We start from the raw sequence: 115,343 nt of genomic DNA, 5'->3' as shown, positions 1-115,343 counted from the left end.
GCGAGAACGCGCTGGCCGGGGCGCAGGCCGAGTTCCATGGCTCGACGTCCGAAATCGTCGAGTTGCTGCAGCAGCGGCTGGTCAATTACGAGCTGACGATCCGCGGGGGCGCCGCCTTGTTCGCGAGCGTCGCGCGCCCCAGTCCCGCCGAATGGCACGCCTATGTCGACGGGCTCAACCTGGCGCAGCGCTTTCCCGCGATGACGGGCCTGGGCTATGCGGCCTATGTCAGCCATTACGGCATGCAGCGCCTGCAGATCGATACGCGCGATGCCGGCCGTGGGCTGCTGACGATCTGGCCGCGCGGCGAACGCGAGCGTTACGGGCCCATCCTCTACCTCGAACCGCGCACGGCCGAGAACCTCAGCGCGGTCGGCTTCGACATGTATTCCGACCCCGCGCGACGCGCCGCGATGCGCGCGGCGATGCGCGAAGCGATGCCGCGCATGAGCGCGCGCGTGAAGCTGGTGCAGGACCTGGATCCGAAGCCCGGTGGTTTCCTGATGTACGTGCCGGTGTTTCCCGGCGGGCTGGCGCCGCCGAGCGGCGTGCAACGCGAAAGTGCGATCACCGGTTGGGTGTATGCGCCGATCCGCGCGAAGCGATTCGTCGAAGTCGGGCTCGCGCCGATCAATCGCACCGTCACCTTCCGCCTGTACGACATCACCGATGGCGGCCGCGACCTGGTGTACGCCGATCCGGCGCATCGCGAAGGCGATGCGGCGGCCTTCCACGAAACGATCACGGTGCGCGCCTACGGGCGGCAGTGGCAATTCGAGTTCGCGTCGGGCCCATTGGAGACGGCGGCACCGGCGTTGGTGCCGCTGCGCACGGCCTTGATCGTGGGCTTGTTGGCCTCGCTGTTGTTGTTCGGGATCGTGTGGTCGCTCGCGCATACCGAGTTGCGGGCGCAACGCCTGGCCGCGCGCATGAGCCTGGCCGCGCGGCGCAGCGAGGCGCGGGTGCGTGCGCTCAATCGCAGCCTGGAAGCGCGCGTGGAAACGCGCACGCGCGAATTGAGCGAGGCCAATCGCGAACTGGAAACCTTCGCCTATTCGGTGTCGCACGACCTGCGCGCGCCCTTGCGTGCGATCGAAGGCTTCGGCCGCGTGCTGGAAGATCGCTACGCGCCGGTGCTCGACGACACCGGCCGCGGCTATCTCGAACGCGTGCGCAACGCCGCGGCGCGCATGAGCGAGCTGATCGAAGGCCTGCTCAAACTTTCGCGCGTGGCGCGTGGCGACCTGATGCCCGAACGCCTCGACCTCTCGCGCATGGCCGGCGACATCATCGCCGACCTGCGCACGCTCGACCCGCATCGCCCGGTCACCGTCGACATCGCGCCCACGCTGGTCGCCACCGCCGATGCGGCGATGGTGCGCAGCCTGCTGACCAACCTGCTGAGCAATGCGTGGAAGTTCACCCGCGAGCGCGAGCAGGCCTTCATCGCCTTCGCGCAACACGACGACGGCGAAACCTTCTACGTGCAGGACAACGGCGTCGGCTTCGACCAGGCCTACGTCGACAAACTCTTCCGCCCGTTCCAGCGCCTGCACGACGATGCGCACTTCGCCGGCGAAGGCATCGGCCTTGCGACGGTCAAACGCATCGTCGAGCGCCACGGCGGCACGATCACCGCGACGGGCGAAGCGGGCAAGGGCGCGGTGTTCGCCTTTACGCTGAAGTTGCCGGGGTAGGGCTCAGGCGTTCTTGTTGTGCCGGCGCAACAGCCGCTGCTTCTCGCGGTTCCAGTCGCGTTCCTTGCTGGCTTCGCGCTTGTCGTGCGTCTGCTTGCCGCGCGCCAGGGCCAGTTCGGCCTTGACCTTGTTGCCCTTCCAGTAGATCGCTGTGGGAATCAGCGTGTAACCGTCGCGTTGCACGCGTCCGATGAGCTCGTCGATTTCGCGGCGATGCAGGAGCAGCTTGCGCGTGCGATGGGCGTCGGCGATCACGTGCGTGGAGGCCGAGATCAGCGGCGTGATCTGCGCGCCGAACAGGTACAGCTCGCCGTCCTTCACGATCGCGTAGGCCTCGCCGATATTGGAGCGCCCGGCACGGATGGCCTTCAGCTCCCAGCCCTGCAGGGCGATGCCGGCCTCGACCTTCTCTTCGAAGTGGTACTCGTGTTTCGCCCGCTTGTTCAGGGCGATGGTCTTCTGCGTGGGCGCCTTGCCCGCGCCGGACGCCGGCTTTCCCTTATCCTTGGCCACTTTCTTGTTCATCCGCCCATTCTCGCCGAAGCGGCCCGCGCAGGCGAACTGAAGTGCAAATGCCCACGATCCAGCGCAGCGCCCTCGTCGAACACTCCGCCGCCCGCATGTTCGGGCTGGTGAACGACGTGGCGGCGTACCCGCGCCGGTTCGACTGGTGCGAGGCGGCGCAGGTGCTGGAAAAGGACGACAAGCGCGTGGTCGCGCGGCTGGACCTGGGGCTGGGCTCGCTGCGCACGTGGTTCACCACCGAGAACACGCTCGCGCCGCCGCACCACATCGACATGCACCTGAAGGACGGGCCGTTCAAGAAGCTGCACGGGCGCTGGCAGTTCCATGCGCTCGACGAAAGCGCGTGCAAGGTCACCCTGACGCTCGACTTCGAACCGAAGAACAAGTTGCTCGGGCCGGCCTTCGCGCTGGGCTTCCAGGGGCTCGCCGACCGCATGGTCGACGATTTCGTGCGCGCGGCCGACCGCGGCGCGGAGTAGGCGCGTGCGCGTGGACATCGTGCTGGCGGTGCCGCGGGCCTTCGAGTCCTGGCAGGTGACCGTGCCGATCGGCGCCACGGTGGCACAGGCGCTGGCGTCGGCGGGGCTCACGCCGCAGACGCTGGAATCGCGCGGGATCGACGGTTTGGCCTTGCACGGCGTGCGGACGACACCGCAGGCGGTGCTGCGCGACGGGGACCGGATCGAATTATTGCGTCCGCTGGTGGCGGACCCGAAGGACGCGCGCCGGCGACGCGCCGCGCGCCCGAAACAGGACGGCGCTTAGCGACCCTGCTTCTTCTTTTTCTTGTCGACCGGCAGGTTGCCGTAGTGGTCGTGCATCTGTTTGGCGAGCTGTTCGTCCTGCTCGCCGAAGTATTCGCCGTCCCACTTGGCGAGCTGGTCGTTCTCGAACCACAGCGTCAGGGTCTTGCGTTCGGCGGGGCCGACGCGGCCGGTGCGCTGCGTGGCCACGTAATCCCACCGATCATGGTGGAAGGGATCGGCGACCGACGGCGAGCCGAGCAGGTTCATCACCTGGCGCTTGTCCATGCCCTGCTGGAGTTGCTCGACGTTGGTCTTCTCCAGCAGGTTGCCCTGGTAGATCGGCGTGCGATAGAGCATGCCGCAGCCCGAGGTGAGGGCGGCGAGGGACAGGGCGATGAGCAGCTTGCGCATTCGGTGGTCTGGGCTGGCGCGGGGAGGGCCGATGATACACTCCGCCGCCATGGAACAGCAGGATCTCCGCAAGGCCGGGCTCAAGGTCACGCATCCGCGGATGCGGATCCTCGAGCTGTTGGAACAGACCCGCCCCCGGCACATGACGGCGGAGGACATCTACCGCCAGTTGCTGGAGCACGGGGACGAAATCGGGCTGGCCACGGTGTACCGCGTGCTCACCCAGTTCGAGTCCGCCGGCCTGGTCCTGAAGCACAACTTCGAGGGCGGCCACGCGGTCTACGAGCTGGATCGTGGGGAACACCACGACCACATGGTCGACATCGATACCGGCAAGGTCATCGAGTTCCAGAGCGCCGAGATCGAGGAGCTGCAGAAGCAGGTCGCGGCCAAACACGGCTACGAGATCGAAGAGCACGCATTGGTGCTTTACGTGCGCAAGAAGCGCACGTAACCGTCAGTTCGCGTCCGCCAGCAACCTGCGGGCCGCCGCCCGCGCTTCGGTGCTCACTTCCACGCCGCCCAGCATGCGGGCGAGTTCTTCTTCGCGATCAAGCGCTTCCAGTTTGCGCACCGCGCTCTGGGTCATGCCTTCGCTGGCGGCCTTGCTGACGCGGTAGTGCGCATGGCCCTGGGCCGCGACCTGGGGCAGGTGGGTCACGCACAGCGCCTGGCGCTTGCCGCCCAGGGCGCGCAATTTCTGGCCCACGATGTCGGCCACGGCGCCGCCGATGCCCGAATCCACTTCGTCGAAGACCATCGTCGGCACCGCGTCCAGGCCCAGTGCGGCGACTTCGATGGCGAGCGAGATGCGCGAGAGTTCGCCGCCCGAGGCGACCTTGCGCAGCGCGCGCGCCGGTTGCCCGGGATTGGCGGCGACGAGGAATTCGACGCGCTCGGCGCCTTGCGGATCCGGATCGGCGGCCGCGTTGGGTTCGATCGCGACGGAAAAGCCGCCACCGCCCATGCCCAGTTCGCCGATGAGCGTGGTGGTCGCTTTCGACAGCGCATCGGCGGCCTTGGTGCGCGCCTTGGTCAGTGTGGTCGCGGCGGTTTGCCACGCGGCACGCGCGCTTTCGATCTCGCCATCGAGCGCGCGCACGCGTTCTTCCGAACCTTGCAGCGCGGCGACTTCGGCTTCGATCGCATCGCGTTGCGACGCCAGGGCCTCGGGCGCGACGCGGTGCTTGCGCGCCAGGTCGTGCAACTGCACGAGTTTGCGATCGAGCGTGTCGAAGGCCGCGGGGTCGATTTCGAGGTCGGCGCGCACGCGTTCGAGCAGGGAAGCCGCTTCGTCGATCTGGATGGCGGCGATCTCGAGCATCGCGTCGATTTCGGAAAGGCGCGGTTCGTGTTCGGCCTGGCGCGCCAGTTCGTTGCGCACCTGCTGTAGCTGACGACCGAGCGAGGGGCCGTCGTCGCCGCCGAGGCGCGCACCAGCGCCGTCGCAGGCGGCGATCAGGCCGGCGGCGTGCGCGTGGCGTTTGTGCGAGGCGATCAACTCGGCGAATGCGTCGGGTTCGATCGCGTCGCGACGCAATTCGGCGAGCTGGTGTTCGAGGAAGTTGATGCGATCGCCCGGATCCCCGCGCTGCGACAGGGCGTCGCGTTCGCGCACCAGGGCGGTCCACTTGCGCGCCGCGGCCTGGACAGCGGACAGCTTGCCCTCGTTGCGCCCGAAGGCGTCGAGCAGCGCGAGCTGGCTGCCGCGCGACATCAGCGCCTGGTGTTCGTGTTGCCCGTGGATTTCGACGAGCAAGCCCGCCAGTTCGCCCAATTGCGCGATCGTCGCCGGGCGCCCGTTGATCCACGCCTTCGAGCCGCCATCGGCGCGCAAGGTGCGACGCAGTTGGCAGGCCTGTCCGTCGTCGTCGAGTTCCTGTTCGCGCAACCACGCGGCGGCGTCGGGGGCATCGTCGAGTGAGAAAACAGCGATCAATTCGGCGCGCTGCGCCCCGTGCCGGACCACGCCGGCGTCGGCGCGTGCGCCGGAGAGGAAACCGAGCGCGTCGACGAGCAGGGATTTGCCGGCGCCGGTTTCGCCGGAAATCACGGTGAGGCCTGGGCCGAAATCGAGTTCGGCGGCGCGGACGACCGCGAAGTCCTGGATGGCGAGGTGCGTGAGCATGGCGTTAGCGTAAACGGTCTTTCGTCTCGCCCGAAGAGATTGCCGGTTGCGCGGCCTGCGCGGCGGGCTTATACCGACCGCATGGCCTCCCGTCCCTCCGATGTCGACCTCGATCCGCGCGCACGCCAGTTGCTGCGCACCCTGATCGCGCGCTACATCCGCGACGGCGAGCCGGTCGGTTCGCAAACCCTGGCGCGCCACGCGGGCCTGGACATCAGCCCGGCCACGATCCGCAACATCCTCGCCGACCTGGAAGAAGGCGGCCTGCTGACCTCGCCGCACACCTCCGCCGGCCGCATCCCGACCACGCAGGGTTACCGCGTGTTCGTCGACTCGCTGGTGCAGGTCAAGCCGCTGCCCGAAGGGGAGCTGGTGCGCCTGCGACAGGAGTTGCCGGTGGGGTCGGGGACGCAGGCGCTGCTGGGCAGCGCATCGGAACTGTTGTCGGCGATGACGCATTTCGTCGGCGTGGTCGGCGTGCCGCGGCGCGAGCAGTTCGCCTTCCGCCACATCGACTTCGTCGCGCTCGACGCCAATCGCGTGCTCGCCATCGTGGTGTTCGCCGACAACGACGTGCAGAACCGCATCCTGCACACGCGACGGACATGGGACGCCAGCGAACTCGAACGCGTCGCCAATTACCTGAACCAGCATTTCGCCGGCCGCCCGCTGCAGGACATCCGCGCAACGCTCGTGCATGAATTGCGCGCGGCGCGCATGGAAATGGAAACCCTGATGGCGCACACGGTCGAGCTGGCCGAACAGGCGCTCGCGCCGGACCTGGGCGACGACGTGGTGCTCGCCGGCCAGACGCGCCTGATGGGCGTGCAGGACCTGTCGGACCTGGACCGCCTGCGCGATCTGTTCGAGGCCTTCTCCCGCAAGCGCGAGATCCTGCAGTTGCTCGAACGCACCGCGCGCGCGCCGGGCGTGCGCGTGTTCATCGGCGAGGAGAGCGGGGTCGCGCCGCTGGAGTCGGTCTCGCTGGTCACCGCGCCCTATGCCGCCGGGGGCCGCGTCCTGGGCGTGCTGGGCGTGATCGGGCCTACGCGCATGGCCTACGACCGCGTGATCCCGGTGGTCCAGGCGGCCGCGGGGGTGCTGGGCAAGGCGCTGGAGTCGAACTCGGGCGGATAGTCGCCCCCGGGGCTTGAAAGCCGGTCGGTCCGGCCGCATCGCTGAGACCACGGGTGGCGAGGACGCCGCCGAACGGACCGATTCGCATGATCCAGGAACCCCAGGATGCCGACGCCGCCCTCGACGGCGAAGACGCATCGCACGACCAGATCGAAGCCCTCCGAGGCGAAATCGAACAACTGCGCGCCGAGCAACTGCGCGAGCGCGCCGACCTCGACAACCAGCGCAAGCGCCTCGCCCGCGACGTGGAGATGGCGCGCAAGTTCGCCAACGAACGCCTGCTTTCCGAACTGCTGCCGCTGTTCGACAGCATGGAAGCGGGCCTGGCGGCGGCCGAACGGGCCGACCCGCTGCGCGAAGGCATGGAGCTCACGCTCCGCCAGTTGCACCGCATCGCCGAGTCCAACGGCCTGCTCGAAGTGGCCCCGCATCCGGGGGAAAGCTTCGACCCGGATCGCCACCAGGCGATGAGCATGGTCGAGGCGGGCGCGCTGCCCCCCGGCAGCGTCGTGCAGGTCTTCCAGAAGGGCTACGTGCTGAACGAGCGCCTGTTGCGCCCGGCACTGGTGGTCGTGGCGAAGCACGACTGAACGATTCATCCCGCGGCCTCTTGAAGCGGCCGCGTGGAACCTTACTTCTCAGTCATTCCGGCGCACCGCGCCGACAAAAATTCATAGTTTCGGAGGGAGACAACATGGGCAAGATCATCGGCATCGACCTGGGCACGACGAACTCGTGCGTGGCGATCATGGAAGGCGGCAAGGCGCGCGTCATCGAGAACAGCGAGGGCGATCGCACCACGCCATCCACCGTGGCCTACACCAAGGACGGCGAAGTCCTGGTCGGCGCCTCGGCCAAGCGCCAGGCGGTCACCAACCCCAAGAACACCTTCTTCGCGGTCAAGCGCCTGATCGGCCGCAAGTTCAAGGATGCCGAAGTCCAGAAGGACATCGGCCTGGTGTCCTACGCGATCACCGAGCACGACAACGGCGATGCGTGGGTCGCCACCGCCGACGGCAAGAAGCTCTCGCCGCAGGAAGTGTCCGCGCGCGTGCTGGAGAAGATGAAGAAGACCGCCGAGGCCTATCTCGGCGAGACGGTGACCGAAGCGGTCATCACGGTGCCGGCCTACTTCAACGACAGCCAGCGCCAGGCGACCAAGGACGCCGGCCGCATCGCGGGCCTGGAGGTCAAGCGCATCATCAACGAGCCGACCGCGGCCGCGCTGGCCTACGGCATGGACAAGAAGGGCGGCGACCGCAAGGTGGCCGTGTACGACCTGGGCGGCGGTACGTTCGACGTCTCGATCATCGAGATCGCGTCGGTCGACGGCGAGATGCAGGTCGAAGTGCTCTCGACCAACGGCGATACGTTCCTGGGCGGCGAAGACTTCGACAAGCGCGTCATCGATTACCTCGTCGAGGAATTCCTCAAGGACCAGGGCATCGACCTGCGCAAGGATCCGCTCGCGCTTCAGCGCCTGAAGGACGCCGCCGAGCGCGCGAAGATCGAGTTGTCCTCCGCGCAGCAGACCGAAGTGAACCTGCCTTACGTCACCGCCGATGCCTCCGGTCCCAAGCACCTGAACATCAAGCTCACGCGCGCCAAGCTCGAAGCGCTGGTCGACGACCTGGTCAAGAAGACGATCGAACCGTGCCGCATCGCGTTGAACGACGCCGGCCTGCGCGCCAGCGAAATCAGCGAAGTCATCCTCGTCGGCGGCCAGACCCGCATGCCGAAGGTGCAGGCGATGGTGGGCGAGTTCTTCGGCAAGGAACCGCGCAAGGACGTCAACCCCGATGAAGCCGTCGCGCTCGGCGCGGCGATCCAGGGCGGCGTGCTCGCCGGCGACGTCAAGGACGTGCTGCTGCTCGACGTGACCCCGCTCAGCCTGGGCATCGAAACCCTCGGCGGCGTGTTCACCAAGATCATCGAGAAGAACACCACGATCCCGACCAAGGCCTCGCAGACCTTCTCCACCGCCGAGGACAACCAGTCCGCGGTGACGGTGCACGTGCTGCAGGGCGAACGCGAACAGGCGCGCTACAACAAGTCGCTCGCGCGCTTCGACCTGGCCGGTATCGACGCCGCGCCGCGCGGCATGCCGCAGATCGAAGTGTCCTTCGACATCGACGCCAACGGCATCCTGCACGTGCACGCCAAGGACAAGAAGACGGGCAAGGAGCAGAAGGTCGAGATCAAGGCCGGTTCGGGCCTGTCGGACGAAGAAATCCAGCGGATGGTGCAGGACGCCGAAGCGCATCGCGAAGACGACAAGAAGTTCCATGAGCTCGTGCAGGCCCGCAACCAGGCCGACGCGCTGATCCACTCGGTACGCAGCGCGATCACCGAGCACGGCAGCAAGGTCGGCGGCGATGTGATCGGTCGCGTCGAAGGCGCGCTGTCGGACCTGGAAACGGCGATGAAGGGCGACGACAAGGGCCAGATCGAAGCCAAGACGCGTGCGCTGGAAGAAGCGGCGCAGGCGATCGCGGCGGCGGCTTCGGCCGGGCAGGGCGGCGGCGACGCCGGCGGCCCGCAGGGTGGTGGCGCGGCGGGCGACGACGTCGTCGATGCCGAATTCACCGAGGTCAAGGACGACAAGAAGTAACCGACGGATGAAACGCGACTACTACGAAGTCCTCGGCGTTGCCCGGGACGCCAGCGACGATGACCTGAAGAAGGCCTATCGCCGCTGCGCGATGAAGCATCACCCGGACCGCAACCCCGGCGACCACGCCGCGGAAGCCGCGTTCAAGGAATGCAAGGAAGCCTATGAGGTGTTGTCCGAGCCGGCCAAGCGCCGGCTCTACGACCAGCACGGCCATGCCGCGTTCGAACACGGCATGGGCGGTGGCGGCGGGCCCGGCGGTGCCGGGTACGCCGACATGGGCGATATCTTCGGCGACATCTTCGGCAACATCTTCGGCGGTGGCGGTGCGCGCGGCGGTCCACGTCGCGGCGCCGACATCGGCTACGTGATGGAGCTGGACCTGGAAGAAGCCGTTTCAGGTCTGGAAAAACGCATCGAAGTGCCGACGCTGGTCTCTTGCCACCACTGCGCGGGCACCGGCTCCAACGACGGCATCCTCGAAGACTGCAAGACCTGCCACGGTCGCGGCCAGGTGCGCATGCAGCGCGGCATCTTCCAGATGCAGCAGACCTGCCCGCACTGCGCCGGTCGCGGCAAGACGATCCCCAATCCGTGCAAGCCGTGCATGGGGCAGGGGCGCCTGGAGGAAGAAAAGGTCCTGTCGGTGAAGATCCCCGCGGGCGTCGACAACGGCGACCGCATCCGCCTGCAGGGCGAAGGCGAAGCCGGCCCGGCCGGCACGCCGCCGGGCGATCTGTTCGTCGAAGTGCGCGTGCGTCCGCACCCGATCTTCGAACGCGACGGCGACGACCTGCACTGCGACATCCCCTTGCGCATTTCGCAGGCCGCGTTGGGCGACACGATCCGCGTGCCCACGCTGCATGGCGACCTGGAACTGCGCGTCCCCGCCGAGACGCAGACCGGGAAAGTCTTCCGCCTGCGCGACCGCGGCGTGCGCTCGGTGCGCAGCCGCGCACCCGGCGATCTGTACTGCAAGGCGGTCGTCGAAACGCCCGTCAACCTCACGGCCGAACAGCGCGAAATCCTCGAGAAGTTCGAAGCGACCTTCGTCGGCGATGGCGCACGCAAGCATTCGCCGAAGTCGAGCACCTTCATCGATGGCGTGAAGGGCTTCTGGGATCGGATGACGAACTGATCCCGGTTTGGATCCGGCAGATTACTGCCGGATCAGATCGACCTGGGCGACCATCGCATCGGCGCCCTTCTCGGGAACGCCACCGGGCACGAGCTTCACGAACAGCATGTCGCGCGTCGAGCTCGAACGGTTGGTCTTCGCCAGCCCCGCAAGCAGCGGCGTGACATCGAAGCTGTAGAAGTTGTCGCCCAGCGCGGTATCCAGCTTGCTGCCGCCGCCGTGTTCGTGGAACTCGGCGTCGAAGAAGTTGATGTTGCCCACGTAGTTGCGCGCGGCGGGCGCCACGTTCGGCGACTCGCACAGATAGACGTGATAGAGCACGCCCGGTTGCTTCCACGCATGCAGCTTGCGAAGCACCAGGTAGGTGTGGCGCGCGTCGGCGTCGAGGCCGAGCATCGCGGTGGCCTTCGCGTTCGGCTCGCGCGCGAGCTTCACGGTCGTCGCCGCATTGCCCAGGTTCACCATGTTCACCGCGGAGGCGACCTTCTGCGCACCGGCCACGCCCTTGGCGGCGAGCGTCGCGGGCGGCGGTGTCGTCGGAGCGGCGGGCGGACGCGGGAAGAACGCGTCGTAGTCGTAGCCCAGTTGCAGCGCGCTGAACAGATTCTTGGCGCTGCGCTGCTGGCGCAGGCCGCGTTCGTCGGCGAGCGTGAAGGCGGTATTGATCCAGGGATTGGCGACCGCGTCGGTCGGATTCTTGTTGCCGTTCTTGTTCCAGCTGGCCCACATGCGATCGATGTTGGCGTGGTGGACGAAGAACAGCGGATCGTTGCCCGCATACGGCACCGCGCCCATGCCGCGCGTGTTGCCCACCAGCGTGTGGATGCGGCCGTGGATGGTCGAATCGATCGTGCGGCCGAAGCCGGTCACGCTGCCGACGGTGCTGTAGTTCGTCTTCGACATCGCCTCGTCGATGTTCATCGCATCGCCGGGCTGCAGGGCGTGGATGGGCAGGCCGCTGTTCGCGCGCGAGACGCGGTTCGGGCGATACAACACGCCGAACACGGGGTCGTCGGGCATGCGGAACTGCGCCGGCACCACGCCGCGCTGCGCCGGATCGGCCGAGGTGTAATTCCAGTACGGCATCGTGAAATCGGTGCGCCCGGTGACCACGCGGATCATGCGTTCGAGCATGTAGACGTAGTAGCGATGCCAGGGCAGGAAGAAGTTCGAACTCTGGCCGGAGTGCGACTGGCAGGTGTTCCAGACTTCCTCGGCGAGCGTGCGCTGCGGCGTGACGGTATCGCCCCACACGCGCGTGATTTCGTCGGTCTTGACCGTCGCGCCGTCGACGAAGTGGGTGTACCACTGCCACATCCAGCTGCACGGATTGTCGGGCGTCATCGCCTGCATCAGGCGGATGCCGTTGGCGTAGGTCGCCAGCATGTCCAGGCCGCCGGGCGTGGACAGGTCGCAGCGCAGCAGCGTTGCCGCGCGTGCATTGCGCGCGAAGCCGAAGACCAACGGCGTGGCCGCCATGGCCTTGATCAGATTGCGTCGGGTGATGTCGCTCATACTTGCCACTCCTGCAAATTCACATGCAGCAGTGGCGCTCGCACCCCCTGCCGCGATGGGGGCGAGCATGCCCCCCGCACGGGTGATGGCAGGGTGTAAGCGGCTCTTGCGGAACGCGAAATACAACCCCCCAACAACCCTTCGCCGCGCGCCCGTCCCCAGGCGCGCGGCGTTTCGCGCCTTACTGGCGCACCAGCTCGATGCTCGCGACCATGCTGCCGGCGCCCGCGCTGGGCTTGCCGCCCGGCACGAAGGTCACTTGCAGGCTGTCGCGCGAAACCGCGCCACTGCGTTCGAAACGGCGCAGCAGTTCGGTCACGTCGAAGCTGAAGAAGTTCTCGCCCAGTGCGGTGTCCAGCTTCGCGCCGTGACCGCCGTGATCGTGGAATTCAGCGTCGAAGAAGTTGATCGCACCGACGTAGGTGTTCTTGTTCAGCGGAACGTTGGATTGCGCACCCTTCGCCGGGCCGAGATACACGTGGTAGAGCACTTCCGGCTGCTTCCACGTATGCAGGTTCTTCAACACCAGGTAAGTGCGTTGCGGCGCGGTGGCGGGCACCAGGCCCAGGACCGGCGAGACCTGCTTGGCTGCCGTCAGGCGCTGGACGTTCACGTGGGTGTTGGTCGCGCCGAGCTCGGCCATCGTGCTCGAAGAGGCAACGCGTTCGGGCGTGCTCGCCATGAGGGCGGCGACGCGCTGCACCGTGGTGAGCGTCTTCTTTTTCTTCGTCGTCTGCTGCTGTTGCGGCGGCGGCGGAGGCGGAGGCGGCGGTGCGATCAGCGAGTCGTAGCCGTAACCGAGCAGGTTGGTGTCGAAGAAGTCCTTCAACTTGCCCGTCACGCGCTGGCCGAAGCGGTCGGCGAACACGAACTGCGTGTTGCCCCACGTCGAAAGCGGATTCACGCCGGCGTAGTTCGCATTCCAACTCGCCCACATGCGGTCGATGGTGGAGTGGTGCACCCAGAACAACGGGTCGCGCGCCGCGTACGGCACGGCGCCCATGTTCGAGGCGGTGCCCACGAGCACGTGGATGCGGCCGTGGATGTTGGAGTCGATCGAGCGGCAGAAGCCCAGCACCGTGCCGACCGTGCTGTAGGCCGCGCAGGCCATGGTCGCGCTGATGTCCATCTGGTCGGTGGGCTGCGTCTTGTCGATGCGCTGGCCGGTGTTGGCGAGCGAAGTCCGATTGGAGCGATACAGCACGTTGAACACCGGGTCGTTCGGCAGCCGGAACTGCAGCGGCACGATGCCGCGCTTGAGCGGATCGGCGGAGGTGTAATCCCAATAGGGGAGGGTGAAGTCCGGCCGGCCGCTGACTTCGCGGATGATCTGTTCGAAGAAGAACACGAACATCCGATGCCAGGGCAGGAAGTGATTGGTGTTCTGCCCGGCGTGCGACTGGCAGGTATTCCACATCTCGTTGGCGAGCATGCTCTGCGGCGTGACGGTGGTGCCGAAGATGCGCGCCTGTTCGGCGGCCTTCGTTGTCGCGCCGCTGACGAAGTGGGTGTACCACTGCCAGAGCCAGCTGGTCGGATCGGTTTCGGGACGCGCGAGCATCGTGCGCATCGCGTTGGCATACGTGGTCAACATGTCCAGGCCCTGCGGCGAGGCGATGTCGTAACGCACGAGCGACATGGATTGGGCGAACGCGTTGTTCGAAAGCCATGCGGCCAACGGCATCGCGCTGGCCCCTTGCAGGAAGCGGCGGCGGGACAGCGAAATCATGGTGGAACTCTCCGCGAAGCGAATCGGTGGTCAGAAGTCGCCGCGGATGGTCCTTCCCAGTCCCATCCAACCCGCAGCCGGCGCCCTTCGACACACAAGACCGTGTTTTGCGTGAGATTCCGGTCACGGCCGCTCGCATCCGCACAAGGAGTTCAGCAACGTCAGCGCGTCCTCACGCGTGCGCGGACAAAGCACTTCCGTTAGCCTCACCCGCATGGACGAACCCCTCACGCCGGCTTCACCGATTCGACTGCTGGTTCACGGCGCCAACGGACGCATGGGCCAGGCGCTGCTGCGGCTGGCGGCCGAGCGGCCGGAGACCTTCAGCGTCGTGGGTGCGGTCTCGCGCAAGGTGGGGCAGCGCGTGATCGACGGCGTGCCGCAATTCGCATCGAGCGAACTGGCCGCCGCACCCGATTGCGACGTGGTGGTCGACTTCAGCCTGTCCGAAGCGTTCGACGGCATCCTCGCGCATTGCGCCGGCAAGGGATGCGCGCTGGTCAGCGGGACGACGGGGCTGTCCGAATCGCAGATCGCCGCGCTCGACGCGGCCGGCGCGCGCATCCCCGTGTTGTGGGCGTCGAACTTCAGCCTCGGCGTGGCGGTGCTGGCCGACCTGGTCGAACGCGCCGCGCGTGCGCTGCCCGGGTGGGACGTCGATATCGTCGAACAACACCACGTGCGCAAGCTCGACGCGCCCTCGGGCACGGCGCTCACCCTCGGCGATGCCGCGGGGCAGGGCGGCGCGATCCCGCGCTATGCATCGTTGCGCGCCGGCGACATCGTGGGTGAGCACACGGTGCAATTCACGACCCTGGGCGAGCGCATCGAGCTGATCCACCGCGCGACCAACCGCGACATCTTCGCCCGCGGCGCCCTCCACGCCGCCGCCTGGCTCGCGCGCCAGCCGCCCGCGCGCTACCGGATCGGCGACCTGCTGGGCTGATCGCCGCGGGGCTGCCCGGCGGCATCGTTTGTCGGAAGCGTCCGGCATCGGTACAATCCCGGCTCGCCTGCCACCTGCCAGCACGGACCGGAAGAAACGCCGCGTTCGCGCTTTGCTGCAACCTCTCATCAGGGGTTCGCGCCAGGGGCATCCCCCCGACATAGGCGAAGCCCGTGATCCCAACCGCACTCCTCGCACTCGAAGACGGCACGATCTTCGAGGGCGTTTCCGTCGGCGCGCCCGGCCTGTCCGTCGGCGAAGTGGTGTTCAACACCGCGATGACCGGCTACCAGGAGATCCTCACCGACCCCTCCTACGCGCGCCAGCTGGTCACGCTGACCTATCCCCACATCGGCAACACCGGCTGCACCGACCAGGACGATGAAGCCCGCCAGGTCTGGGCCGCCGGCCTGATCGTGCGCGACGTCCCGCGCCGCCCGAGCAACTGGCGCAACCAGCAGGCGCTGCCGGAGTGGATGAAGCAGCGCGGCGTGGTGGCCATCGCCGACATCGACACCCGCAAGCTCACGCGCCTGCTGCGCGATCGCGGCGCCATGAACGGCGCGCTGCTCGCCGCGTCGGCACCCGGCGAAGTCCTGGACGTCGACAAGGCGATCGAAGCGGCCCGCAAGTTCCCCGGCCTGAAGGGCATGGACCTGGCCAAGGAAGTCAGCACGCGCACGGCGTACGGCTGGCGCGAAGGCCAGCTGGACCTGGACCGCAACGTCTTCGTCGACACGCCGTCCAAATACAAGGTCGTGGCCTACGACTTCGGCGTGAAGCAGAACATCCTGCGCATGCTGGCCGAGCGCGGTTGCGACGTCACCGTCGTGCCGGCGCAAACCCCGGCCGACGAAGTGCTCGCGATGCAGCCCGACGGCGTGTTCCTGTCCAACGGCCCCGGCGACCCGGCCCCGTGCGATTACGCGATCGATGCCATCCGCACCTTCGTCGACCGCAAAGTCCCGACCTACGGCATCTGCCTGGGCCATCAGCTCCTCGGCCTGGCCATCGGCGCGACGACGAGCAAGATGAAGTTCGGCCACCACGGCGCGAACCACCCGGTGATCGACCTGGATTCCGGCCGCGTGATGATCACTTCGCAGAACCATGGGTTCGCGGTCGATGAAGCCTCGCTGCCGAAGAATGCGCGCGTGACGCATCGTTCCCTGTTCGACGGTTCCAACCAGGGCATCGCGCTCACCGACGCACCGGCCTTCTCCTTCCAGGGCCATCCGGAAGCGAGCCCCGGCCCGCACGATGTCGCGCCGCTGTTCGACCGCTTCATCGATGCGATGGAGGCACGCGCGAAGTGAAGCGCCCGTCCCGTCGCCTGCGGGTGTTCGCCGCCGCCTTCGTGGTGCTGGCCGCCTATCCGGCGTTCGTGCTGGGCACCGTGTACGCGCATTGGTTCGGCGCCAACCTGCCCGGCGGTCGCAACGGACCGGCGGATGCGTATCGCCACACGCTCGCGAGCGCGACCGTCGCCTACACCACTTCGCCGCGCCTGGTCGACTTCGTGACGCGCGTGATGGAACGCGACGGGCAGGGCAGCCCGATGCGCTGGATGGATGCGCACAACAACCGCATCGGCGCGCGCATCGGCACGCAAGCGGGCAGTTGGAACGACATGCAGGCGCGCGTGCGCGCCGCGATCGACGCCGGCGCCATCGGCGCCACCGACCAAAACCAGATCACCTGGCTGCCGCGCGAGCGGTGGCAGGACCGAATGTACTGAAGGGCGAGAAATGCCGAAGAGAACCGACCTCAAGACCATCCTCATCATCGGCGCGGGCCCGATCGTCATCGGGCAGGCGTGCGAGTTCGACTACTCCGGCGCGCAGGCCTGCAAGGCGCTGCGCGACGAGGGGTATCGCGTCGTGCTCGTCAACAGCAATCCGGCGACGATCATGACCGACCCGGAGATGGCCGATGCGGTCTACATCGAGCCGATCAACTGGCAGACGGTCGAGAAGATCATCGCCAAGGAAAAGCCCGACGCGCTGCTGCCGACCATGGGCGGCCAGACTGCGCTGAACTGCGCGCTGGACCTGGCCGACAACGGCGTGCTGGAGAAGTACAACGTCGAGCTGATCGGCGCCAAGCGCGACGCGATCCGCATGGCCGAAGACCGCGAGTTGTTCCGTGTCGCGATGTCCGAGATCGGCCTGGAATGTCCGAAGGCCGCGGTGGCGCGCACCTTCGAACAAGCCGTCGAGATCCAGACGACCGTCGGCTACCCGACGATCATCCGTCCCTCGTTCACGCTCGGCGGCACCGGCGGCGGCATCGCCTACAACAAGGAAGAATTCGAGGAGATCGCACGGCGCGGCCTCGAACTCTCGCCCGTGCACGAAATCCTCGTCGAGGAATCGGTGCTGGGCTGGAAGGAATTCGAAATGGAAGTGGTCCGCGACACCGCGGACAACTGCATCATCGTCTGCTCGATCGAAAACCTCGATGCGATGGGCGTGCACACCGGCGACTCGATCACCGTCGCGCCGGCGCAGACGCTCACCGACAAGGAATACCAGCGCCTGCGCGATGCGTCGGTCGCGGTGCTGCGCAAGATCGGCGTCGACACCGGCGGCTCGAACGTGCAGTTCGGCATCAACGCGCAGACCGGCCGCGTGGTCGTGATCGAAATGAACCCGCGCGTGTCGCGTTCCTCGGCGCTGGCCTCGAAGGCCACCGGCTTCCCGATCGCGAAGGTCGCCGCCAAGCTCGCGGTGGGTTACACGCTCGATGAACTGCGCAACGAGATCACCGGCGGCAAGACGCCGGCCTCGTTCGAACCCACGATCGATTACGTCGTCACCAAGATCCCGCGCTTCGCGTTCGAAAAATTCCCGGCCGCCGATGCGCGCCTGACCACGCAGATGAAGTCGGTCGGCGAAGTGATGGCGATCGGCCGCAGTTTCCAGGAGTCCTTGCAGAAGGCGCTGCGCGGCCTGGAGACCGGCAAGGTCGGCCTGGATCCCACCGGCCTGGACCTGTCGAACGAAGACGACCTGGCCAAGATGCGCCGCGAACTCAAGGAGCCGGGCCCGGAACGCATGTTCCACCTCGGCGATGCCTTCCGCGCGGGCATGTCGGTCGAAGACGTGCATGCGCTGTCCTTCGTCGATCCGTGGTTCCTGGACCAGATCGAAGAACTGATCGCGATGGAACGCGATGTCGTCGCCGCGGGCCTGGACGGGCTCGATGCGCGCCACCTGCGCCAGCTCAAGCGCCGCGGTTTCTCCGACGCGCGCCTGGCGCAGTTGGTCGGCACCAACGAATCGGCCGTGCGCGCACTGCGCAAGGCCTTCAACGTGCGCCCGGTGTACAAGCGCGTGGACTCGTGCGCGGCCGAATTCGCCACCAGCACCGCATACCTGTATTCGACCTACGAGGACGAATGCGAAGCGCAACCCACCTCGCGCGACAAGATCATCGTCCTCGGCGGCGGCCCCAACCGCATCGGGCAGGGCATCGAGTTCGACTACTGCTGCGTGCACGCGGCCATCGCGCTGCGCGAAGACGGGTTCGAGACCATCATGGTCAACTGCAACCCGGAAACCGTTTCGACCGATTACGACACCTCCGATCGCCTGTACTTCGAGCCGCTGACGCTCGAGGACGTGCTGGAAATCGTCGAACTCGAACAACCCAAGGGCGTGATCGTCCAGTACGGCGGTCAGACGCCGCTCAAGCTGGCGAAGGCGCTGGAAGCCAACGGCGTGCCGGTGATCGGTACCTCGCCCGATTCGATCGACCTGGCCGAAGACCGCGAACGCTTCCAGCACCTGGTCACCGACCTGCAATTGCTGCAGCCGCCCAACGGCACGGCGCGCAACCACGACGAAGCGCTCGCCATCGCGCGCAACATCGGCTATCCGCTGGTCGTGCGCCCGAGCTACGTGCTCGGTGGACGCGCGATGGAGATCGTGTATTCCGACGCCGACCTCTCGCGCTACATCCGCGAGGCGGTGAAGGTCTCCAACGATTCGCCGGTGCTGCTCGACCGCTTCCTGGACAACGCGGTGGAAGTGGACGTCGACATCATCGCGGACAAGGACGGCAACGTGCTGATCGGCGGCGTGATGGAGCACATCGAGGAAGCCGGCGTCCATTCGGGCGACTCCTCGTGTTCGCTGCCGCCGTATTCGCTGTCGGCGCAGACGCAGGATCGCTTGCGCGAACAGGTCGTCGCGCTCGCCAAGGCGCTGAAGGTCGTCGGCCTGATGAACACGCAGTTCGCGATCCAGCAGAACGACGACGGCGAAGACACCATCTTCCTGCTCGAAGTGAATCCGCGCGCCTCGCGCACGGTGCCCTTCGTCTCGAAGGCCACCGGCGTTGCGCTGGCGAAGATCGCCGCGCGCTGCATGGCCGGCAAGACGCTGGCCGAGCAGGGCGCGACGAAGGAAGTCGTGCCGGGCTACTACTCGGTGAAGGAAGCGATCTTCCCGTTCGCCAAGTTCCAGAACGTCGATCCGATCCTCGGGCCGGAAATGCGTTCCACGGGCGAAGTGATGGGCGTGGGGCGCAGCTTCGGCGCCGCCTTCGCGCGCGCGCAGGAGGCCGGCGGCATCAAGGCGCTGCCGCCGACGGGCAAGGCGTTCATCTCCGTCCGCGATCCGGACAAGGTGCGCGTGCTGTCGGTCGCGCAGGACCTGGTGCGCCGCGGCTATGCGCTCGTCGCCACCGGCGGTACCGCGGATTTCCTGCGCACCAACGGGCTGGAATGCGCGAGCATCAACAAGGTGATCGAGGGCCGGCCGCACATCGTCGACCTGATCAAGAACGGCGAGATCGTGTATATCGTCAACACGACCGAGGGCAAGCAGGCGATCGCCGACTCGTTCTCGATCCGGCGCGAAGCCCTGCAGCATCGCGTCACGTACTCGACCACCATCGCGGGTGCCCGCGCGCTGCTGAATTCGCTCGACCATCGCGGTGCGGGCGACGTCAACGCGCTGCAGGCGCTCCACCAGGAATTGAAGCAAGCATGAGCACGACGCGGGCACCCATGACGGCCAAAGGCGCGCTGCGTTTGCGCGCGGAACTGGAAGAACTCAAGTCGGTGAAGCGGCCGGCGGTGATCCACGCGATCGCCGAGGCGCGCGCGCACGGCGACTTGAAGGAAAACGCCGAGTACCACGCCGCGCGCGAGCAGCAGGGGTTCATCGAAGGCCGCATCAAGCAGCTCGAAGCCGAGCTCTCGCATGCGCAGGTGATCGACGTGTCCTCGCTCAACGCCGGTTCGCGCATCGTGTTCGGCGCGGTCGTCGAGCTGGCCGATGCCGACAGCGGCGAAGAGAAGAAGTACCAGATCGTCGGCGACCTGGAAGCCGACATCAAGCTGGGCATGATCGCGATTTCCTCGCCGGTGGCGCGTGCGCTGATCGGCAAGCACGAAGGCGACACGGTCACCATCGAAGCGCCGGCCGGGCAGCGCGAGTACGAAATCGTCGCGGTCAGCTACGAGGCCTGAGGACGTGACGGCCCAGGCGGCGTCGGCGACCTTCCTGTTGCCGGCGCGCATGCGCTTCGGCGGGCAGGCGATGTCGCCCGGGCTGGCGACGGCATTGGGACGCGCCGATCGCAGCACTGTCGACGCCGGCGAGCGTGCGCAGTTGTTGCGCCATTTCGAATTGTTGCCGCGCGGCTGGCCCGTCGCGGCGATCACGCGTGCGTTCGACGCGAACGACGCAAACCTCGGTGCGTGGTTGCGCGCCGATCCGGCCTTCGTCCGCCCCGATCTCAACGGCGCGCGTTTGCTCGCCTGCGGCGACGCCCTGCAACTGACGCAAGCCGATGCCGATGACTTGCTCTCGGCCTTGCGCCCCTTGTTCGGCGATTCGGGCATGCCCATCGATGCGCCGCGCCCCGCACGCTGGTATCTGCGTTTGCCGCGCGAGGCGAAGCTGCCGTCGATGGCTTCGCCAGACGAAGCGCTGGGTGCGGATTTGTTCGACCATCTTCCCGAAGGTCCGGAAGGCCGCCGCTGGCGTGCGCTGTTGAGCGAGGCGCAAGTGGCGCTGCACCAGCATCCGTTGAATGCGCAGCGCCAGGCCGCGGGGAAGCCGCCGGTGAATTCCCTGTGGTTCTGGGGCGGTGGCGTGTCGCCGGATCACGTGACCACATCGCACGCGCTGGTGGAGTCCAACGAAGTCACGCTGCGTGCGTTGGCGAAGTCGGCGAAGATCGATGGCATCGACCTGACGGCGAAGCTGGGCATTGCGGGCCTCGTCGATCTGCGTGCGTTGCGTGATCTTCGCGAACTCGAGACACATTGGTTGGAGCCAGCCTTGCAGCGCCTGCGCATGGGCGGGCTGACCACGCTGCAGCTGGATTGCGAGGACGGCGCGCAGTTCACGCTGCAACGCAAGCAACGTTGGCGCTTCTGGCGCAAGCCGCTGAAGGCCTTCGACGCATGACGATGCTGCGTCGCATCGTCCGTCGCCCGGAGATCACGCCGCAAGGCGATTGGCCCGACCACGTGCCGATGCTGCTGCGTCGCCTCTATGCCACGCGCGGTGCCGCGGACTTCGATACGGCGCGGCCAAAGCTGGCCCGCCTGCACGCGCCCGACACGCTGGGCGGCATGGACGCGGCGACTGCGTTGCTGCGCGATGCGATCGTGCAGGGAAAACACATCGTGGTCGTCGGCGATTTCGATTGCGACGGCGCGACGGCCTGCGCGGTCGGCGTGCGCGGCCTGCGCATGTTGGGTGCGCAACGCGTGTCGAATGCGGTGCCCAATCGTGCGGTGCATGGCTACGGATTGTCGCCGGGCTTGGTCGATGATCTGGCGGCGCTCGCGCCCGACCTGCTCGTCACCGTGGACCACGGCATCGCGTGCCACGCCGGCGTTGCCGCGGCGCGTGCGCGTGGCTGGCAAGTGCTCGTCACCGACCATCATCTTCCCGGGCAGACGCTGCCCGATGCGCACGCGATCGTCGATCCGAACGTGCGCGGCGACGGCTTCCCGAGCAAGGCGCTCGCCGGCGTCGGCGTGATGTTCTACGTGCTGCTCGCATTGCGTGCGCGCTTGCGCGCGGAAGGCTTGCCGAGTGAGGCCGACCTCACCACGCTGCTGGACCTCGTCGCCGTCGGCACCATCGCCGACCTGGTGCCGCTGGACGCGAACAATCGCGCGCTCGCGGGCGCGGGCTTGCGTCGCCTGCGCGCGGGGCAGGGATGCGCAGGCCTCCAGGCCCTGATCGAAAGCAGTGGCCGCGACGCGCGCACGCTGACGGCCTCCGACATCGGCTACGCGCTCGCGCCGCGCATCAATGCGGCGGGCAGGCTGGAAGACATGGCGCTCGGCATCGAGTGCCTGCTCACCGACGATCCGGCGCAAGCCCGCCATCTGGCGGGCGTGCTCGGCGAAATCAACGCCGAGCGCAAAGGCGTGCAGCAACAGATGACCGACGAAGCCGAGGCCGCGCTCGCGCGCGTCGCGCTCGAAGGGACGTTGCCACCGGTGCTGTGCCTGTTCGATCCGGCCTGGCATCCGGGCGTCGTGGGCTTGGTGGCTTCGCGCATGAAGGAACGCGTACATCGTCCGGTCGTGGCCTTCGCGCCCGCCGAGCCGGGGAGCGATGCGCTGCGCGGGTCCGCGCGTTCGATCGCCGGCCTGCATATCCGCGATGCACTCGCGGCGGTCGATGCCGCGATGCCGGGCCTGATCCCGCGCTTCGGCGGCCACGCGATGGCCGCGGGCCTGAGTCTTTCGCATGACGGGCTCGATGCCTTCGCCCATGCCTTGCGTGCGCACGTCGAAAGCGTGCTCGATCCTGCGCTGCTGCAGGCGCAGGTCGTCAGCGATGGCGCGTTGCAAGCGCACGAGTTCGATCATGCGAGCGCGCAGTGCCTACGCGATGGTGGGCCCTGGGGCCAGGCGTTCCCCGAACCTTTGTTCGATGGCGTGTTCGACGTCGTGGGCCACAGGGTCGTGGGCTTGCGGCATCTGAAGTTGTCCCTGCGGACGCCGGGCCGCGCCGCGCCCATCGACGCGATCCACTTCAATGGGTGGACCGGCACGCCGCCCCCCGCACGCGTGCACCTGGCCTATCGCCTGGCGGTGGACGACTACCGCGGTGGGAACGCCGTGCAGCTGATCGTGGAATACGCGATCGACGCCTGACCCCGATTGCGCGACCCGTGCGTTGAAGGGGAACATCACGGGCCAGACAGGGGGATTCGCATGCACCGTTCCATCGTCGCGGGGATCGCGTGCGCGATCGCCTTCGCCATCGGGTTGTCGTCGCCTGTCTCCAATGCGCAGGACATCACCGCGCCGGTCGTGCGGATCGGCGGGGATGCCAAAGGGCTGCTACCCATCCAAGTGCGTGCAATCGGCGACACCGTCGATCGCGCCGGGCCGATCGAGCGCAGGACGATCACGCTGGCCCTGCGCAATCGCAACCCACGGGTGCTCGAAGGCACCCTGGAATTTCCCCTCGCCGCGGGGCAGCAGATTGTCGGCTTCGCGCTCGATATCGACGGGCAGATGCGCGAGGCCGTGCCCGTGCCCAAGGACAAGGGGCGGCAAGTCTTCGAAGCGATCGAACGACGCGGCGTGGATCCGGGTTTGCTCGAACAGACGGCGGGCAACAGCTTCCGGCTGCGGGTGTATCCCATTCCCGCGCAGGGCGAGCGTCGCGTGCGGCTGGTCATCGATCGGGAGATCGCCGGCAATGCCAAGTCGGCGAAGGCGGCGTGGAGCGCGCGCCGCGATGACGGCCAGGCCTATGTCCTGGGGCAGGTGCAGGTCGGCAAGCCTGCGTTCGCGCAACGCGCGATGCCCGCGCGCGTGCAGATCCTGTGGGATGCGTCGGCCTCGGCGGGCCTGCGCGACCATGGACCCGACTACCTGATGTTGCATCAGTACCTCAGTGCGATGGGCGCGGGCACGGTGACGGTGCGCCTGTTGCGCGACGTGGGTGAAGACTTCGGCACCTTCGAGATCCGCAACGGCGATGGGTCTGCGCTGGAACGCAAACTCAAGTCCGTGGTCTACGACGGTGCCACCGATCTCGCCGACTGGACGCCACGCGCGGATGTCGACGAATACCTGCTCTTCAGCGACGGGCAGCGCACCTACGGCGAACGCGCCGTGCCGCAACTGGGGGCGAAACAACGGCTGTACGCCATCGCGCCGGTCGGCGCCGGAGTCGATACCGTGCGCCTTGCGACGCTCGCGCAACAGCGCAACGGGCGACTGGTCGGCGGATTCCACGCAGGCATCCTGAATCCGGCCGATCCGCTGTTGCGCGACGGCCTGCGCATCGTCGGCCTCGCGCCGCATGGCCTCACCGATGTCGAAGTACCCGGCCGTTTCATCGACGACGGGCTCCTGCGCGTCGCCGGGCGCGCGACGCAATCCGGCGCTTACGTCGATGTCACGCTCGACGACGGGGCAGGGCAGCGCATCGTGCGCGTGGACATGCCGATGACAGGTCCGTCGCATCCGCAGGTCGCGTCGCTCTGGGCGAATTGGAAACTGCGTGCCCTGTCCGCCGATCCGGAACGCAATGTCGTGCAGATCGCACGCATCGGCCAGCAGTTCGGCATCGTTACGCCGGGCACGTCGCTGATCGTGCTCGAGAACGCCGAGGACTACGTGCGTTACGACATTCCCGCGCCGGCCGCGTTGCGCGCGGAAGTGGCGCAGATTCGCGTCATGCGGGAGCAGGAGCGCGAGCAGAATCGTGCCGAGCGCCTCGACAGCGTCGCGGAGAAGTTCGCGCAGCGCATCGATTGGTGGGAACGCAAGTTCCCGAAGGACGCGCCGAAGGCGAAGGTCGCCATGGAAGCCGATCGCGCAATGCGCGAACGACGCGAGGACGCGGCCGCCGCGATGGCGCCGATGGCCGCACCGGCCATGGCGGCGCCGCCTCCGCCGGCGGCGATGGAGAGCCTCGATTACGTCACCGTCAGTGAAAACGCAACGACGAGCGCGCCTGCCGCCACCATCACCCTGCAGCCCTGGCAATCCGACGCGCCTTACGCGCGCCGGCTGCGCGAAGCGAACCCCGCGCAGATCTACGCGCTTTACCTGGACGAACGCGACGCGCACGCCGACAGCACCGCCTTTTACCTCGACGTCGCCGACATCCTCCTTGCGAAGGGCCGTCGCGACGAAGCCTTGCGCGTGCTGTCGAACCTGGCCGAGATGCAACTGGAAAGCCGCCACGTGCTGCGCGTGCTCGGCTATCGGTTGATGCAGGCCGGTGAAGCCGCGCGCGCGGTCGAAGTGTTCCGCAAAGTCCTCGCGATGGCCGACGAAGAGCCGCAGAGCCATCGCGACCTCGGCCTCGCGCTCGCGGCAACGGGTCAGCGGCAGGACGCGATCCGCTACCTCTACGACGTCGTCGCCACGCCATGGGACGGCCGATTCGACGAAGTGGAACTCGTCGCGCTCAACGAACTCAACGCCATCGTCGCGACCAGCCCGACGCCGCTGGACACCGCCTTCGTCGACCCGCGCCTGCGGCGCAACCTGCCGGTCGATCTGCGTGCCGTGCTCGCCTGGGACAGCGACAACAGCGACATGGACCTGTGGGTCACCGACCCCAACGGCGAGCGTTGCTACTACGGCAACCGCCTGACCCGGCAGGGCGGGCAGTTGTCCGACGATTTCACCGGCGGCTACGGCCCCGAGGAATTCCTGCTGCGCGACGCAAAGCCCGGCAAGTACCGCGTGGAGGCGAACTTCTACGGCGACCGCCAGCAGATCGTCACCGGCGCCACGACCCTGATGCTGACCCTCACCACCGGGTGGGGCACGCCCGCGCGCAAGGACCAGGCGGTGACCCTGCGCCTGAACGATGCGAAGGAGACGGTCCTGGTCGGTGAGTTCGACGTGCAGTGAGGCCGCCGCGGCAGCCGGGGGACTTCCCCCGGCTGGTATCATTCGCGACCGAACGCAACACCTCGCAAAGCACCCATGATCGAACTTAATCCCATCCGCCAGCGCATCGCCGACCTCACCGGTCGGCTGGATGCGCTGAGGGGGTATCTTTGACTACGACGCCCGCAAGGAGCGTCTGGAAGAAGTCAACCGCGAACTGGAAAGCCCGGATGTCTGGAACGACTCCGAACGCGCGCAGGCCCTCGGCCGCGAGCGCAGCTTCCTGGACAAGACCGTCAACGGCATCCGCGACCTGACCGAAGGCCTGGCCGGCGCGAACGAGCTGCTGGAACTGGTCGAGATGGAAAACGACGAGGAGACGTACAACGCCATCGTCGCCGACGTCGAGCGCTACGCCAAAGGCGTGGACCAGCTGGAATTCCAGCGCATGTTCTCCGGCAAGATGGATTCGCATTCGGCCTTCGTCGACATCCAGGCCGGCGCCGGCGGCACCGAAGCGCAGGACTGGGCGGAAATCCTGTTGCGCATGTACCTGCGCTGGGCCGAGTCGCGCGGTTGGAAGACCGAACTGCTCGAAGTCTCCGGCGGCGAAGTGGCGGGCATCAAGTCGGCGACCTTCCGCGTGGAAGGCGATTACGCCTACGGCTGGCTGAAGACGGAAATCGGCGTGCATCGCCTCGTGCGCAAGTCGCCGTTCGATTCCGACAACCGCCGCCATACCTCGTTCACCTCGGTGTTCGTTTCGCCGGAAGTGGACGATTCGATCGACATCGACATCAATCCGGCCGACCTGAAGACCGACGTCTATCGTTCCTCGGGCGCCGGCGGCCAGCACGTCAACAAGACCGAATCGGCGGTGCGCATCACGCACGTGCCCAGCGGCATCGTGGTGGCCTGCCAGACCGAACGCAGCCAGCACGCCAACCGCGACCGCGCGATGAAGATGCTGGCGGCCAAGCTGTACGAGGCCGAGATCCAGAAACGCAACGCCGAGAAGGATGCGCTGGAAGCTACCAAGTCCGACATCGGCTGGGGCAGCCAGATCCGCAACTACGTGCTGGACCAGAGCCGCATCAAGGACCTGCGCACCGGCATCGAACGCAGCGACACGCAGAACGTGCTGGACGGCGACCTCGACGAGTTCATCGAGGCCAGCCTCAAATCCGGGCTCGAAGCCGGCTCCAAGCGCAGCGACGCAGCCTGATCCGAAGAACACGATGACGATGACCGACGACACCCAGCCGCAACACGACGAAAACCACCTGATCGCCGAGCGCCGCGCGAAGCTCGCGCAGTTGCGCACGCAGGGCAACGCGTTCCCGAACGACTTCCGTCGCGAGGACCATGCCGGCGACCTGCAGGCCGATTACGCCGACGCCGAAACCTGGACGGGCGAAGCGCTGGAAGCGCAGGGCCGCCGCGTGAAACTCGCCGGCCGCATGCTCGCCAAGCGCGTGATGGGCAAGGCGGCGTTCGCGCAGGTGCAGGATGTCAGCGGTCGCATCCAGTTGTTCCTGCAGTCCAACACGCTCGGCGAAACCTACGAGGCCTTCAAGGGCTGGGACGCGGGCGACATCCTCGCGGCCGAAGGCACGCTGATGCGCACCAAGACCGGCGAGTTGTCGGTCAAGGTCGATGCGCTGCGCCTGCTGACCAAGTCGCTGCGCCCGCTGCCGGACAAGTGGCACGGCCTGGCGGATGTCGAGCAGCGCTATCGCCAGCGTTACGTCGACCTGATCGTGACGCCCGAGGCGCGCGATGTGTTCGTCAAGCGTTCGCAGGTCATCGGCGCGATCCGTCGCTGGCTCGACGCGCGCCGCTTCCTGGAAGTGGAAACGCCGATGATGCATTACATCGTCGGCGGCGCCACCGCCAAGCCGTTCACCACGCACCACAACGCACTGGGCCTGGACCTGTTCCTGCGCGTGGCGCCGGAGCTGTACCTCAAGCGCCTGGTCGTGGGCGGTTTCGAGCGCGTGTACGAGATCAACCGCAATTTCCGCAACGAAGGCGTCAGCACCCGGCACAACCCGGAGTTCACGATGCTGGAGTTGTACGAGGCCTACGCCACGTACGACGAAGTCATGGACCTGACCGAGGACATGATCCGCCACGCCGCGCAGGAAGCCATCGGCACCACCGCGCTGACTTGGGAAGGCAATGCGATCGACATCGGCCCGCGCTTCCGTCGCTGGAAGCTGGAAGAAGCCGTGCGTGAGCACAATCCCGAAATCACCGTCGCCGATTGCCGCGACCGCGCCGCGCTCGCGCGTCATTGCGAGCGTTTGCGCATCCCGGTGAAGCCGGGTTACGGCTGGGGAAAGCTGCTGCTGGAAATTTTCGAAAAGACCGTGGAAACCGGCCTGATCCAGCCGACCTTCATCACGCACTATCCGGTGGAAGTCTCGCCGCTGGCGCGCGAATCGGACTCCGAACCCGGGATCACGGATCGCTTCGAGCTCTTCGTCGGCGGCAAGGAGCTCGCCAACGGCTTCTCCGAGCTGAACGATCCGGAAGACCAGGCGGCGCGTTTCCGCGCGCAGGTCGAGGCGAAGGAAGGCGGCGACGACGAGGCGATGCACTACGACGCCGACTACATCCGCGCCCTCGAAGTCGGCCTGCCGCCGACCGGTGGCCTGGGCGTGGGCATCGATCGCCTAGTCATGCTGCTGACCGACTCGGACTCGATCCGCGACGTGCTGCTGTTCCCCTACATGCGGCCGGAAGCGCACGGTTGAGCGCTTTTGGCGGCCGGGATGTCCGCTGGTGGTGCCCTTGCCCGTAGAAACCGGGAACAGGGGACGCATCGGCGGTACACCATGGGCATGGCGCCGACGGCGCAGTCCGACATCCGACGCTCGCGCGTGTACGTGGAGGGCGAGGCGCTCATTCGAGGGCCGGAAGGCGACTTCCGCGCGCCCTTGCACGACCTGTCGATCTCCGGTCTTCACATGCTCCGTCCGCCGGGCTTCGCCTTGCGCGTGGGGCAGGCGGTGGAGGTCGAGGTGCGTTGCGGGCCGGCGGAGGCGGGGATCGAGTTCCTCCTCATGGCGCGCGTTGCACGCACCGATTCGGATACCGTGGGCCTGCGCTTCGCACCGATGCCCGACCGCATGGTGCGGACGCTGGAACGCGTGCTTTCGCGTTACGGCACCCTGCACACGGGCGGCCCCGACGAACGGCGGGGGCGCCGTTGATCCCTTGCGTTGCGGACGCCGTCGCGGATTGCACTGCCGTTCCGTATTCCGCGCCGTCCGGCGGGGTATGCTCCCGGCCAACGCCGGGGGAAGGATTCCGGGGGGCGCCAACGCATGCGGGTCAATGAAGTGAACGTGGTCATCGTCGACGACCAGACATCGGCGCGCACGATGTTGCGCCATATCCTCGAGGACATCGGTCCCGAGTTGGCCGTGCACGATTTCGGCGATCCCACCGCGGCGCTGACCTGGTGCGAGAACAACCGGCCCGACCTGTTGCTCCTGGACTACCGCATGCCCGGCATGGATGGCCTGGAGTTCGCGCGCCGGTTCCGCCGCCCGCCGGTACACCGCGACGTGCCGATCGTGCTGGTCACCGTGGTCGGCGACGAACCCGTCCGCCAGGCCGCGCTCGAGGCCGGCGTGATCGACTTCCTGGTCAAGCCCGTGCGTCCGCGCGAGTTGCGTGCGCGTTGCCGCAACCTGCTGCACCTGCGCCAGCAGGCCGAGACGGTGAAGCAGCGCGCGCTCTCGCTCGAACAGCGCCTGCTCTCGAGCATGAACGAAGTCGAGGAGCGCGAACGCGAAACGCTGTCGCGCCTGGCGCGCGCCATCGAATACCGCGACATCGGCACCAGCGCCTATCTGGAACGCATGGCGCACGTCGCCGGGCTGATCGCCGAAGGCCTCGGCCTGACGGAAGAAGAAGCCCGCCTGATCGAACTCGCCGCGCCCCTGCACGACATGGGCAAGATCGCAATCCCCGACGCCATCCTGCTCAAGCCCGGCCCGCTGACGGACCAGGAGACGCAGATCATGCGTCGCCATCCGCGCATCGGCCACGAGTTGCTGAGCGGCAGCCAGAGCCGTTTCATCCAGACCGGCGCGACCGTCGCGTTGCGCCACCATGAGCGCTACGACGGCAGCGGTTATCCCGACGGCCTGGTCGGCGAAGCGATCCCGCTGGAGGCGCGCATCGTCGCGGTGGCCGACGTCTTCGACGCGCTGATTTCGCCGCGCCCGTACAAGGACGCGTGGACGATCGAAGCGGCGCTGGCGTTCCTCTACGCACAACGTGGCCGCCTGTTCGATCCCAAGTGCGTCGAAGTGCTGATCAAACAGCGCGCACGCCTCGACGACATCTGCCAGCGCTTCTCCACCGTCAGCGCACGGCCGGCCCTGGAAGCCTGATCGTGGCGTTCGCGGCACTCCGGCAGCGTTTGATCAACCGGCCCGACAGCGAACACGGGCAGGCATTGGTCCGCCTGGCGGTGCTGTCGGTCGTGCTGGTGTATCTGCTGGTGCGCGGCCCGGGTTCGGAACCGTGGGCCGAATATCGCGACGTGTTGCTGATGGTCGGCACCGGGTTCGCCGTGGGCCTGGCGATCGTGTTGTCGATCGTCGCGCGCCCCGGCGTTTCGCACGTGCGGCGCGCGATCGGCATGTTGTCGGACTACGGGCTCATGGGCCTGGCGATGGTCCGCATGGGCGAGCCGCTCGCGTGGGTCTACGTCATCCTGATGTGGGTGACGGTCGGCAACGGCCTGCGGTTCGGCAATCGCTATCTGTACCTCGCCGTCGCCGGCGCGGTGACGAGCTTCGGTTGCACGCTCCTCTTCAGCGATTACTGGCGCGCCAACAGCAGCCTGGGCATCGGTTTGCTCGTCGGCCTGGTGGCGGTGCCGCTGTATCTGTCGGGCCTGTTGCGTGCCCTGACCAGGGCGACGGAGGAAGCACGGCGCGCCAACGAGGCGAAGAGCCGTTTCCTGGCGAACATGAGCCACGAGTTCCGCACGCCCCTGAACGGCCTTGCGGGCATGTCGGAACTGCTGGCCACCACGCGCCTGGATGCCGAACAGCGCGAGTGCCTCAACACCATCCAGGCCTCCACGCGGACCTTGCTGTCCCTGGTGGAGGACGTGCTCGACATCTCGGCCATCGAGGCGGGCAAGCTCAAGCTGCACGCGGTCGAATTCTCGCTGGCCGAAATGCTCGAGAACATCGGCGCGATCCTGCAGCCCACCGCGCGCAACAAGCGCATCGAGTACATCGCGCGCCTGGCGCAGGACGTGCCCGATCGCGTGATCGGCGACGCCGGCCACGTGCGCCAGGTGCTGATCAACCTGGCGGGCAACGCGATCAAGTTCACCGACGAAGGGTCGGTGCGCCTGGAAGTCGCGCTCGCGCATCCCGAATCCGACGGCAAGCAGGTGCGCCTGCGCTTCACCGTCATCGATACGGGCATCGGCATTCCCGCGGCGGCACGCGCGCGTTTGTTCGAAGCCTTCGAACAGGCCGATGCGAGCCTGTCGCGCCGCTACGGCGGCACGGGCCTGGGCACCACGATCGCCAAGGGCCTGACCGAAGCGATGGGCGGCAGCATCGGCTTCGAGAGTTCGGAGAAGCGGGGCAGCCGGTTCTGGGTCGAATTGCCTTTCGACCAGGTGCAGGTCGTGCCCGTCGCCAAGCCCGCACCGGCGGTCGAAGGAAAGCCGGCAGCGCCGGCGCCGGTGTCCTTCGGCGACACCGCGGCCAACGTCATCGCCTTCGGCGATCCGTTCCTGCGCCACCGCGCGCGCGTGCGCTCGCTCGAACTACTCATTGCCGACGACCACGCCGCCAACCGCATGGTGCTGCAACGCCTGCTGCAGAAGGCGGGGCATCGCGTGACCAGCGTCGCCGACGGCGAGGAAGTGCTCGACGCGATGTCGGCCAACACCTTCGACGCGGCGATCGTCGACCTGCACATGCCCGGCGTCAGCGGCCTGGACCTGTTGCGCGAGTTGCGCGTGATGGAAGCCGGCGGCGGTAAGCGCACGCCGGTCATCGTGCTGACCGCCGATGTCACGCCCGAGGCCATCCAGCAATGCGCGCAGGCCGGTGCGCGTGCGTTCCTGCCCAAGCCCGTGGTGGCCGCGCGCCTGCTCGACACCCTGGCGGAAGTCGCGATCAGCGGCCAGGCGAACGTGCAGGCGGCCAACCCGCGCATCGAGCTGCCGGTGTCGGACGACGATTTCGATCCGGGTGTCCTGGAGGAGCTCGGCTCACTCGGGATGGGGGAGACCTTCGTCCGCGAGTTCATCGCCCAATGTCTGCGCGACGCCGAGACGTGCCTGGCGTCGCTGGAAAAATCCGGCGAAGCCGGCGATTGGGCGGCGGTGCGCGATCACGCGCACGCGCTGAAGGGTGTGTCGAGCAACCTGGGCCTGGTGAAACTCGCCGCGGCCAGCAGCGAGTGGATGCGCATCCCCGAATGGCAACTCACGCGCGAATGGCGTCCGCGGCTGACGGTGCTGCGCGAACGCATGGCGCAAGGGCGGGCTGCGCTGGACGCGCGCGGGCATCGTGCCGCGCGCGACAACGAAAACAGCTAGATCTACCGAAACAAGACGTCATCTCGAGCGGTCGATCCCTGTCTTGATCAGGCAGCGGCTTCGGCTCCCGAGCGGCGCTCCTGCGCGCGGACGATGCGGTCCATGGTCTTGAGCGAACGATCGCCCAGCGCCAGCGCCGTATCCACCCACACTTCGGTGATGCCCATCAGCTCGTCGTAACCCACCGGCTGCGCGATCTGGCGCACCTGGTTGAGCGCGAGGTGCGAATGCGGCGAACGCTGCTGCTGGCGGATCAGATCCTGCACGGCGAGTTCGCCTTCGCCCTTCGGCACGAGGATGTCGACGACGCCCAGCTTGAACAGTTCTTCGCTCGAGTAGATCTGGCCGCTGAGGATCATCTTCTCGGCCTGCTGCGGCGTCACGCGCTTGCAGAGGAAGGAGTAGGCGCCCATGCCCGGGAACAGGCCGAACAACACTTCCGGCAGGCCCATGCCCACGCCTTCTTCGGCCACGATCGTGTGGCAGGACAGCGCGAGTTCCATGCCGCCGCCGAGCGCGTCGCCCTGGACCAGCGCGATGGTGCGCACGTCGCCGCCGAGGCCGTTGTGGATGTGGTGCACGCCGTCGACGCAGCGACGCGCGTAGGCCAGCAGTTGCTCGCGGTTGCTTTCGCGAATCAGGCGCGCGAACAGTTCGAGATCGCCGCCGAGGTTGAACGCGGGGGCGTCCGAGGCGATGACCACGTGACGCAGGTTGCCGGGATTCCGCTGGCTCTTGTTGAGCGTGATGCTGTTGAGGTAACGCCACATCTCATCCATCAGTTCCGTGCGGAAACACGGACGGATGCCGGTGCCGGCGTCGGCGTGCATGTAGAGCCAATGGGCCGCGCCCGACGGCTCTGCCTCGACACGCAGGGTGGGATAGCGATGGCTGCGCTGCAGCTTCTCGATGTTGCTCATGTTGGTGTTTCCCCTTGGGAGCCCGTCCGCGAACAGGGGTGGGTAGCGGGCGGGCGAATGACCCACGCAGGGGATGCTACACCCGGTGAAACGTCGTCGCCGGGTGAAAATACAAGCGTTTCCAGTCACGGGGCGACGGACGGTAGCCATTGGCGACCAATCCGCCGATTGCAGGTCAGCGCTTGGCTGATTGCTCCCGGAGTTCGCGTCTCAGGATCTTGCCGACGTTCGTCTTCGGCAGCTCGGTGCGGAACTCCACGTACTTGGGCTGCTTGTACCCGGTGAGGTTCTCGCGGGCATGCGCCTTGACCTCTTCGGCCGTCAGGTTCGGGTCCTTGCGGACGATGACGACCTTGACCGCCTCGCCGGACTTCTCGTCGGGCACGCCGACGGCGCCGACTTCCAGCACCCCCGGCAGCATCGCGATGACGTCCTCGACCTCGTTGGGGTACACGTTGAAGCCCGAGACCAGGATCATGTCCTTCTTGCGATCGACGATGTAGAAGAAGCCCTTCTCGTCCATCTTCGCCATGTCGCCGGTATGTAGCCAACCGTCGGCATCCATGACGTTGGCGGTTTCGTCGGGGCGGTTCCAGTAGCCGCGCATGACCTGCGGGCCCTGGATGCACAACTCGCCGACATCGCCCAGGGCGCTGACGATGTTGCCGTCCTCGTCCTTCAGGCAGGCATCGGTGGAGGAAATCGGCAAGCCGATGGCGCCGTTGTACTCGGGCAGGTCCATCGGGTTGATGCACGCGGCGGGCGAGGTTTCGGTCAGGCCATAGGCTTCGACCAGCGTGCAACCGGTGACCTGCTTCCAGCGTTCGGCCACCGCGCGTTGCACGGCCATGCCACCGCCGAGGGTGAGGTGCAGGCGCGAGAAATCGATGTCGGCGAAGCCCGGCGTGTTGAGCAGGCCGTTGAACAGCGTGTTGACGCCGGTGATCGCGGTGAACGGGATCTTCTTCAACTCTTTCACGAACCCGGGCATGTCGCGCGGGTTGGTGATCAGGTGGTTGTGCCCGCCGAATTTCATGAAGACCAGGCCGTTCGCCGTCAACGCGAAGATGTGGTACAGCGGCAACGCCGTGATGATGGTTTCTTCGCCATAACGCACGTTGGTGCCGATCCACGCCGCGGCCTGTTGCATGTTCGCCACGAGGTTGCGGTGCGTGAGCATCGCGCCCTTGGCCACGCCCGTCGTGCCGCCGGTGTATTGCAGGAACGCGAGATCCTGCGGATCGATCGCGATGTCCGGCAGCGTGTGCATCTGCCCGAGCGTCAGCGCGTCGCGGAAGCGGATCGCGCCGTCGATGTCGTAGTCGGGCACCATCTTCTTGACGTGGCGCAGGACGAAATTGACGATCGCGCCCTTCGGGAAGCCGAGCATGTCGCCCAGGCCGGTGGTGATCACCTGCCGGACCTGCGTCTGCGCGAGCACTTCCTGCACGACCGAACCGAAGTTGTCGAGCACGAGCAGCACGGTCGCACCCGAGTCGACGAGCTGGTGCTTGAGCTCGCGCGCGGTGTACATCGGATTGGTGTTGACCACCGTCAGCCCCGCACGCAACACACCGAAGGTGGCGATGGGGTACTGCAGGCAGTTGGGCATCATGATCGCGACGCGATCGCCCTTCTTCAGCTTGAGCTCGCCGAGCAGGTAGGCCGCGAACTGCTGGCTCAGGCGGTCGACGTCGGCGTAGGTGAGCGTTTTGCCCAAATTGGAAAACGCGGGTCGGTCGCGATACTTTTCCAGCGAGGACTGCAGGACCGAAACGATGGATGGGAATTCATCGAGGTCGATCTGCGCCGGCACGCCTTGCGGGTAACTGGCCAACCACGGACGTGCCTGCTGCATGCGATCTCCCCGATGTAATCGCGCTAAAACGAGAGGTGCGGTACCGATGCGGGACCGTACGGATCGCTCCCGATTGGAGCATAGGCACCAAACGCTGGCAAGGCGCCCTATCGGGCTTTCTATGTTGCTTCGAAGGAGACGGTGATGCGGCGGTTCCTGAAAGCGGTGGCGATTGTTCTTGTGCTCGCGTCTTGCGCGAGAACGCCGCCGGAACAATCGCTGCGCCGCACCATCGCGCAGATGCAGACCGCGATCCAGACGCGCGACGCATCGGCGCTGGCCGACGGCATCGCACGGGATTTCATTGGCCCCGACGGCATGGACCGCAAGGCCGCGCAGCGGCTGGCAGCCGTGGTGTTCCTGCAGAACAGGCAAGTGGGCGTGACGCTCGGCCCGCTCGACATCAAGCTGCAACCCGGTGGGGCGACGGTGCATTGCACCGCGGCGATGACGGGCGGCGATTCGGCGTGGTTGCCGACCTCCGGACAGGTGTACGAGGTCACCACGCAGTGGCGCCAGGACGGCGAGGACTGGGAACTGGTGAGCGCGGAGTGGGCGCCCAGGCTCTGAACGAAAAAAGGCGGCCCGGAGGCCGCCTTTTCCGTTGCGACGCGGCGCGTATTACGCCGCCTTTTTGGCCGCCAGCTGGCGCAGCACGTAGTGCAGGATGCCGCCGTTGCGGAAGTACTCGACTTCCTTCGGCGTCAGCAACAGCACGCGCACGTCGAAACGCTTCTCGCCCTCCGGGCCGCGCGCGATGACCGTCGCGGTGCGCGACTTGCCGTCGTCGAGGCCGACGATGTCGATCGTTTCCGAACCGGTCAGGCCCAGCGACTTCGCGTTTTCGCCTTCCATGAACTGCAGGGGCAGCACGCCCATGCCGACGAGGTTGGAGCGATGGATGCGCTCGAAGGTCTCGGCCACGACGGCCTTGATGCCGAGCAGGTTGGTGCCCTTCGCCGCCCAGTCGCGCGACGAACCGGTGCCGTATTCCTTGCCCGCGAACACCACCAGCGGCACCTTGTCGGCCTTGTACTTCATCGCCGCATCGTAGATCGCCAGCTTTTCGCCCGGATTGCCCGCGCGGTCGAAGTACAGCGTGTTGCCGCCTTCCTCGCCGCCGAACATCAGGTTCTTGATGCGGATGTTGGCGAAGGTGCCGCGCACCATGACGTCGTCGTTGCCGCGGCGCGAGCCGTAGCTGTTGAAGTCCGCCGGCTGCACGCCGCGCGCCTGCAGGAAACGGCCCGCCGGCGAGTCCTTCTTGATGTTGCCGGCCGGCGAGATGTGGTCGGTGGTGATCGAATCGCCGAACAGGCCCATGACGCGCGCGCCGTGGATGTCGGCGATCGAACCGATGTCCATCGTCATGCCGTCGAAGTAGGGCGGGTTCTTGATGTACGTCGACGCCGCGTCCCACTGGAAGGCCGCGCCGTCGGGCGAGGCGATCTGGTTCCAGCGCGAATCGCCCTTGAACACGTCGGCGTAGTTCTGTGCGAACAACTCCGGACCGACGGTGGCGGAAATCATGTCGCCGATTTCCTTGTTGGTCGGCCAGATGTCGCGCAGGTACACGTCCTTGCCGTCGGCGCCGCGGCCGATCGGTTCGCTGACCAGGTCGATGTCGACCGTGCCGGACAACGCGTAGGCGACGACCAGCGGCGGCGAGGCGAGATAGTTCATCTTCACTTCGGGATGCACGCGGCCTTCGAAGTTGCGGTTGCCCGAGAGCACCGACGCCACGACCAGTTCGTTTTCCGCGATGCCCTTGGACACTTCATCCGGCAGCGGGCCGGAGTTGCCGATGCACGTGGTGCAGCCGTAGCCGACGACGAAGAAGCCGAGCTTCTCCAGGTCGGCGAGCACGCCGGCCTTGCGGAGGTAATCGGTGACCACCAGCGAACCCGGGCCGAGCGAGGTCTTCACCCACGGCTTGACCTTCAGGCCCAGCTTAACCGCGTTGCGCGCGAGCAGTCCGGCGCCGAGCATCACGGCGGGGTTGGAGGTATTGGTGCACGAGGTGATCGCGGCGATCACGACCGAGCCGTCGGTGAGTTCGCATTCCTGGTCGGCGATGCGGATCTTCGACTTGGGCTTGGCGGCCAGGTGTTCGGCCTGCGGCTGGTCGCCGCCTTCGGCGTCGAAGCGCACGACTTCGTTCTTCTTCGCGCCGCGATTGGCGATCAGGCCTTCGAGGTTGGCGTGGAAGTTGTCCTTGACCTTCTCGAGCAGCACGCGGTCCTGCGGGCGCTTGGGACCGGCGAGCGAGGGCTTGACGTCGCCCAGGTCGAGTTCGAGCGTCGCCGAGTACGTGGCGTGCGGGGTGTTGGCGTCGTGCCACAGGCCCTGCGCCTTCGCGTAGGCCTCCACCAGCGCGACCTGCGCTTCGCTGCGGCCCGACAGGCGCATGTAGGTCAGGGCTTCGGCGTCGATCGGGAAGATGCCGCAGGTCGCGCCGTATTCGGGCGCCATGTTGGCGATCGTCGCGCGGTCGGCCAGCGGCAGGTGCTGCAGGCCGTCGCCGTAGAACTCGACGAACTTGCCGACCACGCCCAGCGCGCGGAGCATCTGGGTCACGGTAAGCACGAGGTCGGTGGCCGTGGTGCCTTCCGGCAGGCGGCCGGTGAGCTTGAAGCCGACGACCTGCGGGATGAGCATCGAAGAGGGCTGGCCGAGCATCGCCGCTTCGGCTTCGATGCCGCCGACGCCCCAGCCGAGCACGCCGATGCCGTTGATCATCGTGGTGTGCGAGTCGGTACCGAACACGGTGTCGGGGAAGGCCTGCAGCTCGGTGCGGCCGTCGGGCGTCTGCACTTCGCGTTCGACGACCACGCGCGCCAGGTTCTCCAGGTTCACCTGGTGCACGATGCCGGTGTTGGGCGGCACGACCTTGAAGTTGTTCAGGGCCTTCTGGCCCCAGCGCAGGAAGCTGTAACGCTCCATGTTGCGCGAGAATTCGATCTCGCCGTTGAGTTCCAGCGCATCGGCGCGGCCGAAGACGTCCACCTGCACCGAATGGTCGATCACCAGTTCGGAAGGGATCAGCGGATTGATGCGCGAGGCATCGCCGCCCAGGCGCGTGACCGCATCGCGCATCGCGGCCAGGTCCACCACGCAGGGCACGCCCGTGAAGTCCTGCAGCACAACGCGCGCGGGCATGAAGGCGATCTCGGTGTCCGGTTCGGCCTTCGCGTCCCACGTGGCGACCGCTTCGATGTGCTCGGGCGTCACCGTGACGCCGTCTTCGTGCCGCAGCAGGTTCTCGAGGAGGATCTTCATCGAGAACGGCAGCTTCGACAGGTCGAAACGCTGGCCGAGGCGGGGCAGGCTGTAGAAGGCGAGGGACTTGCCGTTGACGTCGAGTTGGGCGCGGGTGGCGAAGGAGTCGGCCATCGGTTGGGGCTCCGGTGTCTTGCGGGAGAGGGCCAGCGCAATCGCGGCGAATGCGCAGGTCTGAGCCCCGTAATTATGCCGGATCGGGGGTGTCCCCGCCCACCTTTGCCGTGTTCACGGACGCAGGTGCGATTGCACGGCGCCGACCATCGCGCGCCTGCGGATCACGAAATCCCAGAAGCTGCCGCCGAGTTGGCGCCACAGCACGGCCGAACGCAGGGCCGCGAGCAGCACCGCGCGGATTTCCGAAACGATGGCGGCCTGGCCCAGGTAATGCGGGTTGCCTTGCACCATCACGCGCGGGCGCAGGTGGCTCACCGTGTCGGCATACAGCGTGCCGAGCGATCCGAGCACGTCCGGATGCGTGCTGCCCAGGCGCTGCGCCGTCGGTGCGAGCGCGAGCAGGCCTTCCTGCACTTTCTGCGCGGTCGCGCCTTCGCGCACGAAGCGGCGCTCGAGTTGCAGCACGGCGAAGGCCAGGCGCGGCAGGAGCTCGTCGCGCGCGTCGTTGCCGCTGGTGAAATAGTCGAGCAGCAACTGCATGCCCGGCGCGAGCGCGCGTTCATCGCCATAGACCTCGACCGGCGTGTCGGCATCCAGGCGGAAGACGCTGTCGGTCGCCGTCTGCAGCACCGCGGTGTCGGCCTGGCCGGTTTCGGCGATCTGGCGCACCTGGCGCAAGGCCTGCGCCAGCCCCGCGAGCGCGAGCACGCGTTCTTCGATCGAATTGGCCGGGGCCGGGTTGTCAGTCATGCGTTCTGTCGCTCCTTCGAAAGCATCGCGTCGGTCCGCGCATCCGTGCGGGCGATGACCGCGCCGCCGAGGCACGCATCGCCGTCGTACAGCACCAGCGACTGCCCGGGCGTGACCGCGCGCTGGCCACGGGCGAAGCGTACCGCCAGCGTGCCATCGTCGGCGACCTCCACCGTGCAGGCCTCCTCGTGCTGGCGATAGCGGGTCTGCGCGGTGCACGCAAAACGCGCTGCCGGCGGGCTGCCCGCGATCCAGTGCGCGGCTTCCGACCAGAGTGTCGAGGAATACAGGTGCGGGCTGTCGCTGCCCTGGTCGACGACGAGTACGTTGTCCTCGACGCGTTTGTCGACCACGTACCACGGCGCCGGATCGCGTCCGCGCACGCCGCCGATGTGCAGGCCTTCGCGCTGTCCGAGGGTGAAGAAGAAAACGCCGGGGTGTTCGCCGACCACGTTCCCCTGTGGATCGCGGATTTCGCCCGGGCGGGCAGGGAGGTAGCGCGCGAGGAATTCGCGGAAGTCGCGTTCGCCGATGAAGCAGATGCCGGTCGAATCCTTCTTGGCATGCGTAGGAAGGCCGGCGTCGCGCGCGATCGCGCGGACCTGGTCCTTCGGCAAGTGGCCGAGCGGGAAGACCGTCGCCGCCAGTTGCGCCTGCCCGAGCTGGTGCAGGAAGTAACTCTGGTCCTTGTTGCGATCCACCGCGCGCAGCAGGCGCACGCGACCGCCCTGGTGATCCACGCGTGCGTAATGGCCCGTCGCGATGCGTTCGGCGCCCAGGGCATGCGCCGCGTCGAGGAAATGCTTGAACTTGATTTCGCGGTTGCACAGCACGTCGGGGTTGGGCGTGCGCCCCGCGGCGTATTCGTCGAGGAAATGCTGGAACACTCCGTTCCAGTATTCGCCCGAGAAATCGCGGAAGTGGATCGGGATGCCGAGCCGCCCGCACACGGCGACCGCATCGCGACGATCTTCGTCGGCGCGGCAATCGCCGCTGCCGTCGTCGGCCCAGTTCTGCATGAAGAGGCCGGCGATCGGCTCGCCCTGGCCCTGCAGCAACAAGGCGGCGACCGACGAATCCACGCCGCCGGACATGCCGACGATGGTGCGCACCTGTGTTTTCGCGTCCACGCGGCTGATTTGCCTCAAGTGTTCAGGCCAACTGCTGCACCATCGACAAGGGATGTCGACGTCCGGCGAGATGGTCGGCCACCACGCGCCACACCAACGGGCTGCGATGGCGATCGCGCGCGGCTTGCAGCTCCGTCGGCGTCATCCACACCGTGCGTTCGATGCCGGTGTCGAGCGGGCGCGCGGGATCATGGTTTTCAGGTTCGGCCGCGAACGCGAAACGCAGGTAATGGCGGCCGGTTTCGGCCTTCCACTGATAGGCGCCGACGAAGGCCGTCAAGCGCACGTCCCACCCGGTTTCCTCGCGCGTTTCGCGCAAGGCCGCGTCGACGAGGCTTTCATCGGGTTCCAGGTGGCCGGCGGGCTGGTTGAACACCAACGCGCCGTTCACCCGCTCCTCGACCATGAGCAGCCGCCCGTCGCGGACGACGATCGTCGCCACGGTGACGTCGGGTTGCCAGAAGCGGCCTTCGCGGTAGCTCACGTGGGGTGTCGTCCTTGCGGGGGGTCAATGCGATTTCACCACGGGGCATTGTGACGGCCGCGGCTGGCGGCCGTCCAACCTCTCGCATGTCGGGAGGGCTTGCGGGCCTCCGTATAATCCCGCCCATGGCACGAAAGAACGATCAAGAGCGCGACCACGGCGCAATGGTGGAAACCAGCAAGCCCGAAACGGCGCGTCCCCCGCTGTATTCGGTCCTGTTGCTCAACGACGATTACACGCCGATGGACTTCGTCGTGGACGTTTTGATGAGGTTTTTCGCCATGAACCTGGAAAAGGCGACCCAGGTCATGCTGCACGTGCACACCCGCGGGCGCGGCGTGTGCGGAGTATTCACACGCGACGTCGCAGAGTCGAAGGTGGCGCAGGTGAATGAGTATGCAAGGGTCAACCAGCACCCCTTGCTGTGCACGATGGAAAAGGCGTAAACACCTCGCAACGGCCGTTGTCGGCAAGCCCTGACGAAGGCCACTGGAAAAGGTATTTGGCGTTCCCCATATAGGACGCTGGATACCTAACAGGGCCAAGCCGTCGGAGGCCACGCAACATGTTCAGCAAGGATCTCGAGCAGACCATCGGCCAGTGCTACAAGCGGGCACGCGAGGCCCGCCATGAGTTCATGACCGTGGAGCACCTGCTCCTCGCGCTCCTCGACAACCCATCGGCCGAAGCCGTGCTCAAGGCGATCGGCGCCGATTTCCCGCGCCTGCGCCACGAGCTGGAAAAGGCGATCGAAACCTCGGTCGCGCGGCTGGCGGACGACGACGGGCGCGACACGCAACCCACGCTGGGGTTCCAGCGCGTGTTGCAGCGCGCCGTCTACCACGTGCAGTCCTCGGGCAAGAAGGAAGTCACGGGCGCGAATGTCCTGGTCGCCATCTACGGCGAGAAGGATTCCCACGCCGTCTATTTCCTGAATCAGCAGGACGTCACGCGGCTGGATGTCGTCAACTATCTCTCGCATGGCATCACGCGCACGGGCGAAGGCGAGGAATCGCAGTCGCAGGACGAAGCGCGCCAGGGCGAGGAGGGCGAACACAAGGGCGACGCGCTCGCCGAATTCGCCAGCAACCTCAACGACCTCGCGCTCGCCGGCAAGATCGATCCGCTGGTCGGCCGCGCCGATGAAGTCGAGCGCACCATCCAGGTGTTGTGCCGCCGTCGCAAGAACAACCCGCTCTACGTCGGCGAAGCCGGCGTGGGCAAGACCGCGCTCGCCGAAGGGCTGGCCAAGCGCATCGTCGAAGGCAACGTGCCCGAAGTGCTGGCCGACGCGGTGATCTACGCGCTCGACCTGGGCGCGCTGGTCGCGGGCACCAAGTACCGCGGCGATTTCGAGAAGCGCCTGAAGGCGGTGCTCGCGCAGTTGAAGAAGCACCCCGGCGCGATCCTCTTCATCGACGAGATCCACACCATCATCGGCGCCGGCTCGGCATCGGGCGGCACGATGGATGCGTCGAACCTGATCAAGCCCGTGCTGGCTTCCGGCGAACTGCGTTGCATCGGTTCGACCACCTTCCAGGAATACCGCGGCATCTTCGAGAAGGACCGCGCGCTCGCGCGTCGCTTCCAGAAGATCGACATCGTCGAGCCGACGGTGGGCGAGACGGTCGAAATCCTGCATGGCCTCAAGCCGCGCTACGAATCGCACCACGGCGTGACCTATGCCGACGAAGCGCTGCAGGCCGCGGTCGACCTGTCGGTGAAGCACATCGGCGATCGCCTGCTGCCGGACAAGGCCATCGACGTGATCGACGAAGCCGGCGCCCGCCAGCGCCTGCTGCCGGCCGCCGTGCGCAAGTCGCTGATCGATGTCGAGGAAATCGAAACGATCGTCGCGAAGATGGCGCGCATTCCGACCAAGCAGGTCAGCGCGTCGGACAAGGACGTGCTCAAGAACCTGGATCGCAACCTGAAGATGGTGATCTTCGGGCAGGATCCGGCGATCGACACGCTGGTCTCGGCGATCAAGCTCGCGCGCTCGGGCCTGGGCAATCCCGACAAGCCGATCGGCAACTTCCTGTTCTCCGGCCCGACGGGCGTGGGCAAGACCGAAGTGACGCGCCAGCTCGCGCTGCAATTGGGCATCGAGCTCGTGCGCTTCGACATGTCCGAGTACATGGAGCCGCATTCGGTCAGCCGCCTGATCGGCGCGCCTCCGGGTTACGTCGGGTTCGACCAGGGCGGCCTGCTGACCGAGAAGATCGTCAAGACGCCGCATTGCGTGCTGTTGCTCGACGAGGTCGAGAAGGCGCATCCGGACATCTTCAACATCCTGTTGCAGGTGATGGACCGCGGCGTGCTCACCGACACCAACGGGCGCGAGGCGAACTTCAAGAACGTGATCGTGGTGATGACGACCAACGCCGGTGCCGCGCAGGCCGCGCGTCGCACGATCGGTTTCACCCGCCAGGACCACAGCACCGACGCCATGGAAGTGATCCGTCGCAGCTTCAGCCCGGAATTCCGCAACCGCCTCGACGCGGTGGTGCAGTTCCAGGCGCTGGGCATGGACCACATCCTGCGCGTGGTCGACAAGTTCCTGATCGAGCTGGAAGTCCAACTGCACGAGAAGGACGTGTCGATGTCGGCCACGCCGGCGGCGCGCGACTGGCTCGCCCAGCATGGCTTCGATCCGCTGATGGGCGCCCGCCCGATGGCTCGCGTGATTCAGGACAAGATCAAGCGGCCGCTCGCGGACGAGTTGCTGTTCGGCAAGCTGGTCGGCGGCGGCAAGGTGTCGATCGACGTGGTCGATGGCGAGCTGAAGGTCGAGGCGCAGCCCGAGCCGGAGAAGCTGTTGCCGGTGACGGTCTGACGATCGAAACCGGCGGAAACGAAAAAGGCGACCTTCGGGTCGCCTTTCTCTTTTAAGTTTCAACCACTTGCGTGATTTACTTCATACGGTACGTAATGCGTCCCTTGGTCAGGTCGTAAGGCGTCATTTCCACCTTGACCTTGTCGCCGGTGAGGATGCGGATGTAGTTCTTCCGCATGCGCCCGGAGATGTGGGCGATGATTTCGTGGCCGTTCTCGAGCTTCACCCGGAACATGGTGTTCGGGAGGGTTTCGGTGACCGTACCCTCGAACTCGATGACGTCGTCTTTGGCCATGTATTTCCTGATCGGATAGGGCGGTCCGGCGTTCGGCCGCCCGCAAAGTCGCGCATTCTGGCACGCGCGGCGCTGGAGCGCCAAGCGTCCGGTTCAGCCGGCGTGCGAGTCGGCGAGGGTCGCGGCGTTCAGTTCGCCGAAGCGCGTCGTCCACGGGCCCGGTTCCACGGGCAGGCCGACCCGGTCCGCCACGATGCGCTGGAAGGCATCGCGCGGCAGCCGTTGCCCGCCCAGGCTGAGCAGGTGGTCGTTCTCCACCTGCGCATCGATGAGGGGCCAGCCCCATTCGTGGAGGCGATGGGCGAGTGCGGCCAGGGCGACTTTCGAACCTCCCGACACCGCGCTGTACATGCTCTCGGCGAAGAACATCCCGCCGATCGAGACGCCATACAGCCCGCCGACCAGGCGATCGCCGTCGAAGACTTCGATGCTGTGCGCATGCCCTTGTTCGTGCAGCGCGACATACGCGCGACGCATCACCGGCACGATCCAGGTGCCGCGCTGGCCCGGGCGCGGTGCGGTCGCGCAGGCGTCGATCACCGCAGCGAACCGCGTGTCGGCGCGCACCACCCACGACGATCCACGCAACTGGCGGCGGAATTTCGACGACAGCCGCACGCCGCCATCGGTGCGGAACACCATGCGCGGATCGGGCGACCACCACAGGATCGGCTGACCCGCGGAGAACCAGGGGAAAATCCCGTGCCGATAGGCCGCCAGCAGCCGCGGCACCGCCAGGTCGCCGCCGACCGCCAGTAACCCATCGGGTTCGCGCAGCGCCAGTTCCACCGGCGGAAACACCGGATCGGGGCCGAGCAGCACGGGAATGCGCGTCGTCATTCGGAACGGAACGGCGAATGCGACTGCAAGGTCGCGCAGTAGCGGCGCACCGACACCGCTTCTTCGGCGCACCAGTGCGCGATCGCATCGGCGAAATCCTTCTCGCCGATCCAGTGGCGGCTGTGCACCAACGTCGGCAGGAAGCCGCGCGCGAGTTTGTGTTCGCCCTGCGCGCCGGGTTCGAAACGTCGCAGGCCTTCGCGCAGGCAGTAATCGATGCCCTGGTAGTAGCAGGTTTCGAAATGCAGCCCGGGCATGAGCCGCGTGGCACCCCAGTAACGACCGTACAAGGTGTCGCCGCCGCGCAGGCAGAGCGCGCCGGCGATGGTTTCGCCCTCGAATTCGCCCAGCATCAACACCAGTGCGCGCGGCATCGTGCGCGCCAGGTGGCGGAGGAACTCCAACGTCAGCGCGGGCGTGTTGCCGTATTCGTGGAAGGTCTGCAGGTAGAAGCCGTACATCGCCGACAGATCGTCTTCGCTGGCTTCATCGCCATGCACGATCCGCATGCGCACGCCGGCGCGCGCGACCTTGGCGCGTTCCTGCCGGATGTTCTTGCGATGCTTGTGGTCCATCGCCGCGAGGAAGGCGTCGAAGTCGGCCCAGCCGCGATTTTCCCAGTGGTATTGCACGTCGATGCGCGGGATCCACTCCGCGTCGAAGGCCGGCGCCTCGTCGGCGCGGTGGAAGTTCACGTGCGCCGAGGACCACCCGGCTTCGCGCACGACCGCGACGATCGCCGCGGCCAACAACGCGCGCGTTTGTGCATCGCGCGCCAGCAACCGCGGGCCGGTCACGGGCGAGTAGGGCACGGCCCCGAGCCACTTCGGGAAATACGCCAATCCGTGGTGCGCGTACGCCTGCGCCCACGCATGGTCGAACACGAATTCCCCGTGCGAATTGCGCTTGCGATAGCCCGGCGCCGCGCCCACGAGCGTTTCGCCGTCGAACAAGGCCAGGTGCGCCGGCACCCAGCCCAGCGACGCGCGCACGCATTGGTGTTGTTCCAGGCCCGCCAGGAACGCATGCGCGACGAAGGGATTGCCGCCGTCGTGCAGCGCGTCCCACGCATCGGCGGGCACATCGGTCAGCGCGCCGAGGATGCGCGCGTGCATCGGACGGCCTCAGCCTTCCTTGTCGAGGAATTTCTCGGCGTCGAGCGCGGCCATGCAGCCGAAGCCCGCGGACGTCACCGCCTGGCGATACACCTGGTCGGCGACGTCGCCGGCGGCGAACACGCCCGGCACGGAGGTCTGCGTCGCCATGCCGGAGAGACCCGAACGGATTTCGAGGTAACCGTTGTGCATGGCCAGCTGGCCTTCGAACAGCGAGGTGTTCGGCGTATGCCCGATCGCGACGAACAGGCCGTGGATGTCGATCTGCTTCGTCGAACCGTCCTGCGTGGACTTCAGGCGCAGGCCGGTGACGCCGGCGTCGTTGCCGATCACCTCGTCGACGGTGTGGTGCCAGATCGTTTCGATCTTGCCGGCCTGCACCTTCGCGAACAGCTTGTCCTGCATGATCTTTTCGGCGCGCAGCGTGTCGCGGCGATGCACGACGTACACCTTGCGCGCGATGTTCGACAGGTACAGCGCTTCCTCGACCGCGGTGTTGCCGCCGCCGATGACCGCCACGTCCATGTCCTTGAAGAAGAAGCCGTCGCACGTGGCGCACGCGGAGACGCCGCGGCCCAGGAACTTCTGCTCCGATTCCAGGCCCAGGTACTTCGCCGTCGCACCCGTCGCGATGATCAGCGCATCGGCGGTGTATTCGCCCGAGTCGCCCTTCAGGCGGAAGGGGCGTTGCGAGAGGTCGGCCGTGTGGATCTGGTCGAAGATGATCTCGGTTTCGAAGCGCTCGGCGTGCTGCTGCATCCGCTCCATCAGGGCCGGGCCCATCAGGCCGTGCACGTCGCCCGGCCAGTTGTCGACCTCGGTGGTCGTCATCAATTGGCCGCCCTGTTGCAGACCGGTGATCACCACCGGCTTGAGGTTGCCGCGCGCGGCGTAAACGGCCGCGGTCCAGCCCGCGGGGCCTGAGCCGAGGATGAGCAGGGAGCAGTGCTTCGCAGAAGTCATGCAGGGGCGTCCGGTGGGGAGTTCGCGTAAGATGCGCGACTGGTTTTTCATCCCTCGTCGCGTCGCGGAATAGTGGCGGCGCCCCCACGACAACACAAGGCGCTTGCGCCTCCCCACGAAGAGAACACTGCAATGCGGATCGGCGTCCCCAAGGAAACCAAGACCCTCGAAGGCCGCGTCGCGCTGGTGCCGGCGGCGGCAGGCGACCTCGTCAAGCGCGGCCACGAAGTGTGGCTGGAGCAGGGCGCGGGCCTGAAGAGCGGCTTCAAGGACGAGCAATACACCCAGCTCGGCGTGAAGATCGCCGCCGACGCGGCCGCCCTGTACGAGAAGGGCGAACTCATCGTGAAGGTCAAGGAGCCGATCGCCGGCGACCTGGCGCTCCTGCGCAAGGACCACCTGCTGTTCTGCTACCTGCACCTGGCCGCCGAGCCCAAGCTCACGCGCCAACTGCTCGACATCGGCCTGACCGGCGTCGCGTTCGAAACCGTCGAGCTGCCCAACGGCGATCTGCCGCTGCTGGCGCCGATGTCGGTGATCGCCGGCAAGATCGCGGTGCAGGTGGGTACGCACCTGCTGCACCAGCCCGAAGGCGGCAAGGGCAAGCTGCTCGGCGGCCTGCCGTCGACCGAGCGCGGCAAGGTCGTGGTGTTCGGCGGTGGCAAGGCCGGCCGTGCGTCGGCCGAGCTCGCAGCGGCGGGCGGTTCGAACGTGGTCGTGTTCGAAATGCGCCAGGACCGCATGGAAGAAATGATGGCGATGGGCAACAACGTGACCGCGCTGTATCCCTATGCCGACGTCGTCGCGCGCGAAGTGGCCTCGGCCGACCTGGTCGTCGGTGCCGTGCTCGTGACCGGCGCCCGCGCGCCGCACGTGCTGACCCGCGAAATGCTCAAGGGCATGCAGGACGGTTCGGTCGTCGTCGACATTTCGATCGACCAGGGCGGCTGCTTCGAAACCTCGCGCCCGACCACCTGGAAGGAACCGACCTACGTCGAAGAGGGCGTCACCCACTTCTGCGTGACCAACATGCCGGGCGCCGTGCCGCAGACCTCCTCGCAGGCCATCTGCGCGGCCATCCTGCCGTGGGTGAACAAGCTCGCTTCGGGCAACTGGCGTTCCAACGAGGCGCTGGTGCGCGGCATCAATGTGGAAGCCGGGAAAATCGTGCATCCGGCGCTGCAGGACATGAAAGTTTGACGTAGGATCAAGGCCCTAGGGGATACACCTAAAGGCAGGTCGTACGTGTCGGCAAGGCCGGTGGCTTTGGAAGGCGGGAAATCCAGGCGCAAGAACGCGGCGGCTCCGGCCGCCGCGGGCGGCGGCGTGCGCCGCCAGCGCCTGTGGCGCGACCTCGCGCTGATCGCCATCGCCCCCGTGCTCGCCTACCTGATGGCGAGCCTGTGGACCTTCTCGCCGGCCGATCCGGGCTGGTCGCATTCGGGCAGCGTCACCGCGCCCTTGCACAACTTCGGCGGCATCGTGGGGGCGTGGACCGCCGACGTGCTGCTGTACCTGTGCGGTTACGTCGCCTTCCTGCTGCCGATCATGCTCGGGCTCATCGCCTGGATCGCCTTGTTCGGCATGGACAGCGATGGCGATGGTGATGCCGACCTCGGGCCTGCGTTGCGGTTGGTCGGCATCGTCGGCTTCCTCGTTTCGGCGACGGGCTTCCTGCACCTGCGCATCGGCGGTGCGCCGGATTTCTCGGCGGGCAGCGGCGGCATCCTCGGCCAGATCGTCGGCCGTTCGCTGTACCACGGCTTCGGGCCGGTCGGCGCCAACCTCTTCCTCGTCGCGCTGCTGCTGATTTCCACCACGCTCGCCACGGGCATCTCGTGGCTGACGGTGATGGATCGCATCGGCGGTTGGGTGCTCAAGATTCCGCCGCTGTTCCGCCGCGGCACGCAGCAGGCGGCCGAATGGCAACAGGCGCGCGCCTTGCGCGAAGAACGCGAAGAGACACGCAAGGTCGAAACCGAACTGCGCGCCAAGCGTGCGCCGGTCAAGATCGAACCGCCGCCGGCGCCCGTCGTCGAAAAGAGCGATCGCGCCAAGCGCGAAACGCAGATCCCGCTGTTCCATACCGGCGACGGCACGGGGATTCCGCCGCTCGCGCTGCTCGACGACCCCAAGCCGCAGGTGAAGGGTTACAGCGAAGAAACGCTCGAGACGCTCTCGCGCCAGATCGAATTCAAGCTCAAGGATTTCCGCATCGATGCGCAGGTCGTCGGTGCCTATCCGGGCCCGGTGATCACGCGCTTCGAACTGGAGCCCGCACCGGGCGTCAAGGTCAGCCAGATTTCCTCGCTCGACAAGGACATCGCGCGCGGCCTTTCGGTGAAGTCGGTGCGCGTGGTCGACGTCATCCCCGGCAAGTCGGTGGTCGGCCTGGAAACGCCGAACACCTCGCGCGAGATGATCTATCTCAGCGAGTTGCTGCGGTCGAAGGAATACGACAAGTCGCCCAGCCCGTTGACGCTCGCACTCGGCAAGGACATCGCGGGCCGGCCCACGGTGGCCGACCTCGCGCGCATGCCGCACTTGCTGGTCGCCGGTACGACGGGCTCGGGTAAATCCGTCGCCGTCAACGCGATGGTGTTGTCGCTGTTGTACAAGGCGTCCGCGAAGGACGTGCGCATGTTGATGATCGACCCGAAGATGCTGGAGTTGTCCGTGTACCAGGGCATCCCGCATCTGCTGGCGCCGGTGGTCACCGACATGAAGGAAGCCGCCAACGGCCTGCGCTGGTGCGTGGCCGAAATGGAGCGCCGCTACAAGCTGATGTCCACCGTCGGCGTGCGCAACCTGGCCGGCTTCAACAAGAAAGTGAAGGACGCCATCGACGCCGGCCAGCCGTTGATGGATCCGCTGTTCAAGCCCAACCCGGAACTCGGCGAAGCGCCGCGTCCGCTGGAGACGCTGCCCTTCATCGTCGTGTTCATCGACGAATTCGCCGACATGATGATGATCGTCGGCAAGAAGGTCGAAGAGCTCATCGCGCGCCTGGCGCAGAAGGCGCGTGCGGCGGGCATCCATCTGATCCTCGCGACGCAGCGCCCGTCGGTGGATGTCATCACCGGCCTGATCAAGGCGAACATCCCCACGCGCATCGCGTTCCAGGTCTCGAGCAAGATCGACTCGCGCACGATCCTCGACCAGTCGGGCGCCGAAACGCTGCTCGGCCACGGCGACATGCTCTACCTCCCGCCGGGCACGGCGATGCCCGAACGCGTGCACGGTGCGTTCGTCTCCGACGAAGAAGTGCATCGCGTCGTCGAACATCTCAAGCAAGTCGGCGGCAAGCCCGATTACATCGACGGCGTGCTCGACGAAGTGCAGACCCTGGGCGACGGCGTGGTCGTCGGTGCGACCGGCCTGCCCGAATCGGGCGGCGGTGGCGGCGATGAATCCGATCCGCTGTACGACGAAGCGGTGCGCATCGTGACCGAGACGCGGCGTGCGTCGATTTCCGGCGTGCAACGCCGCCTGAAGATCGGCTACAACCGCGCCGCGCGCCTGATCGAGGCGATGGAAGCGGCCGGCGTGGTGACGCCGCCGGAACACAACGGCGATCGCAGCGTGCTGGCCCCGCCGCCGCCGAAATAGACCGCGCGGGGCCGTGAGCCCCCATTCATCCGCCCCCGGGCAGACTTCGCCCCAACGACTTTCGTGGGACTTCCCGCCATGCGCCTGTTGACGCTCGCATTGACCACCGCGCTGTTCGCCACCGCCGCCCACGCCGGCGGCCGCGACGACCTCACCGCGTTCACGAAGAACCTCAAGGGCCTGGACGGCACGTTCACCCAGCAGGTCTTCGATGCCAACGGCAAGAAGAAGGAAGCCTCCAGCGGCCGCGTCGCGATGTCCGCGCCGCGCAACTTCCGCTGGGAATACGCCAAGCCCTTCGAGCAGGTGATCGTCGCCGACGGCAAGGCCGTGTGGGTCTACGACCCCGACCTCAAGCAGGTCACCAAGCGCGCGCAGGGCGTGGAAGAGCGCAGCTCGCCGCTGACCGCGCTGATCGATCCCACGCGCCTGGACAAGGAATTCGCGGTGACCGAGTTGCCCGCCGCCGAGGGCCTGGACTGGATCGAACTGCGCCCGCGCAGCCCCGACAACGCCAGCTTCGAATCCGCGCGCCTGGGCTTCGACAAGGCCGGCCTCAAGCACATGCGCATCGTCGACCCGTTGGGCCAGCGCACCGAGCTGCAATTCTCGGCCTGGAAGAAGAACCCCGGTTTCGCGAAGGGCACCTTCTCCTTCGCGCCGCCGAAGGGCGTCGACGTCGTCGCGGGCGGCTGATCGTTATCATCGCGCTGTGGTCAGACAGCGCACCCCCGAGATTCCCGAAGCCGACCTCCTGAGCGTGGATCGCGACGCACTGCGTCCGCTCGCCGAGCGGATGCGGCCGCGCACGATCGACGAAATGGTCGGCCAGCGTCGCCTGCTCGCGCCGGGTTCGGCCTTGCGGCGCGCCATCGAATCCGGCCACGTGCATTCGATGATCCTCTGGGGCCCGCCGGGCTGCGGCAAGACGACGCTCGCGCAATTGCTCGCCACTTATGCCGACGCGGAATTCCGCGCGGTCTCCGCGGTGCTGGTCGGATTGCCCGAAGTGCGGCAGGTGCTCGCCGAAGCGGGGCTGCGCTTTTCGCAAGGGCGTCGCACCGTGTTGTTCGTCGACGAAGTGCATCGCTTCAACAAGGCGCAGCAGGATGCGTTCCTGCCGCACATCGAACGCGGCACGATCCTGTTCGTCGGCGCGACCACCGAGAATCCGTCGTTCGAATTGAACTCCGCGCTGCTCTCGCGCTGCCGCGTGCACGTGATGGAATCGGTGTCGCCCGAAGACATCGTCGTCGCGTTGCAACGTGCGCTCGACGATACCGAGCGCGGGCTCGGCGATCGCGCATTGCAAATCGCGCCCGAGCAACTGCTCCTCATCGCCCGCGCCGCCGATGGCGACGTGCGTCGCGCGCTGACCTTCCTGGAAATCGCCGCCGACCTGGCGGGGGAGGGCGGCACCCTCACCGAGCAGACGCTCGCGCAGGTGTTGGCCGATCGCACGCGCCGCTTCGACAAGGGCGGCGACCAGTTCTACGATCAGATCTCCGCGTTGCACAAATCGGTGCGCAGTTCGAACCCCGATGCGGCCTTGTATTGGCTTGCGCGCATGCTCGATGGCGGCGCCGACCCCGGTTACCTGGCGCGCAGGCTGACCCGCATGGCGGTGGAGGACATCGGCCTGGCCGATCCACGCGCATTGCAGATGGCCGTGGACGCGTGGGAGACCTACGACCGCCTCGGCAGTCCGGAAGGCGACCTCGCATTGGCGCAAGTCGCGATCTACCTGGCGACGACATCGAAATCCAACGCCGCCTACACCGCCTGGAACCAGGCGCGCAGCGACGTGGAGGAATACGGCACGCTCGAGGTGCCGATGCACATCCGCAATGCGCCGACGAAGTTGATGAAACAACTCGGCTACGGCAAGGGCTACCAGTACGATCACGACGCGGCCGGCGGCATCGCGCTGGACCAGACCGGGTTCCCCGATGCGATGGGCGAGCGCGTGTACTTCGCGCCGACCGATCGCGGGCTGGAAGCGCGCATGAAGGAGAAGCTCGACGCCTTGCGCGCCGCGCGTTCGAAAGCGCGTGGCGAATCCGACGGAGACGACGCCTGATGCGCCGCGCGCTGGCAAGCCTGCCGAAGACGGTGTGGCTGCTGGGTGCGATCAGTCTGGTCAACGACGCGGCGAGCGACATGATCTATCCGCTCGTGCCGCTGTACATCGCGAGCGTCTTGATGGCAGGGCCGAAGGCCCTGGGCTGGATCGAAGGCGTCGCCGAAGCGGCGAGCAGCCTGTTGAAGTTGTTCTCCGGCGCGCTGGCCGATCGCATGCGGCGGATCAAGCCGTTCGTCGTCGTCGGGTATGGCCTGGCGGGGATCGCGCGGCCCTTGATCGGCATCGCGACCAGTTGGTTCGGCGTGCTGGTGTTTCGATTCGTCGATCGCGTGGGGAAAGGCCTGCGCTCGGCACCGCGCGACGCGATGCTGGCGGCGAGCGTTGCACCGGAGCAGCGTGGGCTCGCATACGGGCTGCATCGCGGCATGGACAACGCCGGCGCGGTGGTCGGCCCGCTGGTTGCGGCGGCGTTGCTCGCGATGGGGTTTTCCTTGCGGCAAGTGTTCCTGTGCGCCTTCGTGCCTGCGGTCGTCGTGTTGTTCATGGCCTTGCGATTGCGCGAACCCGAACACGCGCAAGTGAAATCGAGCGGCCCGATCGATTGGCGCTTTTCCGCATTGCCGGCGCCGTATCGCCGTTATCTGTTCGCGCTGGGGTTGTTCACGCTCGGCAACGCATCGAACATGTTCCTGCTGTTGCGTGCACAGGGCCTGGGCCTCGGGGCGAGCCAGATCACGCTGTTGTGGGCGTCCTTCTCCGCAGTGGCGGCACTGGCCTCCACGCCGTTGTCGGCGCTGTCCGATCGCGTCGGGCGCAAGCGCCTGATCCTCGCGGGCTGGGCCGGTTATGCATTGCTGTACGTGTTGTTGGGCGTGGTGCCCATCGACAAACACTGGCTGTGGGTGTTGTTCCCGGCTTACGGACTGGTCACCGCGACCATCGAAGGCGCCGAACGCGCACTCGTCGCGGATCTGATTCCCGCGCAGAGCGCGGGCACGGCCTTCGGTTGGTATTACCTCGTCACCGGCCTGTTGTTGTTGCCGGCGTCGGCGGTGTTCGGCGCGTTGTGGGAAAACGGCGCGCCGATGATCGCGTTCGGCACCAGTGCCGCGTTGGCGTTGTGCGCCGGGATCGTGCTCTGGCCGTTGCAGCAACGCCACGGTAAATTGGCCGAATGAGCGCATGGTGGCAACAGTTGATGTTGGTGATGCTCGGTGGCGCGCTCGGTGCCGCCGGGCGCTTCTGGGTCGGTGGCGCGTTGCTGCGACGCGTGGGCGATGGATGGCCGTGGGGCACGCTGGCCGTGAACCTCGCAGGGTCCTTCCTCGCCGGTTTCATCGCGATCTGGCTCGAGAATCGCGGTCCTTCGGCCTTGTATTGGCGCGCCCTGCTGATCGTCGGTTTCCTCGGCGGGTTGACGACCTATTCGGCGCTGATGCTCGAGTGCCTGCTGTTCTCGCGCTCGCAACGCAGCGACCAGGCATTGGTCTATCTCGGTGTGACGCTGGTCGCAGGCCTGATGCTCGTGTGGTTCGGCGCACGCACGGCGAGCTGGATTCGCCCCCCGTATTGAGTTGCCCGGTGGGGCGGCCCCGGTGCATCCTCGGCCCGCGGCATCCGCCGCGCACTCAAGGGGACGGGCATGCGGACTTTCGTCGCCGGCTTGATCGGCGGAATCGTGTTGTTCCTGTGGGGCGCCATCGCCCACGTCGTGTTGCCCATCGGCGAGATGGGCATGAAGGTGGCGAGCAACCAGGATGCGGCGATGACCGCGTTGCAGGCCAGCGCCGACAAGGGCGCGGGCGTGTACATGATCCCCGGCATGGACCCGGCGATGTGGCGCGACGCCGAGGCGATGAATGCCTTCACCACCAAATACAAGGATGCGCCCTCGGCCTTCGTCGTGTGGGACCCCACGCCGAACCCGAACCTGCAGACGATGGGGCCGGCGCTGGCCAAGCAGTTCGTCATCGACGTGCTCGTCGCGTTGTTCGCCGCGTGGATCCTGTCGCTCGCGCCGGTGTCCTTCGGCAAGCGCGTGCTGATGGGCGGCGCACTCGGGGTAATGGCCTGGCTGACGACCAGCGTGCCGTATTGGAATTGGTATCGGTTTCCGATGGATTTCACCGTCGGTGCATTGCTCGATTCGGGCCTGGGCCTGTTGATCGCGAGCGTGCCGATCGCATGGTGGTTGGGGCGCGGCCGCTGAGACAGTCCTGCAGGGTGCGCGCGTGGTGAGCCCGTCCGCGCGCATCCAACGGTGGCCCGGAACCCCGGGCCGCCTGTTCCTGCTCGCCATCGCCACCGCGGTCTTCGCATGGATCGCGATCGACCTCACGCGCGTGGTCGGCAGCGTGGCGTCGGTGTGGATCGCCAACGGCATCGTGGTCGGCGTGTTGTTGTTCAGGCCGACGCGGCAATGGCCGTGGTGGTTCGCCGCAGGGTGGGCCGGCGATTTCATCGCGCGCCTCGCGCATGGCGATCCGGTCGTCATGTCGATCGCCAATTCCCTGGCGAGCGTGATCGAAATCGCCTGCGTCGCCGGCGCCATCCGCCATCGCGTGCCGGACGTCACCGATGCCGCGCGGCTGATGACGCTGGCGTTCACGGCCACCGCATCGACCTTGATTGCATGCGCTCTGTCGGCGCTGATCGTCGCTGTCGTCCACGTCTCGACCGGCGGTACATCCTTCGGCACGGTCTTTCTCACCTGGTATGGCGCGCACGTCATCGGCATGGTGATCGTGGCCACCCTGATGGTCGTCGCGCGCAGGGAAGGGCGGTGGCTCTTCGGGCGCAGCGGACGCCATCTCGACTACGGGCTGTGCATGGGCACGGTGCTCGCGGTGTCCGCGGTTGTGTTCACGCAGGAACAAATGCCGCTGCTGTTCCTGGTGTTCGTGCCCTTGTTGCTGGTGGTGTTCCGACACGGCTTCGCGGGCGTGGTGGGTGCCACCGTGGTCATCGCGATCCTGAGCGGCATCGCGACGGCATTCGATACCGGCCCGTTCGCGTTGGTTCGCGCGCCCTCCCTGTTGGAGCGCACCTTGTTGCTGCAATTGTTCATCGCGGCGACTTGCCTGATCGCGTTTCCGGTGGCGACGGTGTTGTCGGAGCGTCGCCGGCTGACGGTGCGTTACCGCACGCTCGCCGATCACAGCCGCGACCTGGTCGTGCGCATGTCGGCGGCGGGCGCGCCGTCGTATGTCTCGCCCGCTATCCGCCACGTGCTCGGCTATGAGCCGGAGGAATTCCTGCGGGCGCGCTGGGACCTGGTGAACCCCGAAGATATTCCGGAGGCGTCGGCGGCTTTCCAACGCATCGCGCAGACCGGGATCTCGGAACCGGTGACCTTCCGCATCCTGCACAAGGATGGCCAGGAGCGCTGGGTCGAAGTCGCGGCCACGCGCGTGGAAAGCGGCGACCCCGGCGCGCCGTGGGAGCTCGTCGCCTCGGCGCGCGACATCAGCAAGCGAATGGAGGCGCTGGCGGCACTGGACGAAAGCCAATCGCGCCTGCGCGCGGTGGCCGACAACATGCCCGCGTTGATCGTGCACATCGACGCCGAGGAGCGTTACACCTTCATCAATGCCTATTACGAGCGCTTGTTCGGGCGCAAGCCCGAGGAACTGCTCGGGCGCACGATCCGCGACGCGCGCGGGGACGAGGCCTATTCCGAATGGGCGCCTTTCATCCATCGTGCGTTGGAAGGGCAGGAGCAGAAGTTCGAGCGCGGTCCGAGCATGTCGTCGGGCGGCCGGTACCTGCAATCGCACTTCGTGCCCGATGTCGCGCCGGATGGAACGCATCGCGGCTTCTACGCGCTGACCTTCGACATCACGCCGCTGAAGGAAGCCGAGCAGGCCTTGGCGAAGCTTGCCCGCGTGGATGCATTGACGGGGCTGGGCAACCGGCGCCAGTTCGATGAACGCCTGGCGCAGGCGATCGCGCGGTCGCGACGGCAAGCCTCGCCGCTGGTGTTGATGTCGCTGGACCTGGACAAGTTCAAGGCGATCAACGATGTGCATGGCCACCTGGCCGGCGATGCGGTGTTGCAGGCCTTCGCCGAGCGGCTGTCTTCCTGCGTGCGCGACGTGGACGCGGTGGCGCGCCTGGGCGGCGACGAGTTCGTCGTGTTGATCGAGGACGCACGCACGCCCGAAGTCGCCGAGGTGATCGCGCAGAAGGTGTTGACGGTGGTGCGCGCGCCGGTGGTGTTCGAGGGCGTGCAACTGCAGATGGGCACGAGCATCGGGATCGCGTTCGTGCAGCAGGCGGCGTCGGCGACGGCATTGCTCGCGTTGGCCGACAAGGCCTTGTACGAAGCGAAGTCCGCCGGGCGCAATACCTGGCGTGTGATCGAAGATTGATTGATCGGGTAGAAACCTGACATCAGGTCGCGGAGTTTCCTGACAGATACAGCGCCGCAGAATCGGCAATCTGGACCCACAGGAAGTCCGGCCTCTCGCCGGTCGCGAAGGCAAGGATGCCGACATGCAACGGTTCGCGTGGTGCTTCGTGCTGTCGATCGCGCCGGGCCTGTCCTGCGCCGCGGAGTTGTCGCGATGCGTGGCCGCCGATGGCGCCGTGTCCTACCAGGACACACCGTGCGAGGCCGGGAGTCGTTTGACGAAGACCATCGCCGTACCGGAGATCGCGCCCGCGCAGGCGCAGGTCGCGAAATCGAAGCCCGCGAAAGCGGGGAAGGGAAGTGCGCAGAAATCGGCGCTCGGTGGCGCGAAGCCCGCCAAGGGCGACAAGCGCAATCGCCAGCGCCAGGCGTGCGCCGCGGCGCGCGCCGAAGAAGAGCGCGTGCTCGCCGGGCTGGGGCTGGAGCGCACATTCGAGCAGTTGCGTGCGTTGGGAGACAAGGTGCACGCCGCGTGCAAAGGCCTGTGAGTGCAGGGCGACGCCGACGGGATGAATGCGGCTTTCGTTGCTCCATTCGCGCGCAGTGACCCATCCGGGCGATTGATTGCGTCCTTCCTGATGGCAGGGGCGCAAGGAGATCGTCATGCGCAAGCTCTTCAGGTTGCAGCAGTTCGCCGTCGCCGCGCTTGCGTGTTGCGCCGCGAACGCAGCGATCGCCCAGGCGGACCTGTACATCCGCGACACGCCCGCCGATACCGGCGTGCAGCCCAACCCCGATTCCGGGCCGATGTGGGTCTCCCAGGACATCTGGGTGCGCACGAGCCCCGATCCCAACTGGCGGCCAACTGCGTTCAATCCCGCCTCGCCACCGTGGACCCCCGCGGCGCATCAGAATCCCGAATATCGCAACCCGCGTTTCGGCCTGCCGAATTACGTGTACGTGCGCGTACGCAATCGCGGTACCTTGGCATCGGCCGGCACCGAGCAGTTGCATGTGTATTGGGCGAAAGCGTCGGCGGGCCCGGCATGGCCGGCCAGTTGGGTGGATGCCTACTCGACGGTGTGCGGCGCCGATCGCCTCACGGGCGCGGAAATCACCAAGCCGCGCGTCAACGCCGCCACGGCCACCGCCACGCAACGCCAAAGATTGCGGGATGCCTACATCGAAATCGCCACCACGCCCGCATTCGCACTGCTCACCGGCTACGACTACTGGACCAAGCAACAGCAAGTGCACGTGCGTGCGCCCGAACACCACAACCCGGGTTTCCTGCCGTGGCACCGGGAATTCCTCAATCGCCTGGAACTGTTGCTGCAGGAAGCCGACCCGCGGGTCAAATTGATGTATTGGCAGTGGACGACCGATCCGACCAACAGCACCGGCGGCGTGAATCTCTACACCGCGGGCTTCATGGGCAACTCCGGTCGCGGCACCGGCGGCACCGGCATGGGCGCGCCACTGTCGCCGGCGCTCGATCCGATTGCGTCCGAAAGCGCGAGCGTCGTGCGCAACCTGCGCACGGGACTCCCCGCAACGCAGTCGGATGCGACGCAGTTGGGCTGGAACAACTACCGCGGCACCGTCGCCACCGAAAACTTCAGCGTCAATATCGAGCAGACGCCCAACCACGATGCGAACCACGGTTACATCGGTGGCACCGGCGGTTCGATGGCGGTCGTCGCCTCGGCCACGCGCGATCCGTTCTTCTTCCTGCTGCATGGCAAGGTCGACGAACAATGGGCGCGTTGGCAGCGGGCGAACGCCTCGCGCGTGGAAGCAGGCACCGCCTATGGTTCCTCGGCGACCAGCGCGGTGTTGGTCAACGGTTTGCGCCCATGGAGCGGCGTGGTGCCCTCGGGCGCGCCGATCGATCCCTGGACATCGTCCGGCGGTTTCATCGTCAACAAGTCCAGCTTCGATCGCTCGGTGCTCTCGCCGCCGATCTATGACCTCGCACCACTCACGGTTCCCGTGCTCGCACCGGGGCAGGCGGTGATCCTGGAAGTCCCGTGGTATCCGCCCAAGCCGGCCGACTACGCGTGCATGGGCGACATGAACGGATTCGGCCTGTTGGCGCGCGTCACGCCGATCAGCACCGCCGAAGGGACCAATGTCACCACCAATGTCCGCAACGGCAACAACCTGGCCTGGCGGAACATCCAGGTCCTCGACAACTTCGCCGGCACGACGGCGGTGATGGCGATGATGATCGGCAACGACACCGACGCACCGATGACGACCTCGCTGCAGTTCCGCGAAGTGCCGCAGCGTTATGCACAGCTCGGGCAGTCGGTGGAAGCGATCGACGTGGGCATGCCGGCCGCGTTGTCGGACCGGATCAGCGGCCAGGCAAAGCGGGGGAGGGGACTGGCGAAGCAGGGCAGACTCGCCCTGCCGAAGGACACCGTTTTCCATCGGCTGCGTGCGCAACGCGATGCGTTGGATGGCATCGCGTTGCAACCCGGCGAGCGGTTTCCGCTGCAGGTCGTGTTCCATTTGCGCGAGGACTACAAACCGATGAAGGAGCCGTTGTCGTTCGACGTCATGCAGACGCGAACCGACTGCAGGGAGCCGCGCGTCGTCGGCGGCGTGCGGTTCGACGTCGACGTCTCGCAACTCAACCTGGTCAACGCGCGCGGCGTGTGGCGGCATGCGACCTTCGACCAGCCGCCTTCGGATTGGACGACGGTGGAGTACGACGATGCACAGTGGCAGGAAGCGCCGGCGCCGCTGGGCTTCGCGCCGCACCTGGAAGCGATGACCGGTGTGTCGCCCGGGACCAAGGTCGCTTACTTCCGCAAACACTTCGACGTGCAGGACCCGCGGGCGTTGCGCGAGCTGACCCTTCGGTTGCGCGCGGACGATGGCGCAGTCGTGTATCTCAATGGCCGCGAGGTGCATCGGTCGAACTTCGACAAACAGGTCCTGAAGCCGGTGACGGGCGCGGCGGAACTCGCGTTTTTCCCTGTGCGTCTGCCGACCGACGTCTTACGCGAAGGCAGCAACGTACTCGCCGTCGAAGTGCACCAATACGAAGACAACGCACAGGACGATCTGATCTTCGATGCAGCGCTCGCGGCCAACCGCGCCGACGCGTCAGAACCACCGAGCGTGCGCATGGCGCTCGACGACGCGCTCGTACACGCAGGCCAGCCGATGAAATTGAACGTCGATGCGGTCGATCCCAACGGCGAGATCCGCAAGGTGACGTTGTTCGTCGACGACAAACCCGTGCAGTCGGAGGCGGGCGCCGCGACGTTCGAATGGACGCCGACCGTCGGTCCGCAGCGACTGCGCGTGGTCGCCGAAGACAGCGAAGGCCTGACGACGTCCGAGGACCGCCTGGTCCTGGGGGTCGAAAACCTGCCGCCGGTCGTCAGCCTGCAGGCGCGCGTGGGCGACGCGCCGGGCACCGTCATCCTGACGGCCGATGCCACGGACGCCGACGGCAAGATCCGCAACGTCGAATTCTTCCTGGCCGACAGCGATCTGTTCGAGGCCAAGTTCGTCCCGGTGGGATCACGCAGCGAGCCGCCGTTCGAAGTGACCGTGCAGGTTCCGGAAACCGAGCACCGCATCGTTACCGTGCGCGTCACCGACGACGGCGGCGAAGTCGGGGATGCGAGTACGCATATCCACGTGGGGCCGCATCGGAGTGGGAAATGAGGCGGTGGAAGGGCCTGGAGATCGTCGGGGACTCAGGGGGACCGAGCCGTGCTTATATCAGAGACTGCGCATAATGCATCTTACGTAGTATCTCGAATGGGCTATAGACGGGTCTGCACCTGCTGGGCGGCATTTCGGGCTGCCACACGCTCCGGCCCCCCGTCTCTCCTAACCTCCACACTTGAAGCAGCCTGCTGATCTTCCGCCAGGTCCGCGATTCTTTTGAGGTCTCAGCATGACCGACATGACGCGATGGCCGACCGAACGCCTTCGCAATCATTTCGATGCCGACGAATTCCCATGGTGTGTCACCGTCAAGCGCGTGCTCACTGATGAACCGGCATGTGAATCGAAGCATCCGCCCACAAGGCCGACGACAACTGCGAAGACTGCAATGCAGTCGACCCTGACGAACATCTGCAGATGCCCGCCTGCCATCGGCATGCATCCCAAATCGCAGGCAATAAAAAACCCCTGACGAATCAGGGGTTTTTTGTTTGGCGTCCCCACGGGGATTCGAACCCCGGTCGCTACCGTGAAAGGGTAATGTCCTAGGCCTCTAGACGATGGGGACAGTAGCGGTTTGCAGCTTGAATTTTTTGGTGGAGCCAGCCGGGATCGAACCGGCGACCTCCTGCATGCCATGCAGGCGCTCTCCCAGCTGAGCTATGGCCCCACTGCTGGTGAGCCCGAAAGTTTAGGGGTGCTCCTGCAGAGCGTCAACACTTTTTTGAACACAACTTCATGCGAATGCTACGGACGCTCAGGCGGCGATCGTTACCGCGTCGTCGGGCAGGCGCACCAGTGTCGCGACGCCATGCCCCTGCTCGGCCAGGTACTGGATCCACTTGCCGAGGAAGGTGTTCATGCGCAGGCGATGGCACACCACTTCGGCCGGCGGCGGATACATGCCGATGACGTCCTGCCAGCGGCGCCCGACATAGCAGTGCGTGGCCTCGACCTGCTTGGCATCGCGATACAGCCGCAGGTGCGCGGAGGGGTCGGGCTGGCCGGTCAGCGGATCGCGGATGGCGTAGCTCAATCTCAGTTCGACGGTATAGGCGTGGATCTCGATGACGTCGAGCACCACGTCGAGCCCGTCTCCGACGCTGGAAACGTAGCGTCCGACGGCGAGGTGTTGCGGTTCGAACAGGCGCACCAGGCGCACGTGGTTCTCTGCATACAACGCCATCAGCCAGCCGAAGCGGCTCAATCGCGGGATGCGCGCGGTGCGGGATGCGATGCGGCTCATGGGCCGATCCTACACGCCGGAAACCCTTCGCGGCAGCATTGACGACACGTTCCAGCAGGCATAACGTTTGGTTTCCCAACGCGCGGCAACGCGTCGCAAAAACCATCCCAAATTCCGGCCGCGTTTCACGCTGTCAGAACATCTCCCGGTGGATCCCCAACGTGGTCAGCACCTTGCTCGAGATCTCCTCGATCGAGGTATGCGTCGTGCTCAACGTGGTCAAGCGCTCGTTGCGGAAGATGTGTTCTGCCTGCGCCACTTCGCGCTTGCACGTATCCAATTGCGAGTAGCGCGAATTCGGCCGGCGCTCCTGGCGGATCTGGTGCAGCCGCACCGGATCGATCGTCAGCCCGAACAATTTGTGTCGATGCGGGCGCAGTTTCGCCGGCAGGCGATCGGCTTCGAGGTCTTCCTCGGTCAACGGATAGTTGGCCGCGCAGATGCCGTAATGCAGCGCGAGATAAACGCAGGTCGGCGTCTTGCCCGCGCGCGACACGCCGACCAGGATGATCTCGGCGTCCTCGAAATCCATGCTCATGCCGTCGTCGTGCGTGAGCGCGTAGTTCATCGCGTTGATGCGCCGGTGGTAGGCCTCGAAGTTCACCATGCCGTGCGCCTGCCCCACCCGCATCGATCGCTGCTCGCCGAGCTCGCGCTCCAGCGGCTCGATGAAGGGCGCGAAGATGTCCAGCATCAGCCCGCCGCTCTCGGCCAGGATCCGATACAGCTCGTTGTCGACGCAGGAATTGACCACGATCGGCCGCACCCCGGCGACCTGCCCGGCCTCACGAATGCGGTTGGCGGCCTCCCGGGCCTTGTCGGCCGTGTCGACGAAAGAGATGCGGTCGGTGCTGAACCGCGTGTCGGCGAACTGGGTCAGCAGGCTGTGGCCGATGGTTTCGGCCGTGATGCCGGTGCCGTCGGAAACATAGAAGACCGGGCGGGTTTGGGTCATGTGGAGGCGATGAGGACGCGGGGTCTGTAAAATACCGCGCTTCGCGGCAGCGCGGCCCGCGCCCGCCACGTCCCCTCCCCCTTTCGATGCCGGAGCCCCACGCCTTGAGCGCCAACATCCTGTGGCTGCACGACCTGCGACTGACCGACCTGGCGCAGGTGGGCGGCAAGAATTCCTCGCTCGGCGAGATGATCGGCAACCTGGCGAAGCTCGGCGTCTCCGTGCCCGGCGGCTATGCGACCACGGCCGATGCCTTCAAGGCCTTCATCGCCCATAACGATCTCCACCAGCGCATCTTCGACCGCCTGGCCACGCTGGACGTGGAAGACGTGCCGGCCCTCAACGCCGCCGGCGCGGAAATCCGCGGCTGGGTGATCGACGCCCCGCTGCAGCCCGACCTCGACCAGGACATCCGCACCGCCTACGCCAAGCTCTGCGCGGAGAACGGTGGCCATGAACTCGCGGTCGCCGTGCGCTCTTCGGCCACCGCCGAAGACCTCCCCGATGCCAGCTTCGCCGGCCAGCAGGAAACCTTCCTCAACGTCACCGGCGCCGACGATGTCGTGCGCAAGGTCAAGGAAGTCTTCGCTTCGCTCTACAACGACCGCGCGATCGCCTACCGCGTGCACCACGGCTTCAAGCACGAAGACGTGTTCCTGTCGGCGGGCGTGCAGTTGATGGTGCGCTCGGACGTCGGTTCTTCCGGCGTACTGTTCACCCTCGACACCGAATCGGGTTTCCGCGACGTGGTGTTCATCACCGCCAGCTACGGCCTGGGCGAGAACGTCGTGCAGGGTGCGGTGAATCCCGACGAGTTCTATGTCTTCAAGCCCACGCTGCGCCAGGGCAAGCCGGCGATCCTGCGCCGCTCGCTCGGTTCCAAGCAGATCCGCATGGTGTATTCGGACAAGCCGGGCGAACGCGTGCGCAACGAAGACACGCCGGAGAATCTGCGCAACACCTTCTCGGTCAGCGACGCCGACGTGCACGAACTCGCGCGCCAGGCGCTGACCATCGAGGAGCACTACGGCCGCCCGATGGACATCGAGTGGGCGAAGGACGGCGTCAGCGGCAAGTTGTTCATCGTGCAGGCGCGTCCGGAAACGGTGAAGTCGCGCGGCCACGCGACGCAGATCGAACGCTACAACCTCGAAAAGCGCGGCACCGTCGTCGCCGAAGGCCGCGCGATCGGCCAGAAGATCGGCGCGGGCGTGGCGCGCGTCGTGCACTCGCTCGACGACATGGCCCGCGTGCAGCCCGGCGACGTGCTCGTCGCCGACATGACCGACCCCGATTGGGAACCGGTGATGAAGCGCGCCTCGGCCATCGTCACCAACCGCGGCGGCCGCACCTGCCACGCGGCGATCATCGCGCGCGAACTCGGCGTGCCGGCGGTCGTCGGCACGGGCGACGCGCTCGACCGCATCAAGGACGGCGAAACGGTCACCGTCAGCTGCGCCGAAGGCGACACCGGTTTCATCTACGACGGTGCCCTGCCCTTCGAACGCACGACGACGGACCTGGCGAACATGCCGCCGGCGCCGCTGAAGATCATGATGAACGTCGCCAACCCCGACCGCGCCTTCGACTTCGGCATGTTGCCGAACGCGGGCATCGGCCTGGCGCGCCTGGAGATGATCATCGCCTCGCACATCGGCGTGCATCCCAAGGCCCTGCTCGAGTATTCGAAGCAGGATGCGGCGACGAAGCAGAAGATCGACGCCAAGATGGCCGGCTATGCGAGCCCGGTGGACTTCTACGTCGACCGCCTCGCCGAAGGCATCGCGACCATCACCGCGTCGGTCGCGCCCAGCCCGGTGATCGTGCGCCTGTCGGACTTCAAGTCCAACGAATACGCCAACCTCATCGGCGGTTCGAAGTACGAGCCGCACGAAGAGAACCCGATGATCGGCTTCCGCGGCGCGAGCCGTTACGTCGATCCGTCCTTCAAGGATTGCTTCGCGCTGGAATGCCAGGCGGTGCGCAAGGTGCGCGACACGATGGGCCTCACCAATTGCTGGGTGATGATCCCGTTCGTGCGCACGCTCGACGAAGGCCGCCGCGTGCTCGAAGTGCTGAAGGAAAACGGCCTGGAGCAAGGCCGCGATGGGCTGAAGGTCATCATGATGTGCGAGGTGCCGTCCAACGCGCTGATGGCCGATGAATTCCTCGAGATGTTCGATGGCTTCTCGATCGGTTCGAACGATCTGACGCAGCTCACGCTCGGCCTGGACCGCGACTCGGCGATCGTCGCCAACCTCTTCGACGAACGCGACCCGGCGGTGAAGAAGATGCTGTCGATGGCCATCAAGGCCGCGCGCGCCAAGGGCAAGTACATCGGCATCTGCGGCCAGGGCCCGAGCGACCATCCGGACCTCGCGCTGTGGCTGATGGAACAGGGCATCGAATCGGTGTCGCTGAATCCGGACACGGTCGTCGACACCTGGCTCGCATTGGCCAAGGCGAAGGGCTAACCGACGATCCGGTTCCTTCCCGCCCGCTTCGCCTCGTACAGCAGCTGATCGGCGCGCCGTACGAGGCGTTCGTGGTGCGCGAAACCCGTTCGGTCGCACACGCCGCCGCTCAGCGTCATGCGCCACCCCGGCGCGAACGCATCGCAGTTCAGGGCTTCGATCGCCGCGCGTGCGGTTTCGCAGCGTGCGCGCGCCTGTTCGAGCGTCGTCGCCGGGAACAGCACGGCGAACTCCTCGCCGCCCCAACGCGCCAGCAATGCATCGTGGTTCAGCGCATCGAGCAATACGCGCGCCACTTCGCGTAGCGCTTCATCGCCTGCCGCGTGCGAATACTCGTCGTTGATGTGCTTGAAGTTGTCGATGTCCAGCAACGCGAAACTCAGCGGCTGCTGCGTGCGCACCGCCGCCTCGTAGGCGCGCGCCAGGCCTTCGTCGAGGCTGCGGCGATTCTGCAGGCCGGTCAGCGCATCCTCGCGCGCCTGGCGTTCGAAGGCTTCGGACTTGTCCTGCAATTGGTGCAACAGCCGCGTCTTGTCTTCGTCGGCGATCAACAGGCGCGAGGCTTGTTCGCGCAGGTCGCGCGTGCGTTCCTCGACCACCCGTTCCAATTCCATCGCGCGCACGCGCAGGCTGCGCGTGCGCCAGCGGATGTAGAAGAAGACCAGCATCGCCAGCGCGATCAGGCACGCGGCCATGAACCAGGCGTTCTGCCAGACCTGCGGCTGGATTTCGATCTCCAACGCCGTCGTATCCGGGTTCCAGCCCTGCCCCAGCCCTGGCGCCGATGAGGTGACCAGGAAGCGATATTTGCCGGGCCCGAGATTGGTGTACTGCGCCACGCGCTGGTTGCCGCGTTCGTTCCAACCCGCATCCACGCCTTCGAGGCGATAGCGATAGCGCAGCAAGCGTGGCATCTGGAAACTCAGCCCCGCATAGTGGAATTCGAGCTTGCGCGTCCCCGGCGGCAACAACAGCTTCGACTGCGTGGGCAACTCGCGATCGTCGGCAAGCACCTGTTCGATCACCACCGGCGGCAATTGCCGGCGATAGCTGTGCAACACCGTCGGGTCGACCATCGCGGCGCCGCGCGCCGTGGCCACCCACAAGCGGCCTTGTGCATCGCGGATCGCCGCCGGCCCCGAGCCACCGTTGGCCTGGCTACTGGCGAGGCCATCGGGTTCGCCGAACTGATCGGGATTCACCGTGCGCTGCTTGCCGTCCAGCACCGCTTGCGCATCGCGACGCGCCACGCGCAACACACCGCGGTTCGACGTCAACCACAGGCTGCCCGCCTGATCGTCGACCACCTGGAACAAGGTGTCGATCGGCAAACCTTGCGACAAACCCAGCGATGCCAGCTGCCCGTTGCGGTAACGCACCAGGCCGCGGTCGGTGGCGATCCACACCGTGCCGTCGCTGTCCTCGTGGAAGGCGAACACGTCCTGCGCATCGTTCATGCGATGCAGGTCGATCGGTTCGACGCGCTCGTTCCCTGCACGGTCGTCGACCACGCGCGCCGCGCCGTTGGCCGTGCCGACCCACACTGCGCCATCGCGCGCGACGTGCAGGCCGAGCACGAAATCGCGCGGCAAACCCGCGGCCGCACCGAACATGCGAAACTTGCCGTCCTTCCTCTGCACCAGGCCGCGCGAGGTGCCGATCCACAGCGATCCGTCGCGCCCATGCGCGAGTGCGCGCACCTGGTTGCTGCCCGGCATGCCGCTCGCCGTGTCGTAGTGCTCGACCACCTTGCGATTGCGCAGGCGCAACAACCCGCCGACGTACGTGCCGACCCACAGACTGTCGTCGTCTTCGGCGAGCAGGCTCAGGATCGAATCGCCCGGCAATCCGTCGGCGCTGGTGAGGACATCGACGACCTTGCCGTCCTTCCAGCGATTCAACCCGCGGCTGGTGCCGATCCAGATGCTGCCGTCACGGCCTTGCACGATCGCGCGCACGTAGTCGTCGCTCAGGCCCTGCTCGGTGTTGAAGGTCGTGAACGGCGCATCGCGCAGGCGCAACAGGCCCGCGTTCGTGCCGGCCCACAGGCTGCCTTCGCGATCGACGAACAGCGCCGCGACGCGATTGTTCGGCAGTCCCTTCTGGCTGCTGAGCGCGTCGAGCGTGCCGTCGGCGCCCAGGCGCAGCAGGCCGTGGTTGACGGTGCCGACCCACAGGTCGCCGGCGGCATCGCGCACGAGGCTGGGCACGCCGTCGGCCGGCAAGGTGGGCGAAACCAGTTCGAAGCGTTCGCCCACGCGCCGATACGCACCGCGCTCGGTGCCGGCGTACAACGTGCCGTCGGCCATTTGTTCGAGATGGAAGATCGGTGCTGCGGGCAGGCCGTCGTCTTCGTTGTAAATGATGGGCGCCTTGTCGCCGACGAAGTGCGCGACCCCCGCGGCCGTCGACAACCACACCGAATCATCGCGATCGCGCACCAGCCCGAAGGTGATGTTCGTCGGAAGCCCGGTCGTCTGGTTGTACTGGCGTGCGCGACCGTTGCCATCGATGCGCGTCAGGCCCGCGCTCTCGGTCGCGACGAACAGGCGTCCCTTCGCGTCGAGCACCGCATCCATGACCTCGTCCTGCGCCAGGCCGTCGCGCTTGCCGTAGGTGCGCCACGTACCGTTGCGCAGCACGCTCACGCCGCCGCGCGATGTTCCGACGACGAGCGCGCCATCGGGCGCGACGCGAATCGAGCGAATGCCGTTGTCCCGCAGCGCCGGCGTGTTGCGGCGGTCGATGACGTGGAATTCCAGGCCGTTGTAACGCACCAGCCCTTCCCAGGTCCCGAACCACAGATAGCCGTCGGGCGTCTGCGCGATCGCGTTGACCTGGTTGTGCGGCAGGCCTTCGCGGGTGGTCCAGGTTTCGCGGAAGTAGGCGTTGACCGGCTTGCCGGCGGCATGCGCGCCGGCAGCGAGGATGCACAGCGCAAGCAGTGCAAGGAAGCGGCGCACCCTACCCCGTCGGCAGGCCCGACAGGGGGCCCATGTGACGCCGATAGTAGGCCAGTTCGGCGATCGAATCGCGCACGTCGCTCAGGGCCGTGTGCGCCGATTGCTTACGCACGCCGGCCATGACCGCGGGCGCCCAGCGCCGCGCCAGCTCCTTGAGGGTGCTGACATCGAGGTTGCGGTAGTGGAAGTGGTTCTCCAGCGCCGGCATGAGGCGGTGCAGGAAACGGCGGTCCTGGCAGATCGAGTTGCCGCACATCGGGGACGCGTTGGCGGGGACCCACTCGGAGAGGAACGCCAGCGTGCGCGCCTCGGCCTGGTCGAGCGTCACGTGGCTGTCGACGACGCGTTGCCACAGGCCCGACTTGCGGTGCTGCGTGCGGTTCCACTCGTCCATCGCCTCGAGCACCGACACAGGGTGCGCGATCGCCAGCTCCGGGCCTTCGGCGAGGACCTGCAGGTTGGAGTCGGTGACGATCGTGGCGATCTCGAGGATCGAATCGCGGCCGGTATCGAGCCCGGTCATCTCCAGGTCGATCCAGATCAACCGGCCTTCACTGTCCATGTGGTTCGGCATGTGCTCGCTTGGGAAACGGGACCTGCCGCATGATAGCCCAGCCCCTTCGCCCGCCCGCGCCCGCCCGATGCCCTCCGTCCTCCAGTCCGCCCTCGCGCACTACGCCATCCTGACCGCCATGCTGGCCCCTGCCCTGCTCATGGCGGCCACGGCCTCGTTGCTGACCTCGGCCAACGCGCGCCTGGCCCGCGTGGTCGATCGCCTGCGCGCGCTGATGGTCAGCTGGGAATTCGACGCGCCCGACGCGGCGGAACGCCATGACCAGATCAAGCGCCATCGCCGCCGCGCGCACCTGGTGTTGCGCGCGTGCCAGATGCTCTACGGCGCGCTCGGCGCATTCGTGGGCACCAGCCTGTCGCTTGCGCTGGATGCCTTCACCGGATTCAAGCTCGGCGTGGTGCCCACCGCGCTGGCATTGCTCGGCGTGATGTTCCTGCTCGCCGCGAGCATCGTCCTGGGCAGCGAAGTGAGCCTGTCGGTCTCCAGCTTCGACCTGGAGATGGAGCAGGAAATGAAGCGCAAGCGCGGGTGATTCAGAGCGCGGGCTTGCCGCGCTTCTTGCGGAAGTAATTCGTCAGGCGCGTGCCGGCTTCGTCGGCGAGTACGCCGCCGACGACTTCCACGCGGTGGTTGTGGCGCGGATCGGCCAATAGATCGAACACGCTGCCCGCGGCACCGGTCTTCGGATCGCTGGCGCCGTAAACCACGCGCGCCACGCGCGCATGCACCATCGCCATCGCGCACATCGCGCACGGTTCCAGCGTCACGTACAGCGTGCTGCCGAGCAGTCGATGGTTGCCCACGCGCGCGCCGGCCTGGCGCAATGCGACGACTTCGGCATGCGCCGTCGGGTCGCGGTCGGTGATGTTGCGGTTCCAGCCTTCGCCGAGAACTTCGCCTTCGGCGGAGACCAGCAATGCGCCGACGGGAATTTCGTCGTCTTCGTGCTCCGCGCGCTCGGCCAATGCGAGCGCACGTTGCATCCAGGCGATGTCGGTGTCGGCTTGGCTCACGCGACCCCGAGCCTGCCGCGTTCGCCCTCGCGCGGCGCCGCGAGTTCTTCCGGAGACACGAACCCTTCCAGGTCCGCCGCTTCGAAAAACGGGCGGATCTCGACCGCGCCCATGCCGAAGTTCGGGGCCTTCATCGCCCACGCAAGCGCTTCGTCCATGTCCTTCACTTCCCAGATCGAGAAGCCGGCGACCACTTCGCGCGCTTCGGCGAACGGGCCGTCGACGACCATGCGTTCCGACCCCTGGTCGACGATGCGCTTGGACTCCGATTCGGGCTTGAGGCCGGCGCCGGCCACGAACACACCGGCGGCGACGAGCTCTTCGGTGAAGCGGTCCATCGCCTGGAAAGCTTCCAGCTGCTCGGGCGTGGGTTCCATCGGGGTATTCGGGTCCATCTTCGCAAAGACCATGACGCGCATTGTCGATCTCCTCGTTGGCAGGCCCCTGGCGGCCCTTACCCTTGACGACGAACGAGCGGGGCGAAAATCGACAAGGCCCCCGGAATTATTTCGTGAGGGCGCCCTACTCCCACTCGATCGTCGCCGGCGGCTTGCCGCTGATGTCGTACACCACGCGCGAGACGCCGCGCAGCTCGTTGATGATGCGGTTGGACACCATGCCCAGGAACTCGTGCGGCAGGTGCGCCCAGTGCGCGGTCATGAAGTCGACCGTCTCCACGGCGCGCAGCGCGATCACCCATTCGTAGGCGCGCGCATCGCCCACCACGCCCACCGACTTCACCGGCAGGAACACCGCGAAGGCCTGGCTGACCTTGTCGTACAGGCCGTGCTTGCGCAGTTCGTCGATGAAGATGTGGTCGGCCTTGGCGAGCAGCTCGGCGTACTCGGGCTTCACTTCGCCCAGGATGCGCACGCCCAGGCCCGGGCCGGGGAACGGATGGCGGTAGACCATCGACGGCGGCAAGCCCAGTTCGACGCCCAGGCGGCGCACTTCGTCCTTGAACAATTCGCGCAACGGTTCGACGAGGCCGAGCTTCATGTGCTCGGGCAAGCCACCGACGTTGTGGTGGCTCTTGATGACGTGCGCCTTGCCGGTCTTGCTGCCCGCCGATTCGATCACGTCGGGATAGATCGTGCCCTGCGCGAGCCACTTGGCGTTCGCGAGCTTGGTGGATTCTTCGTCGAAGATGTCGACGAACAGATTGCCGATGATCTTGCGCTTGGCTTCCGGATCGCCGACGCCTTCGAGCTTGGCGAAGTAACGCGGCGCGGCATCCACGCGAATGACCTTGACGCCCATGTGCTCGGCGAACATCGCCATCACCTGGTCGCCTTCCTCGAAACGCAGCAGGCCGGTGTCGACGAACACGCACGTCAACTGATCGCCGATCGCGCGATGTAGCAGCGCGGCGACCACGGAGGAATCCACGCCGCCCGACAAGCCGAGGATCACTTCCTCCGACCCCATCTGCGCGCGAACGCGCGCGACGAGGTCGTCGATGATGTTCGCGGCCGTCCACAAGGTGTCGCAACCGCAGATGTCCACGACGAAGCGGCGCAACAGCGCCTGCCCCTGCCGCGTGTGCGTGACTTCGGGATGGAACTGCACGCCGTACCAGCGGCGCGATTCGTCGGCCATCGCGGCGACGGGAATGCGGTCGGTGCGCGCGGTGACGGTGAAGCCCGGCGGCGCGTGCGACACGTGGTCGCCATGGCTCATCCACACATCCAGGCGCGGCGGCGAACCGGGGTGGTCCTTCAATCCGTCGAACAGGGCATCGTGCGCGACGATCTCGACCTGCGCATGGCCGAACTCGCGCTGGTCCGCCGCTTCGGTCGCGCCCCCCAGCTGCGCGGCCATCGTCTGCATGCCGTAGCAGATGCCGAGCAGCGGCAGGCCGCAATCCCACACTTCCTGCGGCGCGCTCGGCGCACCGGGCAGCGTGGTCGATTCGGGGCCGCCGGACAGGATGATGCCCTTGGCGCCGAACTTCGCGATTTCCGACGGATCGTGGTCCCACGCCCAGATTTCGCAATAGACGCCGAGCTCGCGGATGCGGCGCGCGATCAGCTGCGTGTATTGCGCGCCGAAATCGAGGATGAGGATCTTGTCGGTGTGGATATCGTGGGTCATTGGGGGCCCTGATGCGAAAGCGCCGGCACGAAGCCGGCGCGGTGGTTCAAGAAGCGCGGTAGTTCGGCGGTTCCTTCGTGATCTGCACGTCGTGCACGTGCGATTCGCGCGTGCCGGCGGAGGTCACCTTCACGAAGGACGGCTTGTTGCGCATTTCGTCGATGGTCGCGCAACCGACGTAACCCATCGTCGCGCGCAGGCCGCCGGCGAGTTGATGCACGACGCCACTGAGCGGGCCGCGATACGGCACGCGCCCTTCGATGCCTTCGGGCACGAGCTTGTCGGCGTCGCTGGCATCCTGGAAATAGCGGTCCTTCGACCCCTTCTCCATCGCGCCCAGCGAACCCATGCCGCGATAGCTCTTGTAGCTGCGACCCTGGAACAGTTCGGTTTCGCCCGGCGATTCCTCGGTGCCGGCGAACAGGCCGCCGATCATCACGCTCGATGCGCCGGCGACGATCGCCTTGCCGATGTCGCCCGAATAGCGGATGCCGCCGTCGGCGATCAGCGGAATGCGATCCTGCAGCGCTTCGGCGACCATCGAGACCGCGGTGACCTGCGGCACGCCGACGCCCGCGACGATGCGCGTGGTGCAGATCGAACCGGGGCCGACGCCGACTTTCACCGCGTCCGCGCCGTTGTCCATCAGCGCGAGCGCCGCATCGCCGGTGACGATGTTGCCGCCGACGACTTCGAGTTTCGGGAAGCGCTTCTTCGCCCACTTCACGCGATCGAGCACGCCCTGCGAATGGCCGTGCGCGGTGTCGACGATGATCACGTCCACGCCCGCGGCGACGAGCGCTTCGATGCGTTGTTCGGTATCGCCGCCCACGCCGACCGCGGCGCCGACGAGCAGGCGCTCGCTGGGGTCGTAGGCGGCGTTGGGGTTGTCCTGCTTCTTCTGGATGTCCTTGACGGTGATCAGGCCACGCAGTTCGAAACCGTCGTTGACGACGAGGACTTTCTCGATGCGGTGCTTGTGCAGCAGCTGCACGACTTCTTCGTCGCTGGCGCCTTCGCGCACGGTGATCAGCCGATCCTTCTTGGTCATGATGTGGCGGACCGGATCGTCGAGCTTCTTCTCGAAGCGCATGTCGCGCCCGGTGACGATGCCCATCAGCTGGCCGTTCTCGACCACCGGCACGCCGGAGATGTTGCGTGCGCGGGTGAGCTTGAGCACTTCGCCGATCGTCGTTTCGGGCCCGACGGTGAAGGGCTCCTTGATCACGCCGGCTTCGAACTTCTTGACGCGCGCCACTTCCGCGGCCTGGCGTTCGATGGACATGTTCTTGTGGAGGATGCCGATGCCGCCGAGCTGGGCCATCGTGACGGCCAGGCGGGCTTCGGTGACGGTGTCCATGGCGGCGGACACGATCGGCATGTTCAGTCGCAGGTTGCGCGTGAGGCGCGTGGCGAGGCGGACGTCCTTGGGGAGGACCGTGGAATGCGCGGGGACGAGCGAGATGTCGTCGTAGGTAAGCGCTTCGGCCAGGATGCGGAGCATTGGGCTACCCGAGTGCGGGAAGCGCGACATTGTAGCCGGAATCAGCCCGCGTCCGATGCCTCTGCCGCCTCCAGTGTGTTCTGCATGAGTGTCGCAACGGTCATGGGCCCCACCCCGCCGGGGACCGGCGTGATCCAGCTGGCGCGCTTGGCGGCCGCTTCGAAACCGACGTCGCCGACCAGCCGGCCGTCGTCGAGGCGGTTGATGCCCACGTCGATCACCACCGCGCCTTCCTTGACCCACTCGCCGGGGACCAGCCCGGGGCGGCCCACGGCGACGACGAGGATGTCGGCGTTGCGCACGGAGGCCTCGAGCACGTCGGGCGGCGTGAACTTGTGGCAGGCCGTGACCGTGCAGCCGGCGATCAGCAGCTCCAGCGCCATCGGGCGGCCGACGTGGTTGGAGACGCCCACGATCGTCGCGCTGGCACCGCGCACGGGGCGGTCGGTGTAGGCCAGCAGGGTCGTGATGCCGCGCGGCGTGCAGGGCCGCAGGCCGAACTGGCGCAGGGCCAGGTGGCCGACGTTCTCGGGATGGAAGCCGTCGACGTCCTTGCGCGGGTCGATGCGGTGGATCAGCTCGGTCGCATCGCGCCGGTCGGGCAAGGGCAACTGGACCAGGATGCCGTGGACCTCGGGGTCGGCGTTGAGGCGGTCGACGAGCGCCAGGAGTTGCGCGTCGGTGGTCGTGGCCGGGAGGTCGTGGTCGATCGCGCGGATCCCCACCTTCTCCGCGGCCCGGCGCTTGTTGCGCACGTAGACCGACGAGGCCGGGTCGTTGCCCACCAGGACCACGGCCAGGCCCGGGCGCGGTTTGCCCGCCGCGACCCGTGCGGTGACCCGGGCGGCGAGCGAATCGAGCAGTTCCTCGGCGATCCGCTTGCCGTCGAGGATGCGGGCGGGGGGCATCGTCATGTGCAGGCGACCGGCCGTATGTTGGAGTCAGGGCCGGACATTATTGCCGACCCGTTGTAGCCTCGCGACCACGAGGGCCACCAAAGGCAACGAGCACGACGCATGAGCGGGCAGGACTACGAAAATACACAACTGGAGGCCGCGGTGTTCCGCCGCCTGGTCGAGCACCTCATGCGCGAGCGCGCGGACGTGCAGAACATCGATCTGATGACGGTGGCCGGCTTCTGCCGCAATTGCCTGGCCGATTGGTACCGCGAGGCCGCAGAACACCGAGGAATCGCGTTGACGAAGGAAGAGGCCCGGGACACTGTCTACGGCGAACCCTTCGCGCAATGGAAGGCCCGACACCAGCGCGAGGCGACGCCCGAACAACTGGCCGCCTTCGAGGCCGCGCAACGCAAGGAGGCACCGCGATGAAACTCCGCAAGCCCGTCGTGATCACCTTGATCGCCGCCGCCCCGGTCCTCGCCTATGCCGGTGTGTGCGGATGGATGTACGCCAAGCAGCGCGACATCCTCTACCTGCCGCAGGCCACCAAGTCCGATCCGGCGCAGACCGACTTCGGCATCGCCCGCAACGGGGTGATGCTCAATGGTTGGCTGGTGAACATCGGGCAGCCGGGCGCGGTGGTGTACTTCGGCGGCAACGCCGAACGCATCGAGTTGCGCAAGGCCGACTTCGCCAAGTGGTTCCCGAATTCGAGTATCTACCTGGTGCCGTATCGCGGTTACGGCGCGAGCGAAGGCACGCCGACGCAGGCCGACATCCTCGAAGACGCCCTCGCCGTCTTCGACCAGGTGCAGGCGCGCCAGCCCGGCGCGAAAATCGTCGTGATCGGGCGCAGCCTCGGCAGCGCGGTGGCCAGTTACGTCGCGTCCAAACGGCCCGTCGCCAAGCTCGTGCTCGTCACGCCATTCGACAGCATGGCGAACGTCGCGCAGACGCATTACCCGTGGCTCCCGGTGAAATGGCTGCTGCAGGACAAGTACGAACAGGCGACTTACCTGCGCGACTACAAGGGCCCCTTGCTGATCGTGCGCGCCGGCCGCGACGACGTCGTGCCTGCCGCCAACACGGACAACCTGATCGCATCGCTGCGTCGCAAAGCCGACGTGCTCGACCTGCCGAACGACGATCACGCGACGGTCGCCGCGAGCGCCACCTACGCGCGATCGCTCATGGCCTTCGTGGGGACCCCTTGATGATGAACCAGGCGAAATGCCCGAAGTGCGACATGCGCGTGCTGCACGTCAACGTCGAACAAGCCATCGCGACCGTCGACGGCGCCACCAAGCAGCGGCGCGTGATGACGTTCTCCTGCATCCACTGCAACGCCGTGCTCGGCGTGCAGATGGACGAGCGCACCAAGCCGCGGCCCAAACGCGCCACGCCCGCCGCCTGATCAGGGCGTCGCGGGCACCGCGGCAGGCGCCGGTGGCGTCAGTGGCTTGGGTTCGACCGGGCAGCGCTGCATGTTCGCCGGCATCGGCAACGGGCACAGCGTGCAGCATTGCACCGGCGCGGCCGGCATCGGCGGCGGCGCGCCCGCCTTGGGTTCCAGTTTCAACAGCGCCACCCAATCCTGTCGATTGAACGTGCACCCTGCACTCGCGCCGGGCGTACATGCCACGGTCATCGTGCCGCGATGCGGCAGGTTCCACAGCGCGCCGGTGCGGTTGACGTGCAGCGTGCGCATCGTGACGCCCTGCAGGACGTTGCCGCCCACGGCGTAGAGTTTCCCGTCGTCGATCGACACCACGATGTCGCAATGCATGGCGATGTTGTCGCCACCGCGGTCGACGTACGCGCGAATGCCCGCCGACCCCATCGGCACGCTCTGCCCGCGCGTGAAGCACAGCAAGTCGCCGACCGCCGGCGCTTGTGTGTCGGGATCGGCGAAGCGCAACGGCGCATCCGGCCCGCCCTTCAAGGCTTGGCGCACGAAATCGAAATGACTCGCCGACGGCGCGAACCCGGGCACGCCCGCGCGCACGTAGACGAAGGAGACGAAAGTCGCCGACCACGGCGTATCGATGACGAAGGCGCGGCACGCGGCCGATCCGGGCCAGACATCGAGCGAATAGCCGCATTCGTTCGCGCCCATGTGGCCGGACATCCCGTACAGCAGGCCGGTGCCCTTCCAGTAATCCACGACGCGACGCCATGCCATGGTGGTGCCGTCCTGCAGGCGGCTGTTCTCGGCTTCGGCCACGCGGATGCTCGCCAGGCGCCCTTGCTCGTCGAGGAACGGCGAGAACCACAACCGGCTTTCGGCGCAGGCCACCGCGGCGACGCGCTGGCCCCAGGTGGTCGCCGGCGGCGCGGCGATGTCGCACGGCTCGCCTGCGCGAGCATCGTGCAGGCCCGCGAAGGTAAGTGCGACCAACAGCAACAACGAAGCGACCTGCTTGCGGACTGCAACTTCCATGTCACCCCCGGTCCCGTCGTGGGGCCGGCGGTTCAGCCCCCTGCGCAGAACCTCGCATAGTCGATGTAACCGGGAAAATCACGCCCGGGCGGACACACCGGGCAATCGGGGTCGGGCGCCAGGCGGGTTTCGCGGAAGCGCAGGCCCAGGGTATCGACGTGCAACAGGCGGCCGGTCAGCGGCGTGCCGATGCCGAGGATCAACTTGATCGCCTCGGTCGCCTGCAGCAATCCGATCAGCCCCGGCACCACGCCGAGCACGCCGGCTTCGGCGCAATTGGGCGCCGCTTCCGGCGGCGGCGGTTCGGGGAACAGGCAGCGATAGCACGGCGCCGAACCGCGATGCCGCCCCGCGTCGAACACGCCCACCTGCCCTTCGAACCGATGCACCGCACCGTACACCAGCGGCTTGCCGAGTTTCACGCATGCATCGTTGAGCAGGTAGCGCGCGGCGAAGTTGTCGGCGCCGTCGACGACGAGGTCGACGCCTTCCAGCAGGCGTTCGACGTTGTCGGAAGTCACGCGTTCGTCGATGGCCTCGATGCGCGTGCGCGGATTGAGCGCGTTCAACGTGATCTGCGCACTCTCGACCTTCGACACGCCGATGCGCGCATCGGTATGCAGGATCTGCCGCTGCAGGTTGCTGCGATCCACGACATCATCGTCGGCGATGCGCAAGGTGCCCACGCCCGCGGCCGCAAGGTAATACGCGACCGGCGAACCGAGCCCGCCGGCACCGATCACGAGCACCGTGGCCGCTTCCAGGCGTTTCTGTCCGGCAAGCCCGACTTCGGGCAAGCGCAGGTGGCGCGAATAGCGATCGCTGAAATCCTCGTCGAGCTCGGGCGCCTCCATCGGCAGGCCCGCGGCCGACCACGCGACCGTTCCCCCGATGACGGAAGCCAGGTTCGTATAGCCGTGCGAGGCCAGCGCATCGGCGGCGAATTGCGAACGCCGGCCGCTCTGGCAGATCAGCAATATCTCGGCGGCGGTGTCGGGCAAGTGCGTCGACGGGTCGGCTTCGAGGTCCGCACGCGCGATGCCGCGTGCGCCGTGCGCGGTGCCGAGCGCGCGCTCGTGCGCGTCGCGGACATCGATCAACAGCGCGCCGGCCTGCTGGCGTGCGAGGGCTTCGGCGGGGGTGCGTTCGTGGACGGACATTCGGGGATTATCCGCCTCGAACGTTAATACGGCAGCACGTCGACGACATCGCCGATGGAAAGCTGCTGCGGCCCGTCCGGAACGACGATCAGTGCATCGGCCATCGCCGCGGCGCGCAGGTGGTGCGAACCGGTGGCGGCGTCAGGTGCGATATGAAGCGTGCCGTCTTCGCCGGCGGTGAGGCGGCCACGGATGAATTCGCGGCGCGCGTGCGTCTTGTCGATCGGTGCCGACAGGCGCGCCCGGAACTGGCGGCGCGCTTCCGTACGCCCCTGCAGCCTATCGATCAGGCGGCGCCCGAGCGTGGCATAGGTCGCGAAGACCGAGACCGGATTGCCGGGCAATCCCAGGAAGCGTGCGCGGTCGAGGTCGCCGAACAACAGCGGCATCCCCGGTTTCATGCGCACCTTCCAGAACGCGATGCGGCCGTGCGCGTCCAGCAGCGCGGGCACGTGGTCCTTCTCGCCGGCCGACACCGCGCCGCAGGTGATCACGACATCGAAACTCGATGCGGCGTCGCGCAGCGTCGAAGCGATGCGCTCGGGATCGTCGGGCAAGGTGGGCCACGCGGTGGGTTCGAGCCCGTCGGCGCGCAGCAGGCCCATCAGCAACTCGCGGTTGCTGTCGTGGATCTGGCCCGGTTCGAGCGGAATGCCCGGCGGTACGAGTTCGTCGCCGGTGGTGAAAACGGCGACCGTGGGCCGCGCGGACACCGCGAGTTGATCGATGCCGAGCGATGCGGCGGTGGCCACGCGCGCTGGCGTCAGGACGAGACCCGGCGCGAACACCGCGTCGCCCACTTCGACGTCTTCGCCCGCGTGGCGCACGTTGGCGCCGGCGCGAATGCCGGCGGGAATCGCGATGCGATCGCCCTCGACGCGTACGACTTCGCGGATGACGACGGTATCGGCACCCCGCGGCATCGGCGCACCAGTGGTGATGCGGATGCATTCGCCCGCCTGCACGTGCAGGTCTCGCGCACGACCGGCGAATTGTTCGCCGACCAATTGCAGGATCGTTTCGCCTTGCGCGAGATCGGCATGGCGCACGGCGTAACCGTCCATCGCGCTGTTGTCGAAGGGCGGCTGCGGGATCGGTGCGACCACCTCCTGCGCAAGGATGCGCTGGTGCGTGCGCGCCAGGGCGAGGCGTTCGATCGGCAAGCGATGTTCGGCCGCGCTCGCATCGATGATGGCCTGCGCTTGATCGAACGTCAGTTGCGTGGGGAAGTGATCAAGCATGTCGATGGTCGCGCATGTCAGGGAAGCCGGGCCTGGGCCGCGACCAGATCGTCGGGCGTGTTGAGGTTGCCGAGGCGAACGCCCGGCAGGCGGATGCGCGGCATCTTGAGGCGTTGTTGCAGCGCCTGGACCGAACGGTCTTCGCTGGCGAGCACCGCAGCGCGCAGCGCTTCGAGATGCCACAACGCGACCAGGGGCTGCGGACCGTCGTCGTCTTCGATGCTCGCGCCCTGCCCGCCCGCGCTGGCCAGCGTGGGCACCAGGCAATCGTTGACGAACACCAGGTCGACGGGAACGGTGAGCAACCAGGGTTGCGTGCACGCTTGTGCCAGTGCATCCAGGCCGCCGATGGGGCCGAGGTCCGGCGCGCGATCCGGCACCGCGATCAGGCCGAGTGATGCGTAGCGTTCGAGATCGCGATTGGCGCTCACCAGCACTTGCGCGACTTCGCGTTCGAAGCGATCGGCCAAACGCTGCACCTGCGCGATGCCACCGCGCTCGATCCAGGCCTTGTCGATGCCACCCAGCCGCGTGCCGCGGCCACCGGCGAGGATCCCGAGCGCGATGTCCCGCGGCGCGATCACGCGGGCCTTACTTGCCCTTGACGTGCCGCATCAGGCGCCGCTTCTTCGCGACCTGGCGCTCGGTGAGCGCATTCTTCGGCTTGTCCTTGTAGGGGTTTTCGCCTTCCCGGAAGATGAAACGGATCGGCGTGCCCACCAGCTTGAAGCGCTTGCGGAAGAAGTTTTCCAGGTACCGGCGATACGAATCCGACAGCGTGCGCAGGCGTGAGCCATGCACGATGAAGGTCGGCGGATTCTCGCCGCCGGGGTGCGTGTAACGCAGCTTCGCGACGTGCCCGCGCACGACCGGCGGCGGGTTGGTTTCGTACGCGATCTCCATCGCCTTGGTGATTTCGGCGGTGGTGAACTTGCGCGTGGCCGACGCATGCGCGCGGTGCACGGCCTTGAACAGTTCGCGCAGGCCCGAGCCGTGCAGCGCGGAGATGCGCACCGCTTCGGCCCACTCGACGAAGGCGAGCTTGCGCGAGAGCAGCGCTTCGTTCTGCTGGCGCTGGTAGTCGCTTAGCCCGTCCCACTTGTTGACCGCCACGACCAGCGCGCGGCCGGCGTCGAGCACCGCGCCGAGGACGCTCGCGTCCTGTTCGGTCACGCCTTCGACGGCGTCGAGCATGATCACCGCGACCTGGCAGTGTTCGATCGCCTGCAGCGTCTTGACGATCGAGAACTTCTCGACGGCCTCTTCCACGCGGCCCTTGCGCCGCAGGCCGGCGGTGTCGATCAGGCGGTACTTGCGGCCGTCGCGTTCCAGGTCGACGGCGATCGAATCGCGCGTCGTGCCCGGCACGTCGGAAGCGATCATCCGCTCCTCGCCGAGGATGCGGTTGACCAGCGTGGACTTGCCGACGTTCGGGCGGCCGACGAAGGCCACGCGCATGCGCTCGGGATCGTCGTCGAGGATGGCGGTGTCGCCATCTTTCGGAAGCACTTCGAGCGCACGCGCGAACAGCGTATCGATGCCGGTCTTGTGCGCCGAGGAGGTGGCGAGCACGTCCTTGAAACCGTAGCGCGCGAATTCGGCGAGCGCGGCCTGCGGATCCAGGCCGTCGATCTTGTTGACGACCAGGAAGGTCGGCGTGTCGACCTTGCGCAGCCACGCGAGGATCTCGTCGTCGATCGAGGACGCGCCTTCGCGGCCGTCGACGATGAAGAGGATCAGGTCGGCTTCTTCGGCCGCCGAACGCGACTGGCGCGCGGTGGCGCCGGCCAGGCCTTCCTCGCTGCCGGCGATGCCGCCGGTATCCACGAGCACGAACGGGCGCTCGGGATCCAGGCGGCACACGCCGTAGTTGCGATCGCGCGTGACGCCGGGCTCGTCGTGCACGAGGGCATCGCGCGAGCGCGTCAACGCATTGAACAGCGTCGACTTCCCGACGTTCGGACGACCTACCAGCGCGACGAGGGGAAGCATTTTGACCCTTACTGCAGACGGAAAGCCGTGACTTCGCCGTCGGTGTTCTGGATGAGGAGGACGCCGTCGGACACGACGGGCGCGGCCTTCACCGGATCGCCGCCGACGCGCGCACGCGCCGCGAACGCACCATCGGACAGGCGCAGCCAATGCACGTAGCCGTCGTAGTCGGCGACCACGGCGTAATCGCCCTGCACCGCCACGCCGGTGACCTTGCGGCGTGCGAGCGCAGGCTGCGACCACAGCGCGCCACCGGAGGCCTTGTCGATGGCCCACACGGTGCCGGCCGGATCGGACACGACCAGGCGGTCGGGTGCGTTGCCGATGCGGCCCGCGCCACCGTTTTCGCGCTGCCACAGCGAGCGGCCGGTCGGGCCGTCGAGCGCCAGCGTGACCTTCTTGAAGCTGGTGGCGTAGATCGTCGTGCCATCGAGGACGGGCGTGCCGTCGACGTCGGACATGCGATCGAGTTCGCTGCGGCCTTCGTTTTGCGCGACGGCCTGTTCCCACAACAGGCGGCCATCGGTGGTCGACAGCGCGGCGATCGTGCCGTCGTCGTTGCCGACGAACACGAAGCCCGGGCCGATCAACACCGCGTCGTTGCCGCGCACGGTGAGCGCCGGCAAGTCGCGCTGCCAGAACCAGCGGCGCGCGCCGGTTTCGGCGTCGAACGCGGTCACGCGACCATCGTTGCTGTGCACGAACACCAGGCCGTCGCCGATCGCCGGCGCGGCGATGACTTCGGCGCCGACCCTGCCCTTCCACTTCTCGGTGCCGGTCGCGGCATCGAGCGCGATCACTTCGCCGTCGAGCCCGCCGACCGCCACCACGCCGCCGCCCACGCCGGGGCCACCGGACAGGCGCACGTCGGGCTTGTCTTCGACTTCGGCCGGCTTGTAGGTCCACTGCACGGCGCCGGTCTGCAGGTCGAGCGCGCTGACGCCGCCCTTGATCGCCGCCACGTACACCTTGCCGTCGGCGACCGTCGGGCCCTGGCGCACGCCGATCTTGCCTTCGCCCTTGCCGGCGTCGACCGACCACATCTTCGCGACCTTGGCGGTCGGCGTGATGTCGGTCAGTTCAGCCGGTTCGGCGGCCTTCTTGTCGTCCTTGCCACCGAACCACCCCTTGACGGTGCTGCAGCCGCCGAGGACGAACACGCACGCGAGGACGAGCGCCGCGCGCGAAACGATGCGGGAATGCGAAGACATCAGATGCTGGCCTCCGGCCGGGCCGGGCTTCCGCCGACCTGGATGAGCTTGAGTTCGACGAGGCGACGCGCCGGGGTGGCGACGTCGAGTTTGGACAGCGCCTGCGTGTAGGCGGCGCGTGCATCTTCGGTGCGGCCGAGCGCGAAGAGCGCATCGCCGCGCGCTTCGATCGCCGCGGCGCTTTCGGGCTTGTCGCCGATCAGCGCGAGCGCATCCTGCGGCTTGCCGCCGTCCAGGTACAGGCGCGCAAGGCGCGAGCGCACGACGCCCATGATCGCCGGGTCCTTCGCCTGCACGCCCTTGAGCGTGGCGATGGCGGCGTCGCGGTCGCCCTTCTCCACCTGCGCGCGCGCCAGTTGCATCGCGGCCAGGGCGGCGTATTCGGTATCGGACTTCGACAGCGCGACGTTTTCGGCCGCGGCTTTCTTCAGGTCGTTCGCGCCGATGGCGTCGACGACTTCCGAATATTGCGCGCCCATCTGTGCGCGTTGGCCGGCTTGCTGGTTCTGCCACCAGTTCCAGCCGCCGATGACGGCCAGGCCCAGGACGATGCCGCCGATGAGGCCGCCACCGTTCTGGCGCAACCAACCGCGGACGCGTTCGCTTTGTTCGTGCTCATCGAGCAAATGATCGACCATGCTGACTCTTCGGCTGTCTCTTGGACTGTTGCTGTCGGGGGATGCGGGCCGCGCGCGTGCGCGGGACGCGTACGCCTGCCCCGCATGCGGGCCCTGAAGCGCGTGGGTCAGTCGCCGACCGGCGCCAGGGAACCGTCAGAGGATACCGTAAAGCGCGCGACGTTCGCGCGGCGGAACGCCGTCAGGTCCTGCGGGCGATCGCCCTGCTGCACCACCACCGCCGATGCGTTGCCCAGCGTGACGCGGCCGACTTCGCCGGCGGCATAGGAACGCATGGTGCCTGCCGGGAGCAGGCCCTTCTCGATCGTGCGGCCGTCGGGCGACTGCACCTGCACCCAGCTGTCGCCGGTCAGGCGGAGCACGAGCGCGGATTTCGCCACCGGGCGCGGCGAAAGATTGGGCGTCATCGAGGCCACGACCGTGGGTTCGTTCGCGACGGGCGCCGGCGTGTCGGCGTCGCCGACCAGCGGCGTGCCGGTGGCGGGCGCATCGAGCGACTGCACCGTCGCCGGATCCGTGCGGCCCATGATGTGCGGCTTGGTCGCCAGCCATGCGGGAACGACGAGCGCCGCGGTCAGGATGATGTAGACCAGGCGACGCTTGCCCTGTTCGAACCAGCGCGTCATCCGCGGCGTATAGCTGCGCGCGACGATGGGCGTGGGTTCGATCGGCGCGACGCCGGAAGCGGCGAGCGTGGTGGAGGTCACCAGGCCGAGCAGGCGCGAATAGCTGCGCAACTGGCCGCGGACGTAGACCGGCGCGCCGAGGCGCTTCCAGTCTTCGGCTTCCATCGCTTCCACGACGCGATGGGGCATCTTGAGCTTGTCGGAGACATCGTCGATCGTCAGGCCCGCATTGATGCGTGCCTTGCGCAAACGCTCGCCGACACCGGGCTCTCCGCCGGATGCGTAGGCGTGTTCGTGTTCGCTGGTCATGGCGACTTCGATCCCCCCGCGTTCCCCGACGCAGCGCCCGGGAACTCCTCCCTCAAGCGGCGAACGTATCGCGCCGCCGCGGCACTGTCGCCGAGTTTGTCTTCGATCTGTGACGCAAGCACTAGCGCATCGGCATCGGCCGGGGCAGCCGCCAGCCGGCGCTCGGAGAACGCGCGTGCTTCGAAATAGTTGCCCGACCGGAATTGCACCCGCGCGAGCCCGGCCAGGGCGACCGGATTTTCCGGCGCCAGCGCCAGGGCCTGGCGCAGGTCGCGATCGGCGCGGACGGCGTCGCCGGCATCGAGCGCGCAGCTGCCCGAGTTGGCGAGCGCGGCTTCGGGCGTGGCGTAGCCGGGCGCCTGGAGCGCGCGATCGAACCAGTCGAGCGAGGCCTTCGCCTGCCCGTTCTTGCACAGCCAGGTGCCGTAATTGTTGAGCGTGCGGCCGTCGTTCGGCGCGAGCTGCGAGGCGCGCTGGTAGTGTTGGCCCGCCTGCGCGGACTGCCCCTGCTGTTCGGCGATCACCGCCAGCAGCGTGTAGGCGCCGACGGAGTTGGGATCGATCGACAGCGCCTGGCGCGCGTATTTTTCGGCGGCGACCAGGTCGCCCCTGCGCAGGCCGTCTTCGGACATGCCCAATGCGTTGCGCGATTGCGTGCGATTGCGCGCCTCGGGCGTGTCGTGGACGACGACCGGCGCGTTGGTTTCCTCGAACTTGCCGCGCGAGGTGTCGGTCTTCATGAAGGCCACACGCGAACAGCCGGCCCCGGCCAGGGCCACCAGGAGTGCGACGACGACGACCTCAGGCCGCCGCATCGCCGATCCCCTGTTCGGCCAGGTGCTTGCGGAACGCGGCCTGTCGCCGGGTCCGATCGAGCACCTGCCCCTTCAGCTGGCCGCACGCCGCATCGATGTCGTCGCCGCGGGTGCGCCGCACCGTCGCCAGCACGCGCGCTTCCTGCAAGGTTTTCTGGAACGCGCGGATGTCCTCGTCCGCGGAGCGCTCGAAGCGCGTGCCGGGGAAAGGATTGAACGGAATGAGGTTGACCTTCGCCGCGTCCTTCATCTGCACGGCGTTGTCGAACTTGTGCATCAGGCGCGCAAGCTGCTTGGCATGCTGCGGCTGGTCGTTGACGCCCTTCATCAGCGTGTACTCGAAGGTGATCGAGGTGCCCTTCTTGCGCATCGCGTAGCGGGCGGCGGAGTCGAGCAGTTCGGCGATCGGGTACTTCTTGTTGAGCGGCACGAGTTCGCTGCGCAATTCGTCGTTCGGTGCATGCAGCGAGATGGCGAGCGAGACGTCGCAGACTTCGCCGAGCTTGTCGATCATCGGGACCATGCCCGCGGTCGACAGCGTGACGCGCTTGTTGGCCAGGCCGAAGCCCAGGTCGTCGCGCATGACGTTCATCGCGCGCACGACGTTGTCGAAATTGGCGAGCGGCTCGCCCATGCCCATCATCACCACGTTGGTGAGCTTGCGCTGATGGTGCGGGACGTTGCCGAGGTGGCGCGCCGCGACCCACACCTGCCCGATGATCTCGGCGGTGGAAAGATTGCGGTTGAAGCCCTGCGTGGCCGTGGAGCAGAACTGGCAGTTGAGCGCGCAGCCCACCTGCGAGGACACGCACAGCGTGCCGCGGCCCTTGTCGGGGATGAACACCGTTTCGATGGCGTTGCCGCCATCCATGCCGAGGAGCCACTTGTGCGTGCCGTCGGCCGAAGGCTTTTCGAATTGCACCTTCGGCACGACGATTTCCGCCGCGTCCTCGAGCTTGGCGCGCAGCGCCTTGCCCAGGTCGGTCATCCCCGCGAAATCGGTGACATAGCGATGGTGGATCCACTTCATCACCTGGTGCGCGCGGAAACGCTTCTCGCCGAGGGTGTCGGCGAAGAAGTTTTCCAGGCCCTCGCGGTCGAGCTCGAGGAGGTTCTGTTTGGTGGAAGTCGCGTTCACTGCGTTCGTTTCGATGACCTTGGGTGTCACGCGCTCAGCGCGCGCAGACGTCGGTGGCGGGGAAGAAGTACGCGATTTCGATCGCGGCGTTCTCGAGCGAGTCCGAGCCGTGCACGGCGTTGGCGTCGATCGAGTCGGCGAAGTCGGCGCGGATGGTGCCCGCGGCGGCATCCTTCGGATTGGTGGCGCCCATGAGGTCGCGGTTCTTCAGCACCGCGTTCTCGCCTTCGAGCACCTGGATCATGACCGGGCCGGAGACCATGAAGTTCACCAGCGCGCCGAAGAACGGGCGCTCGCGGTGCACGGCATAGAACCCTTCGGCTTCCTGCTTCGACAGGTGCTTCATCTTCGCGGCGACGACCTTCAGGCCGTTCTTCTCGAAGCGGGAATAGATTTCACCGATGACGTTCTTGGCAACGGCATCGGGCTTGATGATCGAAAGGGTGCGCTCCAGCGCCATTTGGAAACTCTCCGGGCAGGCGGGCTCGCGACTTGTCGCGCGGCCCGAGGATAACAGAAAAACCCGCGACGGAACGCGGGTTTAGCCGATATGGCTGGACGCAATTCTAGCCGTTGGACGCCGCACTTGCACGCGTGGAACGCAACCTCAGGTGAGCGGCAGGAGCGGATCGGTCGTTTGACGATACGTCGGCGTACGGACTACGATCCAAGCAAGCGTTTGAACCGCCCGTTTGAACGCGTGCGACGAACCTGTACGACGAACGAGGACCCTGCGCCATGACGACCACCGTCCACTTCTCCACCAAGGACCGCATCCTCGGCGCCGCCGAAGAACTCTTCGCGCAATACGGCTTCGCCGGCACCTCGCTGCGCCAGGTGACCAGCCGCGCGGACGTCAACATCGCCGCGGTGAACTACCACTTCGGCAGCAAGGAAAACCTCGTCAACGAGGTCTTCCGCCGCCGCATGGACGACATGAGCGCCCATCGCCTCGAGGCACTGAAGACCGCGATCAAGGCGCATCCGGGCGAACTGGAGCCGATTCTCGCCGCCTTCGTCGAACCTGCGCTGGCCATGGCCCAGGACCGCCACGGCGGCGGCGCCTTCATCCGCGTCATCGCGCGCGCCTACGCCGAGAAAAATGACGGCCTGCGCAAGTTCCTGTCCGACCAATACGGGCACGTTCTGCGCGAATTCGCGAAGGCCATCGCCCACTGTATGCCTGGGCTCACCAAAGAAGCGCTTTATTGGCGACTGGACTTCCTGTCCGGCGCCCTGACCTATGCGATGGCCGACTTCGGCTTGATCAAGCGCCCCTCGGGCGTGTCGGAAACCGCGCATCGCCAGCACGCGGCGGAGGAATTGATCCGCTTCGCGGCCGCCGGCTTCAAGAGTTGAGGCTTTGCTTTAAGTAGTACCCATTTCTTTTTCCCTTTCATGGGCTTACGTAACATGTCGAAGAAATTGCTTGTACGACGGGCCGCCGTGCTCGGCGCCGGCGTGATGGGCGCGCAGATCGCCGCGCACCTGACCAATGCCGGCGTCGATACGGTGCTGTTCGACCTGCCTTCCAAGGAAGGCCCGGCCGACGGCATCGCGCTGAAGGCCATTGCGAACCTGGCCAAGCTCTCCCCCGCGCCGCTCGCCGACAAGGCGCTGGCCGAGGCCATCGTTCCCGCCAACTACGACACCGGCCTCGAACTGTTGCGCGGCTGCGATCTGGTGATCGAGGCGATCGCCGAGCGCATGGACTGGAAACAGGAGCTGTATCGCAAGATCGCGCCCTTCGTCCCGGAGCACGCGGTGCTCGCGAGCAACACCTCGGGCCTGGGCATCAATGCCCTGGCCGGCGTGCTGCCCGAAGCGCTGCGCCACCGCTTCTGCGGCGTGCATTTCTTCAACCCGCCGCGCTACATGCACCTGGCCGAACTGATTCCGGCGCAGACGACCGATCCGGAGATCCTCGAAGCGCTGGAAACGTTCCTCGTCACCACGCTGGGCAAGGGCGTGGTCATCGCGAAGGACACGCCCAACTTCATCGGCAATCGCATCGGCGTGTTCTCGATGCTGGCCGCGATGCACCACACCCAACGCCTGGGCCTGGGCTTCGACACGGTCGATGCGCTCACCGGGCCCGCGATCGGGCGGCCGAAGTCGGCGACCTACCGCACCGCGGACGTCGTCGGCCTGGACACGATGGCGCACGTGATCAAGACGATGGCCGACACCCTGCCCAACGATCCGTGGCATCAATACTTCGCCGCGCCCGCGTGGCTGCAGGCATTGGTCGCGAAGGGCGCGCTCGGCCAGAAGAGCGGCGCGGGCTTCTACACCAAGCGCGGCAAGGACATCCTCGTGGTGGATCTTGCGCAGCAGGATTACCGCGCCAGCGCCGGCGAGCTGGATCCTTCGGTCGCGCAGATGCTGAAGGAACGCGACCCGGCGAAGAAGTTCGCCGCCCTGCGCGCGAGCGAGCATCCGCAGGCGCAATTCCTGTGGGCCTGCTTCCGCGACACCTTCCATTACACCGCGTACCACCTGGCCGACATCGCCGACACCGCGCGCGACGTCGACCTCGCGATCCGCTGGGGTTACGGCTGGTCGCTCGGCCCGTTCGAAACCTGGCAGGCCGCGGGCTGGAAGCAGGTCGCGCAATGGATCGCCGACGACATCGTCGGCAACCAGGCGATGGCGAACGCGCCGCTGCCCGACTGGGTGTTCGACGGCCGCGACGGCGTGCACGGTCCCGCGGGCAGCTACAGCCCCGCGCGCAACGCGATGGTGCCCCGCTCGTCCAATCCGGTGTACCAGCGCCAGCGCTTCCCCGATCCGGTGCTCGGCGAAAAGTTCTCGCAGGGCCGCACGGTGTTCGAGAACGACGGCGTGCGCATGTGGGTCGACGAAGGCGACGACATCGCGGTGGTCGGCTTCAAGACCAAGCTGCAGACCGTCAACGACCACGTGCTCAACGGGTTGCAGGAAGCGATCGCGATCGCCGAACGCGACTTCCGTGGCCTGGTGATCTGGCAGCCGAAGGAGCCCTTCTCCGCCGGTGCGGACCTGGCCGGTGCGCTCGGGCTGTTGCAGGCCGGCGACGTCAAGGGCTTCGAAGGCATGGTCGCCAACTTCCAGGCCACCAGCCAGCGCATCAAGTATTCGCTCGTGCCGGTGGTCGCCGCGGTGCGCGGCCTGGCGCTCGGCGGTGGTTGCGAATTCCAGATGCACGCCGCGCGTTCGGTGTTCGCACTGGAAAGCTACGTCGGCCTGGTCGAAGCGGGCGTCGGTTTGTTGCCTGCGGGCGGCGGCCTGAAGGAACTCGCCCTGCGCGCGTCCGAGGCCGCGGGACCGGGCGGCGATGTCTTCGCGCAGCTCAAGACCGGTTTCGAATCGGTGGCGATGGGCAAGGTGTCCACCTCCGCGGTCGAAGCCAAGCAATTGAAGCTCGCGCGCGAAGGCGACGGCGTCGTGTTCAACGCCTTCGAACTGCTCGATGTCGCGCGTGCACAGGCGCGTGCGCTGGCCGACTCGGGCTATCGCCCGCCGTTGCCGGCGCGGCGCATCCAGGCCGCGGGCGACGTGGGCATCGCGACGTTCAAGATGATGCTCGTCAACATGCTCGAAGGCCGCTTCATCTCGCCGCACGATTACGAAATCGCCACGCGCATCGCCACCGTGTTGTGCGGCGGCGAAATCGATCGCGGCACGCTGGTCGACGAGGACTGGCTGCTCCGCCTGGAGCGCGAACACTTCGTGGCGCTGGCGCAGATGCCCAAGACGCAGGAACGCATCGCGCACATGCTCAAGACCGGCAAGCCGCTCAGGAACTGACTGACATGACCAAACAAGTACAAGAGGCCTACATCGTCGCGGCCACCCGCACGCCCGTCGGCAAGGCGCCGCGCGGCGTGTTCCGCAACACCCGCCCCGACGACATGCTCGCGCACGCGCTGCGCAGTGTCGTCGCCCAAGCGCCGGGCATCGATGCTTCGCGCATCGGCGACATCATCATCGGCTGCGCGATGCCCGAGGGCGAGCAAGGCATGAACGTCGCGCGCATCGGCGCGTTGCTCGCGGGGCTGCCGCACACCATCGCGGCGCAGACCATCAACCGCTTCTGTTCGTCGGGTTTGCAGGCCGTCGCGCTCGCCGCCGACCAGATTCGCCTCGGCCACGCCGACCTGATGCTCGCCGGCGGCACCGAATCGATGTCGATGGTGCCGATGATGGGCAACAAGGTGGCATTGAGCCCGTCGGTGTTCGCGCAGGGCGGCGAGAACATCAACATCGCCTACGGCATGGGCATCACCGCCGAGAAGGTCGCCGAGGAATGGAAGGTCTCGCGCGAAGACCAGGATGCATTCGCGCTGGCCTCGCACCAGAAGGCGCTCGCGGCGATGCAGGCCGGCGAGTTCGACGCGGAAATCACGCCCTACGAAGTGATCTCGCACTTGCCCGATGGCAACGTCATCCAGGAAGTGCGCCGCATCGTGAAGCGCGATGAAGGCCCGCGTCCGGACACCTCGCTCGAAGGGCTCGCCAAGCTGCGCCCGGTATTCCGCAACGGCCAGTTCGGCGGCACGGTCACCGCGGGCAACAGTTCGCAGATGAGCGACGGCGCGGCCGCGGTGCTGCTTGCGTCGGAACAGGCGATCAAGGACTACGGCCTGACGCCGCTGGCGAAGTTCCGCAGCTTCAGCGTCGCCGGCGTGCGCCCCGAAGTGATGGGCATCGGCCCGATCGCGGCGATTCCGAAAGCGCTGTCGCAGGCAGGCTTGTCGCTCGATGCGATCGACTGGATCGAATTGAACGAAGCCTTCGCCGCGCAGGCACTGGCGGTGATCCGCGATTCGAAGCTCGATCCGTCGAAGGTCAATCCGCTCGGCGGCGCGATCGCGCTCGGCCATCCGCTCGGTGCGACCGGCGCGGTGCGTACCGCGACCATCGTGCACGGCATGCGCCGTCGCAAGCAGAAGTACGGCCTGGTCACGATGTGCATCGGCACGGGCATGGGCGCGGCGGGCATCTTCGAAGCCGTTTGAACACCGCGAAACTACGATACGGGCGCCGGCCCTTGGCCGGTCGGCGCCTGTCCCTGCGTATTGGATGTTCGGGACGGGAAGCCACCCTCCCTCATACAACTCGTCTAGGGGTCAACATGAAATTGACGTTCGTTGCTGCCGCGCTCGCGGCGGCGATTCTCTCCGTCGTGCCTGCTCGCGACGCAAATGCCGGCAGCAACGCCATGTACGCCGGCAGCGGTTGCAAAGTGTTCGGCACGACTGCGTGGACCGACCTGCTGTTCGGCGCGCGCGGCATCTCCAACACCTCCGCATCGCCGAAGAACATCATCTGCCCGATCGTCAAGGAATCGGAAGGCGATTGGGATGCCGCGGCCGACACGCCGATCAACCAGGCGAGCGTCCACTTCCACGTCACCACGGGCAACAACACGCTGATGACCGCGTGCAACGTGTACGTCGTGGATGCCGAAGGCACGCTGATGAACACCTACAGCATCGCCGTCGGCGGCGTGCCGAACGCGCAGTACAACCAGACCTTCAGCGCCTTCCAGGACAACACCAGCTGGGGCGGCGACCACAACATGGCGACGATGCTCTGCACGCTCGCCCCGGGTGCGCGCCTGAACTTCTACCAGTTGTACGAAGGCGGCACGACGACGTTCTGATCGTGCGCAACCCACGGCCACCGGTGTTCGCGCCGGTGGCTTTTTCCACGGAATGACTCCGCATGAATCGACACACCCTCGCCATCGCCCTGCTCTGCGTCGCGCTTGCCGGCGCCATCGCGTGGGGCATCGCCGGGCGTATGCACGACGCACCGGCCATCGCGTCGCCGACGGCGACGACGGACACGATCGAACAACGCCAGGCCGCGCTCGATGCGCGCATGGACCGCATGGAGCGGATGATCACGGGCCTGGCCGACGCCGCCGGCGTCGCGATCGAACAGCCCTCGGCGGCCAAACCGCATTCGCATGGCGCAGAAGGCGCGGAGTCCAGCGCTGCCGTCGAGGCGCGCCGGGAACAGGCGCAGCGCCAGGCCGAAGCCGCATTCGTCGCCGAGCCGGTCGCGCAGGCGTGGGCGAACCAACAGTCGCGCACGATCGCGCGCGCGTTCTCCTCCGAGAATCTGGCCAGGCTGCATTCGCCCGCACCGCGATTCCAGCAGGCCGAATGCCGCAGCCGCAGTTGCCGGATCGAAGCGGTGTACGCCAACGCGGCGCAGGCCGAGGAAGCGCAGTTGTACCTGCTGTCCGACCTCGCCGGTTCGATGGATCGCTCCCGCCCGTTCCAGCGGACGCTGCCGGACGGCAGCGTCGAACTCACGATGTACGCTTTCGCCGCGACGGCCAGGGGCGCATCGCGCTGAACCGGCGCTACTTCAGTTCGACCACGCCCAGTTCGTCGAGCGCCGTCTGCATCGTGCGTGCCGCGGCTTCGCTGAGTTTTTCGTGGTCGAGCGCATAGCGGATGGTCGCTTCGATCAGGCCGATGTGCGTGCCGCAGTCGAAGCGCGTGCCGCGGAAGCGATACGCGTCGACTTCCTGCTCGACGAGCAATTGCGCGATGGCATCGGTGAGCTGGATCTCGCCGCCCGCGCCGGGCTTGACCTGTTCGAGGAGTTCGAAGATGCGGCTGTCGAGTACGTAACGGCCGACGACGGCGAGCGTGCTCGGCGCGTCCTCGGGCTCCGGCTTTTCGACGATCGCGCTGATGCGGCCCTTGCGACCGGTGAAATCGCCGGTGGCCACGATGCCGTAGCTGCTGGTCTTGTCGCGCGGGACGTCCTGCACCGCGAGCACGCTGGCGCCGGTTTCGGCGGCGTGGTCGGTCATCTGCTTCAGCGCGCCGGGGCCGCGGTTCCAGATCAGGTCGTCGGGCAACAACACGGCGAAGGGCTCGTCGCCGATCACTTCCTTCGCGCACAACACGGCGTGGCCGAGGCCGAGCGCTTCGGCCTGCGTGACGAACACCGCGCGCACGCCCGGCGGCAGCACGTTGCGCACGAGTTCCAGTTGTTCGTATTTGCCGGCGCGCTCGAGTTTCTGTTCGAGCTCGTAGGCCTTGTCGAAATAATCGGCGACGGCGTGCTTGTAACGGTTGGTGATGAACACCAGCGTGTCGCAACCGGCTTCGATGGCTTCATCGACGGCGTACTGGATCAGCGGCTTGTCGATGATCGGCAGCATTTCCTTCGGCACGGTCTTCGTGGCGGGAAGGAAGCGCGTACCCAGGCCGGCCACGGGGAACACGGCCTTGCGCACGCGGCGCGTGGAATTGGGGGAGATCGGGGTCATCAGATCCTGCGGGCGTTGCGGGCGGGAAAGGCCACCACGGTGGCGGCCTGCGCGTGCACGGCGGGTGCAGGCGCGAATTCGGGCACCGCGGCGCGCAACACCCTGGACATGATTTCCAGGTCGTAACGGCCGCAGGCCTCGCGCAATTGCGCGAGCGCCTCGTGCACGGCCTCGGGCGAAACCGCGCGCGGTTCGGCCTGGAGGATCTTCGGATGCGAGGTCGGGCGATAGCGTTCGTCGGCGTGGAAAAGCGTCTCGTGCAATTTCTCGCCCGGCCGCAGCCCCGAGTAGACGATCGCGATGTCGCGCCCGGGCTGTTTGCCCGCCAGGCGGATCATCTGCTCGGCCAGCACGCGGATCGCGATCGGCTCGCCCATGTCGAGCGTGTAGACCGCTTCGTGCGCGCCGATCGCCGAAGCCTGCAGGATCAACTGGCAGGCTTCGGGGATCGTCATGAAGAAGCGCGTGACCTCCGGGTCGGTGACCGTCACCGGGCCGCCCTTGCGGATCTGTTCGCGGAACAGGGGCACGACGCTGCCGGCCGAATCGAGCACGTTGCCGAAACGCACGGTGACAAAGCGCGTGGAGCGCCGGTCGACGAGCGACTGGCAAGCGATCTCCGCCAGGCGCTTGGTCGCGCCGAGCACGTTGACCGGATCGACCGCCTTGTCGGTGGAGATCAGCACGAAGGTGCCGACGCCGTTTTCGTGGCAGGCGTGCGCGACCGTATCGGTGGAAAGCACGTTGTTGCGCACCGCTTCGCGCAACTGGTCTTCGAGCAGCGGCACCTGCTTGTAGGCCGCGGCATGGAAGACCGCGTCGGGTTCGGACAGGCGCAGTGCGTGCGCGATCACCGCGGGATCGCCGCAGTCGCCGAGCAGTGGCACGCAGTCCAGGTCGGGGAAATCGCGCTTGAGTTCGGCGACCGTGGTGGTGAGCGCGAGTTCGTCGATCTCCACGATGCCCACGCGGCGCGCACCGTGCTTGGCGCACTGGCGGCACAACTCGGCACCGATCGAGCCGCCGCCCCCGGTGACGAGCACCGAACGCCCGCCGAGCCAACCGCGGATCGCCTTCCAGTCCGGCATCACCGGGCTGCGGCCGAGCAGGTCTTCGATCGCGACTTCCTTCAGCTCGCCCGGCTGCGAGCGCCCTTCGAGCATGTCGTCCAGGCGCGGCACCATGCGGAAGGGAATGCCGGTGCGTTCGCACACCGCGACCACGCGCTGCAGCAGCGTGGCGTGCACGGAGGGCATCGCGATGACGATCAGGCGCGCGGCGGTTTCGCGCGCGATGGATTCCAGGTCGGCGATCGGGCCAAGTACCGGGACGCCCTGCAACTTGCTGCCGCGCAATTGCGCGGCGTCGTCGAGGAAGCCGACGGGTTCGTAGGCACCGGTGCGACGCAGGTCGCGCACGAGCGCTTCGCCGGCGAGTCCGGCACCGAGGATCAGCACGCGCACGCCCTGCGCATGCGTACGGGCGAGCGTGTGTTCCTTCCACACGCGATACAGCAGGCGCGGCGCACCGAGCAGGCCGACCAGCGCGAAGGGATAGAGGATCAGCACCGTGCGCGGCACGGTCGCCAGGCGGTTGTAGAGGAACAGGCCGAGCGTGATGGCGATGACGCCCACGACCGCGGCCTTCGCCAGGTTGAACAGGTCGGGCACGCTGGCGAAGCGCCACAGCCCGCGATACAGGCCCACGCGCCACAGCACCAGACCCTGGGCGATGAGCACGAGCAACATTTCCGGCGAGGTCAGCGAGGGAACATCGACGGGCGTGCCGGCCAGCCCGTGGCGGACGAGCCGCAGGCCGTTCCAGCTGAGCCAAACCATGAGCAGGTCATGGGCCAGGACCGCGGTCCGCGGCAAGGCCGACGCCCAGTTCGGACGCCACGACATCATCGGGTGCTTTCCTTCACCGCGGCACTCCCTTCCCTTTGCAGCTTCCACCACGCCCCAACACCGGCGGTATACCACGCGACGACGACGATCGACACCCGCAGCGCGTCATGCCCCTGGCCTGAAAGCGTCGCCATCAGGACGATGGCAGCGAGCGTCCATCCTGCATAGGCCAGCGTGACATTGACGTGCGAGCCGGTACGGCGCGCCCATTGCTGATACAGGTGCTGCGCGTGCGGCTGCCACCAGCGCTCCCCGCGCAGCATGCGGCGCGCGAGGGTCAGCGTTGCATCGATGGCAAAGGCCGAGATCGGCAATGCCCACAGCCACACCTGCAACGGCGAGGTCTCCACCGCCCGGATGAGCAACGCGGCCAGCACAAACCCCAGTGCCCCGCTCCCGACATCGCCGAGGAAGATGCGTGCCTTCGGAAAGTTGAAAGGCAAGAAGCCCAGCGTCGCCGCAGCCAGCGCGAAGGCCCACCACGACCACGTGCCCGAACCCAGCAGGCCGATCGCCAGGGCGCACAGCAGGGCCTGGGTCGCGGCGATGCCGTCGATCCCGTCCATGAAGTTCCAGATATTCGTCAGCGCCATCGCCAGCACGAATGCCGCAAGGGCGAGGATCGGTTCACCCGCGGCGTGCCAGACGCCGGCCGCGAGCAGCGCCGAGGCGACGCCCTGCACCGCCAGCCGGACCCAGGGCGACATGGGGCGGTGATCGTCGAGCAGGCCCACGCCCCCGACGAGCAGCAGGCCAGCAAGTGCGCAGCCGAGTTCGAACGGGTCGGCCAACGATGGCAGCAACGCGGCCCCCGCCAACAACAGCGCGACGACGATCGAAACCCCGCCGCCGCGTGGCGTGGGCGTGGTGTGCGCGCGACGTTCGCCCGGTGCATCGACGACGCCGCGCCGCAGCGCGTAGGCACGCGCGAACCACGTGCCCACCAATCCGATCAGCAGGCTCGCGAGCAACCAGAGCGGGAACATCAAACCACCGCGTAGTTCAGCAGCGGCTTGATCGAACCCCACTCCTTGCAGCTGGGGCATTGCCAGTGATGCGCACGCGCGCCGAAACCGCAGCGATTGCAGCGGTAGCTCGGATTGCGCACGAGCAACTGGTCGGTGATGTGCTTGAGGTCTTCGAGCGTGGCGGCCGGGTCGCCGCCGTCGGCGAGGGTCAGGTCGATCAACGCCGCTTCGCCGCGCACCGACGGACGATCCTTCAACTGCTGCGCAAGATAGGCGCGCGCCGACGACACGCCCTCCTCCGCTTCGACCATCCGGGTCAATGCGAGCACGGGCGCCACGCCGCGATAGTGCTCGATCATCTCGGTGAGGAAACTGCGCGCGCCCGACAGATCGCCCACGCGTTCGTAGGCGGGCAGCAATTGCGGCAGGATTTCCGGGAGATAGTCCGCATCGATGCGCGCCACGCGTTCGAAGGCGCGGATGGCGGCGGCATCGTTGCCGTCTTCCAGTTCGATGCGGCCTTCGAGGATGCCGGCGCGCACGGAATTCGCATCGGCCTGGTAAGCGCGCGCGACGGAAGCGCGCGCGGCTTCGACTTCGCCCGCGGCGCGATGGCGATCGGCGAGTTCGCATTCGAACTGCGCGACCAGCTTGCCCATCGGTTCGGCGGTGATTTCCTCGTAGCGCGTGGCGTTCTCGATCGCCTTGCCCCAGTCGCGTTCGGCCTGGTAGATGCCGATCAGGTGCTTGAGCGCTTGCGGGGCGCGCATGTCGAGTCGGACGAGGTCGCTGAAGACGGTCTCGGCGCGATCGAGCAAGCCCGAGCGCATGTAGTCCTCGCCCAGAGCGAGCAGCGCCTGCACCTTCTGCTGGTCGGACAGGTCGGGGCGTTGCACGAGCGCCTGGTGCAGGCGGATCGCGCGATCGACTTCACCGCGCCGACGGAACAGATGCCCGAGCGCGACTTGCGTTTCGAAGGTGTCCTTGTCGAGTTCGGCGATGCGCAGGAAGACTTCGATCGCCTTGTCGGGCTGCTCGTTGAGCAGGTAGTTCAGGCCGCGGAAGTAGGTGGTCGACAGGCGGCTGACCTGCGTGTCGCTGTGGCGCTCGCCACCGCGCCGGCCGATGAGCCAACCGCTCCACGCCGCCAACGGCAGGAGGAGGAAGAACCAGAACCACTGGTTGACGAATTCCAGCATGCGTCAGGGGAGCGTCCGGTCGTTGTCGGGGCGTGCGTCGCGCGAACGCGCGTCGGGCTTCTGCGCGCGGCGCAGGCGTTGTTGCATCGGGAGGATGACGCTCGCCGCCAATGCCAGGCCGCCGGCGATGACGCCGACGAGCAGCGAGACCAGCACGATCACGCCGAGCGAGCTCGTCGCGCGCGCGAAACCGAAGTCGAGCACCGCGGTCTGCGGGTTGAGCGCACCCACGACGATGCCTGCCGCGAGGCATGCAAGGGCGATCAGGAGGCGGATCAATCGGATCATTCGGCGCTGCGGCTCCATCGCATGGGAGAGGTCAGCTTAGCCGATGAACTCATGCGTCCGGTTCGACCGGCACCACGGCGCTGACGCGCTCGCGGAGTTCCTTGCCGGGCTTGAAATGCGGGACGTGCTTGCCCGGGAGGGCGACGGAATCGCCGGTCTTCGGGTTGCGCCCCAGGCGGGGCGGACGGTAGTGCAGCGAGAAGCTGCCGAAACCGCGGATTTCGATGCGTTCGCCGCCACTGAGCGACCCGCCCATCATCTCGAGCAAGGACTTCACCGCGAGATCGACGTCGTCCGCCTTCAGGTGGCCCTGGCGCGCGGAGAGGATCTCGATCAGTTCGGACTTGGTCATTCTGGCTCGTCTGATGCGGGCAGTGGATGGATTGCGCGTTTGGCGCCCGGCGTTCCCTGCTTGTGCGAAAGGCGGCCCGATGACCGGGCCGCCTTCGCGATGCTGCAATTACTCGGACTTGTTGTTCAGCTGCTCGCGCAGCAGCGCGCCGAGGCGCGTGGTGCCCGTGGAAGCGTCCGACGCCTTGTTGTACTCGGCCATGGCTTCGGCGGTGTCCGCCTCGTCCTTGGCCTTGATCGACAACTGCAGCGTGCGGCCCTTGCGGTCCATGCCCGTGAACTTGGCTTCGATTTCGTCGCCGACCTTCAGGTGCTGGCTGGCGTCTTCGATGCGGTCGTAGGAGATGTCGCGGACCGACACGTAGCCTTCCACGCCCTCGCCCAGGTCGATGGTCGCGCCCTTGGCGTCCACTTCCTTGACGGTGCCCTTGACCTTCGAGCCCTTCGGGTTGGCGGCCATGTACTGGCCGAACGGATCCTGCTCGAGCTGCTTGACGCCCAGCGAGATGCGCTCGCGTTCCGGGTCGACCGCGAGCACGACGGCGTCGAGGTTGTCGCCCTTCTTGAAGTTGCGCGCGACGTCTTCGCCGGTGGAGTTCCAGCTGATGTCCGACAGGTGGATGAGACCGTCGATGCCGCCGTCCAGGCCGATGAAGACGCCGAAGTCGGTGATCGACTTGATCTGGCCCGACACCTTGTCGCCCTTCTTGTGGATGGCCGCGAAGGTTTCCCACGGATTGCTGGTGACCTGCTTCATGCCGAGCGAGATGCGGCGACGCTCTTCATCCACGTCGAGCACCATGACCTGCACTTCGTCGCCGACCTGGACCACCTTGGACGGGTTGACGTTCTTGTTGGTCCAGTCCATTTCGGACACGTGGACCAGGCCTTCGACGCCCGGCTCGATTTCGACGAACGCGCCGTAATCGGTGACGTTGGAGACCTTGCCGAACACGCGGGTGTTGGCCGGGTAACGACGGGCGATGTTGTCCCACGGATCCTCGCCCAGCTGCTTCAGGCCGAGGCTGACGCGGTTGCGCTCGCGGTCGTACTTGAGCACGCGGACGTCGAGCTCCTGGCCGACTTCCACGACTTCGGACGGATGGCGCACGCGCTTCCAGGCCATGTCGGTGATGTGCAGCAGGCCGTCGATGCCACCGAGGTCCACGAACGCGCCGTAGTCGGTGAGGTTCTTGACGACGCCCTTGAGGACGGCGCCTTCGACCAGCTTCTCGAGCAGCTGCTCGCGCTCTTCCGAATGTTCGCTCTCGACCACCGCGCGGCGGGAGACGACGACATTGTTGCGCTTGCGGTCAAGCTTGATGAGCTTGAACTCGAGTTCCTTGCCTTCCAGGTACACCGGGTCGCGGACCGGGCGCACGTCGACCAGGGAACCGGGCAGGAATGCGCGGACGTCCTTGATGTCGACGGTGAAACCGCCCTTGACCTTGCCGCTGATGCGGCCGGTGATGGTTTCGTTCTTCTCGAGCGCTTCCTCGAGTTCGTCCCACACCATCGCGCGCTTGGCCTTCTCGCGGGACAGCACGGTTTCGCCGAAGCCGTTCTCGAGCGAGTCGAGGGCGACCTTCACTTCATCGCCCACGCCAACGTCGATCTCGCCGGCGTCGTTGCGGAACTGTTCGATCGGCACGATGCCTTCGGACTTCAGGCCGGCGTTGATCACCACGACGTCGGTACGGACCTCGACGACGACACCGGTGACGATGGAGCCGGGCTTGAGCTTGGCCAGGCCGGCCTGGCTCTGTTCGAACAGTTCGGCAAAAGATTCGGTCATTGCAGCGGACATTAGGAAATTCTCAGGCGGTGCTTCGGGATGAAGCGACCAGGGGGTTGGAGTGATGGACCCCGGCGCGCACCCATGCGCGTCGAGGGCTGTGTCTGCAACGCGGGAACGACGCTCAGCGCGCCGGCAGCAATGCCAGCACGCGCTCGACGACGGCTTCGATCGAAAGGCCGGTGGTGTCGATGCGGACGGCGTCATCGGCCGGCCGCAGGGGCGCCACTGCCCGGTTCGCATCGCGGGCGTCGCGGGCGAGGATCTCGCGCAACAGACCGGGCAATGTAACGGAAACTCCCTTCTCGCTCAACTGCTTATGGCGCCTTTCGGCCCTTTCCTCGGCACTGGCGGTCAGGAAGACCTTGATCGCGGCGTCGGGGAAGATCACCGTGCCCATGTCCCGGCCGTCGGCGACCAGGCCCGGCGGGCGCCGATAGGCCCGCTGGGCCTCCTTGAGCGCGGCCCGGACCTCGGGGATGGCGGCGATGGCCGAGGCGGCCGCACCGGCGGTTTCGGTCCGCAGATCATCGGTGGCGTCGACCCCGTTCACGATCACGCGGGGCTCCTCGCCGGCCTGCCCCTCGCGGAAATCGATCTGCGTATCGAAGGTGCAGCGGACCAGCGCCGAGGCGTCGGAGAGGTCGATGTCGTTCCAGCCGGCGGCGATGCCGACCGCGCGGTAGAGGGCGCCCGAATCCAGGTAATGCCAGCCCAGGCGCTGGGCCACGTGGCGGCTGATGGTGCCCTTGCCGGAGCCGGAAGGGCCGTCGATGGTGAGGACGGGAATGGCTGGGGGGTCGGGCTGGGCTTCGGTCATGGGGAACGATTGTAGTGCAACCACTTGAGCGACCGAAGAAAACCCGTCAGAATGCGCGGCTTCGCTCCATCCATCCACATTCAACCGTTGCCGAGGTTCGTCATGAAGGTCCTGTCCTCCCTGAAGTCGGCGAAGGCCCGTCACCGCGACTGCAAGGTGGTCCGCCGTCGTGGCAAGGTCTTCGTGATCTGCAAGTCCAACCCGCGTTTCAAGGCGCGCCAGCGCTAAGCGATTCGACTCGCCGGGAAGACGAAGGCCGCCGCGAGGCGGCTTTCGCATTTTCGGCGCCGGGTTCGTGCTTACAATCCCGCCCACTTGCATTCAGCTTGAATGCCAAACGGGGAGAGTCCGCATGGTCGTCCGCATCGTTGCCGCATCCATCTTCGCCCTGTCCTGCGCCGGCGCCGCCTTCGCGCAGGACACCGCTCCGGTCCAGCAACCCCGTGTCACCGAAGGCGACACGCTGCTGATCGAGCGCGTCAACGAAGAAAACACCGCCGCCATGCCGGCCCGCGGGATGAGCGCGCAGGAAGTCGAATCGAAGTTCGGCGCGCCCGCCAGCAAGCTCGACCCGCGCGGCGGCCAGAAACACCAGTGGCCGACCATCAACCGCTGGTCCTATCCCACGTTCACCGTCTACTTCGAGAAGAACCGCGTCATCGACGCCGTCGCCAACAAGGCCGACGCCAACGAAGTCGGCCCGAAACCCGCCATCCGCTGATGCCCGAACTCGCAACACGCTTCCCCGCGGAGTGGGAATCCCAGTCCGCGGTGCTCATCGCCTGGCCGCACGCCGACACCGACTGGGCCGATCGCCTGGGCGAAGTCGAGGAAACCTACATCGCGCTCGTCGCCGCGCTGGTGCGCTACACGCGCGTGATCGTGTGCGTGGCCGACGAAGACCTGCAGACGTATGCCGAGGCGCGCTTGCGTTCGGCACGCGTGGACCTCTCGCGCGTGCGCTTCATCGAAGTCGAATACGACGATACGTGGCTGCGCGACTCCGGCCCGATCACGCTGCGCACGGCCGACGGCTTCCGCCTGCTCGACTTCCGCTTCACCGGTTGGGGCGGCAAGTTCGAAGCCAGCCGCGACGACCGGTTGATCGAACGCCTCGTCGAACAAGGCGTCTTCGAACACGCGCAACGCACGCCCATCGACTTCGCACTCGAAGGCGGCGCGATCGAAACCGACGGCGCCGGCACCTTGCTGACCACCTGGCGCTGCCTGCACGAGCGCCATCCCGACGACGATCGCGCATCGCTCGAAGCGCGCCTGAAGGACTGGCTGCGCCAGGATCGCGTGTTGTGGCTCGACGCCGGTTACCTCGAAGGCGACGACACCGACGCGCACATCGATACCCTCGCCCGCCTCGCGCCGGACGACGCGATCGTCTTCCAGGCCTGCGACGACCCGTCGGATTCGCACTACGCCGAATTGCGTGCGATGGCCGATGAAATCGCGGCACTGCGCACGAAGGACGGCGCGCCGTATCGCTTGTTCCCGTTGCCGTGGGCGCAGCCGATCCTCGATCAGGAACGTCGCCTCGCCGCCTCCTACGCCAACTTCCTGATCGTCGACGGCGCCGTGCTCATGCCGTCCTACGGCGACCCGGCCGATGCCCTGGCCGCCGCGGTGCTTGAAAACGCCTTCCCCGGCCGCGACATCGTGCAGGTCCCCTGCCGTCCGCTGATCTGGCAAAACGGCAGCCTCCACTGCATCACCATGCAATTGCCGCAAGGACTCGTGCGATGACGCGCACCACCAAGCTTCCCGTCGCGCTGATCCAGGAACGCAACCACGGTTCGGCCGACGACAACCTGGCCGTGATCGAATCGCGCGTGGCCGAAGCGGCGAACAACGGCGCGCGCCTGGTGCTGCTGCAGGAATTGCACAACGGCCCGTATTTCTGCCAGCACGAGGACGTGCGCGAATTCGACCTCGCCGAAACCATCCCGGGCCCGAGCACGGAACGCTTGTCGCGCCTGGCGAAACAGCACGGCATCGTGCTGGTCAGCTCGCTGTTCGAAAAGCGCGCGACAGGCCTGTACCACAACACCGCGGTGGTCTTCGAAACCGACGGCGCGCTCGCGGGCAAGTACCGCAAGATGCACATCCCCGACGACCCGGGCTTCTACGAGAAGTTCTACTTCACGCCCGGTGACATGGGTTTCGAACCGATCGACACCTCCGTCGGCCGCCTCGGCCTGATGGTGTGCTGGGACCAGTGGTATCCCGAAGGCGCGCGGCTGATGGCACTCGCCGGCGCCGAACTGCTGCTCTATCCGACGGCGATCGGCTGGGACCCCGACGATGCGCAGGACGAAAAGGATCGCCAGCGCAATGCATGGATCCTCAGCCACCGCGGCCACTCGGTCGCCAATGGCTTGCCGGTGTTGAGCTGCAACCGCGTCGGCCACGAGCCCTCGCCGATGGGCACCTCGGGTATCCGCTTCTGGGGTTCGAGCCACGTGCTCGGCCCGCAGGGCGAATTCCTTGCGGAGGCCAGCCAGGACGCGCCCGAGATCCTGATGGCCGAAGTGGACATGGAACGCAGCGAACACGTGCGCCGCATCTGGCCCTTCCTCCGCGATCGCCGCATCGACGCCTACCAGGATCTGCTGAAGCGTTACCGCGACTAGGCTCCCCTGAATGGGCGAGCGCCTTGACCGACCAGCGGTCTTCAAAATACGAACGGTCGTGCTAATGTCCGCGTCCATGAGCACCCAGACCGCCACGCCCAAGGGCGCCGCCACCCGCGACACGATCGTCGCGCGGGCCTACGACATCGCACGCGCCTCCGGCGTGGAAGGGTTGTCGATCGGTCCGCTCGCGGCCGCGGTCGGCATGTCGAAGAGCGGCGTGTTCGCGCACTTCGGTTCGCGCGAAGACTTGCAGCTGGCGGTCCTGGAAGAAGCCGCGCAGCGTTTCGGCAACGCCGTGCTGATGCCTTCGCTTTCGCAACCCCGTGGCCTGCCCCGGCTGCGCGCGATCATGGCGCACTGGTTCGAATGGGTGCGCAGCACCGCGGCCGTCGGTGGTTGCGTGCTGATGGCCTCGGTCATGGAATACGACGACCGCCCCGGTGCGCTGCGCGACCTGGTCGTCCACAACGAACGGCGCTGGCGCAACGAACTGGCGCGCGCCGTGCAACTGGCGATCGACGCCGGCCACCTCGCGCCGGGCGATGTCGATCAATACGTCTTCGAGCTTTACGCCATTCCGCTCACGGTCCACCACCAAGCCGGTCTGTTCGGTTACGACGTCGCGCGCCGCCACGGCGATGCGGCCGTCGAACGCTGGATCGCCGCCTACGCCCCCCAACGCTGATCGCACGCCGGAGTTCCCCCATGGCTACGCCCGCCTCCCGAATTAGCACGACCGTTCGCTCCTCGCTGCATCTGGCCACGGTGCGCCTAGGGTTCCGCATCTTCGGCATGCTCAAGCCCGCGACCACGTTGCGTGCGGCCGGCAAGTTGTTCTCCACGCCCTTCGGATCCAGCCGCGCGCGCGCGCTCGCCGCGCCCCTCGGCGATGCCCGCATCGGCGAGATCACCGTCGATGGCAAGCGCATCGCCACTTACACCTGGGGCGATCCGCAGCGTCAGCCCTACGTGTTGTTCGCGCATGGCTGGTCGAGCCACGGCACGCGCTTCCTGCCGTGGGTGCCGCGATTGCGCGCCGAAGGCTACGCAGTCGTCGCGTTCGACCAACCGGCGCATGGCCGCAGTTCGGGCGAACACACCACGTTGCCGGGATTCGCCGAAACGCTGCTCGCCGTCGGCAAGCGATTCGGGCCCGCGGCGCTGCTCGTCGCGCACTCGCTCGGCGGGGCGGCGGCGAGTGTTGCACTCGCGCATGGGCTGCAAGCCGACCGCGTCGTGCTGATCGCACCGGCCGCCGATCCCGAAGCGGCGACCGAACGCTTCGCCCGCATGATCGCGTTGCCGCAACGGCTGTGGCGCGCGCTGATCTGCTCCTTCGAACGCCACGTGGGCGTCGCCTTCGACGACCTCCAGGCGCATCGCAACGCACCGTGCATCGCGCGCCCGGCGCTGATCGTGCACGACGTCGAGGACCGCGAAGTGCCGTGGTCGGAAGGCGAGCGTTATGCACGCTACTGGGCCGATTCGCGCCTGCTCAGCACGCGGGGCCTGGGCCACAACCGCATCGCGGGGGATGCCGGCGTCATCGCGGCGGCCCTGCGGTTCGCGCATGGCGAGACGGTCGGCGTCCGCGTCGTGTCCTCGCCGAACCTGCCTTACGGGTTCGCCTGAGCGGGGACAACGTCCATACTGCGCGGCTATGACCGAACCGAACACGCAGTCCCCCACCCTGTTGTCCGAGCAGCCGCAAATCCGCGTCGAACGCGACGGCGTCGCCTACACCCTGCTCGGCACCGCGCACGTCTCGCGCGCCAGCGTCGAGGCGGTGCAAGCGGCGATCGCCAGCGGCGACTTCGACACCGTCGCGGTCGAACTCGACCCGCAACGCCTGGCCGCGCTGAGCGATCCCGACGCACTCGCCCGCATGGACCTGGTCAAGGTCCTGCGCGAAGGCAAGACGGCCCTGTTCGCCGCCAACCTCGGCCTGGCCGCTTACCAGCGCCGCCTGGCCGAACAACTCGGCATCGAACCGGGCGCGGAACTCAAGGCGGCAGTCCACGACGCGCGCGAACGCAACCTGGCCGTGCACCTGATCGACCGCGATGTCGGCCTCACCTTCAAGCGCGCATCGCAGCGCCTGGGTTGGTGGGGGCGCGCGAAACTCGGTGGCGGCATCGCCGCCTCGCTGTTCGGCGACGAGGAAGTCGGCCACGACGAGATCGAGAAGCTCAAGCAGGGCGACCTGCTCGAATCCAGCTTCGGCGAATTCGCGCAGGACAACCCGGAGTTGTACGACACCGTCATCGGCGAACGCGACCGTTACATGGCCGCGCGCCTGCGCGAAAGCGCGACGGCGCAAAGCGGCGCGCGCAACGTGCTCGCGGTCGTCGGCGCGGGCCACCTCCAAGGCCTTGCGAAACACCTGCGCGACGAAACGCGCACGCCCGGCGACATCCGCGGCGAACTGGAGACGGTGAAGGAGAAGTCGTCCTTTCCGTGGTTCACCATCCTCTTGTCGATCTTCGTGCTCGGCGGTTTCGCGTTCGGGTTCTGGCGCGGCGGCCTGGATGTCGGCGCCGACCTGATCGTGTACTGGGTGTTGATCACCGGCACGCTCGGCGCGATCGGTTGCGCCGCATCGGGTGGACATCCGTTGAGCATCATCGCGGCGTTCTTCGCATCGCCCGTGACGCCACTGCATCCTGCGCTGGCGTCGGGGACGATCAGCGCGCTGGTCGAAGCGTGGGTGCGCAAGCCGACCTACGCCGATTTCATGGCCTTGCGCGACGACGTGCAGAGCGTGCGCGGCTGGTATCGCAACCGCGTTGCGCGCGTGCTACTCAACTTCTTCCTGACCAGCCTGGGCACCGCCATCGGTGTGTGGCTCGGCGGTGCCCGCATGCTCGGGAAGTTGTTGGGCTGATTACTTGGCGCTGATCGCAGTGACCGTTGCCGCCGCGGGCGGCAAGGTCTTCCCGCGCGCGCGATGGATCGCGCGCACGGTGCCATGGCGCAGGTCGTCGAGCATCGCGTAGATCGTCGGCAGGAACAGCAGGCTGACCACCGTCGAGAACGCCAACCCGCCGGCGATCGCGCGCGCCATCGGGTAATACGCCGGGCCGTCGCCGGCCATCTGCGTGTTGCCCACCGCGATCGGCACCATCGCCAGGATCGCCGTGCCCATCGTCATCAGGATCGGACGCAGGCGTTCCTTGCTGCCTTCCACCAGCGCATCGGTGCGCGACAGGCCGCGTCGTCGCAGGTTGTTGATGTGCTCGACCATGACGATGCCGTTGTTCACCACCACGCCCATCAGTACCAGGATCCCGATGAAGGCCATGATGTTGAACTCGGTGCCGGTGAGCCAGAACAGCCAGTAGACGCCGAAAATCGAGAACACCACGCCGCTCATGATGGCCGAGGGGAACAGCAGCGATTCGAACACCGCCGCCATCACCACGTAGATCATGAACAAGGCGATCAGCAGGTTCCACATCATCTGCTTCACCGCCGCGTCGTCGCTCATGAACGACGGACGATCGAAGGAGTAGCTGTAACCGGGCGGGAAGCCTTCGCGCGCTTTCTCCAGCGTGTCTTCGATCGCCTTTTTCGCATCGGGCTGGGTCACCTTGTCGGCGATGCCCGCGGTGATCGTCAGCGTGGTCTGGCGATTGGTGCGTTCGATCGACGATGCAGCGGGGCGCACCTGCACGTTGACCATCGCCAGCAGGGGGACGCTGCGGCCATCGGGCGCGCGCACGGTGAAGCTCGCCAGGTCCTCGGTGCCGTAATTGTCGGCCCCCGCGAAGCGCACCCACACCGGCACTTCGGTGTCGCCGCGACGGAACTCGCGCAAGGGCGCGCCGCGCAGGGCGAGACCGACGAAGGTCGCCACGTCGTTCGCGCTGAAGCCGAAGGCCGCCGCGCGATCGCGATCGACCTGCACCGTGAGCTCGCTGTTGCGATCGCCGCTGTCCACGCGCACGTCGCGCAATTCCTTGTGGCGCGCCAGCAGCGGCACGATGTCCTCGGCGATCTCGGTCAGCGTCTGCGTCGAGTCGCCGACGAGCATCACCTGCAGTTCCTTGCCCTGCTGGTCGCCGCCGCCCGGGCCGCCCTGGTCGCCGATGCCGATGTTGGCGCGCGCCGATTTCGGCAAGTCCTTGCGCATCGCTTCGGTGATCTTGGCGACCTTGTCGCGGTCCTTGGTGTCCAGCTTCACGTTCGTGCCGGCCCAGCCCTGCTCGCGATACCGCGAGAAGACCTGGTTGATCTCGAACTCCTTGCGGTGCGCATCCAGGTAATGCTCGACCTTCAGGATCTCGGCCGACATCTGCTCCTTGGTGTAGGCGCCCTTCCACTGGTAGTAGATGTCGATCTCGCCGACGTCGTCGCCGCCGAACATGTTCGTCTTGGTCATCTTCAGCGGCACGAAGCTCGCCATCACGATGACCAGGATGCCGATCACGCTCCAGCCGCGGTGGTCCAGGGTCCAGCGCAGCAGGTTGGCGTAGCGGCGCTGCAGGCGGGGAATCAGCCCATTGGGGCTGCGCACCGCCGGCGGCGTCTTCATGCGCGCCGACAACATCGGGATCAGGCTCACCGCCACCAGCCAGGAGGCCAGCAGCGAGACGCAGATCGTGATCGCGATCTGGCCCATGTAGATGCTGATCATGTTCTTCTCGCCGAACAGGTTCGGCACGAACACGATGCAATGGCACAAGGTGCCCGCCGACAGCGCGATGGCGACATGGCGCGTGCCGATGATCGAGGCGAGTTTGGGTTCGCCGCCCAGGCGTTCGCGTTCCTGGTAGATGCTTTCCACCACCACGACCGCGTTGTCCACCAGCATGCCGATCGCGAGCAGCAGGCCCATCATCGACAACACGTTGAGCGTCACACCGGCGAAATACATGAAGCCCAGCGTCATGATGAAACAGATCGGGATCGCCAGCGTCACCATCAGCGTCGAGGGCCAATGGCGCAGGAAGAAGTACAGCACCGCGATCGACAACAGCAGGCCGATACCGCCGGCTTCGGCCAGGCCCAGCAGCGAACCGGTAACGCTTTCGCCGGCATCCCACTGCACGAGCAGGTCGATGTCGTTGGTGCCCTGCTCCTTGTTGATCGTGTCCAGCTCGGCGCGCACGTTGCGCGAGACGTCGACGAGGTTGGCGTCGCGCTCCTTGTACACGTCGATGCCCACCGCCGGGCGCCCATCCAGGCGGCGGCCGTAGGGCATCTTCTCGGGCTTGAGGCGCACGTCGGCGACATCCGACAGGCGCACGCCCTTGGCGAGCGAGAGGTCGCGCAACTGCTGCAGGTCGGTCAACTCGCCCACCGGTTGCACGCGCAGGCGCTGCACGCCGTCGTCGATCTGGCCGGCGGACACGGAGAAGTTCACCGCACGCAGGCGCGTGTCCAGGTCGTTCAGCGCCAGGCCGTGCGCGTTGAGGCGATCCTGATCGATCGCGATCTCGACTTCGTTCTGCGGCGCGCCTTCCACCTCGACCTTCGCCACGCCCGGCAGTCGTTCGAGCCGGCGCTTGTAGACGCGGTCGATGCGATCGAATTCCTTCGTCAGGTCGAGCGACTTGCTCGTGAGTCGAAGTTCGAGCGCGGGCTCATCGCTGGTCGACCACTTCCAGACGAAGTAGCGCTGCATGTCGTCGGGCAGGTCGTCGCGGATGGCATCGATGCGTTCGCGCGCTTCGGCCGCCGCGATCTCGATGTTGCGGTCCCAGTCGGAGAACATCAGGAACACGCTGCCCTGCTCGGACGTCGCGTTGCCTTCCATGCTCTTGACGTCGGTCATCGTCGAGAGCGTTTCCTCGACGGGCCGCAGGATCGTGCGCTCCACTTCCTCCGGCGTGGAGCCGGCATAGGGCAACTGGATGAAGAGGAACGGCGCCGAGACATCGGGCATCGCTTCCAGCGGCAGGCGCACCGCCGCGATCAGGCCCACGACCACCATCGACACGAACAGCATGATCGTGGTGACGGGCCGCTTGATGCTGAGCTCGGCGACGCTCACGAATTGGCCTCCGGCGCAGCGTTGCCGTTCAGCGGATCCTGGTCGTGCTCGATCAGCGTGGCGGCGGCCTTGGCATCGGCGCGCTGCGTACGCAGCTTGTTGGCGTAGTACTCATCCGAGCGGCGATCCAGCAGGTCGTACACGACCGGGATCACGACCAGCGTCAGCAGCGTGGAGACCAGCAGGCCGCCGATCACCGTGATCGCCATCGGCGAGCGCACTTCGGCACCCTCGCCCATCGCCAGCGCCAGCGGCGCGAAGCCGAACAGCGTGCACAGCGTGGTCATCGCGATCGGGCGCAGGCGCGAACGCGCACCGTCCACCAGGGCCTGGCGTTTGGGCACGCCTTCCTCGCGCAACTGGTTGACCTTGTCGATCAGGATGATCGCGTTCTTCACCACCAGGCCGACCAGCAGGATCAGGCCGATGAACACCACCACCGAGATCGCCGAGTTCGTCAGCAACAAGGCGAGCACCGCGCCGACGAGGGCGAGCGGGATCGTGAAGAGGATGACGAAGGGATGCAGCAGCGATTCGAACTGCGACGCCATCACCAGGTAGACGAGGAACACCGCCAGGCCGAAGGCGAACATCAGCGACTTCACCGAGCGATCCAGTTCCTCGCCCTGCCCGCCGATGTGCATGCCCACGTCCGCGCCCAGCGGCGAGTCGCGCACCATCTTCTGCACTTCCTGCACGGCCCCGCCCAGGTCGATGTCGCGCAGGTTGGCCGAGACGATGGCCACGCGCACCTGGTCGGCGCGGTGGATCTCGCTCGGGCCCGTGCCCGCGACGACGTCGGCCACCGACGACAGGCGCACCGGCGTGCTGCTGTTGGGATTGACGATGAGGTTGCGGATGTCCTCGACCGACGCGCGGTCGGCCGCCTTGGCGCGCACCAGCACGTCGATCTTGCGGTCGCGGAAGGAATAGCGCGTGGCGACTTCGCCGCGCACCTTCTTCACCACGACGTCGGCGATCTGGCGCGTGGTCAGGCCGAGCGCGGCGGCGCGGTCCTGGTCGAAGCGGATCTGGATTTCCGGGAAGCCCTGCTCCACCGTCGAGGTCACGTCGGCGTAGTGCGGATTGCCGCGCAACATCGTCGCGAGCCTGCGGCCGGCGGCTTCGATCTGCGGCAGGTCGGCGCCCTGCAGTTCGATTTCCAGCGGCGTGGAGAGGCTGAACAGTTCCGGACGGCTGAAGTCGAGCTGCGCATCGCTGCGGCCGGCCATGCTCTTGCGCAGTTTCTCGGTCAGCTGTGCTTCGATCTTTTCGCTGCCGCCGTTCTTCATCACGGCAGTGAGCTTGGCGATGTTCTCGCCGCTCTCGGTCGGGCTGGCATCCAGGCGCGTGCCGGTGCCGCTCACGCCATAGAGCGCGGTGAGATTTTCGTCCTTGCCGTGTTCGGCCTGCAGCGCCTGAACGACCTGGTCGGTATCGCGCAGCGGCGTGCCGGGCGGCAGCTTCACCGTCATTTCGAACCGGTCCTGCGCCAGCTGCGGGATCAGGTCGGCGCCGAGCAGCGGCACCACCGCGAGCGTGGCGAAGAATGCGAGCGCGGCGATGCCGACGACCTTGCGCGGATGGTCGAGCGCCTCGGGCAGGATGCGCAGGTATTTGGCTTCGATGCGATCGTAGACCCACATCGCACCGCGACTGGCCGTGCGCATCGCCGGGCCGACAACGGCGACCAAGCCACGCCATGCACGCACGAAGAGCCAGAAGAAACCGAACGCACCGTTGCGGATCGCCCAGCCGATGCCGCGACCGGTCGCGGCGACGGGCTTCTGCAATTTCGAGGTCGGTTCCCAGCGCGGATGCGGCGGCTCTTCCTTGAACGCCAGCGGCGCGCGGCCGCGGATCGAGGAGAGCATCGGGATCAGCGTCATCGACACAACGAGCGAGATGCCGATGGCCAGCGCGACGGTCAGCGCCTGGTCGCGGAACAACTGCCCGGCGATGCCTTCGACGAACACCAGCGGCAGGAACACCGCGATCGTCGTCAGCGTGGAGGCGACCACCGCCATGCTCACTTCTCGGGTGCCCACGATCGCCGCTTCGACGATGCCCAGGCCGCGTTCCCGCGCCTTCGCGATCGATTCCAGGACGACGATCGAGTCGTCCACCACCAGGCCCGTCGCCAACGCCAGGCCGCCGAGCGACATCACGTTGAGGTTGAGGTGGAACTGGCCCATGAAGAAGAACGTGGTGATGATCGACACCGGCAAGGACAGGCCGACGACGAACGTGCTCCAGCCATCGCGCAGGAACAGGAAGATGATCAGGATCGCGAGGAGGCCGCCGAGGATGCCGTCCTTCTTCACGTCGGAGATGGCGTTGCGGATGAATTGCGATTGATCGTCGATGACCGTCAGTTCGATGTCCGGCGGCATCTGCTTCTTGATCGCTTCGATCTGCGTTGCGATGGCATCGGCGGTGGACACCGTGTTGGCATCGCCTTCCTTGTAGATCGCCAGCTCGACGGCTTCGTGGCCGCCCAGGCGGATGATCGCTTCGCGTTCCTTGTAGCCCTGGCGCACGTCGGCCACGTCTTTCAGGCGGATCGGCATGCCGCCTGCGGCCGCCGAACTGCCCGACGATGCGCTCTGCACCGACGAAGCCGCGGCCATCGCCGCCGCGTTGCCCGTCGCCGCCGCCACGCGCGCCATCTCTTCGGCGGCGCTCTGCGCACCGCCGCCACCGGCGGCTTGCGTGGTGACGAGCAGGTTGCGGATTTCGTCGACGGTGGCGAACTGGTTGACCGTGCGCACGAGATAGCGCTGCGAGCCTTCTTCCAGTCGACCGCCGGAGATGTTGATGTTTTCCTGTTGCAGGCGCTGGATGACGGTGTCGATCGGCAGGTTGAGCTGCGCGAGCTTCTGCTGGTCGATGTCGACCTGCACTTCGTCTTCCAGGCCGCCGCCGACCTTCACCGCGGCGACGCCTTCGACCGGTTCGAGCTTCTTCTTCAGATCATCGTCGGCGTAGCGGCGCAGCGCGGTCAGCGCGCCCTGCGAATCCCGGCCCTTGTTCGCCAGCACCAAACGCATGATCGGCGCCGTCGAGGGATTGAAGCGCAACAGCACGGGCGGCTTGGCTTCCAGCGGCAGCGCGAGCGCTTCCATCTTGTCGCGCACTTCCAGCGAGGCCTTGTCCATGTCGGTGCCCCACGCGAACTCGAGCACGACATCGCTCTGCCCCGTGCGCGAGACCGACTTGAGCTTGCGCAGCCCCTTCACCACGCCGACGGCTTCTTCCACCGGTTCGGTGATCAGCGTTTCGATTTCCGCCGGCGCCGCGCCCGTGTATTCGGTGCGCACCGTGAGCGTGGGATAGCTCAGGTCCGGCAACAGGTTGACCTTGAGGTTGGTCAACGCGATGAAGCCGAAGATGATGAAGGTCAGCGTCGCCATCATCACCGTGACGCGGCGACGCGTGGCGAACTCGACGACGCTGAAGGAGGCAGGATCGGAAGAATGGTTCACGCGCGAGCTCCGGGGGCCGAGTGCGATCAGCGAGCGGCGGTGGCGGCGGCGATGCCACCCTTGCCCGCGACCGGCGCGACAGGCTTGGCCTGGTCGCCGACGATCTGCACCGGGCTGCCTTCGCGCAGCGCGACCTTGCCCGCGGTGACGACCTGGTCGCCCACCTTCAGGCCCTGGCGCACTTCGGCCCATTGGCCGTCGAGGTAACCGAGCTTGACCGGCACGCGCACGGCCTTGCCGGCCTTCACCGCGAACACGGCCGGATCGCCTTCGTCTTCCAGCAGCGCGATGCGCGGAACGACAAGTGCGTCGGTGCGCTGGTCGTAGTCGATGCGGATGCGGCCGAACATGCCCGGCTGCAATGCGCCGCCGCCTTCGAAGGAGCAGATCACGCGGAAGGTGCCACTGCCCGCATCGACGACCGGCGCGATGCGATCGATGGTGCCGGAGAACTTCTTGCCGGGCAGCGCGTCGGCCGACAGGTCGACCTTCAGGCCCGGCTGCAGCGTGGCCACTTCGCGTTCGGGCACGTTGAGCGTGGCTTCCAGGCGCGAGGTGTCGACGATGCGGAAGATCGGCGTGTTGATCTGCACGAAGTTGCCGTCCTTGATCTTGCGCTCGGCGATCACGCCGGAGATCGGCGCGACGACGTTGGCATACGACAGTTCGAGGTTCGCCAGGCGGTTGGCCGCGCGCGCGTTCTCCAGGTCGTAGCGGATCGTGTCGATGTCGTTGGCGCTCATCAGCTTCTGGTCGGCGAGCGTGACCGAGCGCTTGTAGTTGGCTTCGAGCTTGTTCATCAGCGCAGCCGTCTGCGCGGCCTGCAACGCGGCGCGCGAGGAATCCAGGCGCACGAGCACCTGGCCGGCCTTCACCTGCTGGCCTTCCTGCACCAGGACCTGCAGCGCGACGCCGGAGGTCTTGGCGACCACCTGCGATTCGCCGCGGGCTTCCAGCGGCGCGGTGCCGGTGTAGCTGGCGGCGATCGGCCGCTTTGTGGCGGCCATCACCTCGACCGGAATGGCATCGGGGCCCTTGTCCTTGTCCTTGGCCTGGGCATCTCCGTCCCCCTTGTTGCAGGCGGCGAGCGCGAGGGCGCAGGCGATCAGGAGGACACCGGCGCGCAGGGCGCGGCCGTGGAGGGAGACGTTGACGGACATTGGGCTGACCCCTTGGGTGTTGTAGTCAAGTAAATCACTCCCCCGTTCGCACCGCCATGCGCCATAGGTCATGGTGACTTCACGGAGGAATCCTGCTTACGGATCAGGCGCCGGCGTCGTGCATGCCGAAACAGGTCGAACATCGGATGCGGTCAGGGTCCGACCGGTTGCACGCGTGCGTCTGCATTCGACGGCCACCGGTTTGCCGGTTCCATTCACGTGCGGGCTATACTTCGCGGCTTGCGAGACGCCCGGATGACACGTGCGTCGCGACCGAACTTCCACCGTGGACTTCACTTCATGATGCGACCGCTGACGATCGCCGCCGGCCTGCTGCTGGCGCCCCTGCTCCTGACTGCACATGCGCAGCAGCCCGCCGCACCGGCCACGGCCGCCGCGCCTGCCACCGCCGCCGCGCCTGCCGCCGCTTCCACCGCCGCCGCGAAGCCGGCCGCACCTGCCGAACCGAAGGCCGTCGACCTCACCGGCGACGCAGCGAAGGGCAAGGAACTCACCTATACGTGCCGCGGTTGCCACGGCATCACCGGCTACAAGAACGCCTATCCGAGCTACCACGTGCCGCGCATCGGCGGGCAGTCGGCGGGCTACCTGGCCTCGGCGCTCACCGAGTATCGCGAAGGCAAGCGCAAGCACCCGACGATGCAGGCGCAGGCGGAGAGCTTCTCGCCGCAGGACATCGCCGACATCGCCGCCTACCTTTCGACCGTGAACGTGCAGAAGTGAGCCCGACCATGACGATCAAGAAGACCGCGTTCGCCATCGCCCTGCTCGCGCTCGCGCTGACTGCGTGCTCGAAGAACGGCGAAGAAGGCAACAAGGAAGGCGGCCACGCCGAAGGTGAAGCGCCGAAGTCCTCCTCCGCCGGCCTGCCGACGGGCAACATCGAAGCGGGCATGAAGCTCGCCACGACCAAGCGCAACGGTTTCGCGTGCGTGGATTGCCACGGCGCCGAAGGCAACGCGCCGTTGGACAAGGTCTACCCGAAGCTCGGCGGCCAGTACTCCGACTACATCGAGCATGCGCTGGTCGCCTACCGCAAAGGCGATCGCGACAATGCGCTGATGTCGCCGCAGGCGAAGGAACTCACCGACCAGCAGATCGCCGACCTGGGTGCGTACTTCCACTCCACCGAAAGCCACCTGGCCGACCTGCACGACGCGCAGTAACACCGCGTCGCACGTTGCAAGAAAAGGCCCGCGCAAGCGGGCCTTTTTGCGTCAGGGCGTCGTCGAAGCGGGCACCTGCACCGAAGTGTTCGGCGGAGGCGGCGCCTTCTTGATGCTGCCGTTGTCTTCCTGCAACCAGGGTTTGAACGGCACATCCGGCGGCGGTCGCGCGCGCGCGGCCTGCGCGTTGACATTCGGATCGACCAGGCCGCAACCGCCGCCGAATTGCAGCAGCGAAACGACGCACGAGATCTTCTTGTCGGTACCGGGGATGGGGATCGACAGCGACTTGATGCCCTTGCGCACCCATTCCTGCAGCAGCGTTTCGCTCGGCACCCAGTACTGGTCGAAGGTGGTCGGCGTGTAGTCGAGCGGCGGGCGCTTGAGCCACCGGCCCGCGCGGTCCAGATCGGCGATGTGCGCTTCCACGGTGCCCGGCGCGTTCTGGCCCGGTGTCGGCGGTTCGCCCAAATTCGGACGACCCTGCGCATCGTAGATGCCGGGCTTGGCGCCCGATCCGGGTTTGCCGCCCGGCGTGTTGCGCGTGCCCGCACCCCAGTCGTCGCCCCGGTTCGGCGAAGGCCATGCACCTGGCGCTGCGTTCGGCGTGGTGCCTGCGCCCGGT

At 66.9% G+C, this 115,343-nt stretch carries 101 protein-coding genes and 2 tRNA genes (2 of these 103 running past the window's edge); 54 read left to right on the top strand and 49 right to left on the bottom strand.

Going from position 1 to position 115,343, the window contains the following annotated elements; genetic code table 11:
• A protein-coding gene (locus AB4059_RS02285) for a CHASE domain-containing protein (protein ID WP_498976228.1) crosses the window boundary here: on the top strand, positions 1-1,697 show its 3' portion. It extends 133 nt beyond the left edge of the window; the window shows 1,697 of its 1,830 coding nt (coding positions 134-1,830); its start codon lies beyond the left edge, outside the window; its stop codon occupies positions 1,695-1,697.
• Positions 1,698-1,700: 3 nt separating this feature from the next.
• Here the strand turns inward: AB4059_RS02285 and smpB are convergent, their stop codons facing one another.
• Positions 1,701-2,222, bottom strand: a complete 522-nt coding sequence (gene smpB, locus AB4059_RS02280; RefSeq protein ID WP_498962125.1) for an SsrA-binding protein SmpB — start codon at positions 2,220-2,222, stop codon at positions 1,701-1,703.
• A gap of 47 nt (positions 2,223-2,269) precedes the next feature.
• Here smpB and AB4059_RS02275 point away from each other — a divergent pair, with 47 nt between their 5' ends.
• Both AB4059_RS02275 and AB4059_RS02270 read left to right on the top strand, forming a co-directional pair.
• Positions 2,270-2,701 carry a type II toxin-antitoxin system RatA family toxin gene (locus tag AB4059_RS02275; protein ID WP_498976226.1) on the top strand — a complete coding sequence of 144 codons (432 nt, stop codon included), beginning with the start codon at positions 2,270-2,272 and terminating at the stop codon, positions 2,699-2,701.
• 4 nt (positions 2,702-2,705) lie between these two features.
• On the top strand, positions 2,706-2,987 hold the full coding sequence (locus tag AB4059_RS02270; protein WP_498976224.1) for an RnfH family protein: 282 nt from the start codon (positions 2,706-2,708) through the stop codon (positions 2,985-2,987).
• On the opposite strand, the gene AB4059_RS02265 is transcribed toward AB4059_RS02270, so the two are convergent.
• A complete protein-coding gene (locus AB4059_RS02265) occupies positions 2,984-3,379 on the bottom strand; it encodes an outer membrane protein assembly factor BamE (RefSeq protein WP_498976222.1) in 396 nt (131 codons plus the stop codon). The two genes, AB4059_RS02270 and AB4059_RS02265, sit on opposite strands and share 4 nt — an antisense overlap.
• A 49-nt stretch (positions 3,380-3,428) precedes the next feature.
• Between AB4059_RS02265 and fur the strand changes: the two genes are divergently transcribed.
• Positions 3,429-3,833, top strand: a complete 405-nt coding sequence (gene fur / locus AB4059_RS02260; protein ID WP_498977802.1) for a ferric iron uptake transcriptional regulator — start codon at positions 3,429-3,431, stop codon at positions 3,831-3,833.
• 3 nt (positions 3,834-3,836) lie between these two features.
• On the opposite strand, the gene recN is transcribed toward fur, so the two are convergent.
• Entirely contained in the window at positions 3,837-5,507 is a 1,671-nt protein-coding gene (gene recN / locus AB4059_RS02255; protein ID WP_498976220.1) for a DNA repair protein RecN, read from the bottom strand.
• 81 nt (positions 5,508-5,588) lie between these two features.
• Here recN and hrcA point away from each other — a divergent pair, with 81 nt between their 5' ends.
• From hrcA to dnaJ, 4 genes are all read left to right on the top strand, one after another.
• Positions 5,589-6,644: a heat-inducible transcriptional repressor HrcA gene (gene hrcA, locus AB4059_RS02250; protein WP_498976218.1), complete on the top strand. Its 1,056-nt coding sequence runs from the start codon at positions 5,589-5,591 to the stop codon at positions 6,642-6,644.
• Between the two features lie 86 nt (positions 6,645-6,730).
• A complete protein-coding gene (gene grpE / locus AB4059_RS02245; RefSeq protein ID WP_498976216.1) occupies positions 6,731-7,234 on the top strand; it encodes a nucleotide exchange factor GrpE in 504 nt (167 codons plus the stop codon).
• Positions 7,235-7,338: 104 nt separating this feature from the next.
• Entirely contained in the window at positions 7,339-9,255 is a 1,917-nt protein-coding gene (gene dnaK, locus AB4059_RS02240; protein ID WP_498962140.1) for a molecular chaperone DnaK, read from the top strand.
• A 7-nt stretch (positions 9,256-9,262) separates the two neighbouring features.
• On the top strand, positions 9,263-10,393 hold the full coding sequence (gene dnaJ, locus AB4059_RS02235; RefSeq protein ID WP_498962142.1) for a molecular chaperone DnaJ: 1,131 nt from the start codon (positions 9,263-9,265) through the stop codon (positions 10,391-10,393).
• Positions 10,394-10,414: 21 nt separating this feature from the next.
• On the opposite strand, the gene AB4059_RS02230 is transcribed toward dnaJ, so the two are convergent.
• Together AB4059_RS02230 and AB4059_RS02225 are read right to left on the bottom strand one after the other, a co-directional pair.
• Positions 10,415-11,908, bottom strand: coding sequence for a tyrosinase family protein (locus tag AB4059_RS02230; RefSeq protein ID WP_498976214.1), 1,494 nt, complete (start codon positions 11,906-11,908; stop codon positions 10,415-10,417).
• Positions 11,909-12,089: 181 nt separating this feature from the next.
• On the bottom strand, positions 12,090-13,637 hold the full coding sequence (locus AB4059_RS02225) for a tyrosinase family protein (RefSeq protein ID WP_498976212.1): 1,548 nt from the start codon (positions 13,635-13,637) through the stop codon (positions 12,090-12,092).
• Between the two features lie 214 nt (positions 13,638-13,851).
• Here AB4059_RS02225 and dapB point away from each other — a divergent pair, with 214 nt between their 5' ends.
• From dapB to AB4059_RS02160, 13 genes are all read left to right on the top strand, one after another.
• Positions 13,852-14,583 carry a 4-hydroxy-tetrahydrodipicolinate reductase gene (dapB, locus tag AB4059_RS02220; protein ID WP_498976210.1) on the top strand — a complete coding sequence of 244 codons (732 nt, stop codon included), beginning with the start codon at positions 13,852-13,854 and terminating at the stop codon, positions 14,581-14,583.
• A 173-nt stretch (positions 14,584-14,756) separates the two neighbouring features.
• Complete coding sequence (gene carA / locus AB4059_RS02215) at positions 14,757-15,899, top strand: glutamine-hydrolyzing carbamoyl-phosphate synthase small subunit (protein ID WP_498976208.1); 1,143 nt, start codon at positions 14,757-14,759, stop codon at positions 15,897-15,899.
• A complete protein-coding gene (locus tag AB4059_RS02210) occupies positions 15,896-16,321 on the top strand; it encodes a DUF6973 domain-containing protein (RefSeq protein WP_498976206.1) in 426 nt (141 codons plus the stop codon). Before carA ends, AB4059_RS02210 begins: the two co-directional genes overlap by 4 nt.
• 10 nt (positions 16,322-16,331) lie before the next feature.
• Positions 16,332-19,580 carry a carbamoyl-phosphate synthase large subunit gene (carB, locus tag AB4059_RS02205; RefSeq protein WP_498976204.1) on the top strand — a complete coding sequence of 1,083 codons (3,249 nt, stop codon included), beginning with the start codon at positions 16,332-16,334 and terminating at the stop codon, positions 19,578-19,580.
• Between the two features lie 17 nt (positions 19,581-19,597).
• On the top strand, positions 19,598-20,062 hold the full coding sequence (gene greA, locus AB4059_RS02200; RefSeq protein ID WP_498962495.1) for a transcription elongation factor GreA: 465 nt from the start codon (positions 19,598-19,600) through the stop codon (positions 20,060-20,062).
• A 49-nt stretch (positions 20,063-20,111) separates the two neighbouring features.
• Complete coding sequence (locus AB4059_RS02195) at positions 20,112-21,008, top strand: phosphoglycerate mutase (RefSeq protein WP_498977800.1); 897 nt, start codon at positions 20,112-20,114, stop codon at positions 21,006-21,008.
• Positions 21,005-22,720 carry a single-stranded-DNA-specific exonuclease RecJ gene (gene recJ / locus AB4059_RS02190; RefSeq protein WP_498976202.1) on the top strand — a complete coding sequence of 572 codons (1,716 nt, stop codon included), beginning with the start codon at positions 21,005-21,007 and terminating at the stop codon, positions 22,718-22,720. The genes AB4059_RS02195 and recJ overlap by 4 nt, the downstream gene beginning before the upstream one ends.
• Before the next feature lie 60 nt (positions 22,721-22,780).
• Positions 22,781-25,450: a DUF2135 domain-containing protein gene (locus AB4059_RS02185; RefSeq protein WP_498976200.1), complete on the top strand. Its 2,670-nt coding sequence runs from the start codon at positions 22,781-22,783 to the stop codon at positions 25,448-25,450.
• 75 nt (positions 25,451-25,525) lie between these two features.
• Positions 25,526-26,654 (top strand): peptide chain release factor 2 gene (gene prfB, locus AB4059_RS02180; RefSeq protein WP_498976198.1). Its coding sequence is split into 2 segments (ribosomal slippage): positions 25,526-25,600 and positions 25,602-26,654, totalling 1,128 coding nucleotides; the frame shifts between segments, so codons are not numbered across the junction.
• A 13-nt stretch (positions 26,655-26,667) separates the two neighbouring features.
• Entirely contained in the window at positions 26,668-28,188 is a 1,521-nt protein-coding gene (gene lysS, locus AB4059_RS02175; protein ID WP_498976196.1) for a lysine--tRNA ligase, read from the top strand.
• Positions 28,189-28,269: 81 nt separating this feature from the next.
• Positions 28,270-28,647, top strand: a complete 378-nt coding sequence (locus AB4059_RS02170; protein ID WP_498976194.1) for a PilZ domain-containing protein — start codon at positions 28,270-28,272, stop codon at positions 28,645-28,647.
• Positions 28,648-28,761: 114 nt separating this feature from the next.
• Entirely contained in the window at positions 28,762-29,838 is a 1,077-nt protein-coding gene (locus AB4059_RS02165; RefSeq protein ID WP_498962167.1) for an HD domain-containing phosphohydrolase, read from the top strand.
• Positions 29,835-32,021: an ATP-binding protein gene (locus AB4059_RS02160; RefSeq protein ID WP_498977798.1), complete on the top strand. Its 2,187-nt coding sequence runs from the start codon at positions 29,835-29,837 to the stop codon at positions 32,019-32,021. The genes AB4059_RS02165 and AB4059_RS02160 overlap by 4 nt, the downstream gene beginning before the upstream one ends.
• Before the next feature lie 47 nt (positions 32,022-32,068).
• On the opposite strand, the gene AB4059_RS02155 is transcribed toward AB4059_RS02160, so the two are convergent.
• Together AB4059_RS02155 and AB4059_RS02150 are read right to left on the bottom strand one after the other, a co-directional pair.
• Positions 32,069-32,941, bottom strand: coding sequence for a crotonase/enoyl-CoA hydratase family protein (locus tag AB4059_RS02155; RefSeq protein WP_498976192.1), 873 nt, complete (start codon positions 32,939-32,941; stop codon positions 32,069-32,071).
• 175 nt (positions 32,942-33,116) lie between these two features.
• Positions 33,117-34,799: a long-chain fatty acid--CoA ligase gene (locus AB4059_RS02150; protein ID WP_498976190.1), complete on the bottom strand. Its 1,683-nt coding sequence runs from the start codon at positions 34,797-34,799 to the stop codon at positions 33,117-33,119.
• Between the two features lie 144 nt (positions 34,800-34,943).
• Here AB4059_RS02150 and AB4059_RS02145 point away from each other — a divergent pair, with 144 nt between their 5' ends.
• Positions 34,944-35,369, top strand: coding sequence for a nuclear transport factor 2 family protein (locus AB4059_RS02145; RefSeq protein ID WP_498976188.1), 426 nt, complete (start codon positions 34,944-34,946; stop codon positions 35,367-35,369).
• Between the two features lie 51 nt (positions 35,370-35,420).
• On the opposite strand, the gene acnA is transcribed toward AB4059_RS02145, so the two are convergent.
• From acnA to AB4059_RS02125, 4 genes are all read right to left on the bottom strand, one after another.
• Positions 35,421-38,192, bottom strand: a complete 2,772-nt coding sequence (acnA, locus tag AB4059_RS02140) for an aconitate hydratase AcnA (RefSeq protein ID WP_498976186.1) — start codon at positions 38,190-38,192, stop codon at positions 35,421-35,423.
• A 114-nt stretch (positions 38,193-38,306) separates the two neighbouring features.
• Positions 38,307-38,945: a high frequency lysogenization protein HflD gene (gene hflD, locus AB4059_RS02135; RefSeq protein WP_498976184.1), complete on the bottom strand. Its 639-nt coding sequence runs from the start codon at positions 38,943-38,945 to the stop codon at positions 38,307-38,309.
• A complete protein-coding gene (mnmA, locus tag AB4059_RS02130) occupies positions 38,942-40,039 on the bottom strand; it encodes a tRNA 2-thiouridine(34) synthase MnmA (RefSeq protein WP_498977796.1) in 1,098 nt (365 codons plus the stop codon). The genes hflD and mnmA overlap by 4 nt, the downstream gene beginning before the upstream one ends.
• 58 nt (positions 40,040-40,097) lie before the next feature.
• Positions 40,098-40,559: an NUDIX hydrolase gene (locus tag AB4059_RS02125; protein ID WP_498976182.1), complete on the bottom strand. Its 462-nt coding sequence runs from the start codon at positions 40,557-40,559 to the stop codon at positions 40,098-40,100.
• Positions 40,560-40,684: 125 nt separating this feature from the next.
• Here AB4059_RS02125 and clpS point away from each other — a divergent pair, with 125 nt between their 5' ends.
• Together clpS and clpA are read left to right on the top strand one after the other, a co-directional pair.
• Positions 40,685-41,005 carry an ATP-dependent Clp protease adapter ClpS gene (gene clpS / locus AB4059_RS02120; RefSeq protein WP_498976180.1) on the top strand — a complete coding sequence of 107 codons (321 nt, stop codon included), beginning with the start codon at positions 40,685-40,687 and terminating at the stop codon, positions 41,003-41,005.
• 119 nt (positions 41,006-41,124) lie between these two features.
• A complete protein-coding gene (clpA, locus tag AB4059_RS02115) occupies positions 41,125-43,395 on the top strand; it encodes an ATP-dependent Clp protease ATP-binding subunit ClpA (RefSeq protein ID WP_498976178.1) in 2,271 nt (756 codons plus the stop codon).
• Between the two features lie 76 nt (positions 43,396-43,471).
• Here the strand turns inward: clpA and infA are convergent, their stop codons facing one another.
• The 4 genes from infA to trxB form a co-directional block, all read right to left on the bottom strand.
• Positions 43,472-43,690: a translation initiation factor IF-1 gene (gene infA / locus AB4059_RS02110; RefSeq protein WP_036168934.1), complete on the bottom strand. Its 219-nt coding sequence runs from the start codon at positions 43,688-43,690 to the stop codon at positions 43,472-43,474.
• 93 nt (positions 43,691-43,783) lie between these two features.
• Positions 43,784-44,530 carry a leucyl/phenylalanyl-tRNA--protein transferase gene (aat, locus tag AB4059_RS02105; RefSeq protein ID WP_498976176.1) on the bottom strand — a complete coding sequence of 249 codons (747 nt, stop codon included), beginning with the start codon at positions 44,528-44,530 and terminating at the stop codon, positions 43,784-43,786.
• Complete coding sequence (locus tag AB4059_RS02100) at positions 44,527-45,645, bottom strand: GNAT family N-acetyltransferase (protein ID WP_498976174.1); 1,119 nt, start codon at positions 45,643-45,645, stop codon at positions 44,527-44,529. The genes aat and AB4059_RS02100 overlap by 4 nt, the downstream gene beginning before the upstream one ends.
• Positions 45,646-45,654: 9 nt before the next feature.
• Positions 45,655-46,608 (bottom strand): thioredoxin-disulfide reductase, encoded by a 954-nt coding sequence (gene trxB, locus AB4059_RS02095; protein WP_498976172.1) that lies wholly within the window; start codon positions 46,606-46,608, stop codon positions 45,655-45,657.
• Positions 46,609-46,740: 132 nt separating this feature from the next.
• Between trxB and ald the strand changes: the two genes are divergently transcribed.
• The 11 genes from ald (at position 46,741) to AB4059_RS02040 (ending at position 60,816) form a co-directional block, all read left to right on the top strand.
• A complete protein-coding gene (gene ald, locus AB4059_RS02090; protein ID WP_498962191.1) occupies positions 46,741-47,808 on the top strand; it encodes an alanine dehydrogenase in 1,068 nt (355 codons plus the stop codon).
• Positions 47,809-47,868: 60 nt separating this feature from the next.
• Positions 47,869-50,217 (top strand): DNA translocase FtsK, encoded by a 2,349-nt coding sequence (locus tag AB4059_RS02085; RefSeq protein WP_498962193.1) that lies wholly within the window; start codon positions 47,869-47,871, stop codon positions 50,215-50,217.
• A gap of 78 nt (positions 50,218-50,295) precedes the next feature.
• Complete coding sequence (lolA, locus tag AB4059_RS02080) at positions 50,296-50,913, top strand: outer membrane lipoprotein periplasmic chaperone LolA (RefSeq protein WP_498976170.1); 618 nt, start codon at positions 50,296-50,298, stop codon at positions 50,911-50,913.
• Positions 50,914-50,929: 16 nt separating this feature from the next.
• Positions 50,930-52,297 carry a replication-associated recombination protein A gene (locus AB4059_RS02075; protein ID WP_498976168.1) on the top strand — a complete coding sequence of 456 codons (1,368 nt, stop codon included), beginning with the start codon at positions 50,930-50,932 and terminating at the stop codon, positions 52,295-52,297.
• On the top strand, positions 52,297-53,478 hold the full coding sequence (locus AB4059_RS02070; RefSeq protein WP_498976166.1) for an MFS transporter: 1,182 nt from the start codon (positions 52,297-52,299) through the stop codon (positions 53,476-53,478). Before AB4059_RS02075 ends, AB4059_RS02070 begins: the two co-directional genes overlap by 1 nt.
• The gene (gene crcB, locus AB4059_RS02065; RefSeq protein WP_498976164.1) at positions 53,475-53,873 is read left to right on the top strand and encodes a fluoride efflux transporter CrcB; all 399 of its coding nucleotides are present in this window, start codon (positions 53,475-53,477) and stop codon (positions 53,871-53,873) included. Before AB4059_RS02070 ends, crcB begins: the two co-directional genes overlap by 4 nt.
• A gap of 69 nt (positions 53,874-53,942) precedes the next feature.
• Complete coding sequence (locus AB4059_RS02060; protein ID WP_498976162.1) at positions 53,943-54,509, top strand: hypothetical protein; 567 nt, start codon at positions 53,943-53,945, stop codon at positions 54,507-54,509.
• 25 nt (positions 54,510-54,534) lie between these two features.
• A complete protein-coding gene (locus tag AB4059_RS02055) occupies positions 54,535-56,670 on the top strand; it encodes a diguanylate cyclase domain-containing protein (RefSeq protein WP_498976160.1) in 2,136 nt (711 codons plus the stop codon).
• Positions 56,671-56,794: 124 nt separating this feature from the next.
• Positions 56,795-57,199 (top strand): DUF4124 domain-containing protein, encoded by a 405-nt coding sequence (locus tag AB4059_RS02050; protein ID WP_498976158.1) that lies wholly within the window; start codon positions 56,795-56,797, stop codon positions 57,197-57,199.
• A gap of 115 nt (positions 57,200-57,314) precedes the next feature.
• Positions 57,315-60,338 carry a tyrosinase family protein gene (locus tag AB4059_RS02045; RefSeq protein WP_498976156.1) on the top strand — a complete coding sequence of 1,008 codons (3,024 nt, stop codon included), beginning with the start codon at positions 57,315-57,317 and terminating at the stop codon, positions 60,336-60,338.
• A 235-nt stretch (positions 60,339-60,573) separates the two neighbouring features.
• Positions 60,574-60,816, top strand: coding sequence for a hypothetical protein (locus AB4059_RS02040; protein WP_498976154.1), 243 nt, complete (start codon positions 60,574-60,576; stop codon positions 60,814-60,816).
• A gap of 20 nt (positions 60,817-60,836) precedes the next feature.
• Here AB4059_RS02040 and AB4059_RS02035 read toward each other — a convergent pair.
• From AB4059_RS02035 to ppsR, 4 genes are all read right to left on the bottom strand, one after another.
• Positions 60,837-60,912: transfer RNA gene (locus AB4059_RS02035), tRNA-Glu, on the bottom strand.
• Between the two features lie 26 nt (positions 60,913-60,938).
• Positions 60,939-61,014: transfer RNA gene (locus tag AB4059_RS02030), tRNA-Ala, on the bottom strand.
• 87 nt (positions 61,015-61,101) lie between these two features.
• A complete protein-coding gene (locus tag AB4059_RS02025) occupies positions 61,102-61,590 on the bottom strand; it encodes a DUF1249 domain-containing protein (RefSeq protein WP_498976152.1) in 489 nt (162 codons plus the stop codon).
• Between the two features lie 133 nt (positions 61,591-61,723).
• Positions 61,724-62,545, bottom strand: coding sequence for a posphoenolpyruvate synthetase regulatory kinase/phosphorylase PpsR (ppsR, locus tag AB4059_RS02020; RefSeq protein ID WP_498962224.1), 822 nt, complete (start codon positions 62,543-62,545; stop codon positions 61,724-61,726).
• Between the two features lie 104 nt (positions 62,546-62,649).
• On the opposite strand from ppsR, the gene ppsA reads away from it, so the two are divergent.
• Positions 62,650-65,019, top strand: a complete 2,370-nt coding sequence (gene ppsA, locus AB4059_RS02015) for a phosphoenolpyruvate synthase (RefSeq protein ID WP_498976150.1) — start codon at positions 62,650-62,652, stop codon at positions 65,017-65,019.
• Here ppsA and AB4059_RS02010 read toward each other — a convergent pair.
• Together AB4059_RS02010 and orn are read right to left on the bottom strand one after the other, a co-directional pair.
• Positions 65,016-67,982, bottom strand: a complete 2,967-nt coding sequence (locus tag AB4059_RS02010; RefSeq protein WP_498976148.1) for a ligand-binding sensor domain-containing diguanylate cyclase — start codon at positions 67,980-67,982, stop codon at positions 65,016-65,018. The two genes, ppsA and AB4059_RS02010, sit on opposite strands and share 4 nt — an antisense overlap.
• Before the next feature lies 1 nt (position 67,983).
• Positions 67,984-68,556 carry an oligoribonuclease gene (orn, locus tag AB4059_RS02005; RefSeq protein ID WP_498976146.1) on the bottom strand — a complete coding sequence of 191 codons (573 nt, stop codon included), beginning with the start codon at positions 68,554-68,556 and terminating at the stop codon, positions 67,984-67,986.
• A gap of 67 nt (positions 68,557-68,623) precedes the next feature.
• On the opposite strand from orn, the gene AB4059_RS02000 reads away from it, so the two are divergent.
• Positions 68,624-69,088, top strand: a complete 465-nt coding sequence (locus AB4059_RS02000; protein ID WP_498976144.1) for a DUF2721 domain-containing protein — start codon at positions 68,624-68,626, stop codon at positions 69,086-69,088.
• Between the two features lies 1 nt (position 69,089).
• Here the strand turns inward: AB4059_RS02000 and tadA are convergent, their stop codons facing one another.
• The 5 genes from tadA to folD all read right to left on the bottom strand — a co-directional run bounded on the left by tadA (position 69,090) and on the right by folD (position 74,081).
• Positions 69,090-69,569, bottom strand: coding sequence for a tRNA adenosine(34) deaminase TadA (gene tadA, locus AB4059_RS01995; RefSeq protein ID WP_498976142.1), 480 nt, complete (start codon positions 69,567-69,569; stop codon positions 69,090-69,092).
• Positions 69,566-69,988 (bottom strand): YciI family protein, encoded by a 423-nt coding sequence (locus AB4059_RS01990; RefSeq protein ID WP_498976140.1) that lies wholly within the window; start codon positions 69,986-69,988, stop codon positions 69,566-69,568. The genes tadA and AB4059_RS01990 overlap by 4 nt, the downstream gene beginning before the upstream one ends.
• Before the next feature lie 103 nt (positions 69,989-70,091).
• On the bottom strand, positions 70,092-71,663 hold the full coding sequence (gene guaA, locus AB4059_RS01985; RefSeq protein WP_498976138.1) for a glutamine-hydrolyzing GMP synthase: 1,572 nt from the start codon (positions 71,661-71,663) through the stop codon (positions 70,092-70,094).
• Positions 71,664-71,709: 46 nt separating this feature from the next.
• On the bottom strand, positions 71,710-73,167 hold the full coding sequence (gene guaB, locus AB4059_RS01980; RefSeq protein ID WP_498976136.1) for an IMP dehydrogenase: 1,458 nt from the start codon (positions 73,165-73,167) through the stop codon (positions 71,710-71,712).
• Positions 73,168-73,208: 41 nt separating this feature from the next.
• The gene (gene folD, locus AB4059_RS01975; protein ID WP_498976134.1) at positions 73,209-74,081 is read right to left on the bottom strand and encodes a bifunctional methylenetetrahydrofolate dehydrogenase/methenyltetrahydrofolate cyclohydrolase FolD; all 873 of its coding nucleotides are present in this window, start codon (positions 74,079-74,081) and stop codon (positions 73,209-73,211) included.
• A 102-nt stretch (positions 74,082-74,183) separates the two neighbouring features.
• Between folD and AB4059_RS01970 the strand changes: the two genes are divergently transcribed.
• From AB4059_RS01970 to AB4059_RS01960, 3 genes are read left to right on the top strand one after another with little or no spacing between them, the layout of a single operon-like run.
• Positions 74,184-74,498, top strand: a complete 315-nt coding sequence (locus AB4059_RS01970) for a DUF1244 domain-containing protein (RefSeq protein WP_498976132.1) — start codon at positions 74,184-74,186, stop codon at positions 74,496-74,498.
• Positions 74,495-75,283: an alpha/beta hydrolase gene (locus AB4059_RS01965; RefSeq protein ID WP_498976130.1), complete on the top strand. Its 789-nt coding sequence runs from the start codon at positions 74,495-74,497 to the stop codon at positions 75,281-75,283. The genes AB4059_RS01970 and AB4059_RS01965 overlap by 4 nt, the downstream gene beginning before the upstream one ends.
• Positions 75,284-75,315: 32 nt before the next feature.
• The gene (locus AB4059_RS01960) at positions 75,316-75,483 is read left to right on the top strand and encodes a hypothetical protein (RefSeq protein ID WP_498976128.1); all 168 of its coding nucleotides are present in this window, start codon (positions 75,316-75,318) and stop codon (positions 75,481-75,483) included.
• Here AB4059_RS01960 and AB4059_RS01955 read toward each other — a convergent pair whose 3' ends face one another.
• The 11 genes from AB4059_RS01955 to ndk all read right to left on the bottom strand — a co-directional run bounded on the left by AB4059_RS01955 (position 75,484) and on the right by ndk (position 86,099).
• On the bottom strand, positions 75,484-76,509 hold the full coding sequence (locus AB4059_RS01955; protein ID WP_498976126.1) for a DUF2272 domain-containing protein: 1,026 nt from the start codon (positions 76,507-76,509) through the stop codon (positions 75,484-75,486).
• A 32-nt stretch (positions 76,510-76,541) separates the two neighbouring features.
• On the bottom strand, positions 76,542-77,669 hold the full coding sequence (gene moeB / locus AB4059_RS01950; protein ID WP_498976124.1) for a molybdopterin-synthase adenylyltransferase MoeB: 1,128 nt from the start codon (positions 77,667-77,669) through the stop codon (positions 76,542-76,544).
• Positions 77,670-77,692: 23 nt separating this feature from the next.
• On the bottom strand, positions 77,693-78,910 hold the full coding sequence (locus AB4059_RS01945; RefSeq protein WP_498976122.1) for a molybdopterin molybdotransferase MoeA: 1,218 nt from the start codon (positions 78,908-78,910) through the stop codon (positions 77,693-77,695).
• Between the two features lie 17 nt (positions 78,911-78,927).
• Positions 78,928-79,494 carry a molybdenum cofactor guanylyltransferase gene (gene mobA / locus AB4059_RS01940; protein WP_498976120.1) on the bottom strand — a complete coding sequence of 189 codons (567 nt, stop codon included), beginning with the start codon at positions 79,492-79,494 and terminating at the stop codon, positions 78,928-78,930.
• A gap of 7 nt (positions 79,495-79,501) precedes the next feature.
• On the bottom strand, positions 79,502-80,902 hold the full coding sequence (gene der, locus AB4059_RS01935) for a ribosome biogenesis GTPase Der (protein WP_498976117.1): 1,401 nt from the start codon (positions 80,900-80,902) through the stop codon (positions 79,502-79,504).
• A gap of 8 nt (positions 80,903-80,910) precedes the next feature.
• Positions 80,911-82,113 (bottom strand): outer membrane protein assembly factor BamB, encoded by a 1,203-nt coding sequence (gene bamB, locus AB4059_RS01930; protein ID WP_498976115.1) that lies wholly within the window; start codon positions 82,111-82,113, stop codon positions 80,911-80,913.
• The gene (locus AB4059_RS01925; protein WP_498976113.1) at positions 82,113-82,751 is read right to left on the bottom strand and encodes a YfgM family protein; all 639 of its coding nucleotides are present in this window, start codon (positions 82,749-82,751) and stop codon (positions 82,113-82,115) included. Before AB4059_RS01925 ends, bamB begins: the two co-directional genes overlap by 1 nt.
• 107 nt (positions 82,752-82,858) lie before the next feature.
• Entirely contained in the window at positions 82,859-83,686 is an 828-nt protein-coding gene (locus tag AB4059_RS01920; RefSeq protein ID WP_498976111.1) for a RodZ domain-containing protein, read from the bottom strand.
• Positions 83,683-84,501 carry a type IV pilus biogenesis/stability protein PilW gene (gene pilW / locus AB4059_RS01915; RefSeq protein WP_498976109.1) on the bottom strand — a complete coding sequence of 273 codons (819 nt, stop codon included), beginning with the start codon at positions 84,499-84,501 and terminating at the stop codon, positions 83,683-83,685. The genes AB4059_RS01920 and pilW overlap by 4 nt, the downstream gene beginning before the upstream one ends.
• Positions 84,488-85,669, bottom strand: coding sequence for a dual-specificity RNA methyltransferase RlmN (gene rlmN, locus AB4059_RS01910; protein WP_498976107.1), 1,182 nt, complete (start codon positions 85,667-85,669; stop codon positions 84,488-84,490). The genes pilW and rlmN overlap by 14 nt, the downstream gene beginning before the upstream one ends.
• A gap of 4 nt (positions 85,670-85,673) precedes the next feature.
• Entirely contained in the window at positions 85,674-86,099 is a 426-nt protein-coding gene (gene ndk, locus AB4059_RS01905) for a nucleoside-diphosphate kinase (protein WP_498976105.1), read from the bottom strand.
• A 278-nt stretch (positions 86,100-86,377) separates the two neighbouring features.
• Between ndk and AB4059_RS01900 the strand changes: the two genes are divergently transcribed.
• From AB4059_RS01900 to AB4059_RS01880, 5 genes are all read left to right on the top strand, one after another.
• Complete coding sequence (locus AB4059_RS01900; protein WP_498976103.1) at positions 86,378-86,998, top strand: TetR/AcrR family transcriptional regulator; 621 nt, start codon at positions 86,378-86,380, stop codon at positions 86,996-86,998.
• A gap of 54 nt (positions 86,999-87,052) precedes the next feature.
• Complete coding sequence (locus AB4059_RS01895; protein WP_498976101.1) at positions 87,053-89,428, top strand: 3-hydroxyacyl-CoA dehydrogenase/enoyl-CoA hydratase family protein; 2,376 nt, start codon at positions 87,053-87,055, stop codon at positions 89,426-89,428.
• 5 nt (positions 89,429-89,433) lie between these two features.
• Positions 89,434-90,639, top strand: a complete 1,206-nt coding sequence (locus tag AB4059_RS01890; RefSeq protein ID WP_498976099.1) for an acetyl-CoA C-acyltransferase — start codon at positions 89,434-89,436, stop codon at positions 90,637-90,639.
• A gap of 116 nt (positions 90,640-90,755) precedes the next feature.
• The gene (locus AB4059_RS01885) at positions 90,756-91,286 is read left to right on the top strand and encodes a hypothetical protein (RefSeq protein WP_498976097.1); all 531 of its coding nucleotides are present in this window, start codon (positions 90,756-90,758) and stop codon (positions 91,284-91,286) included.
• Positions 91,287-91,348: 62 nt separating this feature from the next.
• Positions 91,349-91,990: a hypothetical protein gene (locus AB4059_RS01880; RefSeq protein WP_498976095.1), complete on the top strand. Its 642-nt coding sequence runs from the start codon at positions 91,349-91,351 to the stop codon at positions 91,988-91,990.
• A gap of 7 nt (positions 91,991-91,997) precedes the next feature.
• Here the strand turns inward: AB4059_RS01880 and galU are convergent, their stop codons facing one another.
• From galU to cmk, 8 genes are all read right to left on the bottom strand, one after another.
• Positions 91,998-92,918: a UTP--glucose-1-phosphate uridylyltransferase GalU gene (gene galU, locus AB4059_RS01875; RefSeq protein WP_498976093.1), complete on the bottom strand. Its 921-nt coding sequence runs from the start codon at positions 92,916-92,918 to the stop codon at positions 91,998-92,000.
• On the bottom strand, positions 92,918-94,825 hold the full coding sequence (locus tag AB4059_RS01870) for a polysaccharide biosynthesis protein (RefSeq protein WP_498976091.1): 1,908 nt from the start codon (positions 94,823-94,825) through the stop codon (positions 92,918-92,920). Before AB4059_RS01870 ends, galU begins: the two co-directional genes overlap by 1 nt.
• Positions 94,822-95,796, bottom strand: coding sequence for an MraY family glycosyltransferase (locus tag AB4059_RS01865; RefSeq protein WP_498976089.1), 975 nt, complete (start codon positions 95,794-95,796; stop codon positions 94,822-94,824). Before AB4059_RS01865 ends, AB4059_RS01870 begins: the two co-directional genes overlap by 4 nt.
• A 14-nt stretch (positions 95,797-95,810) precedes the next feature.
• Complete coding sequence (gene lapB / locus AB4059_RS01860) at positions 95,811-96,992, bottom strand: lipopolysaccharide assembly protein LapB (RefSeq protein WP_498976087.1); 1,182 nt, start codon at positions 96,990-96,992, stop codon at positions 95,811-95,813.
• Between the two features lie 3 nt (positions 96,993-96,995).
• Complete coding sequence (locus AB4059_RS01855) at positions 96,996-97,280, bottom strand: LapA family protein (RefSeq protein ID WP_498976085.1); 285 nt, start codon at positions 97,278-97,280, stop codon at positions 96,996-96,998.
• 49 nt (positions 97,281-97,329) lie between these two features.
• Positions 97,330-97,740 carry an integration host factor subunit beta gene (locus AB4059_RS01850; RefSeq protein WP_498976083.1) on the bottom strand — a complete coding sequence of 137 codons (411 nt, stop codon included), beginning with the start codon at positions 97,738-97,740 and terminating at the stop codon, positions 97,330-97,332.
• On the bottom strand, positions 97,741-99,426 hold the full coding sequence (gene rpsA / locus AB4059_RS01845; RefSeq protein ID WP_498962289.1) for a 30S ribosomal protein S1: 1,686 nt from the start codon (positions 99,424-99,426) through the stop codon (positions 97,741-97,743).
• Between the two features lie 124 nt (positions 99,427-99,550).
• The gene (gene cmk, locus AB4059_RS01840; protein ID WP_498976081.1) at positions 99,551-100,246 is read right to left on the bottom strand and encodes a (d)CMP kinase; all 696 of its coding nucleotides are present in this window, start codon (positions 100,244-100,246) and stop codon (positions 99,551-99,553) included.
• Positions 100,247-100,348: 102 nt separating this feature from the next.
• Here cmk and ykgO point away from each other — a divergent pair, with 102 nt between their 5' ends.
• From ykgO to AB4059_RS01805, 7 genes are all read left to right on the top strand, one after another.
• Positions 100,349-100,474 (top strand): type B 50S ribosomal protein L36, encoded by a 126-nt coding sequence (ykgO, locus tag AB4059_RS01835; RefSeq protein WP_010342887.1) that lies wholly within the window; start codon positions 100,349-100,351, stop codon positions 100,472-100,474.
• Positions 100,475-100,598: 124 nt separating this feature from the next.
• Positions 100,599-100,967 carry a hypothetical protein gene (locus AB4059_RS01830; protein WP_498976079.1) on the top strand — a complete coding sequence of 123 codons (369 nt, stop codon included), beginning with the start codon at positions 100,599-100,601 and terminating at the stop codon, positions 100,965-100,967.
• Complete coding sequence (locus AB4059_RS01825; protein WP_498976077.1) at positions 100,967-102,001, top strand: agmatine deiminase family protein; 1,035 nt, start codon at positions 100,967-100,969, stop codon at positions 101,999-102,001. Before AB4059_RS01830 ends, AB4059_RS01825 begins: the two co-directional genes overlap by 1 nt.
• Positions 101,998-102,888, top strand: coding sequence for a carbon-nitrogen hydrolase (locus AB4059_RS01820; RefSeq protein ID WP_498976075.1), 891 nt, complete (start codon positions 101,998-102,000; stop codon positions 102,886-102,888). The genes AB4059_RS01825 and AB4059_RS01820 overlap by 4 nt, the downstream gene beginning before the upstream one ends.
• A 76-nt stretch (positions 102,889-102,964) precedes the next feature.
• On the top strand, positions 102,965-103,576 hold the full coding sequence (locus AB4059_RS01815) for a TetR/AcrR family transcriptional regulator (protein ID WP_498976073.1): 612 nt from the start codon (positions 102,965-102,967) through the stop codon (positions 103,574-103,576).
• Positions 103,577-103,596: 20 nt separating this feature from the next.
• On the top strand, positions 103,597-104,523 hold the full coding sequence (locus AB4059_RS01810) for an alpha/beta hydrolase (RefSeq protein ID WP_498976071.1): 927 nt from the start codon (positions 103,597-103,599) through the stop codon (positions 104,521-104,523).
• Between the two features lie 28 nt (positions 104,524-104,551).
• Positions 104,552-105,775: a TraB/GumN family protein gene (locus AB4059_RS01805; protein ID WP_498976069.1), complete on the top strand. Its 1,224-nt coding sequence runs from the start codon at positions 104,552-104,554 to the stop codon at positions 105,773-105,775.
• On the opposite strand, the gene AB4059_RS01800 is transcribed toward AB4059_RS01805, so the two are convergent.
• Genes AB4059_RS01800 through AB4059_RS01790 form a run of 3 tightly spaced genes read right to left on the bottom strand, consistent with a single transcriptional unit; the run spans position 105,776 to position 113,531 of the window.
• On the bottom strand, positions 105,776-108,886 hold the full coding sequence (locus tag AB4059_RS01800) for an efflux RND transporter permease subunit (protein ID WP_498976067.1): 3,111 nt from the start codon (positions 108,884-108,886) through the stop codon (positions 105,776-105,778).
• On the bottom strand, positions 108,883-112,371 hold the full coding sequence (locus AB4059_RS01795; protein WP_498976066.1) for an efflux RND transporter permease subunit: 3,489 nt from the start codon (positions 112,369-112,371) through the stop codon (positions 108,883-108,885). The genes AB4059_RS01800 and AB4059_RS01795 overlap by 4 nt, the downstream gene beginning before the upstream one ends.
• A 26-nt stretch (positions 112,372-112,397) precedes the next feature.
• Positions 112,398-113,531 carry an efflux RND transporter periplasmic adaptor subunit gene (locus tag AB4059_RS01790; protein WP_498976065.1) on the bottom strand — a complete coding sequence of 378 codons (1,134 nt, stop codon included), beginning with the start codon at positions 113,529-113,531 and terminating at the stop codon, positions 112,398-112,400.
• A gap of 303 nt (positions 113,532-113,834) precedes the next feature.
• Between AB4059_RS01790 and AB4059_RS01785 the strand changes: the two genes are divergently transcribed.
• Together AB4059_RS01785 and AB4059_RS01780 are read left to right on the top strand one after the other, a co-directional pair.
• On the top strand, positions 113,835-114,275 hold the full coding sequence (locus AB4059_RS01785) for a c-type cytochrome (RefSeq protein ID WP_498977794.1): 441 nt from the start codon (positions 113,835-113,837) through the stop codon (positions 114,273-114,275).
• An 8-nt stretch (positions 114,276-114,283) separates the two neighbouring features.
• Positions 114,284-114,718, top strand: coding sequence for a c-type cytochrome (locus AB4059_RS01780; RefSeq protein WP_498976064.1), 435 nt, complete (start codon positions 114,284-114,286; stop codon positions 114,716-114,718).
• A 51-nt stretch (positions 114,719-114,769) separates the two neighbouring features.
• On the opposite strand, the gene AB4059_RS01775 is transcribed toward AB4059_RS01780, so the two are convergent.
• Positions 114,770-115,343, bottom strand: partial view of a hypothetical protein gene (locus tag AB4059_RS01775; RefSeq protein ID WP_498976063.1) — the 3' end only. Its footprint extends 1,148 nt past the window's final position; 574 of the gene's 1,722 nt are visible here — the last part of the coding sequence; its start codon lies beyond the right edge, outside the window; its stop codon occupies positions 114,770-114,772.

This window comes from Lysobacter sp. 2RAF19 (assembly GCF_052115395.1).
GTDB lineage: Bacteria > Pseudomonadota > Gammaproteobacteria > Xanthomonadales > Xanthomonadaceae > Noviluteimonas.
Note: the sequence above shows the minus strand (reverse complement) of the source record. Positions and strands in the feature narration are given on the sequence as shown.

Coding starts and splice junctions, on each gene's coding strand:
- smpB (WP_498962125.1), bottom strand. CDS start 2,222: ATGAACAAGAAAGTGGCCAAGGATAAGGGAAAGCCGGCGTCCGGCGCG.
- AB4059_RS02275 (WP_498976226.1), top strand. CDS start 2,270: ATGCCCACGATCCAGCGCAGCGCCCTCGTCGAACACTCCGCCGCCCGC.
- AB4059_RS02265 (WP_498976222.1), bottom strand. CDS start 3,379: ATGCGCAAGCTGCTCATCGCCCTGTCCCTCGCCGCCCTCACCTCGGGC.
- fur (WP_498977802.1), top strand. CDS start 3,429: ATGGAACAGCAGGATCTCCGCAAGGCCGGGCTCAAGGTCACGCATCCG.
- recN (WP_498976220.1), bottom strand. CDS start 5,507: ATGCTCACGCACCTCGCCATCCAGGACTTCGCGGTCGTCCGCGCCGCC.
- hrcA (WP_498976218.1), top strand. CDS start 5,589: ATGGCCTCCCGTCCCTCCGATGTCGACCTCGATCCGCGCGCACGCCAG.
- grpE (WP_498976216.1), top strand. CDS start 6,731: ATGATCCAGGAACCCCAGGATGCCGACGCCGCCCTCGACGGCGAAGAC.
- dnaK (WP_498962140.1), top strand. CDS start 7,339: ATGGGCAAGATCATCGGCATCGACCTGGGCACGACGAACTCGTGCGTG.
- dnaJ (WP_498962142.1), top strand. CDS start 9,263: ATGAAACGCGACTACTACGAAGTCCTCGGCGTTGCCCGGGACGCCAGC.
- AB4059_RS02230 (WP_498976214.1), bottom strand. CDS start 11,908: ATGAGCGACATCACCCGACGCAATCTGATCAAGGCCATGGCGGCCACG.
- AB4059_RS02225 (WP_498976212.1), bottom strand. CDS start 13,637: ATGATTTCGCTGTCCCGCCGCCGCTTCCTGCAAGGGGCCAGCGCGATG.
- dapB (WP_498976210.1), top strand. CDS start 13,852: ATGGACGAACCCCTCACGCCGGCTTCACCGATTCGACTGCTGGTTCAC.
- carB (WP_498976204.1), top strand. CDS start 16,332: ATGCCGAAGAGAACCGACCTCAAGACCATCCTCATCATCGGCGCGGGC.
- greA (WP_498962495.1), top strand. CDS start 19,598: ATGACGGCCAAAGGCGCGCTGCGTTTGCGCGCGGAACTGGAAGAACTC.
- AB4059_RS02195 (WP_498977800.1), top strand. CDS start 20,112: ATGCGCTTCGGCGGGCAGGCGATGTCGCCCGGGCTGGCGACGGCATTG.
- recJ (WP_498976202.1), top strand. CDS start 21,005: ATGACGATGCTGCGTCGCATCGTCCGTCGCCCGGAGATCACGCCGCAA.
- AB4059_RS02185 (WP_498976200.1), top strand. CDS start 22,781: ATGCACCGTTCCATCGTCGCGGGGATCGCGTGCGCGATCGCCTTCGCC.
- lysS (WP_498976196.1), top strand. CDS start 26,668: ATGACGATGACCGACGACACCCAGCCGCAACACGACGAAAACCACCTG.
- AB4059_RS02170 (WP_498976194.1), top strand. CDS start 28,270: ATGGGCATGGCGCCGACGGCGCAGTCCGACATCCGACGCTCGCGCGTG.
- AB4059_RS02165 (WP_498962167.1), top strand. CDS start 28,762: ATGCGGGTCAATGAAGTGAACGTGGTCATCGTCGACGACCAGACATCG.
- AB4059_RS02155 (WP_498976192.1), bottom strand. CDS start 32,941: ATGAGCAACATCGAGAAGCTGCAGCGCAGCCATCGCTATCCCACCCTG.
- AB4059_RS02150 (WP_498976190.1), bottom strand. CDS start 34,799: ATGCAGCAGGCACGTCCGTGGTTGGCCAGTTACCCGCAAGGCGTGCCG.
- AB4059_RS02145 (WP_498976188.1), top strand. CDS start 34,944: ATGCGGCGGTTCCTGAAAGCGGTGGCGATTGTTCTTGTGCTCGCGTCT.
- acnA (WP_498976186.1), bottom strand. CDS start 38,192: ATGGCCGACTCCTTCGCCACCCGCGCCCAACTCGACGTCAACGGCAAG.
- hflD (WP_498976184.1), bottom strand. CDS start 38,945: ATGACTGACAACCCGGCCCCGGCCAATTCGATCGAAGAACGCGTGCTC.
- mnmA (WP_498977796.1), bottom strand. CDS start 40,039: ATGTCCGGCGGCGTGGATTCGTCGGTCGCCGCCTTGTTGCTGCAGGGC.
- clpS (WP_498976180.1), top strand. CDS start 40,685: ATGGCACGAAAGAACGATCAAGAGCGCGACCACGGCGCAATGGTGGAA.
- clpA (WP_498976178.1), top strand. CDS start 41,125: ATGTTCAGCAAGGATCTCGAGCAGACCATCGGCCAGTGCTACAAGCGG.
- infA (WP_036168934.1), bottom strand. CDS start 43,690: ATGGCCAAAGACGACGTCATCGAGTTCGAGGGTACGGTCACCGAAACC.
- aat (WP_498976176.1), bottom strand. CDS start 44,530: ATGACGACGCGCATTCCCGTGCTGCTCGGCCCCGATCCGGTGTTTCCG.
- AB4059_RS02100 (WP_498976174.1), bottom strand. CDS start 45,645: ATGCACGCGCGCATCCTCGGCGCGCTGACCGATGTGCCCGCCGATGCG.
- trxB (WP_498976172.1), bottom strand. CDS start 46,608: ATGACTTCTGCGAAGCACTGCTCCCTGCTCATCCTCGGCTCAGGCCCC.
- ald (WP_498962191.1), top strand. CDS start 46,741: ATGCGGATCGGCGTCCCCAAGGAAACCAAGACCCTCGAAGGCCGCGTC.
- lolA (WP_498976170.1), top strand. CDS start 50,296: ATGCGCCTGTTGACGCTCGCATTGACCACCGCGCTGTTCGCCACCGCC.
- AB4059_RS02070 (WP_498976166.1), top strand. CDS start 52,297: ATGCGCCGCGCGCTGGCAAGCCTGCCGAAGACGGTGTGGCTGCTGGGT.
- crcB (WP_498976164.1), top strand. CDS start 53,475: ATGAGCGCATGGTGGCAACAGTTGATGTTGGTGATGCTCGGTGGCGCG.
- AB4059_RS02060 (WP_498976162.1), top strand. CDS start 53,943: ATGCGGACTTTCGTCGCCGGCTTGATCGGCGGAATCGTGTTGTTCCTG.
- AB4059_RS02050 (WP_498976158.1), top strand. CDS start 56,795: ATGCAACGGTTCGCGTGGTGCTTCGTGCTGTCGATCGCGCCGGGCCTG.
- AB4059_RS02045 (WP_498976156.1), top strand. CDS start 57,315: ATGCGCAAGCTCTTCAGGTTGCAGCAGTTCGCCGTCGCCGCGCTTGCG.
- AB4059_RS02040 (WP_498976154.1), top strand. CDS start 60,574: ATGACCGACATGACGCGATGGCCGACCGAACGCCTTCGCAATCATTTC.
- AB4059_RS02025 (WP_498976152.1), bottom strand. CDS start 61,590: ATGAGCCGCATCGCATCCCGCACCGCGCGCATCCCGCGATTGAGCCGC.
- ppsR (WP_498962224.1), bottom strand. CDS start 62,545: ATGACCCAAACCCGCCCGGTCTTCTATGTTTCCGACGGCACCGGCATC.
- orn (WP_498976146.1), bottom strand. CDS start 68,556: ATGCCGAACCACATGGACAGTGAAGGCCGGTTGATCTGGATCGACCTG.
- AB4059_RS02000 (WP_498976144.1), top strand. CDS start 68,624: ATGCCCTCCGTCCTCCAGTCCGCCCTCGCGCACTACGCCATCCTGACC.
- AB4059_RS01990 (WP_498976140.1), bottom strand. CDS start 69,988: ATGCGCGTCATGGTCTTTGCGAAGATGGACCCGAATACCCCGATGGAA.
- guaA (WP_498976138.1), bottom strand. CDS start 71,663: ATGACCCACGATATCCACACCGACAAGATCCTCATCCTCGATTTCGGC.
- guaB (WP_498976136.1), bottom strand. CDS start 73,167: ATGCTCCGCATCCTGGCCGAAGCGCTTACCTACGACGACATCTCGCTC.
- folD (WP_498976134.1), bottom strand. CDS start 74,081: ATGACGATGCCCCCCGCCCGCATCCTCGACGGCAAGCGGATCGCCGAG.
- AB4059_RS01970 (WP_498976132.1), top strand. CDS start 74,184: ATGAGCGGGCAGGACTACGAAAATACACAACTGGAGGCCGCGGTGTTC.
- AB4059_RS01965 (WP_498976130.1), top strand. CDS start 74,495: ATGAAACTCCGCAAGCCCGTCGTGATCACCTTGATCGCCGCCGCCCCG.
- AB4059_RS01960 (WP_498976128.1), top strand. CDS start 75,316: ATGCGCGTGCTGCACGTCAACGTCGAACAAGCCATCGCGACCGTCGAC.
- AB4059_RS01955 (WP_498976126.1), bottom strand. CDS start 76,509: ATGGAAGTTGCAGTCCGCAAGCAGGTCGCTTCGTTGTTGCTGTTGGTC.
- moeB (WP_498976124.1), bottom strand. CDS start 77,669: ATGTCCGTCCACGAACGCACCCCCGCCGAAGCCCTCGCACGCCAGCAG.
- AB4059_RS01945 (WP_498976122.1), bottom strand. CDS start 78,910: ATGCTTGATCACTTCCCCACGCAACTGACGTTCGATCAAGCGCAGGCC.
- der (WP_498976117.1), bottom strand. CDS start 80,902: ATGCTTCCCCTCGTCGCGCTGGTAGGTCGTCCGAACGTCGGGAAGTCG.
- bamB (WP_498976115.1), bottom strand. CDS start 82,113: ATGTCTTCGCATTCCCGCATCGTTTCGCGCGCGGCGCTCGTCCTCGCG.
- AB4059_RS01925 (WP_498976113.1), bottom strand. CDS start 82,751: ATGGTCGATCATTTGCTCGATGAGCACGAACAAAGCGAACGCGTCCGC.
- AB4059_RS01920 (WP_498976111.1), bottom strand. CDS start 83,686: ATGACCAGCGAACACGAACACGCCTACGCATCCGGCGGAGAGCCCGGT.
- pilW (WP_498976109.1), bottom strand. CDS start 84,501: ATGCGGCGGCCTGAGGTCGTCGTCGTCGCACTCCTGGTGGCCCTGGCC.
- ndk (WP_498976105.1), bottom strand. CDS start 86,099: ATGGCGCTGGAGCGCACCCTTTCGATCATCAAGCCCGATGCCGTTGCC.
- AB4059_RS01900 (WP_498976103.1), top strand. CDS start 86,378: ATGACGACCACCGTCCACTTCTCCACCAAGGACCGCATCCTCGGCGCC.
- AB4059_RS01895 (WP_498976101.1), top strand. CDS start 87,053: ATGTCGAAGAAATTGCTTGTACGACGGGCCGCCGTGCTCGGCGCCGGC.
- AB4059_RS01890 (WP_498976099.1), top strand. CDS start 89,434: ATGACCAAACAAGTACAAGAGGCCTACATCGTCGCGGCCACCCGCACG.
- AB4059_RS01885 (WP_498976097.1), top strand. CDS start 90,756: ATGAAATTGACGTTCGTTGCTGCCGCGCTCGCGGCGGCGATTCTCTCC.
- AB4059_RS01880 (WP_498976095.1), top strand. CDS start 91,349: ATGAATCGACACACCCTCGCCATCGCCCTGCTCTGCGTCGCGCTTGCC.
- galU (WP_498976093.1), bottom strand. CDS start 92,918: ATGACCCCGATCTCCCCCAATTCCACGCGCCGCGTGCGCAAGGCCGTG.
- AB4059_RS01870 (WP_498976091.1), bottom strand. CDS start 94,825: ATGATGTCGTGGCGTCCGAACTGGGCGTCGGCCTTGCCGCGGACCGCG.
- lapB (WP_498976087.1), bottom strand. CDS start 96,992: ATGCTGGAATTCGTCAACCAGTGGTTCTGGTTCTTCCTCCTCCTGCCG.
- AB4059_RS01855 (WP_498976085.1), bottom strand. CDS start 97,280: ATGATCCGATTGATCCGCCTCCTGATCGCCCTTGCATGCCTCGCGGCA.
- rpsA (WP_498962289.1), bottom strand. CDS start 99,426: ATGACCGAATCTTTTGCCGAACTGTTCGAACAGAGCCAGGCCGGCCTG.
- cmk (WP_498976081.1), bottom strand. CDS start 100,246: ATGACCGAAGCCCAGCCCGACCCCCCAGCCATTCCCGTCCTCACCATC.
- ykgO (WP_010342887.1), top strand. CDS start 100,349: ATGAAGGTCCTGTCCTCCCTGAAGTCGGCGAAGGCCCGTCACCGCGAC.
- AB4059_RS01830 (WP_498976079.1), top strand. CDS start 100,599: ATGGTCGTCCGCATCGTTGCCGCATCCATCTTCGCCCTGTCCTGCGCC.
- AB4059_RS01825 (WP_498976077.1), top strand. CDS start 100,967: ATGCCCGAACTCGCAACACGCTTCCCCGCGGAGTGGGAATCCCAGTCC.
- AB4059_RS01820 (WP_498976075.1), top strand. CDS start 101,998: ATGACGCGCACCACCAAGCTTCCCGTCGCGCTGATCCAGGAACGCAAC.
- AB4059_RS01815 (WP_498976073.1), top strand. CDS start 102,965: ATGAGCACCCAGACCGCCACGCCCAAGGGCGCCGCCACCCGCGACACG.
- AB4059_RS01810 (WP_498976071.1), top strand. CDS start 103,597: ATGGCTACGCCCGCCTCCCGAATTAGCACGACCGTTCGCTCCTCGCTG.
- AB4059_RS01805 (WP_498976069.1), top strand. CDS start 104,552: ATGACCGAACCGAACACGCAGTCCCCCACCCTGTTGTCCGAGCAGCCG.
- AB4059_RS01790 (WP_498976065.1), bottom strand. CDS start 113,531: ATGTCCGTCAACGTCTCCCTCCACGGCCGCGCCCTGCGCGCCGGTGTC.
- AB4059_RS01785 (WP_498977794.1), top strand. CDS start 113,835: ATGCGACCGCTGACGATCGCCGCCGGCCTGCTGCTGGCGCCCCTGCTC.
- AB4059_RS01780 (WP_498976064.1), top strand. CDS start 114,284: ATGACGATCAAGAAGACCGCGTTCGCCATCGCCCTGCTCGCGCTCGCG.